Source organism: Emticicia sp. 17c (assembly GCF_037153985.1).
GTDB lineage: Bacteria > Bacteroidota > Bacteroidia > Cytophagales > Spirosomataceae > Emticicia.
In genome coordinates this window covers 288,356-403,698 of sequence record NZ_JBBAYI010000003.1, presented here as the reverse complement: position 1 = coordinate 403,698, position 115,343 = coordinate 288,356, and the positions used below count along the sequence as shown (strand labels likewise).

Below are 115,343 nucleotides of genomic sequence, written 5' to 3'. Positions count from 1 at the left end.
GAGCAATAGAGCCAATTACCTCTTTTAAGGTATGCCCATATTCAGTTAGTTCGTATTCGACAGTAACAGGCTTGGTGTCATAAACGGTGCGTTTCACCAAATCATTATCTTCGAGGTCTTTCAATTCTTTTGAAAGCATTTTGGCTCCTATGCCGTTCACATCCCGAATCAGTTCCATGAAGCGTTTTTTCCCGAAGCTCAACGAACCTATAATCATAATCTTCCATTTACCACTCAGAATATCCATCGCATCTTGTACGGCCACCATGTACTGGCTGCATTGAGCGTGGTTGTGGTCATCTATTGTTTCAGCAATTTTTTTGGTCATAATCATTAAAATAACGCGAATCCAACTGGCAAAACCAGTGCGTCTCAGTATCGTTGTTCGATAGAAACGTTAACAAAGATACTCACAAAGTTCAATCAATGTACATTATGAGATATATATCTGCTTTGTTTACATAACAAATTATTTGTAAATATTAATTAGTTTATATAGTTTCTTAAAGGAAACTACTTTCTAAAAGAAATTTACTTCCAAACATAAACTTATTTTTTCTGATTCGTGTATTAGCATAGACATTCATATCTAAATACTTAAAACTTAAAAAATCATGTCTAGCAAAACACAAAAAATCCTTGCCATTATTTTTATGGCTCTACCTTCATTGATGTTAGTAATGAGTGGTATAATGAAACTTACAGGTGGCGAACAAGTAGTAACAGGGCTTACCAAAGCAGGTTATGGCCCTTACATTAAAATCTTTGGTATTGCTGAACTAGTTTTTGTAGCGCTCTTCTGGATTCCTAAAACTTATAAAATTGGTTTCTACCTGATTTTATCGTATCTGGGAGGAGCCGCTGCTGTTGAAGTAGCCGGAGGAGCCAATCCTGTTGCTTTTGCTTTAATAGCCCTTACTTGGATAGGTTTTTACCTGAAAGATAAAACAAATTTTATTGCAGAATAATATTTTGCCCACACCGCTAAGCTACCGACCTGTGACCCTGAGGTAATGGGCTATAAAAAATAACCCCTCTCGCCAGAATAGCAGAGAGGGGTAGGGTGTGGGTAAACCCACTGTAAAGAATAGGTAAGTAAGTGATTAATATCCTTCGTTTTGTTTTAAATAACCCGGGATATTAGACGCACCATCGATAGCTGTTTGCGGAATCGGGAAGATTCTTTTCTTCACATCGTTGTTGGTTTTTTCTGTCCAGGTTCCTTCATATTTACCAAAACGAATCATATCAGGGCGGCGTACCATCTCCCAATAGAATTCAAAACCACGCTCACGGAAAAGTAAGTCTAAGGTCATGTTTGTTAAAGGCGGCGGAGGTGTAGTGGCAGTTCTGGCTGCTCTTACGGTGTTCACATCAGCCAATGCGCTGGCAGCATCGTTACTTTTACGCAATTTTGCTTCTGCACGCATTAAATAAATATCTGCCAGACGCGTAATAATAATATCTGCATCGCCGAAGTTTCTACCACTTGATGATTTCTTGCTGAATTGGTATTTTTCAACACGGTAACCAGTGTTGTAGTTACTTCCTTCTACTGTAAAGTCAACTTTCTCAGTAAAATCAACATTTAAGGTTGGTTTGTTACGGGTATCGTACACTAGTTTACCAACTTTATAATTACCGTTAGAACATTTCACAAATACACCATTTTTTCTGATTAAGCCATATTGTTGGCCACGTAAAATACCGCGGTCAATATTGAAGTCAGGGCCAGCCACACAAGAGTCGGCAGGATTGGTGTAAATTGATATGTTTTGTTTGTAGAAACGCGGGTCAACCTTAGGGTCTTGAGGCGCATAGGCATTTGCCCATGTACGGTAATAATCAGACGTAATTGCCGGGCCATCAGTACCATTGGCCGCAGGGAAATTGTACAAAGGGAACTGGTCGCCTGAAATAGAGAAATAAGCCATACGGTTATGACCATTTAACTCTGCTCTCTGGTCAACAGCAAAAATCAATTCTTTGTTGTCATGATTATCATCATTAAAGATTGAGAAATAATCTTTAGATAACTGATACTGACCCGAGGTGATGATTTTATCGCAATATTCAATCACTTTGTCCATATCTTCAGGTTTGAAGGTGAACTGGGTCGCGTATCTGTCACGGTATACAGCCGCATTCAGATACAAACGAGCTAGTAAAGACCATACGCCGCCTTTAGTTAAGCGGCCAGGGCCTACGTTTGTTTCAAGGTTTGGTTCAACTGCCAGCAATTCATTTTTAATATAATCGAAGGCTTCTTGGCCTCTGATTATTTTTGAGGTTTCGCCTACATCATTTTTAACGAAAACCAACCCGAACAAATCCAGCGTAAGCATTGAGTAATAAGCTCTCATACCTCTGGCCTCAGCTAAAAAGGTTTTAGCCGATGGGTCGTTCATAGTTGGTAAGGTATTAATAGCCGTGATAGCTCTTGACATACCTTGTAGAATCAGATTCCATGTATTACGGATATTAGGGTCGTTGGCACCATGCGTATGAGCGTGCATGGCAAGGTAAATCCCGTTATCACCCCAGTCGGTACCACCTCTGTATGGTAGGATAGCTTCGTCAGTCGAAATCTCCTGTAAGGCAAAATAGTTTGTATGTAAAAAGATGTCGGGAAGGCGGGCATAAACCGGCGCTATCATTCCCTCTACTGCTTGTTTATCGGTTAGGTTTGAGCCGAACGTCTCATCAAGAATAACTTCGTTCAGGTCTGTACAACTATTCAAAACCATCAAACCAGCAAGTGCAAGTGTTGTATATATTTTCTTTTTCATGAGTTCTAAATTTTTATAATGTAACGTTCAAGCCAAATACTACTGAACGGGCCTTAGGATAACTTAAATAATCGATACCGTAAGAAGTAATACCACCGATAGTTCTGTCGATATTTACTTCAGGGTCATAACCATCATATTTGGTAATTACAAAAAGGTTCTGGCCAGTTACTGACAATCTCAAGCCATTTACCCATTTGCCAAGCCCGATTGCTTTAGTGTTTACATTATAGCCTAACGATAAGTTATTCAATCTGAAAAATGCACCATCTTTCAGGAATCTGGTAGATACTGGCGCCGAGTTATTGATTGATTCTTTAGGGTTAGCAATAGCTTCAGGAGTAGTATTCAAACTTTTTGATAATCTTAATTTGTAGAAGTTAGCATTGGCAGTATTATCATAAATTTTATTACCTGACACTCCGTTAAAGTTAACGGCTAAATCAAAGCCTTTGAACGATACATTTCCGTTAATGTTATATTGTTTGGTAGGTAAGGCACTACCCGCAGCAATACGGTCGTTGTCGCCTACTACGCCATCGCCATTAATGTCTCTGTATGTGCTTATGCCTTTATCGTCAAATCCTGTAAATTCTTTCAGGAAGAATGTACCAATAGGCTGCCCACTTATATAACCATTAATTGTGGCAGAAGTTAAACCTGAACCAGAAGCACTACCCGACGGAATAACCGTATAAGGAGATTTCTTAACAATGTTGCTGATAAAGGTCATGTTTCCACCAATATCGAATCTCAGGCCATTTCCGGCTGTGTAGCGGTAGTTCAATTCAATTTCAAGACCTTTGTTAGTAATGGTCATGTCTTTAACGTTTGTCCAGAAAGTACCTGCTGGTTGCACAGGGTCAGCCGGAATTACCTCTAACAAAATGTTATTTGATACTTTATGGAAATAGTCGATAGCTCCGGTTAAAGCCCCACGGAACAAGCCAAAATCAAGCCCTACGTTTGTTTGTGTTGATACCTCCCACTGAATATTTGGGTTAGCCAAACGTGTGTATGATGTTCCGGCAGGGAATGAACCTGTTGGATATAGCGGATAACTTGTTGATGCTGATACCTGAGAGGTAAACAAGGCTTGAGTAATTTTTGCAGGAATCTCCTGATTACCGGTTTGTCCCCAACCTGCTCTTAGTTTCAGGTCAGTAAAGCCTGCCGATTTCATGAATTCTTCTTCTGAAATTCTCCAGCCTAACGAGAACGACGGGAATACCCCATATTTGTTGTTAGCACCAAATTTAGACGAACCATCAGCACGTACAGTAGCGGTAGCAAGATATTTGTCTTTGTATTGATAGTTTACACGGCCAAAGAACGACTGCAACTCATTTATAAGTGCATAACCGCCTGGTTTATTGTTGGCCAGTGTTAACTCTTGCCCTAAGCCCGGGTTATAGATAGGCTCGATGTCAGTAATCGGGAATTTATTGATACTGGTGTTACGGCCTTGAACAAATATCTTCTGGTATGAGTGGCCAACAAGGGCTGTCATATTATGCGCCCCTGTATTCAGGGTATAAGTAAGGTAGTTTTCTATCAACTTATTTCTGTTGTAAGTATTATAAGTTTCAAGTCTGCCATCTTGTTGTGGTTCCAGATTTGCCAACGACTGAATATCACGTACACCTGCCGAGTTATCGATACCAAAGTTTAGTTTGTATACTAAATTTTTTGTGATTTTGAACGAAGGAGAGATGTTTCCGATTACACGGTTAATGGTTGAAGCATCTTTTTGCAAGCGTAGCGTAATAAGTGGGTTGGTAAAGTTCGGATAATTACGAGGTTTGCCGTTATTATCATACGCCGGATACGTTGGGTTGGCCGAAATAGCCCCACCAATCATGCTTTCGGTCGGAGGTCTTGAGTTTGTTGTATAAGTAGCATTCAGGTTTACATCAACTGTCAGGCGGTCGTCGAGGAATTTTTGTGAAACGTTAATACGGCCTGTGTAACGGTTCAGATTACTGTTTTTCAGGATACCTTCCTGATTCTGAATACCGAAAGAACCATAATAAGTTAGTTTATCAGCACCACCACCAAACGATAAGTTATGGTTTTGAGTAACGGCTGTCTGAGTAATTTCTTTTTGCCAGTCAGTATTACCCCCTAAATCTTCCAGTACACCACCAACAGCTTTAACCTGAGTTCTGAACTCATCGGCTGTAAATACTGGTAATGCTCTGGCGATTTTCGAGATACCTACACTTCCAGAATAAGTAAGGGTCGAGAAACCGGCTTTACCTTTTTTGGTAGTGATTAGAACCACGCCATTGGCCCCACGCGAACCATAGATAGCAGTAGCAGAGGCATCTTTCAATACGTCAATCGATTCAATATCCTGTGGGTTTAGGAAAGTAAGAGGGTTAGTTGCACCACCTGTACTTGAGTTATCAAGTGCCATGCCATCTAGGATAAACAATGGGGTACTACCTGTACGAAGCCCCCCTGGCCCACGAATAGTAATGTTTTGTGAGGCACCCGGCTCACCACTGGCAGATGTAACGTTTACACCAGCTACTTTACCTTGTAATAACTGTTCAGGAGAGTTAATAATACCTTTGTTAAATTCAGAGCTTTTCAAAGATTTTACGGCACCCGTCATATCTTTTTTAGTAGCACTACCATAACCAATTACCACTACTTGTGCTAAATCAGAGGCTTCTGATTTAAGAGATACATCAAGTTTAGCATTATTACCAACGGCTATTTCTTGTTTAGTGTAGCCAATAAAGCCAAACACTAATACAGATTTTTCGTTGGGTACAGTAATTGAATAATTACCGTTTGCATCGGTGCTTGTACCTTTTTGAGTACCCTTCAAAATTACACTACAACCCACCAGAGGCTCGTTCGTGCTGGCATCGGTTACACGGCCTGTTACGGTTATATCAACTATTTTGCCTGCATCATGGCTGACACTCGTTGTGCTTTTCGCACTCGCAAACACTGCTTTTTGTCCATATACTCGAGGCATACACACAGCAGCAAACAAAAATACCCCCAGAATCAATCTTAATGGTGGAGGAGAGGTAGCAAGGTGTTTCATAATTAGATGATTTATTAAACAATTTGATGTTTTAACAAGGTATTTACAAAGGGTGAGTTATTCTATTTAATATAAGTGCATAAAATTAAGGCAATAGAAGTAACCGTCAGATTATCCCTGCTTAGGTATACGAATAATACTTGGCGGGTTGGTCTATGAATCGTCAGACTACTGGTGTTATTTTAAATTTTCTCAAATTTGTTGCATTATAACAATAAAAAATATTATTATTTTTAAGTTTCTTTATGCAAACGTTTTAAATCGTTCTGCAAACGTTTTAAATTTTTTGAAAAATTGAGCCAAAAACCTGAATAGTTGACAATTAGAAGATAAGCACTGTAAGTTGATGAAATACGCTGCACCTGACTTTGTAAGTCCCTGATTTTATTAATTTTCATGCCACAAAAATAGCCTGATAGTATTCTTTTAATGTTAATCAGGTATTAAGCAATTGTTAAGACTCTTGTAATAGGAAGCTCGTTAATAGTGCAGATGAGATAAATACTCCTTTGGTGAAGAATGCTTGTTTCTGGTATGAGGAAATAAATCCACATAGCTTGAAGCCATTTTTATGAAGTTGAAGTGGCATAGATTTTTAGTATTATGACATAAATCCATGAAACTAAAAATACTATGTCACACTTCTTTTTTATACTTGTTCAGGTGCCGTATATCATTCTGAGTTTGCTTTGCGGCATTAGTGTAGTCATTTCAAACTGGAATGAGTTTGTAGCCAGTAAAGTGCCAAAAGAACCAAAAACAGTTTATATGCTGGTGGAATCAACAGAAGATACCACTGAAGAAGAACTGGATTTGGCTCCTATGGCTGCGTAAGGCATCTACAACTGGTCGTCATCGGCAGGTTTTGCAGTTGGAGGAGTATATTTCTGGAGTGAATCAATATGATACCCTTCTCCGGCCGCAAATACACAGTCTCCTGATACAGAAACCGTAGATGGTTTCAGAAAAGACCCTTTCTTATATTCTATTGTTTTATCGCCATAAACTTTCTGGAAGAACAGCCCCCAAGTAGGTAGCGATACCCTTGCTCCTTGCCCTAAGGCAATACTTCGGAAGTGAATGGTGGGGTCGTCGCCACCGGTCCAGCCACCGGCCACCAGCGTAGGGGTAATACCCATAAACCAGCCGTCTGAATAATTTGAAGTTGTACCCGTTTTGGCGGCTATTTCGTTGCCGTCTAAAACGCCATATCTTGATAGGCCACCAAAGGCAGTTCCGCCGGGTAGGGTAGCACCACGCATCAGGTGAATCATCTTATAGGCTGTTTCCTGACTGATTACCTCTTTGCTATCTGAATAATATTCCTTGATTAGCTCTCCGTTTTTATCTTCAATACGTGTTACGAAAATAGGCTCGGTATATTTACCAGAATTGGCAAATACGCAGTACCCTGCCATGAGTTCATACAAAGAAACGTTACTGATACCTAAGCATAGTGCTGGCACTTCGTCGAGCTCACTTCTGATACCCAGTTTGTGTGCATAGTTAATTACATTGCCTGCTTTGAACTGATTAATCAGAAAGGCACTCACGGTGTTAACCGACTGCCCTAAAGCCTGACGCAGCGTCAGAGATTTATATGAATACACTCCGTCTGAGTTTTTAGGAGTCCAGCTTCCACCCGGAACAGAAATAGTAATAGGTTGGTCTACAACGTGTTCGCAAGTCGAGAAACCGTTATCAATGGCTGTCACATACACAAATGGTTTGAACGTAGACCCCGGTTGGCGTTTGCCTTGTTTTACGTGGTCATATTTAAAGTATTTGTAATTAATACCACCTACCCATGCTTTAATTTGCCCGTTGCGGGGGTCCATAGCAAGAAAACTCGAATGCAGAAAACGTTTATAATACCTGATTGAGTCCATTGATGACATCACCGTGTCTCTTTCGCCGCTCCACGTAAATACACGCATTTTACCCGGCTTGTTCATTTCCTTCCAAACCTTGTCAAGGTCTCCGTCATACGCTTCTTTCAATTCTTTGAAACGTGGCGTAGTTTTGGCAATATTTTCAATAAAATTCGGAATTTCTTTATAAACACCTTCACGGTCTTTAGACTCCAGTACCCACGGGTTGCGACCTTTCCAGTGTTCGTTAAATTTCTTTTGCTGGTCTTTCATGTTCTCCTTCAATGCTTCTTCTGCATAGAATTGCATTCGGGAATCGATAGTAGTATATATTTTAAACCCTTTTGTATAAATATCGTCGGGTTCATATCCTTCCTTCACAATTTGTTCTTTCAGCCACCCTTTCAGAAACTCTCTGAAATAGGGGGCCAGACCCGTATTATGGCTTTCAGGCTGATAATTTAGGGTAATCGGAGCTTTTTTTAGTGCTTCTGCACTAGCCGGCGACAGCTTATCATATTTTACCATCTGGTCGAAAACAATGTTACGACGGTTTTTGGCAGCTTCAGGATGAAATTTCGGATTAAAACGTGAGGGATTCTGAATCATGCCTACCAACACGGCGGCTTCTTCCAACGTTACTTCGCTTGGTTCTTTTTTAAAATAGGTTTTCGTTGCAGACCTTATACCGAATGCACCACTACTGAACTCGATGGTATTCAGGTATTTTTCCATGATTTCCTGCTTGGTATACCTGCGTTCCAGTTTAATAGCTGTTATCCATTCTTTGGTTTTTATAATAATCTGCTTGATACCCGGTATATTATATAATGGGCCTTGATAATAGTCAGATTCCCGCATTTTAAATAGATTCTTGGCTAACTGCTGCGAAATGGTACTACCACCTCCTTTTCTCTGACCCGAAAAAAGGCCAGTTATTACACGCAAGGTACTGCGGGCATCAATTCCTGAGTGAACTGTAAAACGGACATCTTCGGTAGCTACAAGCGCGTTAATGATATTCGGAGAAAGTTCGCTGAAATCAATGGGGCTACGGTTTTCGTAAAGAAACTTGCCAATTACTTTTCCGTCGGCAGAGATAATCTCCGAAGCTACATCGCTTTTAGGATTTTCAATTTCTTCGGGGCTTGGCATTTTACCAAACAACCAGAATAGATTAAAACTTACGGCTAACAGATACACTACTACCAGAAGCGTACTGTATGCTGTAAATTTCCAAATGTTTGAAATGATTTTCTTATATCTACCTGCGGCTAATTCTGGAAACGAAAACTTCATTTTGGATGAGAAACGGGTTATATTAAAGCAAACGTAAGCATTTTTACGAACTGATGCAAAAGCTAAACCGATTTTGAGTAGAGATTTTTATACTCACAAACAGGGCTTATTGACACTTATCATACGAAAGTTTACGGCAAATATTGTGTTGGTTTGTCAGATTAAGTATTAAAAAGCCTGTGGGTTAGCACAGGCTTTTATAGCTTATTTTACTGTGCTTTTATCTATCCTTGTAGGTGTATCTGTGCCAGCTACAATGGTGCGCGAACTTAACGCAATAGCCCTGATGGTAGCTACAATGTTCTGCATATCTAATGATTCTACTTCATCGTTTACCGAGTGGTATAGCTTGTCAGAATCAATCTGGTCGGTAGAAATTGTATGTGCCGGTACACCTAGGCGCGCCAGTGTGGCGTTGTCGGAGCGGTAGAAAAGATTCTGTTGCGGATACGGGTCAGGATGAAACGTGAACGCTGTTCCTTGTAGATTTTTTTGCAGTATTTGGCCGAAATCAGAGCGTTCAAAGCCTGTAATGAAAGCTGAATTAATGCCCCATTTTGAGGCTTTGCCAATCATTTCTATGTTAAACATAGCCACTACCTTGTCGGCATCCAGCTGTTGAGAAAAATATCTTGAACCAAAGCCCCCGATTTCTTCGGCAGTAAAGGCCACAAAAATCAAGGTGCGTTCGTTGTTTTTCAGTTTTTTAAAGTAACTAGCCAGTGCAATCATGGCTGTTGTACCTGAAGCGTCGTCGTCAGCACCGTTGGCAATGGAATCTCCTTCAACAGGCTTCTGAAAACCGAGGTGGTCATAATGCCCCGAAAATACGACTATTTCGTCGGCTTTACTTTTACCCGGAATCATACCCGCAACGTTAGCCATCTTGAAAGCCTCTTTTCTTTGTTTAATTTTAATAGCGTAGCTGTCAACTGAATTAATGCCCAATACAAATAAAATATTACCTGCCATCTTGTTCGACGAACTCGTCAGGATTCTTGTTCTATTGAAAAAACGCTGAATACCTGCAAATTTGGAGGCATGGGCCATGTCTACCGCAATAATTTTATTGGTAGAATCTTTCATGTATTGATTAGGCGAGAAATTATCGTCTTTGCCTACTATTACCACAGGAATGTTTGAAGACCAGTTTATTTCTTCGTTATCTGACATCAAAACAAACTTATCTTTCGGAATTACCTGTCCGTTAATAATTATCTCGGCTTTCTCAAAGCCTTCAATTTTTGTAACCGGAAATTCCTGTCTGAAACCATTCAGCCCTTTTAAGGGCTTTAACCCGATTTTGGTAAATTCGTTGGCAATAAAAGCCGTAGCTTTTTCAATTTGTTGTGGCTGTCTTGAATCCCGACCCATCATGTCGTCGGAAGCCAGCGTACTGATAATCCGGTTAACTTCGCTTTCCTTAATAAGTTTATTAATTTTCTGAGCGAAAGTGGCTTGGCTGATAAAAAAAAGTAGGAGGGCGAATCTGGTTAGTTTCATATTGTTTGTTGGTTTGATGATGAGGGCTCTGTGCCTACGATTTGTTCGATAAGGTATTCGTCTTTTTTGAAAGTCTGTTTTACAAATAATTCGCCAATAAAGCCCGCCAGAAATAACTGCGAACCAATAATAATGGCAACTAAAGCCAGAAAGAACAAGGGGTTGTCGGTCACGTTGCGGTAGCGTAAACCCTGACTGATATTATAGAGTTTCTCAAAAATCAGATAGATTGCCATAATGCTACCAATCATAAACGAAAGCACTCCCATTGTGCCAAAGAAATGCATAGGGCGGCGTCCGAATTTATTAACAAAGGCAACGGTCAGTAAATCAAGAAAACCAAATATAAAGCGTTCTATACCAAATTTGGTAGAACCGTATTTTCGGGCCTGATGTTGTACTACTTTCTCACCTATTTTCTTGAAGCCATTCCATTTGGCTATGATAGGAATATTCCGGTGCATTTCGCCATAAATAGTGATGTTCTTTATCACTCTTGATTTATAGGCCTTTAAGCCGCAATTAAAATCATGCAGATAAACCCCCGAAACCCATCTGGAAACAGCGTTGAAAAGTTTTGTAGGAAGCGTTTTGGTAATAGGGTCATAACGTTTTTTCTTCCAGCCCGATACCAAATCGTAATTATCTTCGGTTATCATGCGGTATAATTCCGGTATTTCATCGGGGCTGTCTTGCAAGTCGGCATCCATCGTAATAACCACATTTCCTCGGGCTTGTGTAAAAGCCGTTTGCAAGGCGGCGGTTTTACCATAGTTACGCACAAACTTGAACCCCCTTACATAAGGATTCTGGCTGGCAAGTGTCTGAATAACCTCCCAAGAGGTGTCGGTGCTGCCATCATCAACAAAAAGAATTTCATAACTGAAATGATTCTCTTTCATTACCCTTACAATCCATTCATGCAATTCGGGCAATGACTCGGCTTCGTTAAATAAAGGTATAACGACAGATATTTGAATAGCTTGGTTCATCAGGGCAAAGTTCTAAAAAATAATATAATAATCTCGCAACAGTTTCTGGAATTTATCAGTATACGTCTGATGCGCCGTTTCATGAATCACTAACGTATCTTCCTGATAATCCGATACAGGGTTTTTCTGAAATGTTGAAATAATCCTGAATACCGTTTTTTGAGAATTGTGTTGTATCAGAAGTTTTTTTGACAAATATAAGGCTTTTTTTTGAGCTATGTCTGTTAGTTGTTGGGTCTCGAAAGGTGGAAGCAACACAACAAATTGGCCGTTAGCATTTAAGAGTGTTATTACTGCTGCTGTCAGGTCCTCGAAAGTGAGCGTAGTGGCGTGTAAAGCCTTGTTTGTCTGAACATCGGGCGATTGAAGTGATTGCTGATAGAATGGCGGATTTGATATAATTAAGTCGTATGTAGGCTTGATGCTGGCACTAAACTCCCTGCTGAATGTCTGTACAGATGTGTGATAAACCTCAATTTGTTTACTGAATTTGCTGTTTGTAATATTATTTACAGCCTGACTGTAAGCATCGGTATCAATCTCAACAGCATCAATGTGAGCACTAGTGCGTTGGGCAAGCATTAGCGATAAAAGCCCTGTGCCTGTGCCTATATCTAAAATTTGTTGAGCATTTTCAGCATCGGCATAGGCTCCCAGAATACAGGCATCTGTGCAGACCTTCATGGCACACTTATCCTGATGAATAAGAAATTGTTTAAATTGAAAAAAAGATTTTGACACTTTATCCTCCTTAAAAAAGGCGAAGGTAAAGATTTTCAGGCAATTTATAAATCTATTATTGTGGCAAGTCTTTCTATTTCGTCTAGTAATGCAATTAAATCTTCTTCGGTTGTTAAGGGGTTCATTAACGATACCCTCAAGTATAAATTATCTTTCAGCGTTGTTTGTACAATATAAAATTTGCCCTCTTCCAGTAGTTTTTTTCTGATATGAGCATTCAGGTCGTTTATGGCCATACCCCGATTTACCAGCCTGAAACACACAATGTTACTTTCAGGCTCAATAGCCAGTTCAAAATTAGGCCTGGTTTTGATGAGCGTTGCAAAGGTTTTGCCTAAATCATATAAATACGTTACGTTTTCGCTGAAAATCTGTTCGCCGTGCGCTTTCAGAATAGCATATATTTTAACGCTCATCATTAGTTTGGTGCATTCAAAAGTTCGTTTACCGGAGTTAAACCAGTCTTTTGAATGCTGATTCGCCCATAGATACTGAGCTTTTTGCTGGAAAGTCCTGAAAGCATCGTCGTTACGCCTGAAAATAACCGACGTAGCCAGTGCAGGAGTCATCAGCATTTTATGCCAGTCAACTATCACAGAATCGGCCTGATTAATGCCCTTTACCAAAAAACTGTACTTTTCAGAAAAAACTACGGCCCCCCCATGCGCGCCGTCTACATGAAACCACAGTTTGTGTTTCTGGGCAAATGCGGCAAGGGCTTCAAGGTCGTCATAACTACCCGTAGAGGTCGAGCAGGCACTTCCCACTAGGGCTATTACGTGTAAACCTTCATCGCGGGCTTGCTGGTAGCAGGTTTCCAGTAAATCGGTGCGTATCTGCAATTGTTCATTAACAGGTACTTTTATAATGCCTGCGTTTCCCATGCCCATGATGCGAGCCGCACGGTCGATGCAGTAATGTGCCTCTTCCGATACCATTACGGCTAGTTTTTCTGTGTTTCCTTCGTCCCAGACATCTGTTTTAGCGGCTCTGGCAGCCAGTAGGGCTGTCAGATTAGCGAGCGTTCCGCCAGAGGTAAGAAGGCCACTTGCTTCGTTACTAAATCCTATTTTTCGAGCTAGTAGCTCTGAAATAATTCTTTCTAGTGGGTTCGATACCAGCCCCATTTCATAAACAGCCATGCCGTTATTCAGCATTTCTGTTAGCATTCCGGCCAATGCTGCAATAGGTACAGGCGGATTTACCTGATGCCCCATATAATGGGGATGGTGCAAATGAGTAGAAAGTGCAATGGCCTGTTGAAAAAAATTGCTTACATCACCTTTTGATTCTTCATAATCTTTTTGCCAGAAAGTCAGGCTTTCTTTAGGGTCCTTGTAGGGAATAACCGTTGTTAATTCTTTGGTTTGCGCCTGCACTAAATAATCGGCCAGCATATCAACCAGATTGTGGGCTTGCTGGCGGAAGTTTTCAGGTGAAAAAGCATTTTTCAGTAATGAATCCATAACGAATAACCAGATAATAATTTAGAGCTAGATGAGGGTATTATACAATTAAGCCTGCCAGAAATAATAGTAGTTCTGTTCGCGCACCCAGCCCATGCGTTCGTATAAACTTTGCGCTTTGGTGTTGTCGGGCGTAGTTTCTAGCAGCAAACCCTTATGCCCTTTTGATTGTATAAACTGCTGTGCAGTGCTTAAAAGCGTTTTTCCGATGCCTTTGCTTCTGATGTTTTCTTTCACAAAAAGGTCGTTGAGTGTCCAGGAACGACACATCGAAACCGATGAAAACATAGGATATAGCTGAGTAAATCCCAAAGGTTTGTTGCCTTCTAGAGCCAGAAAAATAACAGATTCCTTATTGAGTAGCCGTTCGGTAAGAAAAGCGCACGCACCTGTAATATCTGATGGTTGCCCATAATACTGACGATAAGCATCAAACACTTCGGCTACTATGCTGGCGTGTTGGGGTTCTGCCTGAATAATCTGAATGCTTTCAGCTAAATGGATACTCGACATAAGCAATGGTAGTTAATACATTTTATAAGATGCAAAGCAAATATTTATTTATGATAACAAAAAATACTTAATTTTGATTAATTGATATGTTTTAGGCATCAAAAGTTAAATTTTATATTGAATGGATTTAAGAACAATTGCCCATTTTCTGAAATTAGCCGAAACCCTGAACTACCGGAAAACTGCTGAAGAAATTTATATTGCTCAACCAGCTTTGAGTAGGCAGATTATGCAATTGGAAGAGACCCTGAAAGTGTCTTTATTTAACAGAACTAAAAGAAGCGTTGAGTTAACAGAGGCCGGTATTTATTTCAGAGACGAAGCGAAACGCATTATTGAAGACTTTGAAAGAGTGTGTCAAAGAACTTTACAAATACATAAGGGTGAAGGCGGAGAAATCCGTATTGCACATTCTAGTTCATCTATGCAGTTTTTATTGCCTAATATTCTGGCTAAAATTCAGCAGGAAATTCCGTCAATGCAGACCGTTCTGATTGAGTCAACTAATGTGTTTGAAATAAACGCACTCATGAACCGTACCATTGATGTAGGTTTTGGCCCGAATATGATTGTGCCTAAAGAAATAAATGCCCGCACCCTTTATGCCGAAAACTTTGTGATATTGTTACCTCAAAGCCATTGGCTGAGTAACGAAAACTTCGATTCGCTGGCTCAGTTAGCCGATGAGAATTTTATTTTACCTTCACGAAGCGAGAGTTCGGGGTATGTAGAGAGCATTGAGGCTTTGTGCCAGAATTATGGTTTTATCCCTAAAGTGGCTTATCAGTCAGGTAATACAAATACAGTATTACGTTTGGTAGAGGCAGGGGTAGGGGTTTCGATTGAACCGAAATCGGCGTTGAGTGGGCAGAACATGAATGTAAAACACATTGAACTCAGCGGAATAGCCGCGAAGTCAGAAATGAGAATGGTATGGCTCAGAGGGCGCGAAAAAGAACTAAACCGCTTTTTTGATATAGTAAATAGCGTTGTAAGCCAGATTACTATCTGATAAAAAATTATGAAAAAAGAATAGCCTTGCGTAAAAATTGCTTTGTATGTACTAAGCGCAGAAGCATATTATAAATAAGATTTGAATGAATTGTGGTATTTTTAGAAAAGCCATAAGAGCTTTTCTGTAAAATTCTTACTTTTGCAAAAAAATTGCTCAACAATAAATTTAGACATAATGTTAAGAACTCATACCTGCGGAGAACTAAGAATCGCAGATATTAATCAGACAGTTACCTTATGCGGGTGGGTACAAGTTGTGCGCGATAAAGGCGGTATTATTTATATCGACCTTCGTGACCGCTACGGCATCACACAGTTAATTTTAAACGAAAATAGCAGCGATACCAACATAATTGCATTGGCCCGTACGCTTAGCCGTGAATTTGTAATTCAGGCTACGGGCGAAGTTATTGAACGGGTGTCAAAAAATGATAAAATTCCTACCGGAGACATAGAAATTAAAGTAACAGGGCTGGAAATTCTGAACCCTGCCAAGTTGCCTCCGTTCTTGATTCAGGATGAAACCGATGGCGGTGATGACATCCGTATGAAATACCGTTATCTGGACTTACGCCGGAATGCCGTTCGCCAGAATTTACAGTTGCGCCACAAAATGGCTCAACAGACACGTATCTATCTGGATGGGCAAGAGTTCATCGAGGTAGAAACGCCTGTTCTTATTAAATCAACACCAGAAGGAGCAAGAGACTTTGTAGTACCTAGCCGCATGAACCCGGGTGAGTTCTATGCTTTGCCGCAGTCGCCACAAACTTTTAAACAATTATTGATGGTGTCTGGCTTTGACCGCTATTATCAGATTGTGAAGTGTTTCCGTGATGAAGATTTACGTGCCGACCGCCAGCCTGAATTTACACAGATTGACTGCGAGATGTCGTTTGTAAAACAGGAAGATATTCTGCAAATGTTTGAAGGGCTGATTCGCCACCTGTTCAAGACAGTAAAAAACATCGATATGCCAGAAGTGCCGCGCATGACCTACGCCGACGCAATGCGCCTGTATGGTTCTGATAAACCTGATACACGTTTTGAGATGCAATTTGTTGAGCTGAACGATGTAACCAAAGGGAAAGACTTCGTGGTGTTTGATTCTGCCGAATTGGTGGTAGGCATTAATGCCTCGGGATGTGCAGAATACACACGTAAGCAGGTTGATGAACTAACCGAATGGGTAAAACGCCCACAAGTAGGTGCGAAAGGGCTGGCTTATATCAGATATAATGCTGACGGTACGCTGAAATCATCGTTCGATAAGTTCTTTGATGAAGCAGCATTAAAACAGATTGCTGATAAATTTGGAGCCAAAGCCGGAGATTTAATGCTCATTCTGGCTGGCGATGCGGGCAAAACACGCAAACAATTAAATGAATTGCGGCTGGAAATGGGAAGTCGTCTGGGGCTTCGTAATCCAGAAGAGTTCAAGGCGTTGTGGGTGCTTGATTTCCCGTTGTTGGAATACGGCGAAGAAGAAAACCGCTGGTTTGCCATGCACCATCCGTTTACAAGTCCGAAACCTGAAGATATTCCGTTATTAGAAACACAGGATTTGGGTAGTGTAAGAGCCAACGCCTACGATATGGTAATTAACGGAACAGAAGTAGGAGGGGGGTCTGTACGGATTTTCCAACGTCCGCTTCAACAAAAAATGTTTGAGATTCTGGGCTTTACAGAAGAAGAAGCTAAAAAACAATTCGGCTTTCTGATGGATGCCTTTGAATACGGCGCACCACCACACGCAGGTATTGCTTTTGGTTTTGACCGCCTTTGCTCAATCTTCGGAGGGGCCGATTCCATCCGTGACTTTATTGCGTTCCCTAAAAATAACTCTGGTCGAGACATGATGATTGACTCACCTTCAACGATTGACCAGAAACAAATGGATGAACTAAAAATAAAAACCGTGCTATAATTCAGCATCGTTTATCAAGTTATACAAAAAAGAGAACCCAACAGGTTCTCTTTTTTGTATAATAAAATTCAGGTAATTATTGTTGAGAAGTTTGTTGTTGTTCTGTTTTTTTCTTCTCTTCCTCTTTTGCCTGTTTTCTGAAATATCTTCTGAACAGGAAGTTATGTTTCAAGGCTTCCAGATTCTGGTCTAGTTTTTCGCTACTACTTTCCAGATTACTAATGGTTTCTCTGATATTATTAGCCGCTTTTTCGTCATGTAGTAATACTCCAACCGGACTTTTAGGGTTATTTACCAGATTACTAGTGGTTTGTTCAAGGTCCGACACCATCTTCTTGGCTGCTACCGATGTTTCTTTCAAGGTTTCGGTTGTGTTTTGTAAAGAGTTAACAGTATTCTTGATAGCCGGATAAATCTCTTTATCGGCTGCAATGCTGTTAATAAAATTTCCTTCCGTATTAAGTTTGTCGGTTAGGTTAGCCAATGTAGTAACGCCTTTCTTTAAATCTCTGGTGGCAGCCTCAACGGTAGCCATGCTTTTAGAAATATTAGCATAAATGGCTTCGTCTTTCATTAATTTACCAACCGAGCCTTCGCCTGCACGTATGCCTGAAATAATGCCTTTCAGGTCGTCGGTTATAGAAAGAATATTCTTGTTATTGGCTTGAAGAGTTTTGAGCATTTCTTGTTGAGATACATCGGCTTCTACCTTAAAATTAAAGCCGTTTTCAATCATTTTTGCATTAGGAGACCCCCCTGAAATCAGAATGATAGGGTTACCAATAAGCCCGTCGGAACTTACACGCACGGTAGCATCCTGTTTAATAAAAGGCTGAGATTTGTCTTCAATACTGAAAATTACTCTTACTTTCGAGTCTGGGGTAAAAGCAATTTCTCTTACGGTTCCTACTTTCACGCCGGCAAACCATACATTATTTCCTTTTGTTAAACCATTAACACTTTCAAAGGTAGCGGTAGCATCAATTCGGGTAATGAACGATTTCCGCATAGTTCCTAGTGTCAGAATACCAGCAGCCAATATAATAATACCTATTAAAATAAATAAACCAACTTTGGCGGCTATTCTTTCAGAAGATTGTGGGGTTGCCATACACTTATTTCTTTTGATTTTCTATAAAATTGTAATCGTAAAAATTTTTTATTCTTGGGTCAGGGTTTCCAAACACATCTTCAAATGTACCCTGAAACTTAAAGTTTCCATCAAATAGCACCGCTATGCGGTCGCCGGTTTCTTTGGCACAGGTGAGGTCATGCGTAATAATAATCGAACTGGTATTATAGTTTTCTTTTACTTCATTGATTAACTGGTTTATTTCAGTGCAGGTAATAGGGTCAAGGCCGGCAGTAGGCTCATCATACAACATAATTTTAGGATTCATGATAAGCGTGCGGGCAATGCCTATCCGTTTTTTTTGCCCTCCTGAAAGTTCTGCGGGCATTTGATGAATCGATTTCAGGAGTCCTACCGAGTCCAGTACTTTATTGACTGCCTTGTTAATTTCGGCGCGGGTCATGTTCCGAACGTTTCTTACAAGCGGGAACTCCAGATTTTCCTGCACCGTCATACTATCATACAAGGCACTATTCTGGAACGAAAAACCAATTTTTAGTCTTAAAGCATTCAGTTCTTTTTTATTCAGTTTTGAAACATCTTCGCCTAGCACTTCAACTTTGCCTTTATCGGCCGTTAATAAACCCGCAATGATTTTAATCAATACTGATTTACCACTACCAGATTTGCCCAGTACTACCAGATTCTCACCTTCATAAACATCCAGATTTGCATCAACCAGAATAGCTCTGTCGCCAAATGCTTTGTAAAGATGTTCTATTTCAATTACTTTATTCATATCAATTTGTTGTGGATAATGACCAGTTATTATCTGAACCAGTTTGTTACCTGAACTATAAACACTTCTTCAATAAATATCAAGAACATCGATAAAACCACCGACGAGTTAGCAGCTTTACCCACGCCTAAGGTTCCGTTGCTGGCATTATAGCCTTTATAGCAACCCACAATACCAATAGTAAAACCATAAGCCACTGCTTTGATGATGGCCGTCCAGAGGTCGAGGAAGATAATACTATTAAATGCCTGCTCAAAAAAAGCTGGAAGGCTAGTGTCTTCGTTGGTTGCTACATTCAGAAAGACCCCTGTCATAGCCATAATAGCGCAATAGAACGACAATATCGGAATAGTTATGGTAGTGGCCAATACGCGGGTTACTACTAAAAACTTGATGGGGTTAACCGCCGATACCTCCATGGCATCAATCTGCTCGGTTACTTTCATAGAGCCTAACTCGGCACCAATACTAGAGCCTACCTTGCCTGCACAAATCAGGGAGGTAACCAGCGGGGCTAATGCTCTGATAATGGCAATGGTTACAAGTGAGGGCAACCATGAACTAGCACCGAATGCCTCAAGCGACGGACGTGACTGTTTGGTGAATACAAAGCCTGTTACAAAGCCTGTAAGTGATATAAGTAATAAGGAGCTGTTGCCAATACGATAGCACTGATTAACAAATTCTTTAAATTCAAAATTTCCACTAAGGGTTTCTTTAAAAAACATAAATAAGAAATCAGCACCTTCTTTGAACCCAATGAGCCAGTTGTCGATTTTTTCGGAGAACAGATTTTTTTTTGAATGTACACTCATACTTAGTTGTAATTAGTGGAGAATTCGGCGCCTCAAATTTATTAAAGTATATTGGTAAATTAATACACCAACAGCGTTTTTAAGGAATTTATATACGTATGTGGAAAAAAATACTCAGTTTGTGGCATATTTCTGCTACCAATAGGAAATTTTTTTTGCATACAATTGTGTATTTAGTATCAAAATTCTTTCCAATGTTATAGTATTTTCATTATTTTTGATTAAATTATTGACTATCAACAAAATAAAGCTATTATGGCTATTTTCAACCTTAAAATAAACGGAAGAGAACATAAAACAGATGTCTCGCCGGATACTCCTTTACTATGGGTACTACGTGACCACCTGGGGCTGTTAGGTACAAAGTATGGCTGTGGTATGGCTATGTGTGGTGCCTGCACTGTACATGTAAACGGCGAAGCCACACGGGCTTGCATAACGCCTGTATCGTCAGTCAGTGAAGCTAAAATCACAACTATTGAAGGGCTTTCTGAAAAAGGAGACCACCCGCTACAAACAGCTTGGCATGAGGTAGATGTACCTCAATGTGGATACTGCCAAGCAGGCCAGATTATGACGGCCGCCGCATTCCTGAAAAGTAATCCTAAGCCTAGCGTAGAAGAAATCGAGAATGCCATGTCGAACAATATATGTCGTTGTGGAACTTATCATCGTATCAGAGAAGCTGTTCAGTTAGCTGCCACTAAAATGAAATAACATGGAAAAGACAATAAAAAACAGCCGAAGAGACTTTTTAAAATCAGCCGCGCTTGCCGGAGGTGGCTTCATGTTAAGTTTTAATTGGTTTGGTAAAGAAGCATTTGCCTCTGAGGCAAGTAACACTATGCTTGCCGCATCTGATTTTGTACCTAATGCCTATCTTTCAATTCATACCGATGGCATAGTAAATATATTTTCACCGAATCCTGAAATCGGACAGGGCATTAAAACAGCCTTCCCGATTATTGTGGCCGAAGAACTGGACGTTGACTGGGCAAATGTAAAAGTGCTTCAGGCTCCTTTAGATACTAAAAAATTTGAACGTCAGGTTGCTGGCGGTAGCGGCTCTATTCCGCATTCATGGGAAAGGCTGCGCAAAGCAGGAGCCACAGCAAGACAAATGTTGATTGAGGCTGCTGCAAAACGCTGGAACGTGTCGACCAATGATTGTATCACAGATAAAGGTTTTGTGATTCATGTAAACACTAACAAAAAATTAAGCTATGGCGAGTTAGCCACCGATGCCGCACAGATTGTTCCGCCTACGAATGTAAAATTAAAAAACCTGAAAGATTTCAAATTAATCGGCTCTACCGTTAAGGGGGTCGATAACAAGGAGATTCTTACAGGTAAACCACTTTTCGGGATTGATTTTTACAGAGAAGGAATGCTTTTCTGCATGATTCAACGCCCACCAGCTTTCGGGCTAAAACTTAAATCGTTCGATGCCTCAGCGGTAAAGGCTATGCCGGGTATAGTTGATGTGGTATCATTTAAAAATAAAGTAGCTGTTGTCGGAAAATCAACATGGGAAGTCAAGAAAGGGAGAGAAGCTTTAAAAATAGAGTGGGAGAAAGATGGAAATCTGGAAAGTACAGAAGACCATAACAGAATTTTCAAGCAATTACTGGACTCTGAAAAAGCAGATGTAAGAAGAAAAGAAGGAAATGTTGAAGAAGCCTTTAAAAATGCAGCGAAAATTGTTGAGTCGGAGTATCAATGCCCATTTCTGCCTCATAACCCAATGGAACCTATGAATTTCTTCGCCCATGTAAAAGATACAGACGTTGAACTGGTAGGCCCTACCCAAACACCACAGGCCGCACAAACACAAACAGCCAAATTGTTAAACATCTCTCCTGACAAAGTAACTGTTGAACTCACCCGTATGGGAGGGGGCTTCGGGCGGCGCTTAGGTACCGACTACGTACTGGAAGCAGTTGAAGTGTCGAACATAATGAAGGCACCTGTAAAAGTAATCTGGACGCGCGAAGATGACATGACTGGTGGAAGCTATCGGCCGGCAGTACGGTACCGTTTTAGAGCGGCTCTCGACAAACAAGGCAATATGATTGGGTACTCGCTTCGGGGTGCGGGTATTAATGCCGGAAATTCTACCCGTGAAAATAACTTTCCGTCAGGTGCTGTTCCTCATTTACTCATAGATTCCGTTGAGCATAAGTCGCCTATTACCACAGGGCCATGGCGTGCGCCAATTACGAATTTTCTGGCTTTTGCCGAACAATCTTTTATTGATGAGGTGGCAACTGCCGCTGGTAAGGATGCCGTTCAGTTCAGGCTTGACTTGCTTGAGAAAGCTAAAACCTCACCAGCAGGGCCTGTTAAATATGATATTGACCGTATGAAAGCGGTCATTGAACTAGCCGCCGAAAAGTCGGGCTGGAACAAAAAACGAAAAGGGATAAACCTCGGTTTTAGTGTTTATTTTTCTCATGCTTCCTATGTAGCACAGGTAGCTGAGGTAGTAATGAAAAAAAATAAGCCTGTATTACAGAAAATCTATGCCGCCGTTGACTGCGGCGTGGTTATTAACCAGAGTGGTGCCCGTAATCAGGTAATTGGGGGTATTGTAGATGGTATGGGCCATGCCATGTATGGCAACCTTACCTTTAAAGAGGGTACTCCAGAGCAGCAAAACTTTAATACCTACCGGCTTATTAAAATGAATGAGATTCCGGCTATTGAAGTGCATTTTGTTGATAACGGAATTGACCCAACAGGGCTTGGTGAGCCGGCCTTACCACCAACTGGTGGCTCTATTGCCAATGCTATCTTTAAAGCAACAGGTAAACGTCTGAAAAGCCAACCGTTTATTGAGCAGGAAGAAAAATTACTTGATAGTATTTCTTAAAGTTTTGTAAGTTACGATTCCCAAAATTAAGTGGGCCATGCTCTCAGGAGGGTGGTTCACTTTTTTATTTGGAAATTAGTGGGTATTACTTATATTTGTTAAAAATAAATTCTTCAACTTGTTTAAAGACCTTAAATATCATCTGGCACGCCTCGCTTATCTTCGTAGCGCTTGCTCATTTGTTCCTGATTTGCAGGGGGCCTAATTAATCTTTTCTTTTATTGACAATACCTTTATTAAATGATTTTCAGGGGTTATAATTTACTGCTACCTAGTAAATTGTATAATCGTTGATGGCGTTTGATACCGTTTTGTTGTATATATATATTTCATCAATCATATAAAACTTATTTCCAAGCCAGATATGAAAAACGTACTTGTTATTGGTATGGGTAAAGTAGGCTCATTAGTAGGCGTGTTGTTATCAAAACGCTTCGCTGTAATGGGCATGGACAAAAACTACCCCAATGTTGAACTACCCTTTGATGTGATACTGGGAGATGTAAATGACATCAGTTTTCTTGAAAAAACCATTCCTGAATTTGAGGCTGTGGTATCGGCTATGCCTTATAACTTGAACTTGCCTATTGCCCAAACGGCACACAAATTCGGCGTACATTACTTTGATTTAACAGAAGATGTACCCACAACCACGGCTATCAGGCAAATGGCCGAAACTGCCAATGCCGTTATGGCTCCGCAATGTGGGCTGGCACCCGGGCTAATAGGCATAATAGGGGCCGACCTTGCCAAACGTTTTACCAAATTACGCGATATTGAACTACGCGTAGGTGCGTTGCCCCGTTTCCCGAATGGCCTTATGGGGTATTCGTTCACGTGGTCACCGGCGGGGGTAATTAATGAATACATAAATGATGCAGAAGTAATTCATAACGGAACTAAAAAGATGGTTCCATCGCTAGATGGCATAGAGCATATTCAGATAGAAGGACAGGAGTTTGAGGCTTTCAGTACATCGGGTGGGTTGGGTACTATGTGTGAAACATACGAAGGGAAGGTGGATACGCTTAATTATAAAACTATCAGATACCCGGGCCATGCCAAACTCATGAAGTTTTTGTTGTATGAACTTATTCTAAAAGATAAACGTGAACTGGTTGAGCAGATTCTGACCGAAGCCAAACCCCCTGTACAGGAAGATGTAGTGTATGTATACGCCGTAGTTGAAGGCTGGAAAGGCACCGAATTGGCACGTGAGGAGTTTTACGAAGCGTATCATCCGATAGAAATCGACGGAAAACATTGGCGTGCTATTTCATGGACAACCGCTGCCTCGGTAGCTGCTGTTGTAGAAATGGTGGCTGATGGCAAACTGGCTCAGAAAGGATTTATAAAGCAGGAAGACATTCCTTTTAACGAATATCTTGAAACAACTAACGGAAACTTTTTTAAAGCAGAAAATGGAAAATAAAACAGCAACCCTAGAATATGTATTAAACGGATTAATGCGCCGATACCGCGAACGTGTGCCTGATGTGCAGAAGGTGTCTGAAGCAATGATAACCGAAGGAATTATTGCTAGTGCCGACGAAATCGAGAACGACCATATCGCTTTTCGTACGATGGGTGTGCCGCAATTGGGGATTCAATCATTCGAGAAAATTTTTCTGCATCTTGGTTATCAAAAACGTGATTACTTCTATTTTGAAGGAAAAAAACTGGATGCCTACTGGTTTTCTCCGCCTAAACCCGAATACCCACGCATATTTGTAAGCGAATTAAGAGTAAATGATTTGCCTGAGCCGATTCAGGAAATTATCAGAAGCTATACCGATGAAGTGAAAACTGACCCTGTTGATGCACTTGATTTAAATGATGGCGTAGCTGTTGATGAATTTTTGCATCAGGCTTTATGGCGTGTTCCAACATGGGAAGATTACTCAACCCTTCTGAAAGAAAGTGAATATGCAGCATGGGTTATTTATAACAGATATTACCTGAATCATTACACCATTAGTGTACATAACCTTAAGGAAGGTTATAATACTATTCAGGAGTTTAATGTTTTTCTGGAAAAAACAGGCATAAAGCTAAACGATTCGGGTGGAAAAATCAAAATAAGCCCTGATAAAGGTTTGTTGCAGAGTTCGACAGTAGCAGAAATTATTGACGCTGCTTTTGCGGGTGGTGAAATACATCCCATTTCGGGCAGTTATGTAGAATTTGCCGAACGCAAAGTATTGCCGCAATTTCAGCATTTGCCATTATCCGAAATAAAAAGAGAACACCGACGCGAAGGTTTTGAAGCAGGCAATGCAGATAAAATCTTTGAGAGTACTTTCACCAGCCAAACGGTGAAACGGCATCAGCATGCTGAATGAAATTAAAAATACTGATAAGAATTAATCCCTCTTAGAAATAAGAGGGATTAATTCGCATGATTAAAACTCTGATTCGGCTTTTAGTAAGGTTACTTTTCCTTTCTCCCACGCCTTTATATCTTTCTTGTAATTCGATTTATTTCTTTTAGTTAAACCCTCGTCGTCCAGCGATTTCAGGTCTGGTTTTCCGGCATTTACCCATGCAGTATACCAGAAATTGGCAGTTGCAGTAATGGCTCCTCTCAACTGATTTTCAATCATGCCATTAAGGGCTTTGTGGTATAGTTCGGAGTATTCTTTTGTATAAACCGATTGGTTAAATTTATTTTTAATGATTTTACCGTTTTCGTCTTTCATAAAGATTTTATCAGCCGGAAACGTCTTTCTCAACTCACGTTCTTTTGCAAGTAAAGTATCGGCTAATTCATGCGATTGTTTAATAATGCGCCATGTTTCTTTCGTTACGTCATCAATATATTGAGCATTGGCTGTATGTACGTTGTATTGCTCGCCAAATTTTTCGGGTAATTGGGCTTCCCAGAAAGCATGAATCCCCGTTTGGTTGGTTAATTGCCCGTTATGGTTGCTCGATGTATGTAAAGGCATGTGTGCGTCAGCCAGATAATGGCCCAAGTCGGCAGCCAGAAACAATATTTCTGTTTTTCGTTTATTTTGCATCGACTTGGTGAGCTTTTCCATTACATCCTGAATATACCAAGGCAAAATTCCACTCGATTGCAACATTTTGCTATCATATTTGGTATAAGCTAACTTACTGGTTTGAGCTAGGCTGTCAATAGGTTTATTGCCAAAGTCTTCAATGTCAATGTAATGTCTTGGGTTTTCTGCTTTATCGTTTAAAGTGTATTTTCTTAAATCAGGAATATTCGATTCTTCCGTAATAAAATCTATATGGTTATAAAAGAAAATCCGTAATTCGTCGGGTAGGGCAAATACTGCGGCTTTGTTAATATGCTGATGCCCCCACATTCCCCATGAGGTAAGCATCATTAAAGCACTGATACTTACAATAACCGACATAATGCTGATATAAATTTTTTTCTTCATAAGTACTTATTATTTAGTCTTCTTCGTTCATTAATGTTTCATAAACCAGTAGTAGAATACCATCTTTCAGGCCGAGGTCTGGCACTACGATTTCGTTCGCACCCGCCCATTTCATCACTGAAATATAGATATCAGAGGCCGGAACAATTACATCGGCACGGTCGGCATTGAGTTGTAGCATATTGATGCGGTCTTCAAGGCTGAACTCATTGATATAATCGCGTTTTTGTTCCAGTTCTGCCAATGTAGCTTTTCCGCCAGCAGCTTTATTTTCAATCATATTGAAAAGTTTCGAGATATTACCACCCGTACCTACGGCTATCACGTTTTCATGGGTTGGCACTGTTTCATCAATCCATGTACGCATTTTCCTCCAGACATCGGGTGCTTCTTTGTGTTCCAATAAACGAACTGACCCGATTTTGAACGACTTGGCAGCTATTTTGGTACGGCCTTTATAAATATTAAGTTCGGTACTACCACCGCCTACATCGATATGCAAATATGTTTTATCGTTTTCAAGGACGGCAATAATAACGTTATTGATTAGCTCGGCTTCTTTTTCTCCATCAATCAAATGAATTTCCATGCCTAATTCATTCTTGATTCGCTCAACAATATTAGTCCCGTTTTCGGCTTCACGCATGGCCGAAGTAGCACAAATCATATAAGCATCAACTTCATGTAATTCCATCAAAAGACGGTACGCCATCAATAGTTTTTTTATACGGGCTTCGCTTTCATAAGAGATTTTACCTGTATTGAATACATCCATGCCCAGCCGTAAAGCAAAGCGAACATATTCAACTTTTTTAAAACTTATTTTCTTTTTATCATGCAAAACCGACGAAATCTGCATTCGGGCAGCATTTGAACCAATATCAATGGCAGCAATTTTCATTGAATTTTCTTTAAGTATTTAGTAGTTTTCTGCAAAAATACCGCTTTTTACGAAAAATACGTCGATTAATTCCCTAAAACCGCCCATACATTCTCTTTATAGTCTCGTCCTATCGGAATCTGGAAGCTGTTTATTTCAATATCTGTTGCCGAAAAAGCATTAATTTTATCTTTTGCTACAATAAACGACCTATGAACCCGCATAAAGTTTTTATCCTGCAATAATAATTCGAGTTGGCTTAACGGTATTCTTGTCATAATTGTTTGAGAAGGCGTATAAATCTTGATATACTCCCGCTGGCTTTCCATATACAAAATTTCGTCGAAAAATACTTTTACCCTTTTCTTGTTTACATTAAAGAACTGATACTTTCTTGCCTCGGGTATAGGCAAAGGAGTATTTATTGTAAAACCTGTTAATTTGTTTACTGCTTTCAGAAAACGGCTAAATTCGATTGGTTTCAGTAAGTAATCCAACACATTGTGTTCATAGCCTTGCAGAGCATATTCATGATAGGCAGTTGTCAGAATAATATGTGGGGGGTGTTGAAGGGTCTGTAAGAAGTCAAGCCCTTTGAGTTTAGGTAAATTAATATCCAGAAATATCAAATCAATGGCATTCGTTCGGAGTATCTCAGTAGCAGCAAGAGCATTGGCACAAGTGGCTTTCAGTTGTAAAAAAGGTACCTGTGCAATGTAATCCTGCAAGATTTCGGCGGCAAGAGGCTCGTCTTCCACAATAATACAATTATATTTTTGCATGGCTACTCAGATTTAAGTTCAGCACAATACTAAAGGTTGTAGGTTTGTTTATAATGCTCAAGTTATGTGCGGGGTACATTAATTCCAGTTGTCGCCTCACATTGCTCAGTCCGATTTTTTCAGTAATCTCCAAAGCGGTTTCATCGGGCTTTGAGTTTTCTACATTAAAATACAGGCTCGAATTTTCTAAACGTACCTCAACTTTTATAAACGATTCATACATACTTTCGCCGGCTCCGTGCTTAAAGGCATTTTCTACAAAGGGTAACAAAATAAGCGGCGCAATAGGGCTTGTAGGATTATCAATGAGGGCTGTATAGTTTATTTTTAGCCGTTCGTTGTATCTTATTTTCTCTAGCTCAATATAGTTTTCTATTACCTTTAGTTCGTCTTCCACAGCAATATAAGGCTTGTTGGTTTCGTAGAGCATAAACCTCAGTAGTTTCGATAGCTTCATTACTACTTCTGCTGTGTCGTCTGATTTCTTACGGGCTAAGCCGTAAATATTATTAAGGGTATTAAATAAAAAATGCGGGTTGGTTTGCGCTTTCAGAAAACGAAGTTCGGTTTCCAGACGTTTTTTTGTCATTTCCTGTTCGGTTTCCCGTGCTTTAATGTGTTGCCGCATAAGTTTGAGGGCCAGCGCAATGCCGCAAGTAAATGCCAGTATGAAAAAAGCATAGAAGAAACTAGGAACCGAAAAGAAATTTTCGTTCTCCATAGGCCGCTTCATAATGTATTGTTGTATGAAACTTGAGAGAAACAGAAAAATGATGATTGATAGCAGAAAGGTCAGGGAAGTCAGAATAATACTTTTAATTATTTTCCATTTTCTTGATAGAAACTGGTCTGTAATATAAAAAACGGTATAAACCAGAGGGATTTTTGCAATCAGGTAAAGCGATTGGATACCAGTTGCGAGAAAGAACAGGTAAAATACATTCTCTTTGGGGCGGCTATAAATTAACGACTCAAAATTAAGGTACGATTTAAATAATACGTAAGCCACCCAGAAAGCAATATGATAAAGAATCCGTTTTTGCATCAATTCAGGTTTAGAAACATAAAATTATAATAAAATATTGGGTTAAACAGTGTTTCGTCTACCAACAGCGTATTCTGTGGCATGAGTAACAGTTAGCAGCCGGAAATAAAGCAAAATACAAGTAAACAGTTTTATGGCAGGCGTTAGCTGTTGTATGTCGGCAGAGGAATTTTATAAAGCGTAAATGTGCCTACTTTTATAACCTATCAATTAAAAGCTATGCACTTGATTAAAAAACTTCTATTAGCATTCTTCTTGATTTTTGGGGTATCTACCTCATGGGCGCAGAGAGCCATTAACTTGAATAATGTGCCGCTGCAACCTGAGATTTTCGAACTCAGTACAGGTTTTAGCGAAAGAGATTTTGCTATCTCACCTGACGGAACCGAGATATTTTATACACTTCAATCACCTCAAGGTATTTTCCAGACAATTCTATATCTTAAAAAAGGAGCAGATGGCATTTGGAGTAAACCTGAAATAGCTCCCTTCGCCGGAAAATACAGTGACCTCGAACCAGCGTTTTCGGCAGATGGCAAAACGCTCTATTTTGCGTCAAACCGGCCCATAACAGGAACAAATACTAAAGATTTTGATATTTGGGTGGTTAAAAAAAACAATAATTATTGGGGCGAGCCACAGAATCTTGGTTCACCTATAAACACCCCACAAGATGAGTTTTATCCTTCGGTTACCCGAAATGGGAATCTGTACTTTACTGCCGCATACAAAACAGGCATTGGGAAGGAGGATATTTTTATGGCTAGGTATGAAGCAGGAAAATACACCCAGCCTGTCCCGCTCGATACTACCATTAACTCAAAAGGGTATGAGTTTAACGCCTTTATTTCTCCTGATGAAGATTACATCTTGTTTACTGCTTATGGCCGCAAAGATGATAAAGGACGTGGTGATTTATATATGAGTATAAAAGATACTGGCGGAAAATGGCTTCCGGCCCGAAACCTGAGTATGCTTAATTCAAACCGGCTCGATTACTGCCCATTTGTAAGCCCTGATAAAAAATTGCTGTTTTTTACTAGTGAAAGAATCAGTATTGCAGACTCGTATCCAGACAAACAAGTTAATGCAGATATACTTTTAAAAACTTTTTCTTCACCACAGAATGGCAATGGAGATATCTACTGGGTGAGCTTCGACAAAGTAATGGAAATTTTCAAAAAGTAATTCATCAAACTATCAATACACTTTTCTTATACAAAAATTATGAGACTATTATCTGTTAAATTAATCTGTGCTTTTATGTTAGTTGTTTGCTTTTCGGTATCAGCACAAGATACTGTGTGGGTCGATGCCTCAAAAGTAAATACACAATTTCTGAAAGAAGGCGTTAATCGATATCTGGTTTATTTTAAAATGAGTAAAGATGCAGCAAGGTCAAGGCCACAGTTCTGGACAAGGACTATCAGCTTTGAAAATTATCAGGGCCGTGATGCCATTGTAGTAAAACAGGAGTGGGAAGACCGCGACAGTGTGGTGCATACGGTGAAATCGGTTTGTGATAAAAAAACCTTTGCACCGCTTTATCAGGAAAGCTGGTGGAAACAAAGAGGCACAGGCGTATTTGATTTTCTGAACAAAACAGCCCGATTAAACGACCAACCCTTAACCGATGCCGATACCGCCCGTAACAGAAAAACAGCTTGGTTGGCATTTCAGAAGGCTTCAACGCAATATGTACTAAACTGGCATCTCGACCTAGAAGTATTTCCTTTGCTACCTTATGCCAAAGGTAAAACATTTATGATTCCTTTTTACGACCCGGGGTTTTCGGCACCTAAACACGAAGCATATACGGTAACAAGTTCAGGACAACTCGAAGGATACGACAATCAGAAAGTAGATTGCTGGTTATTGACACACGAAGCAAAAGGTTATAAAGAGGTTTTCTGGATAAGTAAAAAAACACATGAGGTACTGAAACTGGAAAACGAAATAGGAAAAGACAGGGCACGATACAAAATCAAACTAGGGTTTAGTATATAAGTTACTCAGATACCATTGTTTGCTAAACAATAGCATATTTTAAATTTATATGCCTGCTGAATGCCCATTTAACCCGCGAAACCAAAACCGCTTAATACTCGTTTATATCAATAATAAGTGTGTTTCATATTTAACAGAGATACAAATGAACAGAATTATTGCAATAGTATGGTTGGCAGTTGGTATGCTGGGTTTTTCTGCCTGTGGTTCGTCTAATGCTACTGGTAGTAAAACGCACTACAAAGTTCCTGTGGTTGATAATACCGTTTATGGTAAACTTGATACTGCCTATTTTGCCTCAGGGTGCTTTTGGGCGGTTGAAGGTATTTTCGATAGCCTGAAAGGAGTAAAAGAAGCCGAATCTGGTTATAGTGGCGGGCATACGAAAAACCCTGATTATCGGGATGTAAGCACAGAAAAGACAGGCCATGCCGAAACCGTAGCCGTTTATTATGACCCGAAGATAATTAGTTATTCGACTTTACTCGAAGTTTATTTTGCTTCGCAAGACCCTACTCAGGTAAATGGACAAGGCCCTGACCGTGGTGATTCGTATCGTTCTGTTATTTTTTATACCAACTCCGAAGAGCAACAACTTGCCAATGATTACAAAAACAAGCTAGGGTCATCGGGCAAATATAAAAAGCCGATTGCGGTGCAGATAGTGCCTTTTAAAGCATTTTATAAAGCAGAAGAATACCATCAGAATTATGACCAGCACCATGCCGACGAACCCTATGTGGCTTCGGTATCAATACCACGTATTGAAAGGGCGCAAGCCATGTTTCCGAAATTATTAAAATAATACTAGCAACGCCTAAAAAATTGAGCGGCTTCGGAAATACCCGAAGCCGCTCAATTTTTTTCTTTAATATATGCTCTTTTACCAGAAGTACCAGTACAAGAAAGTAAGAATCACAATAACAGCTACGGCTCCTACTGCAAATGTGCCTTGTACTTTAAACATACTGGCATCTATTTCGAGACCTTTACCTTCATCAGGTAATACATAACCTAAAACAAACATCACGGCTACGCAAATCAGGAATACAAGGCCCATGCGGTCAAGGAACGGAACCTGTGTCCAATCAGTAAACGGAAGCCAGTTATTGTGCATCGAAAGCGCAATAAGAAAACCACCTACGATGGCAAACAAAGCACCTGCCGAGTTAGTGCGTTTCCAGAAAAAGCCCATCGCAAATGAGGCAAAAATACCCGGCGATAACAAGCCTGTCATTTTCTGGATAAACTGAAATCCGCCTTCTTTGTCTATGCCCATATAAGGAGAGATTAAGATTGCCAGAATCATAGCTACCACAATGACAATTCGACCTATTTTAACAAGCTCTTGTTCGGTTTTATTTTTACCAATGTATTGTTTAAATATATCCAGCGTAAAAATTGTTGAAATACTGTTTGCTTTTCCAGCCAGAGAGGCAACTACCGCTGCCGTTAAAGCTGCAAAAGATAAGCCTTTTAAGCCTATTGGTAATAAGTTTAATAAAACAGGATAGGCTTTGTCGGCAACTAAATGCCCATTCACAGACATTTCTTGTTGATACAAACCTTTACTATACAAAGCATAAGCAGCAATACCCGGAAGCGTTACAATAATAGGCATCAATAGTTTCAGGAAGGCCGCAAACAAAAGTCCATTTCTGGCAGTTTTTAAGTCTGCACCTAAGGCTCTTTGAGTAATATACTGATTACATCCCCAATAATTAAGGTTTACAATCCACATACCGCCAAGAAGTACTGTCAGGCCAGGGAGTTCCATAAAAGCATCCTGCAATTCACCTTTTCCATTAGGATACATCATTTGCCCCTTATTTAAAATCATGTGGAAATGGTCATTATGATTTTGGGTCATTGCTTTAAATCCATCTACCAACCCTGACAAGCCATATTGGTCAGAAACTAAATTAATTGCCAGATATGTTGTTGCTAAGCCACCAATTACCAGAAAAAATACCTGAATAACATCAGTATAGCCAATTACTTTCATCCCTCCGATAGTAATAATAATGGCAAAAATAGCTAGCCCCCACATACATACCCAGAAGTCTATTCCAGATATTCCAGACACAGCTAATGCCCCTAAGTATAAGATTGAGGTCAAATTTACCAGAATATATAAGCCTAGCCAGAAAATAGCCATAATCAAACTTACTGTCGGATTATACCTCTGACTTAAAAACTGCGGCATAGTAAAGATTTTATTCTTCAGGTAAATAGGCATAAAAACAACAGCTACTACTATGAGTGTTGCAGCAGCCATCCACTCGTAAGTTGAAATAGCTAAACCCATTGAAAAGCCGTTTCCTGACATCCCAATCATTTGTTCGGCAGAGATGTTAGATGCAATCAATGAAGCTCCGATAGCCCACCAAGTAAGTGAACCTTCCGCAAGGAAAAAATCTTTTGTTGAGGTTTGTTTTGCTTGTTTTTTCTTATAAATCCAATAGCCATAGCCTGACACTATAATGAAATAAAACAGGAATACAACATAATCGAGGGTTTGCAATTTTTCCATAGTGATTAGGGAAATGAGAAATTAATGCTTCGTTTAGAAATAAGATTCTTTGAATAGGGCAAATAAAGGTAGAAAATTTGCTTTTTCAAAGAAGAATAGACCTTTTTAAAAGATTTTTTAGATTTTACATAATTTTTTCAATAACCACTCACTAAACTTCTTGTTAAAATTTTGCCTTTAAAACTACTTTTATATAATTTTACCAAAAAAAGCCTCCCGTTTTGAATAGAAATACTATCCGACTTCTGGTTATACTAGGCACGCTTTCGATTACGGGAATAATTGCAGTGCAAGCCTATTGGGTTAAGCGTGCTTTCGATTTAAAAGAACAACAGTTTCGGCAAACTGTCATGATTTCTTTACGGAATGTCGCCAACAGAATATCTGCACTTTACAAACTTTCCAGTATCGAAAACCCTGTAAGCCAGCTTTCTTCTGATTACTATGTGGCAAATCTGCGTATGCCATTAAATGCTGATGTGCTGGAGCATTATCTGAAAGAAGAATTTAAAAAACAAAATCTGCAAACCGATTTTGAATATGGTATTTATGATTGTAATACCGACAAAATAGTTTACGGAGCTTACATTAACTCTAACTTTGAAGAAAGCTCAACAGCTAAGAAGGCGCTGCCTAAAACAGACAAGTACCTTAACTATTTTGGAGTAAGGTTTCCTAGTAAAACTAGTTATCTGGCAAGCAGGCTCGATATATGGGTCATTTCGTCATTAATAACACTTATCGTAACCGCATTTTTTGGGTATGCCATGTTTATTATTCTGAAACAGAAACGACTAAGTGAGGTTCAGCGTGATTTTATTAATAACATGACGCACGAGTTCCAAACACCTATTTCAACCATACGGGTAGCTACCGATGTGCTGAGCCAACCTAAAATAATGGAGCAGCCCGAGCGTTTAAAAAAATATATTCATATTATCAGGCAAGAGAATAACCGTTTGAAAAATCAGGTCGATTCCGTTCTAAATACAGCCCGTATGGAACGCGGAAAAATGGAACTTAATATTCAATTGCAGGAATTACATAGTATTATCGATGATGTAACCGAAGGCATAAAAGCTGAACTGGAAGATGACCTGACACTTGACCTTAAAGCTACCAAAACTAGTATTTATGCCGACCGTACCCAACTTATCAGCTTAGTAAGAAACCTGCTCGAAAATGCCATAAAATACTCGGGTAAGAAACCTTGTGTGCGCATAAAAACTGAGAATATAGGGGAGAGTATCAGGCTTTCAATCAGCGACAAGGGCATCGGAATTGCCCCCGAACACCTGAATAAAATCTTTAATAAGTTTTATCGGGTACCTACCGGAAACACCCATAACGTAAAGGGTTTCGGGCTAGGTTTGAGTTATGTAAAAGAAATTGTAAAAGCCCATAAATGGGACATGAAGGTAGAAAGCGAACCCGGAAAAGGAAGTACCTTTACTATTATTATAAAACAGGAATAGTTTGAAAAAATAATATTATGCCAAGAATCTTATACGTCGAAGACGACCCAAACCTGAGCTATGTAACAAAAGATAACCTTGAAATGGAAGGATACGAGATTGTTCATTTTCAGGATGGCAAAGAAGCATGGAAAAGTTTTAGTAAAGAAAAATATGACCTTTGCCTGCTCGACGTCATGTTGCCAGAGTTAGACGGGTTTTCGTTGGCTGAGAAAATCAGGAAACAGAATCAGCAAATACCTATTATTTTCCTGACAGCCAAAGGAATGCAGGAAGACCGCATTGCTGGCCTGAAAGTGGGCGGCGATGATTACGTAACAAAACCATTCAGTATTGAAGAATTAAACCTGCGTATAAAAGTATTTCTGAAACGAAAGGAAATCAATAAAGAAGCCACAGAAGGGCAGGGGAAATGGAAAATAGGTAGTTATGATTTTAATTATCATCAATTATCGTTAAAATCGGATAACCATGCAGAACAACTAACTCACCGTGAAGCAGAAGTGTTGAAATATTTATGCGAACGCAAAAATCAGGTAATAAAACGTGACGAGATTCTGACGGCCATCTGGGGCAGAGATGATTATTTTCTCGGCCGGAGCCTCGATGTATTTATTACCCGACTCAGAAAAATGCTCTCGAGTGATCCCCACATTAAAATAGAAAATGTACATGGCATAGGTTTCAGATTTGCTTGTTGAAAATCAGGCATTCGGTCAATAAGAGAATCTCACCAGCCATCTGGTGAGATTTTTTTTGTGGGATATTTTCTGAAATCATTCCATCTCAAGATACCTAAACTTAGCATAAAGTTGGGGTTTATCGGTTGCATTACAATTTAGGAGTACTTATTATAAACAATTAAAATCTGGAAAATTATGGCAAATGTTGAGTTACAAAAATTTGCAGACGAATGGATTGCTGCATGGAATTCCCATGACATTGAGAGAATCCTGAGCCATTATAGTAATGACCTAAGCATTACTACACCTATGATTAAAACAATAATGGGGGTAGAGGATGGAACACTAGACGATATTACGGCTATCAGAAACTACTGGCAAACAGCCCTTAATAAAGTACCCGACCTACATTTTGAATTGATAGAAGCCGTAGAAGGGGTAAATTCAGTAGCACTCTATTATAAGTCTATTATGAACAAACGTGTAATTGAAGTGATGTTTTTTGATGATTATGGAAAAGTAAATAAAATGTTTGCCCATTATACCTGATTTCGGCAGTACATCATTTTACTGAATTGGAGCCTAGTTAATTAATGAAAATCAAGAAATTAATTAAGATACTTTGGATCCGTAGGTAAAAAGATAAAAATGTAAATAAAAAAAGCCTTAAAACGTGCTTGTTATAAGGCTTTTAATCCTGTCGGGGTGGCCAGATTCGAACTGACGACCTTCTGCTCCCAAAGCAGACGCGATACCGGGCTACGCTACACCCCGAGGGCGGTATCTAAAATTTGAGAGTGCAAAGGTAGAAAATTTTATTTTAAAAACAAATATTTAATTTAAAAATTTCTTTTTGTTTCTCGCGGAGAGGGCGGGATTCGAACCCGCGGTACGCTTTAGACGTACGACAGTTTAGCAAACTGCTCCTTTCGGCCACTCAGGCACCTCTCCTTTCCCGTTTGGGACTGCAAATATAAAAGTTGATTTTATTTAAACAAAACCACAAGCAACTTTTTTTTCTTAACGCAATTTTGCTCTGTTATTTTTCCATCGGCTGTTATGGCCTTCACCTTGTGGCGTTCCGTTGCTTAAGGCGGGTTTGTTTTTATTTTTTAAAAGCTCCGCTGCCAAAACGGCGGCTATTTCCAGTTCGGTTTTGTCGGCTTGGTGCTGTAATACCTCAGGCGTAAAATAGAGGCTTACAAAACGTGTATCAAAATGCCCACTCACAAATGCCTCATGTTTCAAGGCAAACTTACAAAACGGTAGAGTAGTGGCTACGCCAGTTATCCTGAATTCATCAATAGCCCGAATCATTTTCTCGATAGCCTCAGTTCGGTCGTTGCCATAAGTAATCAGTTTGGCAATCATTGGGTCGTAGTAAATAGGTATTTCCATACCTTCTTCAATGCCATCGTCAACCCTTACGCCATTTCCTTGCGGGCGTACATACGTTTGGAGTGTACCCACATTAGGCAGAAAATTATTGGTGGGGTCTTCGGCACACACGCGCACTTCAATGGCATGGCCTTTTATTTGTAAATCTTCTTGTTTAATACTCAAAGGTTTACCTTCTGCCACAAGAATCATTTCTTTTACAAGGTCAATTCCTGTAATTAACTCAGTAACAGGGTGCTCAACCTGCAAGCGGGTGTTCATTTCCAGAAAATAGAAGTTCAGGTTTTCATCAACAATAAATTCCACCGTTCCCGCACCATAATAGTTACAGGCTTTAGCTACATTCACGGCACAGATGCCCATGGCCTCTCTGATTTCAGGAGTCAGTACCGCCGACGGGGCCTCTTCTATCACTTTTTGATGCCGACGTTGAATAGAGCACTCGCGTTCAAATAAATAAACCACGTTGCCGTGTTGGTCGCCCATTACCTGAATTTCTATATGCTTTGGTTTTGTAATATATTTTTCAATAAAACACGAACCATTGCCAAAAGCTGAAATAGCCTCCCCAACGGCTCTGTCCATTTGCTCGTCAAATTCTTCCTCACGTTCTACTACGCGCATTCCTTTACCACCGCCACCCGCACTGGCTTTTATCAGAATCGGATACCCTATTTCAGCAGCTTTTGCTTTGGCGGCAATGCGGTCGGTAATGGCATCTGGAGTACCGGGTACCATTGGTATATTATAACTGGCTACTGCGTGCTTCGACGAAAGTTTATCGCCCATTATCTCTATTGATTCGGGCGATGGGCCAATAAATATAAGTCCGGCCTTCTGTACCGCCTGTGCAAAACCAGCATTTTCGGAAAGGAAGCCATACCCCGGATGTATGGCATCAACGCCGAGGCTTTTAGCTACTTCAATAATTTTGTTACCTAATAAATAAGATTCTTTGGAAGGAGCAGGGCCAATACAAACGGCCTCGTTGGCATATTTCACATGTGGTGCGTTTCTGTCGGCTTCAGAAAAAACCGCTACTGTACTGATTCCCATCTCATGAGCCGTACGCATGACACGAAGCGCAATTTCACCTCGATTGGCTACAAGAATTTTTTTAATTGTTGGCATATTGAAACGCTGAGTGTCTTGTTTTAATTAATAGCTTGATTTTAAGCTACGAATTAACATTAAAATCTCATTTATTTTTGAAATTTATCATAAAAATCTTGGATATTTTTCATAAAAACTCTTACCCTTACTGGTAAGCGTTTGGGAAGATTCTTAAAAAATGGTACTTTTGTTAAAAAATGGAGACTTCTTCATCATTTTATTGTTAATTTAATCAGGCAACGAAAAAACACGTTCCTTCATTTATACTTACCATAATGGCAAAAGATATTTTTGATAAAACAATTAGCGATTTAGGGCATATTGGTACACAAGCAAAACTGCTCAACTCTCACCACTATTATTCTTTCCCAAGACTTAAAGGCGAACTAGGGCCTTATATGGAATTTAACGGCAAACGTGTGTTAAACTGGTCGTTGAATAACTATCTGGGTTTGGCTAACCATCCTGAAGTACGCGAAGCCGATACAAAGGCCGTAGCAGAATACGGTTTGGCGTATCCGATGGGTGCCAGAATGATGACAGGAAATACCGAATTGCACGAAGAGTTTGAAAAGCAACTAGCGGCTTATGTAGGTAAAAAAGACGCTTTTTTACTAAACTACGGGTATCAGGGTGTTATGTCGGTAATTGAATGTATCGTTGACCGCCGTGACGTAATTGTATACGATGCCGAAAGCCATGCTTGTTTAATAGATGGTATCCGTTTGCACAAAGCCAAAGGAGGCGAATACTACAAGTATGTGCATAATGATATGGACAGCCTCGAAAAAAACCTTATCAGAGCTACTAAAATGGCTGAAGAAAAAGGTGGTGGCGTATTGGTAATTACAGAAGGCGTGTTCGGGATGTCGGGTAAAGTAGGTAGCCTTGATAAAATCGTAGAATTAAAGAAAAAATATAGTTTCCGCCTGTTGGTTGATGATGCCCACGGTTTCGGAACAATGGGAGCCACTGGAGCAGGTGTACCTGAACATTTTGGGGTACAAGATGAAGTTGACCTCCACTTCTGTACTTTTGCAAAGTCGATGGCGGCTATCGGAGCATTTATTGCCGCCGATCCTGACGTGGTTATGTTCCTGAAATATAATATGCGTTCACAAACCTATGCAAAGGCTTTGCCAATGCCGTATGTGTTAGGGGGGATGAAACGCCTTGAGTTAATCAAAAATCACCCTGAATACAGAGAAAGCCTCTGGACAATCGTTCGTGCCTTGCAGGATGGTTTCCGTAAGCGTGGGTTCGATATTGGCGATACTACCTCGCCTGTTACACCTGTGTTTTTGCATGGTAATTATGACCTCCCGACAGTAACAAATCTTATCCGTGATTTAAGAGAAAACATGGGCATTTTCTGCTCAGTAATCATTTATCCGGTTGTTCCTAAAGGTGTAATTATGCTGCGTATTATTCCGACATCCTCACATACTTTAGAAGATGTTGAGTATACCATGAACTGTTTTGAGAAAGTACAGGCTAAATTACAGGCTGGTGAATATGCACCTTTGGCAGTAGCTTAAAAATTGGCCTGAGCAGGCCAAAAAAACAATATTTATCGTAATAAAACCTTAAAAAGTCGGGTTGAAGCCCGACTTTTTAGTTTTTTTTAATAAAAGTGCCATTTTTGATGGTATTTTTTATAGAAAAATTTGTAATTTTTGTCAATATATATAACTTGCAAGTAGTTTATTTATCAGTTAAGCAAATATTTCATTTATTTATTAACCAAATCCTTTGCAGTTACTATGAATAAGTACAAAGAACTAAGCGACCTTGTTGCATCCTTAGCAGGAGATTTTGACAAATTTTATGAAAAGGGTAATAAAGCTGCAGGCACCAGAGTTAGAGCAGGCATGGCACAGCTAGCTTCTTGGGCTAAAGCGACAAGAGCCGAAGTGCAAGCCATGAAAAATGCCAAATCAGAATAGTAGATTTGAGAGTTTTGACATTGAGTATAAAGAGATAAGCCCAGTATTCGAGCTTATCTCTTTATATTTTTTCGGGGTGCATCAAGGTAGCTAGCCCTCTGATTGTTCTTCGGGAGGTTCCTTTAATAAACACTTCTCCGGTTATTTGAGCTATATGTTTTTCACGGTCAACATTCATAACAGTAAAAATAACTTCGTAGTCGGTATCTACAAACATCGGGAACAAATACTCTGTTTCTTGTTTCATATACACAGAACCCTCACCCGGAAATTCCATGCCAAGTACGCGTGTAAAAATACTACTACTTAAATGGCCATGAATAATCGGACGTTTGTAACGCGTTTTGGCAGCATAGTCAGCATCTAAATGTAGCGGATTTTTATCGCCAGTCACTTCGGCAAATTTCTGTACATCTTCTTGCGAAAATCTGAATTCATAACGGTGGGTATCGCCTATTTCTAAAAGCATGATTGAAAGATTTTTAAAATAATTAAAACGCAAATATATAAATTCCTTAATTTCGCCAAGCAAAATCTATTTAATCTCAAACTTATAAATTATATGACCCGTCCGGACAAATTACTTTGCCTGTTGTTTTCACTTTTTCTCTTTACGGCTAGTGCCCAGGAGAATATCCCTTTACCTGAACATCCACGCCCCGATTTTGAAAGAGCCGACTGGCAGAATCTGAATGGAAACTGGGCCTTTGAATTTGATAAAAATGATGTAGGACTTGCCCAAAAATGGCAAGCATCTGCCAAACCTTTCACCAAAACCATTAATGTGCCTTTTCCGTGGGGTGCGCCCTTATCAGGCGTAAAAGATGAAGCCGATATTGCGTGGTATAAAAAACAGATTGTAATAAAACCTGAATGGAAAGGCAAACGTGTGTTTGTTACCATTGGAGCGTCTGACTGGAAAACAACAGTCTGGCTCGATGGAAAAGAACTAGGTTCTCATCAGGGGGGGTATACGCCTTTCTCGTTCGAACTCACTAATATTAAATATGGAGCTAAGCAAAATCTGGTTATAAGAGTGGACGACAAACGTCGGGATTTCACGCTATACGGAAAACAAGGCTATGGCAATGCCCGCGGATTGTGGCAAACCATCTATCTGGAAGCGCGCGGACAAAACTATATTGAGAACCTCCATTTTACGCCAGATATCGACAAGCAGGAACTAAAAGTAACTACCTATCTGGCAAAACCTGCACCAAAAGATATAGAAATGACTGTAAATGTAGGCGGTGACCGCAATACGGCTGTTAAGCAGACATTCCCTAAGGGTAAGGCCGAATATTCGTTTATTATTCCGATGCCTTCGGCACATTTGTGGGAACTCGAAGACCCATACCTGTATGATGTAACAGCCAAACTGGGCGACGACCTAGTAAAATCGTATTTTGGTATGCGTAAGATTTCAACCGTATACCTACCCGGTACTAATTACAAATACGTAGCTCTTAATAACAAGCCTGTATACCTGCAACTAACCCTCGACCAATCGTATCATCCAGAGGGCTTTTATACGTTTCCGACCGATGAGTTTATGAAAAATGAAATCCTGATTGCCCGTAACCTCGGTTTAAATGGTATACGCACCCATATTAAAGTAGATGTACCCCGAAAATTATATTGGGCCGATAAATTAGGTGTGCTTGTAATGTCAGATTTGCCTAATAGTTGGGGCGAACCCGATAAAAATGCACAGCAGGAGTCTGAGTATACCCTGAAAGAAATGATTAAACGTGATTTTAACCATCCGGCTATTTTCTCTTGGATTACCTTTAATGAAACATGGGGCTTGAAAACCAAGAAAACAGTTAACGGAAAAACAGAATCTGTTTATACACCTGAAACGCAAAAATGGGTAGCTTCGGTTTATCGTTTGGCTAAATCATTAGATAACACCCGTCTGGTAGAAGACAACTCGATTTGCTGCGGAGCAGGTCACACCGAAACTGATATTAACTCTTGGCATGAGTATCTGCCTGGTTGGGCATGGGAAGACCACCTCAAGAGTATCAACGACAATACATTTGTTGGCAGCGATTTCCACTATGAAAAAGGATATAAACAAACCGATGTGCCTAATATTAACTCAGAGTGTGGTAATGTATGGGGCTATGAAGGAAGTACAGGAGATTGTGACTGGAGCTGGGATTACCACCAGATGATGAACACATTCAGGAAATACCCTAAAATTGCCGGATGGTTATACACTGAACACCACGATGTAATTAATGAATGGAATGGGTATGTACGTTTTGACCGTAGCGAAAAAGAAACAGGTGTTGGCGAGATGGTAAAAGGCATGAGTATCCGAGATTTTCATGCACCTTTTTATATTTCAACAGGGAATGAAATTTCAAAAACAGTTCAACCAAATGAACTGATAACGGTGCCTCTTTATGCGTCGTTCATGACCGACAGAACCGATGTAGGTAGTAAGTTAACTTTAAAAATAAATATGTATGGATATGATGCTCTAGGGCAGGAAAAAACTTGGAGTAGCACCGAGCGTACTATTGACTACCAACCGTGGTTACAAAAAGCCTTAGACCCAATAGATGTTAAAATGCCTAACGAAAAGGCAGTAGTAACGATGTCGATGGTTCTGCTTGATAACGCCGGAAATGAGTTACATCATAACATGATGAATTTTATTGTAGATGCACCAACACCTGACGAAATGGTATTGTTATCGGGTAAGAAAGCAAAATTAGTAAGCGTTGAGCCGAAAAACTTTAAAGATGCTAAATGGTCGTTAAAACAATGGAATGTACTTGACGGACTTAAAGTAAACGGAGCAGGAAACGGATACTTTGAGTATGTGTTTAAAGTACCTTCGGGCGTTGACCTTAATCGGGTAGAAAGCATCGCATTTGTGGCTGAGGCAGGTGCAAAAGAACTTTTTGCTAAGGATATGGATAAAAAGTTAAGAGGTAACGAAAACTATATGCTTGGAGAAAAAGCCGACCCTGTGCAAAATCAGAACGCCTATGGCATGACCGACACCAAGAAGTTTCCTAGTGCGGTTGCTGTAAATGTAAATGGCGTATTTGCAGGCCGTTATGATTTACCCGATGATCCATCTGACCACCGTGGTGTTTTGTCGTGGCACAATCAGTTAAGAGACAAAAAACTACGCGAAGCAGGCTCTTATGGCTACCGTTTAAGCGTGAATATTCCACAAAAGGCAATAGAAGAAGCTAAAAAGACAGGTCGGTTGGTTGTAAAACTGGAAGTACCCGAAAGCATGAATGGGGGGCTGGCTATTTATGGTGACAAATTCGGTCGTTATCCGATTAACCCTACCATTGCTTTTGTGTTGAAATAGAATTATAAAGGCATAAAAAAGGCTTGCATTCAGCTGAACGCAAGCCTTTTTTATTTATAGAAAAAATTAATTATTTGTTTTTGGAGTTGATTGTGACGGTAGAATAATTACCGTCGGAGGAGTTGCTGCTTTTCTTGGGCTGGCAACAGGTGCTAAACTTTGGGCGGCATTGGTTTTATTATCCTGCGCACTGTCAGCCGCCAATGCAGGTACCGAAACATCGGTAACACCAGTATCTTTTATCGACGCCTCGCATTGCCTAATTGTTACGGCAATGGCTTCATCCATTAAACCTTCTCTGATTGCCTGATGATAAAACATAATGGCTCTCTTTAACATATCGGCCGTTGCTTGTGGTGTAGGCTGACGCCACGCAAGGCGTTGTAATTCAGCCCCTTGAGCCAATGTGATTTTAGGTAACTCCCCACGATTTGGGTCGTTTGGGTTAAGGCTAATAAGTTCAATCAGGTTATTTTTGGCAGGTTCATATTTTTGCAAAGCTCTGTAGTCTTTAAACTTTTTAGTTAAATACAAAGCCTGCGACGAATTTTTAACCTGTTCAGAAATCTTGTTTTCTGACTGAAATTCTGGTAATTTAGCGCACTCACGGTACAAGAAGAATGCGTCCCAATAACGGCCGGCCTTAAAATAGTCATCGGCTTCTTGCAGCATGTATGAACGATTGGTCTGACCTGAACTTGCCAATGAAACAAATAAAATACTGGTCATCCAAGCAAAAAAACGTATAGTCTTCATAAGAAAACGGATTTACATTTACAGTTTTGCGATTTTATCTGATTTTGACTAATAAACGTATGTTTTAATAAAAAAATTGAGAAAAACTGTTAAAAAATAATTAAAAATTTGAAACAATTTGTCAACGAAATATCAACGTTTATCCGTAACAATAGTAATACAACGTTTCTATACAATTTTGATGCCTTTCCGCCTTCTCCATTTCCTTATATTTATTTAGCAGACAAACAAACCATTATTCATTGTGTAACAATTGGTTCTATTATCGAAGATGGCTCATTCTTTCAGAACCTGACGCTTACCTTTGCCCGTATGAATCTGAAAATTATTCATCTCTGGGAAGACCTTTGGTATACCCGAAGAGCCATTATAGAGTCAAGGTTACTTTCTGTTCTGGGTAAATCGGTTACTATTCCTGCAAGGCTTACACAAAGCAGGCGCATTGATAAACCAACGCTTGATGCTTTCCTGAAAGAAAATCATTTGCAGATTCCGACTACAGCCAAATTCAAATACGGGCTTTTTTTGCCTGAACGCTATTTCAGGGTTCTTCCGGCGGAAGGTAATATTTTTACAGATTCAGTTATACATAATGCTCATAGCACCAGCGAGATACTCATGGCCGTTGCTTCATTCAGTAATGCTAAAACTTTTGTCAGAGAAGGAGTGCAATTCCGTAGTTTTGAACTGATTCGTTTCGCAAATCTTAAAGGCTTTACAGTTGTAGGAGGTTTTCATAAACTCTTGCAGGCATTTATCAGAGAACACAAACCCGACGACATCATGACCTATGCAGACGTAGACTGGTCTGACGGCTCAAGCTATGAAAAGCTAGGCTTTGAGCGTGTGGCCCTTACACAGCCGCAAAGTTTTATGCTTGATGCCACCCATGAAAGAATTTGGAAAGGAACCGAACCGACCGAGCGTAATGAAAAAGTATGGAATGCAGGTAGCTGGAAATATTTGTTAAAACTTAAGCCGGAAACAAATGCAACATAAAAATAAATTACTTGTGATAATAGGCCCGACGGCTTCGGGTAAAACAAAACTGGCCGTTCGGGTAGCTGCCAGTATGGATGGAGAGATAATAAGTGCCGATAGCAGGCAAGTATACAAAGACATGAACATAGGGACCGGAAAAGACTATGAAGAATACACACTTGCTTCGGGGCAAAAAGTTCCGTATCATCTCATTGACATCGTAGAGGCAGGAGACGACTACCACGTAGCAAGATTTCAGCAGGATTTTAAAAATATATATGAAAATATTTGCTCCCGAAAAAAAACTCCTGTTTTATGTGGGGGCTCTGGTATGTACATCGAAGCTGTATTAAAGAACTATCAGCACACGCAAGTGCCAATTAATTTGGCTTTACGAGAAGAATTAGAAGCACAGAGCCTTGATTTTCTGTTGAATATGTTTTCTGGAACCTATGAGCAGTATTATCCTCTGGCCGATACATCTACTAAAAAACGCCTTATCAGGGCTATTGAAATAGGGATGTTTATTAAAAATAATGAATTAGAATTGAGAGAAGAAAAACCACTCGATTATCTGATTTTTGGTATAGACATTCCGGCGGAAGTTCGTCGTGAACGTATTACCAAGCGTTTGCATAAACGTTTGCAGGGGGGTATGATAGAAGAAGTACAACACCTATTAAATAAAGGAGTAAGTGCCGAAAAACTGGTGTTTTATGGATTAGAGTATAAGTTTATTACAGAATATTTATTGAATAAGTTGAGTTACGATGAAATGGCCAGACAACTCGAAGTGGCTATTCATCAGTTTGCTAAACGCCAGATGACCTTTTTCAGAAGTATGGAAAAAAAAGGCTTACCTATACATTGGCTCAATGGCCTTGATACCGTCGAAAACCTGTCTGATGAAATAATAGCCAGATACAGAGCCTGAAAATAACCATTCAAACTAAATATTATTGGTTATTTTTGTATAAAACTTAAGATGAATAGCATGAAAAAACTGAGGTTACTAGCTACTATTTGTTGCCTGCTTCTGGCTGGTATCAATATGGCTTTGGCACAAAACAAGCTATTATTATTTTATGATACAGCCTATGTGTCAGAGGTTAAATTGCTGCTTGCGCAGGCTTCTGCTAAAAAAATGCTACTTGATACCACTTCGCGTACATCTGTTTTTACAGAATCTAATCTGAAAAATTATCAGGTAGTTATTTTCATGAATGTATCGGCTAATCGCCTGAGCTTTAGAGAAGCAGCCGAACTACAACGATTCTTACAGGCAGGGGGTGGGTTTGCAGGCATAGGAAAAGCCGCTGAAGCATCGTACAAATGGCTGTGGTATGCCAATGTGTTGGGCGGACAACTAGCTGCAACTCAACTCGAAAAACCAATTCAGCTGAGTATTATTACAAATGCCTTTCTAGGGAAAACCACTTTGCCACCTCTCTGGAAACTTAACGATAAACCATTGTTATTTAACGACTTACCCACTAAATGTAAGCCAGTCTTGCTCGATGTAACAGGCAAAACTTGGGCATGGTATTATACCACAGAGCAAGGCGGGAAACTTTTTTACACAGCATTAGGGTGCGAGCCGTCGGCGTATCAAAGCCCTGATTTTATCAGCCATGTTTGGGCTGGCATAGAAGAAGTTATGCCTAGAAATTTGCCTGATTATGCCAGTATTGCCAGTACTGCTTTACCGGCTGAAAAGAATTTTTTAAAAACAACGCTAAGCAACGACTTCCAGAATCCGGTAGCTTTAACTACTTTGAGAGATAATAACATAATTGTTGTAGAAGAAAATGGCGAGGTAAAAATCTATGAGCCACAGCTACGAAAAACCAGTACAATAGGTAAAATAGACGTTACTAATTTAAAAAGAATTAAACTTGACCCTGAGTTTTATCAAAATGGGTATATCTATACTTTTTCGGGGGGCAGTTCGGAAGAATATAAAATTGGGCGTATGCAACTAATTGGCGATACCACTGTGGTAATGACCGATTTTGCCAGCCAATCGAATAATCCGCTGCCCAGCAATATTATATATGATTATGAAAAATACGTCAGAAGCCCTTATCGCTTACCCCAGTATTTCGATAAAAAATCGTTCAGATATGATAACGAGCAGGGGCTTATCGTGGAAACGTTCGACGAAGATAACAATGTAAAAAATATTGAACCTTTCCTGACCGACACCCCCTTTAATTATATTACAGACATGAGTTTTGGAGCTGATGGGGGCTTATATATACTGGAAGACAAACAATTGAAAAAGATTGATTATTCAGAAACTAACCGCAAACCATTAGCAATTGTCTCGGCCGCTGTACTGACGGGTAATGCTCCTTTAAAAGTAAAATTCTTTTCTGATAGGTCAGTAGATTATGACAGTTCTGAAAAATTATCTGTTGAATGGATTTTTGGCGGGGCAGGCACATCGGCAGAGGCGAATCCTGAGTTTACATTTACCAAACCAGGAACTTATGATGTCGGACTTAAAGTGACCGATAATGCCGGAGAATCGGCCGAAACAACACTAAAGATTCAGGTAAATAAGCCTGCGGTTAAAAAAAGATAATCACCCCCCATTGCAGGAGGGTGACAGTCCATGGCTATTTAGTTGGAATTTCGATAATGAAAGTTGTATTGGGCATCACGCCTTCGGTTCGGCAGTTTAGTTTTTCGCCAGCATTCTTTATCATTAAATGAACCTTCATATTATTATACTCGCTTTGCTTTTGAATTAACTCTTCAATCTGTTTAAACAAGAAGAGCGGCTTCACCTGAATTTTATCAGTATTAATGTTGCTTTCAATTTCCTGATAAAAATCTAGTCGTTCGCCCAGTCGTTTTTTTTCCAGTTCCAGAAACAGAATAACAGTTTCTATTTCCTGTGCTAACGTAATATTCTTTTGTTTAGAATTAACGGAAATAGATTTTAACAGATTACTGAATTCGGTTAAATACTGAGCTGCTTCCATGGGGCTATGCAACAGTATATACTGCTTTATGGAATTAAGGCTTCCGTATAAAAACTGTTGGTTTCCCATAACTTTTTCTAATTCTTGTATTTTTTCCAGAATATTCGATTCTGTTTTTTTCTTTAAATAGTTGGTCAGGCTTAATAAAAAACTAATTATTAACAGCAATGCCATTGCTACGTATGCAAATACACTTAGTAGCACCAACAAAAGAGTGGGATAGGTGAAAATCATAGTGATTGTTATTATAGCACGTTACAAAACTATTCAAATGCCTGTGTTAAGTAAAGCTATAATTATTATTTGGAGGATTTTGGTGGGTATTTGGTTGGTTTCAGCGTAAATTCGGCAGTGTTGTTTTATGGCTATGGTAAGCTATATGTTTTCATTCCAACCCGTAATTTGCTATATATTATAATAAGCAATAAAACAGCTTGAAGGATAGTAAGGTATTTACCTGAAAAAATCCCCTTTTAAATAAACTCACGCTTTGGAATATAATTTTTTTGCAGAATATTTGTACTTATATCATTTCAACCTCTTTTTCATGAAAATTAAACTTCTACTGGTTGCCTTTGTATTGTTTCTGTGCGGATGGAAAGGTAAAAATACACCACCTGCTAAGCCCAAGAACATTATTTTTATTCTGGCCGATGACCACCGCTATGACTTCATGAGCTTTATGAATAAGGTGCCGGGCCTGCAAACCCCTAACATGGACAGAATAGCCCGCGAAGGCGCACATATTCAGAATGCCTTTGTAAGTACGGCCTTGTGCTCGCCTAGTAGAGCCAGTATCCTTACAGGCCAGTATGCCCATACCCACACTATTGTCGATAATCAGGCTCCTTTGCCAAAAGGCTTAAAGTTTTTTCCACAGTATCTCCAGAAAGCAGGGTATAGCACCGCATTTCTTGGTAAATGGCACATGGGTAATACCGATGATGCCCCACAACCAGGGTTTAACTACTGGTTAAGTTTTAAAGGACAAGGTGTTTACTATAACCCAACTTTTAATATTAATGGCAAGCAGGTAGCCCATAAAGATAGTAGTTACATATCTGACTTGCTTACTGACTATGCCGAGCAATGGCTCAACTCGCTCGATAAAAGTAAGCCTTTCTGTATGTATTTGTCGCATAAAGGTGTGCATGCCGAATTTCAGCCAGCCAAAAGGCATAAAGGTACGTTTAAAGATGCACTGGTATACCCCGAATCTATGTATCTGACTAAAACCGATACTAGTAAGATTTTTGGTCCTATGCCAACGCATAATCCTGCGCAGCCTCCGCTCAATCCAAATATTAAAGATATGCCGCAATGGGTGAAAAATCAGCGATATAGCTGGCATGGCGTAGACTACCTCTATCATGGGCAAATCCAGTTCAATGATTTTTATCGCCAGTACTGTGAAACCCTGAGAGGCGTTGACGACAGTATCGGAAGGGTTTTAAAATGGCTTGATGATAACGGTCTGGCAGATAATACACTGGTGATTTATATGGGTGATAATGGTTTTAGTTTTGGAGAACATGGCCTGATAGATAAACGCCATGCTTACGAAGAATCGATGAGAGTACCGCTTATTATACGTTGTCCGAGTATCATAAAGTCAGAAACAAAAGTGACAGAAGTAATCCAGAATATTGATATTGCCCCGACTATTCTTGCTTATGCAGGTTTACAAACGCCTGCCCAAATGCAGGGGAAATCTTTTTTGCCGATTCTGAAAGGACAAAAAGCAGCATGGAAAGACAAGGCTTTTTATGAATATTACTGGGAGTATGATTTTCCGCAAACACCCACAATGTTTGCCGTACGTACCGACCGCTACAAATATATTTTTAATCATGGGGTATGGGACGCTAACGAATTGTATGACTTGAAAAATGACCCTCTGGAAGTGAATAACCTGATTCGGAGTGCGGAACATCAGGCCATAGCCAAAGAGCTTCGCGACCAGATATGGGACTGGCTGGAAAGTACCAAAGGTATGCAGATTCCGTTAAAACGTATCCCTAACAAAAGAGGCGATAACCGCTATAAAGGTACCTATTAAATAAAAAATGGTGAGTTGCCAGCTCACCATTTTTTGTATATAATTATTGAATAATTACCAGATATAGGTAGCTACTGACCCGCCTGCCAAAGACTGGCTGAAGGCTTTCCCTTTTGATGAAATAACAAAATTTTGAGGCTTGTCAGACTCGTTCAGGACAACCAATACTGTCTTCCCCGTAGGAGTTTTAAAAGCTACATTGGCAAGCCCCATTGTAACATTAGAAGCAATACGTACCGAACCCGGCCGAGCAAACTTGGAAGCATGAGCTATAATATAATAGGCAGGGTTTCTGACAATCGAATTGCCGATTGTAATGGCTCCAAGGCATTCTGTACACCCGCCATCGGTATGAGGATTTTGTTTAGGGTCTGCGGCCAGATTCCACTCCAGAACATTTTTGCTCCAGTTACGAGGTGCGCCAATAATAAGGTTTTTGATGTGCCACTTTAAATCACCGGCAAAATTACCCGGCGAGCCAATCCATTGTTCTGTAAAATATAGGTTTTTATCAGGATGTGCCTCATGCACATCTTTCAACGCTTCTATTGTGCCGCCGTATAAATGAAAAGCCGAGCCATCAATGTATTTTCTCGCTTCGGGGTCATTCAAAACACCAATTGGGTAATCAGGGCGGTCGGCATTATGGTCGTAAAGAATAATTTTGGTTTTAATAAGAGCCGCTTTGAAAGCAGGGCCGAGGTGTTTCTTAATAAATGTGGCTTGCTCGCTGGGCAACATTAAAAGGCTCGGATTATTGCCCGGATGCAACGGCTCATTCTGAATCGTAATGGCATCAATCGTAATGCCTTCTTTCTTCATGGCCTGAATATATTTTACCAGATATTTGGCATAAGCTCCATAGTATTCGGGTTTTAGGCTTCCTCCTTTAGAGTTGCTGTTGGTTTTCATCCATGTTGGTGGTGACCACGGCGAGCCTAAAATCTTGATAGCAGGGTTAATTTTTATTATCTGTTTTAATATCGGAATGAGGTCTTTTTGCTCCTCAGCAAGACTGAATTTTTTTATATCAGGGTCTAGCTGGCCATCGGGCAAATCGTTATAAGTAAAAACATGGTCGCTCAAATCCGAGGCACCAATACTTATTCTTAAATAGCTTACCCCAATGTTATTTTGGTCAGTAGCAAAAAGTTCTTGCAGAATAGCGGCTTTTTCGGCGGTTTGTAATTGATTAATGAGCATAGCACTGCCACCTGTCAGGGTAAAACCGAAACCGTCCATAGTCTGGAAATGCTTGGTGTCATCAACAAAAATAGTCGGGCCGTCTGTCTTTTCATACCCGAAAGCTAAACTCCCTGATTGTTTCTGAAATAACGATGATTTATCGGCATTTGTAAGCCATACATCCACGTGCTGCGCTTGTGCTGCCCAAGTAAAAAGGCAGAACAGAAAGATTAATTTTTTTTTCATAGAATAGGTTTAATGTATTTGGTCGCCAAGATAGAGAGAAATACAAAACGAATCCATTTTTTCTTTGAATACTAATGGTTTAGCCCCAATAATGGGTAAGGAATCGTTTCTGTTTCTGATATTTATTTGTTATTTTTGAAAGAATTAATTCAGCCTATAACCTTACAATTGAAATGTCAAAGTTTTTGATAAGCATACTTTGCCTGATAAGTTTTTGCGTATATGCACAGAAACCTCAGAAGCCAGTTTCCATTATTTTTGATACCGACATTGCCGGAGATTATGACGACGTTGGTGCAATGGCGTTGCTCCATGCCTTTGCCGATGCCGGCGAAGCAAAAATTCTGGCAACAATCTCATGCAATGCCTTCGAAACCACAGTTCCTACTATTAGCGTCTTAAATACTTATTTTGGCCGCCCCAACATACCTATTGGTATTACAAAAAGAGAAAAACCAAACATGAGTTGTTCTCAGAAATGGGCCGAAGCCATCGTGGAGAAGTATCCACACGCCGTAAAATCAAATGCAGAGGCCGAAGAAGCCGTAAAACTCTATCGTAAAATACTGGCAAAACAACCCGATAAATCTGTAACAATTATTACTGTTGGTTTTTTTACAAATCTGGCCGATTTGCTCGACTCACAACCCGACGAGTTTTCAAAGCTGTCGGGTAAAGATTTAATCAGGAAAAAAGTCAAAGTATTGGTTTCAATGGCTGCCGGCTTCAATGAAAAACAACGCGGGCATGAGTACAACGTACATATTGATACAAAAGCCTCACAGAAAGTTTTTTCAGCTTGGAACACCCCCATGATTTTAAGCGGATTCGAGATAGGTGAGAAGATAAGAACCGGAATTCGTCTCATAAACAATGAAAATATTCGGCAAAGCCCCGTAAAAGATGCCTATCAGGTGGCTCTTACAAAAGACAACAACACTATTGGGCGTAATAGCTGGGACCAAACAGCAGTTTTAGTGGCTGTAAGAGGAATAGAACCTTATTTTTCATCGAAAAAGCTGAACTTTGACATTACAGATGACGGCAGTAATGTACTGATTCCGGGCGAACGCCTGACTTATTTAACAGAAAAAATGCCAACGGCTGAAGTAACAACCCTGATAGAAGATTTAATGATGCACCAGCCTCAAAAAAAGTAATAGTACAACAACTATCAATATATTACCTGTACCTATAACCTTCTGCGAAAATGTTTATCATAGAAACCTATCCGCTTGCAGTTATATGCTGCATCATTACGATGCTATGCTGGGGGTCTTGGGCTAATACTCAAAAATTGGCGGCTTCATCGTGGCGTTTTGAACTATTTTACTGGGACTACGTCATAGGTATTGTATTACTGGCAACCCTTTTTGCTTTTACTTTAGGTAGCACCGGAACAGGTGGTCGCAGTTTTTTAGCAGATTTAAAACAGGCCAACGAGTCGAATATCGGTTCGGCTATTCTGGGCGGGGTCGTATTTAATGCTGCCAATATTCTGTTAGGAGCAGCCATTTCTATTGCTGGCATGGCAGTGGCATTTCCTGTGGGTATAGGTCTGGCATTGGTTATAGGAGTAATTGTAAATTATCTGGCCAATCCGGTGGGCAACTCTCTGATGATTTTCTCGGGTGTAGCACTGGTTTCGGTAGCTATTCTGTTAAATGCTTACGCGTATCGGGGCACGGCTGCTCAGGCACAGGGCGTTTCGTCTAAGGGGCTTATCTTATCAGTAGTAGCTGGCGTACTCATGGGGTATTTTTACAAGTATGTCGCACAAGCCATGTTTCCGAACTTTCAGGTGCCTGAAACAGGTAAGCTAAGCCCCTATACGGCTGTATTCTGTTTTTCAATTGGCATCTTTTTAAGCAATATTTTGTTTAATACATTCCTGATGTTTCGGCCATTTGAAGGAACACCAGTTACATACAACGATTATCTTGGTGGAAGCATAAAAAACCACCTGACAGGAATACTAGGTGGTGCTATCTGGTGTGTGGGTATGTCGTTCAGCATTATTGCTTCTGATAAAGCAGGTACAGCCATCTCGTATGGTTTGGGGCAGGGGGCCACAGTAGTAGCGGCAATATGGGGCATTTTTATCTGGAAAGAATTTCGTAATGCGCCTAAAGGTACATCGGCTATACTAAATGCCATGCTTTTACTTTATATAGTAGGGCTTGGCTTAATTATAGCGGCAAGGTAATAAATCCACAAATTTTATAAAGATATGTCAAAAATAATTGTTATTGGTAGTTCAAACACCGATATGGTGGTTAAAACTACACGTTTCCCTAACCCCGGAGAAACCATTCTGGGCGGAACCTTCTTTATGTTTGCTGGTGGTAAGGGAGCCAATCAGGCAGTAGCAGCAGCACGAATGGGCGGCGACATAACCTTTATTACCAAAACAGGCAATGATATTTTCGGCAAACAAGCCATTGAGGGTTTTAAAAAAGAAAATATCAACACCGATTTTATCAGCACCGACGCAGAAAAAGCCTCAGGTACAGCCCTGATTATTGTGAATGAAGCCGGAGAAAATAAAATTGTTGTAGCAGCAGGTTCTAACGATACCCTTGCAGAACAAGATATTTTAAAAGCTGAAAAACAGATAAAAGAAGCTGAGGTAATTCTACTCCAACTTGAAATTCCTGTTAGCAGCGTAATGTTTGCCGCCCAACTAGGCATTCAGTCAGAAAGTAAAGTAATTCTTAATCCTGCTCCAGCACAGAAGCTGCCCGACGAGCTTTTCGCTAATTTGTATTTAATTACTCCGAACGAAACCGAAGCAGAGTTATTAACAGGTGTTAGCATCAAAGAAGATGCCTCCATTAAAGAGGCCGCTCAACTTCTGCTCGACAAAGGTGTCAGAAATGTAATAATTACCCTCGGTTCAAGAGGGGCGTATTTCCAGAACGAATATCAGTCATTTTTTATTGAAGCACCCACCGTTGAAGCCGTTGACACTACGGCCGCGGGCGATATTTTCAACGGAACGCTGGCGGTAGCACTAGGTAATAAAAAAGATTGGAAATCGGCCATTGAATTGGCTTGTAAAGCCGCTTCTCTGTCGGTTACACGTATGGGCGCGCAAGCGTCGGCCCCTTATCTGGACGAAATTTTAACCTCATCTAATTTTTACTTCTGATTTTGGTTATATTTTTGTTGCTTTAACAATAAAAATCTCATAATGAAAAAATATCTGTTTATCCTACTTTTGCCACTCACTACATTTGTTAAGGCTCAAACGATTCTAGAAAACCAATTTCAGTTCAATTTTTTAGCATTGAACCCCGCTTTTGCAGGTTCCCGCGAAACTTTTAGCCTGAATGGTATGCTCGGGAATCAGTTTAATGGTACTATTCGCCCGCAACAAATGTATCAACTTTTCTCGATGGATGGCCCTGTTCAGCAGGGGCAGGGTGGCTTAGCTTTGCAGGCACACAACGACAACAGCAATACCGTCGGTTTTAATAATTCTGGTGTGAAAATTTCGTATGCCTACCGAAAGAAATTCGGCGATATTTTTACACTAGGCTTAGGGGCTAATGCAGGCTTTATTTACCAACCTATTATTACCACTACACTCGGCGCTAAACAACTGTTTCCTTATGTTGGCTTAGGTGGTTTGTTCTCTTCTGAAAGGTTTTTTGTGAGTGTATCAAAACCGGTACTTTTCATTAACGAGGCAGTTATATTAAATAATAAAAAACCTTTTTATAGTATGTTGGGTTTTTCATTAGGAGAGATTGAAAACCTCATGATGAACGTAAGCGGTTTGTTGGAAACCAACAAAGATAAAAAAGCTAATATTTTTATAACAGCTAAAGTATGGGTCAAAAAGAGTGTAGGAGTAGGGGTCATGTACCGCTCTGAAACCAACCCCTTAGGCGATAAAAAAAATAAAATAATTCCTATGGCTGAGTTTCAAATTACTGATAGCTTCCGTTTAGGGGCATCTTATGACGCTAATCCTTTTTCGTTCCCTGATGCTTCGGGGTCTACACCCACTACCAAAAGAGGTGGAGTGCTGCAACTGTTTTTGCGATACGATTTTATACGTGACGATAGTAACGATAGCCGCCTGAAATATTATTGATGCCGTAAATCCCTCCTGAAAGAGGGATTTTTCTTTTTGTTTTCAGCCAATAATCAGGTTCTGACAGGCTTCTGAACGATATGAATTTAATTTTAATCTGATAATTATGTTTTCTTACCTGATTGTATAATGATTTTAGTGAAAAAATTGTTACTTTATTGGATACCTTACTGTAACTTTGCAACGTTTTGGCAAGGAACGATTTTATTAAGAGGGGGGCATGAAAAAAACACGTTATACCCTACATAAATGAGCCAAAGTAAGTAAGTTATTTACGGTTAAATATTATCGTTTTCCGAAACGAACATTCAACAATTTTCTAATTCTCAATGGACCAATTTTCGTACATCGCCAATGCTGACGTAGCCGCATTGGATGTTATTTACCAACAATACAAGCAAAATCCAGCTTCGGTCGATGAAAGCTGGCAAAATTTCTTTAAAGGTTTTGAGTTTAACCAAGCTTATAATGGCAATGGCCATGCAAACGGCACTAACGGTGCAAGCCCAGTAACGAAGGCAAGCATTGGTGCGGCAGCAAGTGCCGAACACACACGCAAAGAAATGGAAGTAGTGCATTTAATCAGAGGATACCGTTCACGCGGGCACTTACTTTCAAAAATAAATCCGATTGGCCCCAGAAAAGACCGTAAACCAATGCTTGACCTGGCAGACTTTAATTTGTCAGAAGCTGACCTAGATACTGTTTTTGAGGCGGGAGTTGAACTTTTTGGAGAAGCAGCTACCTTACGCAAAATTGTTGAAGCACTTACAAAAGTGTATTTGGGTAAAATAGGGTTTGAGTATTTGTTTATCAGAGACCGTCAGGCAAAAAACTGGTTGCGTAAAAAAATAGAACAGGAATACCTCAACTTTGAACCAACTCGTGAGCAAAAGCTAAGAATTTTCGAGAAATTAAATGAGGCTGTAAACTTCGAGAACTTTCTTCATACTAAGTTTTTAGGAAAGAAACGTTTCTCGCTTGAAGGTGGTGAATCAACTATTCCGGCACTGGATGTAGCTATTAATCGTGGTGCTGAGCTAGGTGTGGAAGAAGTAGTTATCGGAATGGCTCACCGTGGTCGTCTGAATATCCTTACCAATATCCTGCAAAAACCTTATGAGCAGGTTTTCAATGAGTTTGAAGAAAACGTTCAACTGGATGCCTATACCGATGGCGACGTAAAATATCACATGGGGTATTCGAGCCAAGTTGAAACACCAGAAGGCAAAAGAGTAAGTTTGAAACTAATGGCTAACCCGTCGCATCTGGAAGCGGTTAATCCGGTTGTAACCGGATACGCACGTGCCAGAGCAGACGCTCATTACGAGAAAGCCGCTGTTAAGCCTAATGACCGTGACGATATTTATGACAAAATTCTGCCAATTATTATTCATGGCGATGCAGCCATAGCAGGGCAGGGAATTGTGTATGAAGTAACACAGATGTCGAACCTTCCGGCTTATTATACAGGCGGAACTTTACATTTTGTAATTAATAATCAGGTAGGTTTTACAACCGATTTTGAAGATGCCCGCTCTTCGATTTATTGTACCGACATAGCCAAAATTATTGATGCACCTATCTTCCACGTTAATGGCGACGACCCAGAGGCAGTAGTGTATTCAATGAAACTGGCTACTGAGTTCCGTCAGGAATTTAACCGTGATGTATTTGTGAATATGATTTGTTACCGTAAATATGGGCACAATGAGTCGGACGAACCACGTATGACCCAGCCAACCATGTATAAGGTAATTGATAATCACCCGAACACACGCGAAATCTACTTGCAGGAGTTAATGGAACGCGGAGAAGCCGATGCAAAGTTTTCAGAAGAACTAAAGAAAGAATTTGAAGGCGAACTTCAGGATTTACTGGCTAAGGTAAAACAAAAACAATTACCTTATCAGAAACCAAAACTGGAAGAAGACTGGGAGAAACTACGCCGTTCGGTACCTGAGGATTTCGAGCTGTCGCCGGCAACAGGTATACCTGCCAATGAAATAGAAAAAATAGGAAAAACTTTATATTCAGTTCCTGAAGGTTTTAAACCTCTAAAACAGATTGAAAAGGTATTGGAAGAAAGACGCGCTATTTTCTCACAAGAAAAACCTTTTAACTGGTCGGCCGGAGAATTACTGGCTTATGGAGCTATTCTGAGCGAAGGTAAAATAGTTCGTATTACAGGGCAAGACGTGCAACGAGGTACATTTACACACCGCCATGCAGTATTGCACGATGCCGACACCAACCATCTGTATACCAATCTGGCTCATATCGATGAAAAACAAGGCCACTTCGAAATCTATAACTCTTTGCTTGCCGAGTACGGCGTAATGGGTTTTGAGTATGGATATTCAATGGCTAACCCAAATGCACTTGTAATCTGGGAAGCACAATTCGGTGATTTCTCGAATGGTGCGCAAATCATGATTGACCAGTTTATTGCGGCATCAGAGTCAAAATGGAACACCATGAACGGCTTAGTATTATTACTACCTCACGGATACGAAGGGCAAGGCCCAGAGCACTCAAATGCACGCCCTGAGCGTTATCTGCAACTAGCAGCCGAGTACAATATGTACGTTTGTGCTTGTACAACCCCTGCCAATATTTTCCACATGTTGCGCCGCCAGTTGGCATTGCCTTTCCGCAAGCCATGTATTCACATGTCGCCTAAATCAATGTTGCGTCATCCGTTGGCTATTTCCCCACTAAGCGACTTCACAGAAGGTACTCGTTTTCAGGAAACTATTGGCGACGATTACGCCGACCCTAAAAAGGTAAAAAGAGTATTGCTTTGCAGTGGAAAAGTATATTACGATTTATTAGACAAACAACGTAAAGATAACCGCACCGATGTAGCCATTATTCGTGTAGAGCAGCTACATCCGTTCCCGAAAAAACAGATACAGTCACATCTGGCCAATTACAAAAAGCCTGAGGTAATCTGGGTACAGGAAGAGCCAGAAAACATGGGTTACTGGTCGTTTGTGCTAAGAGAATTTCCTGAAATTGGAATAGGTAACGTAATTGCCAGAAAATCGAGTGCATCGCCAGCAACAGGTTATACTAAAATACACGCAAAAGAGCAGGCCGAAATCGTAGAAAAGGCATTTGAGAAAAAATAAAAGACTTAACTAATTATAAATCGATATCAATAACTTAGCAACAAACAAGTTATGGCAATAGAAATGAAAGTCCCTTCGGTGGGCGAATCAGTGAGCGAAGTAACTATCGCTTCCTGGGTTAAAAAAGATGGTGATACCGTAAAAATGGACGAAGTAATTTGCGAATTAGAGTCCGATAAAGCCACTTTCGAACTTCCAGCAGAGGCCGATGGTATTCTGAGAATAGTAGCAGCCGAAGGCACAACTTTACCTATCGGAGCTTTGATTTGTAGAATTGAATCTGATAATAAACAACAGCCAGTAGCCGATAAACCCGCTTCTGAGCCTGCTAAAGAAACAACTCCTGCACCAAAAGAAGAAGCTAAAGCACCACAAGCTGCACCAGTAGCCTCAAAAACTATTGACGTAGTTGTGCCAGCAGTAGGGGAGTCAATTTCAGAAGTAACCATTGCTTCATGGAGCAAAAAAGATGGCGATTCTGTTAAAATGGATGAGGTAATCTGTGAACTGGAGTCTGATAAAGCTACTTTTGAATTACCATCACCCGAAAACGGTGTAATTACTATTGTAGCACAGGCAGGGCAGGTAGTACCTATTGGTGGAGTCGTTGCCAGAATTGCAGTAGGAGCAGCCGCCGCTGCGCCTGCGCCAGCAACAGAAAAACCTACCGCAACGCAAGAGAAATCAGATACCACAGGTAGTAGCTATGCCGCAGGGCATCCATCACCAGTTGCTGCAAAAGTATTGGCCGAAAAAGGTATCGACCCATCAACTGTGCAAGGAACAGGTATCGGGGGGCGTATCATGAAAGAAGATGCCTTGAAAGCTGCTGCACCGGCACCTCAGCCATCAACTCCAAGCACACCAGCACCAGAAACCAAAGCACCGGCTAGCACGCCAGTAGCTTCAGGTGTAGAGGGCAGAATTTCTCGCAGAGAAAAAATGACAACTCTTCGTAAAACCATTGCGAAGCGTTTGGTAGCAGTAAAACAAGAAACTGCAATGCTTACAACATTCAATGAGGTGGATATGAAACCTATCATGGATTTGAGAGCAAAATATAAAGATAAATTCAAAGAAATACATGGCGTTGGTTTAGGTTTTATGTCGTTCTTTACTAAAGCCTGTGCTATTGCACTGAAAGAGTTTCCGGTGGTAAATGCTTATATCGATGGGGATGAAATCGTGTATAACGATTACGCCGATATTGCTATTGCGGTATCTGCACCACGTGGATTAGTTGTGCCGGTTATCAGAAATGCCGAAAAACTAGGCTTTGCAGAAATAGAGTCAGAAGTAGTGCGTTTAGCTGGTAAAGCCAGAGAAAATAAATTGACAATTGACGAAATGACTGGTGGAACCTTTACTATTACCAATGGCGGTATTTTCGGTTCAATGCTTTCTACACCAATCATTAATGCACCTCAGTCGGCTATTTTGGGTATGCACAATATTGTAGAAAGAGCAGTAGTTATAAACGGTGAAATTGTGGTTCGCCCGATTATGTACGTAGCTTTAAGCTACGACCACCGTACTATTGACGGTAAAGATTCGGTTAGTTTCTTGGTAAGAGTAAAACAATTGCTTGAAGACCCAACCAGAATTCTACTAGGTGTATAATCTGTTACTTATATACGAAAACAGCCATCTTACCCGATGGCTGTTTTTTTGTGGATATGACCTTGTTCATCCCCCAAAACATTGCACTTATCTATTAAATTATTGTTAAATACTTGAATTTTGTACTATAATTGACGTACTTCGCAAGATAACATTATGTTATCGAGCGATGGAAGAAAAACATAAAAATACCTCTGATGGAAAAGGCTCGAGAAGTAGCCTTTTTTCATTTTTAAACGGATTGGTTAGTCCCACAGCAAATGAAGAGAAGACTGTCCCGATACCTGAATCGAAAATCAGCCGCTATGCCGATAGCATCGAGCAATCAAATTATATCAGCCGCGACCTGAGCTGGCTTAAATTTAATGAGCGTGTATTAGACCAAACCCGCGAAAAAAACCTGAACCTGTTTGAGCGTTTAAAGTTTCTGGCTATTACCTCATCAAACCTTGATGAATTTTTTACTATCAGGCTAGGAAGTCTCTATAATTATCTGGACTATAACAAAGAGCGGGTCGATTACTCTGGTTTGCGCGAAATACCTTTTCGTAAAGCATTATTATCGGCCGTAAGGCAGTTCTGTCAGGAGCAAGACCGGATTTTTAACGAAGAATTAACTCCTTTGTTCAAAAATTATAAGTTTCAGATAGTAAAAATAAATGACCTGAAACCAGAAGAACTGGCGCAAGCGATAGATTATTTTGATTATACCGTCTATCCGATGCTTACGCCGATGCTCTTCGATCATACCCATGCTTTTCCGGTACTGATTGCAAAAACGCTTATTTTTGGTGTTATAACCGATTCAAGCCGCTCGACGCTCTTTTCGGAAGACAGCGAAACCAAGAAAATTTCGTTCGTACAAATTCCGGGTAATCTCCCCAGATTTTTCACAATTGAAAGAGGCGACGAGTTGTTGTTTCTGCCAATTGAAGAAATTGTAAGGCATGAAATAAAAAAACTCTACCGTAATGTTGAGATTCAGGCAGTGAACCTTTTCAGAGTGGTGCGTAATGGCGATTTCACACTGGAGGAGTCAGACGATATTGAGTCAGATTTTGTGGATGAAATCAAGCAGAAAATCAAGAGCCGCCGCTTGGGTAGAGTAGTATACATGGAAGTTGAGCCTAATGCCAATGAGTGGATGATGACAATCCTTCAAAAGCGTTGGGAAATTGATAAATATAATATTTTTGTTGATGAGTGCCTGATTGACTACACGTGTTTATGGCAGATTATCCGCCACCCTGACTTTCAGGAAGAACTTGAGCCAATTCATCCGCCTGTTACTCCGGCAAGGCTTAAAGAGAAAAACACAGATATTTTTGAGGTTATCCGTGAGAAAGACATTCTCTTGCATCATCCATATAATAACTTTGAACCTGTATTACAATTGCTTGAAAAAGCTGCCGAAGACCCCGACGTACTGGCTATTAAACTGACTATTTATCGCCTGGCCAAAAAGTCTAGAGTAACGCAGGCTTTGTTAAAGGCAGCCGAAAATGGCAAGCACGTATCTGTATTGTTCGAGATAAAGGCTCGTTTCGACGAAGAAAACAATATCCGAGAAGCTGACCGCCTCCAACGTGCAGGTTGTTTTGTAATTTATGGAATAGGCTGGTATAAAACCCATACCAAGCTGATGCTTATTGTTCGTAAAGAAGGAAACAGAGTAGTACAATATGCCCATCTGGCCAGTGGAAACTATAATGAAGATACCGCCCGTTTGTATACTGACATTGGTTTACTGACTACAAACCCATCTTATACCAAAGATATTTCAGAGTTTTTTAATGTAATAACGGGGCATTCTCAGCCGGCTAATTATCAGTACCTGATTACCTCACCGAGAGATATGCGTAAGCGTCTGATAGAATTAATCAGAAATGAAGCCGAAAATGCCAAACAAGGCTTGCCTAGTGGTATTTGTATCAAACTGAATTCACTAGAAGACCAGCACATTATTAACGAGCTATACAAAGCTTCACAGGCTGGTGTTAAAATTAAACTGATAATCAGAGGAATTTGCTGTTTGCGGCCGGGTAGAAAAAACCTGAGCGAAAACATTACTGTACGCTCAATTGTGGGGGTATTTCTCGAACACGCCCGTATTTTCTATTTCCATAATAACAACAGCCCCAAACTTTATGGCGGTAGTGCCGATATTATGGTTCGGAGTTTTGACAAACGAATTGAATCATTGTTTGAACTTGTTGATGAAGAAGTAAAAAAACACGCCATTCATATACTGGCCTATAACCTGCTCGACAACGTTAATGCGTATGAATTACAAGAAGATGGCTCGTATGCTAAAGTAATTTGCTCTTTAAGCCCTGACGACCAACCGATTGATATTCATAAAATGTTCTTTGAAATAGAGGAAAATGAAATGGAAGATATAAATTTGTTTCCGCAAGAAGAAAACGCAGTTGTTGCCCCTTCTTCTGAAACAGAATAAGTCAGCCATTTTTCCAGATAGAACCATGTACGCCGAAAGTATCAAGCAAAAGTTTTCAGAAATATTCAACCATACACCTGATTTAATCGTACGTGCGCCAGGCCGCATTAACCTCATTGGCGAGCATACTGACTATAACGATGGCTTCGTATTACCCGCAGCTATTGATAAAGCCATTTATTTTGCCATTTCAAAAAGAGATGATGAACGTTGCCAGTTGGTTTCTTATGATTTAAACGATAGCTATGAGGTTTCGCTGGATACCCTAGTTAAGTCAGAAAAAGGCTGGGCTAATTTCCTTATAGGTGTAGTGGCCGAACTTAAAGCAGCCAATTATATAATTCCGAATGGCTTTAATGTTGTGTTTGGTGGTGATGTACCACTTGGAGCTGGATTGTCGTCTTCTGCGGCTGTTGAAAGCGGAATAGGTTTTGCTTTGAAACAACTTTATAATTTGCCATTATCAAGTATAGATTTGGCGCTTGTTGCCCAAAAAGCCGAACATAATTTTGCTGGAGTTAAATGTGGTATCATGGATATGTTTGCTTCTATTCATGGCAAAGAAAAATCAGTAATCAAACTCGACTGCCGTGACCTGACCTTCCAATATTTTCCTTTTAACACAACTCAATACACACTTGTATTGTGCAATTCAGGCGTTAAACATAACTTAGGAGATACCGAATATAACAAGCGTAGAGCAGAGTGTGAAGAGGGGGTAGCTATCTTACAAAATGCTTATCCACAGGTAAACAGCCTGCGCGATGTAAGTATATCAATGCTTCGGAGCCAGAGTGATAAACTATCGCCAACTGTATATATTCGTTGCCGATACGTGGTCGAGGAAATCAGTAGGGTAGAAGAAGCCTGCCAAGCCCTGTTAAAAGATAATTTCGTAACATTCGGAGAGAAAATGTACCAAACTCATAACGGTTTAAGCCAGTTTTATGAAGTAAGCTGCCCTGAACTTGATTTTCTGGTAGAACAAACCTTTGACGATAAAAATGTACTGGGAGCCAGAATGATGGGTGGCGGTTTTGGTGGTTGTACAATTAATCTGGTAAAAACCAAAGCCGTAGATAGCTTTTTGTCCAGAATGGCTGAAGGCTATGAGGCCAAATTCGGCAAAGAACTGGTATCATACAAAGTAGCTATTACAAACGGAGTAGAAACTATATAATAAGTAATACAAACAGAGCAGGATTTTGTCCTGCTCTGTTTGTTAAGCAACAAATGCTTAAATATCAATTTTTGCATATTTGGCGTTTCTTTCGATAAAATCGCGGCGTGGGCCTACTTCATCTCCCATAAGCATCGCAAACAAATGGTCGGCCTCGGCAGCAGAATCAATCGAAACCTGTTTTAAGGTACGCTTATCAGGGCGCATGGTTGTTTCCCAAAGCTGGTCAGGATTCATCTCTCCAAGACCCTTATAACGCTGAATATTCACACTTTCTTCACGTCCGCCGGCAGCTAAACGCTTTACTTCGCGTTCGCGTTGTTCTTCTGTCCAACAATATACTTCTTCTTTTCCTTTCTTTACCTGATATAACGGAGGTTGCGCAATATACACGTAACCATTCTCGATTAATTCACGCATATATCGGTAGAAGAATGTCAGAATCAGGGTACGAATATGGCTACCGTCAATATCGGCATCGGTCATGATAATGATTTTATGGTAACGTAGCTTGTCAGTATTCAAAGCTCTTTCGTCACCATCTTTTCCAATCTGTACACCTAAAGCCGTAAAAATATTCTTGATTTCCTCATTTTCATATATTCTGTATTCCTGAGCTTTTTCTACGTTCAGAATTTTACCTCTCAATGGCAGAATCGCCTGAAACGCACGGTTGCGGCCTTGTTTGGCACTACCGCCGGCACTATCACCCTCAACCAGATATACCTCACAAAGTGTCGGGTCTGACTCAGAACAGTCGGCCAGTTTACCCGGCAAGCCCGTACCTATCAGTACATTTTTGCGTTGTACCATTTCGCGTGCTTTGCGGGCAGCAATACGAGCTTTAGCGGCCAATACCACTTTATCAATGATGATACGCGCTTCTTTGGGGTGTTCTTCCAGATAGTTTTCAAGCATTTCTGACACGCACGAACTTACTGCCGAAGTTACCTCGCTGTTTCCTAGTTTGGTTTTGGTTTGTCCTTCAAACTGAGGTTCTGCTACTTTTACTGAAATAACGGCTGTAAGCCCTTCACGGAAATCGTCTCCACTGATTTCGACTTTTTCTTTGGCAAGAATACCCGTTTTTTCAGCATAGTTTTTTAGTGTACGAGTAAGTGCCATCCGAAAACCAGATACGTGCGTTCCACCTTCATGCGTATTAATGTTATTAACAAAAGATGATACGTTTTCGCTGTAACTGGTGTTGTAAAGCATGGCTACGTCAACAGGAATTCCGTCTTTTATTCCTTCCATGTACATAGGCTCAGGAATAAGCCTTTCACGACCCGAATCAATATAGGAAACAAATTCTGTAAGGCCGCCTTCCGAGTGGAAGGTATCGCTTACAGGGTTGCCATTTTCATCTTTTTCTCTTAAATCTGTCAGAATAATAGTAATTCCTTTGTTCAGGAACGATAACTCACGGAGCCTGTTTGCTACCGTATCATATTTATATTCGGTAACGGTGAAGATACTGCCGTCAGGTTTAAAAGTAACAGTTGTGCCGGTATCGCTAGCCTTGCCTATGGCGCGCACATCGTACAAGGGTTTACCGATACTATATTCCTGCTCAAAAATCTGGTCTTCGCGGTGTACTTCTACTCTCAAGTGAGTTGAAAGGGCATTCACGCAGGAAACCCCCACACCATGCAAACCTCCTGAAACCTTATAAGTGTCTTTATCAAATTTACCTCCGGCGTGTAATACTGTCATTACAATTTCCAGAGCAGATTTTTGTTCTTTTGAATTGATTCCTGTCGGAATCCCACGGCCATTATCTTTTACTGTTACTGAATTATCTTCGTTGATAGTTACCTCTATTGTATCGCAATATCCGGCAAGTGCTTCATCTATCGAGTTATCTACTACTTCCCAAATTAAGTGGTGTAAGCCTTTTACCCCAATATCGCCAATATACATGGCTGGGCGTTTACGTACTGCCTCTAATCCTTCTAACACCTGAATGTTATCTGCACCGTAATTTGCTTTTGAGTTTTGTGGCTCTTTAATTTCTTGATTTTCTGTCATAATTCGTTTTTTATAAAAACCTGATTATCAATAAAATAGATGTATCCGGTCAGGATATTTGATATTCATCAATAATTAACATAATTTAGTTGTAAAGTTACGATTTTTTATCTACAAATAGAAATTTCTCAGCCAATCAATATTAGGTAGTATAAATACAGAATAATTTATATTTTTATCTCAGAATTACTTTTAAAATCACCAGTTGAATCATTAAATATTTTATGAAAAACTATTGCTATATTTTAGTACTGATGCTTGTTTTTAGTGCTTGTAGCCGTTCGGTTCAGTCTACTTATTATATCGTACGCCATGGCGAAAAGGTCGATGGGTCGGCCGACCCCGCTTTAAGTATCGAAGGGCAGCAAAGAGCCGAAACACTAAAGAAACTGCTGGCAGACAAGAAAATTACACAAGTTTACAGTACCAATTACCAGCGAACCACAAACACAGCCAAGCCTCTGGCTGATGCCCTGAACGTTACCATTCAGAAATATGACCCTCGCAATCAGAAACCTTTTATTGAAGACCTCAAAAAAATTGAAGGAAAAAACATCCTGATTGTCGGGCATAGCAATACTATAAGGCATATTGCCAATGGCTTGTATGAAAAAGATACACTCACCAAAGACCTAGAGGAGACCGACTTCGATAACCTGTATATCGTAAAAAGACAGACCTCCCCTAAAAAGAAACTTAGTTTTACAGCAAAAACCTATGGTAAGCCAACACCCTGATTGAAGCTTTTTATCAGGGATTAATACCTTTTGGTGAAGTTTTTGCGTTAGTTTTGTAAGGCACTTTACCTGAGTGCCAAATGTGATAACAATTTTATAAAAGCAATGAAACGTATTCGTAAGTTTTCTATTATCATTCTCATATTGATGGCTGTTCCGTTTATAGCCTTTAAATACGATGACCGCTATTTCGAAATAGCTAAAAATCTGGATATTTTCGCTACCATGTTCAAGGAACTGAACGCATATTATGTAGACGAAATTAACCCCAATAAGGCTATGCGGTTAAGTATTGAAGCCATGTTGAAACAACTTGACCCTTATACTAATTTTTACCCCGAAGATGACATCGAAGATTACATGACCATGACAACCGGAAAATATAACGGTATTGGGGCTACTGTTTCGCATCAGGGAGATAAACACCTCGTGGTGATGATTTATGAAGGGTCACCTGCCGATAAAGCCGGTATGAAAATCGGTGATGAAATACTGAAGGTCGATGGCGTAGATGTGGTGTCACGCAAAGGTGTCGACATGGGCCGTTTACTCAAAGGGCAAACAGGAACAACCGTTAAAATTTCGGTAAAACGTTACGGGCAAAATTCACCTCTTGACTTAACCGTAGGGCGTGACATCGTAAAAACCCTTAACGTACCACATTCAGGTATGGTTAATGAAGAAGTAGGCTATATTCAACTGAATGACTTTACAGCTACTGCTGCAAAAGAAGTAAAGTCGGCTTTTAGCGACCTGAAATCACAAGGGATGAAAAAACTGATTTTTGACCTGAGAGGAAACCCCGGTGGCTTGTTAAATATGGCTGTTGAAATATGTAATGTTTTTCTGCCTAAAGACCAGCTTATTGTAGAAACAAGAGGCAAAGTTGCCGACTGGAATAAGAAGTTTACGTCGATGGAGAATCCGATGGATACCGAAATTCCTATTATTGTTTTAATTAATAGCCAAAGTGCCTCGGCTTCTGAAATTGTGAGCGGTACCCTGCAAGACTATGACCGCGCCGTAATTTTAGGGCAACGTTCGTTCGGAAAAGGACTGGTGCAAACTACCAGAGATTTGACTTACAACACCAAAATGAAAATTACTACGGCTAAATATTATATTCCGAGTGGCAGATGTATACAAGCACTTGATTATAGCCATAGAAACTCCGACGGTAGCGTAGGAAGGGTGCCAGATTCTTTAAAAACTGCTTTTAAAACAAAAAACGGACGCACCGTTTATGATGGAGGTGGCGTTGACCCCGATGTGAAAACAGAAATGGTTGCAATGGCTTCTGTAACATCGAATCTATTAGCAAAGAATGCTATTTTCGACTACGCAACTAAATATTATTTTGAGCATACAAACGATAAGCCACAAGAGAAGTTTTCATTGAAAGATACTGACTATCAGGATTTTATGAATTGGTTGAAAGCCAGAAACTTTACTTATACTACTGCTATGGAAAAGAATCTGGATAACCTTGAGGCATCGGCTAAAAAAGAAAATAATCTGGATGCTGTACAGGAAGGGCTTAAATCGCTTCGTGAAAAGATTAATCAGAGCAAACAACAGGATTTAATCAAGCACAAAGCAGAAATTAAAGAACAACTGGAGGCCGAAATTCTGAGCCGTTATTATTACCAGAAGGCTATGAAGTTTGTCTCGTTCGAGCGTGACAAAGAAGTGCAAGAGGCTTTGAAATTGTTTAAAGATATACCGAGGTATCAGGCCATACTGAAAGGAGGAAAATAAAATACCAGCTATTAAAAAAGACCGAAGATTAATCTTCGGTCTTTTTTAATAGCTGCATTGTTATAATTTACAAGCGTGTTTGTTTAGGTGTAGTTGTCATGAACTCTTTCAGATAGTAAGGTTCAAATTCAGCTACGTTTTCAAAGTTTTCTGCCTGTAAAGAGCCATAAGCCAATGCGCCAATGGCTTTTGCTGACGGGTAAACGGGTTCTTTCAGAAAAAAAGCATTGGGCTGATTCCCCAGTACCGTACGGCATTTATCGGCACCATCGCCAAAGAATATAATTTTTTGCTCTTTCAGTTCATTGGCAAAAGCAGCTTCATCAATAATTTTCGCTTGTGTAGGCACTACCTGTTGCAAAACGCCCGTCTGATACATGGCGCAATATACTTCCATGCGTCGGGCATCAAGCATGGGGCATAAAAGTGAAGCCTCCGAAATAACTGATTGATAACTATTTACTTGCCATGCCAGAGCCTCAAGTGTATTAATCGCGATGAGGGGTTTTTCGAGTGTAAAACAAAGCCCTTTTGCTGTTGAAACCCCAATACGTAAACCTGTATAAGACCCTGGCCCTTTTGCCACAGCAATGGCATCAATATCGTTAAATGCCAGCCCGGCAGCTTTTATAACCTGTTGCACAAGGGTAGTTAGCATACCAGAGGAAGATTTCTCATGAAATAATTCGTTCAGAGCCACTAATTTATCATCCTGATGGATAGCCGTCGAGCAACCTTTAGTTGAGGTTTCAATACTTAAAATAAAAGCCATTGTACAATTTTAGTAATTTTCGAGCAACAAAATTACTAATTGTACAATGGCTGATTCAAACAAAACTATATTTATTTACTTCTGATAGCAATTACGGGGTCCAGACGGGCTGCCTGCCATGCCGGAATAATACCCGAAATAATACCAATGCTACTAGCAATTGCCAGCCCTGAAATAATGTTTCCTGTACTTAACACAATATCAAGCGAACCTATTGGCAAGAAACTGAGCAGATAAACTAACAGGATACCAAATAAGCCACCAATAATACATAAGAAAACCGACTCAAATAAAAACTGGAACAATATAAAGAAATTTTTAGCACCTAAAGATTTCTGGATACCTATGACATTGATACGCTCTTTTACCGACACAAACATGATATTAGCTATACCAAACCCCCCAATTAACAAAGAGAAAAGACCTATAAATACCCCACTTTTACGAAGCGTACCAAATAATTGTCCAAGAGCGGCAGCGGCAGCTTCGGGCCGGTTTATGGCAAAGTTATCTTCCTGCGAAGGCTTCAATCCTCGTTTAGTACGCATTAGCCCCGTTATTTCTCCTTCAAGTTCAAAAAGACCTTCATCTTGTTCATAGCCTTTGAAGACAATATCACCGGTTAATTCTCCTGACGAGAAAATTCTCTTATGTGCCATAAAAGGAATAATTACTTTCTCGTCGGGTGCACCTCCAAAATCGGCTATTGGCTTGCCTTTCTTTTCCTGAACACCAATTACAGTAATATTATGGCCTTTCATTTTAAAAGTTTGTCCTATTGGGTCCGAGTCAGGAAATAAGGCTTCGGCAATATCAGCTCCCAATACTGCAATATTTTTGCCTGATTCAATTTCCTGTGGTGCAAAGTAACGCCCGTTTACAATCGGAACCTCAGTTATTTCGTTAAATTCGTAGGTAATACCTTGGCACAAGGCATTAATGCTGTTATTGTTTTTGCGGCAGGTTACGTCACCTGCAAAGTCCATCATGGCACCTGCCTGCGCATTTTCAAGATTATCTTTCAAGTACTTGAACTCATCATATTTGGGTTCAGGGCGCATAAAATATTTCCACCACGGGTAATCTCCGTTAGTGAAAAGCCAGGGCCATTTTTGCACGTAAATAACGTTTGTACCAATAGTATTGAGGCTGTTTTTGATGTTAGACTCAAGAGAATCAACAAGCGTAAAAACACCAATAATTGAAAAAATACCCACTGTTACTCCAAGTAACGATAACACCGTACGAAGTAAGTTTGCCCGCAAAGCCTGCATAGCAAAGCGAAAACTCTCAAATATTAAAAGAATAAGTTTCATTATGAATCTGTGATTGAATGGTTGAGCAAACTGGTGGATTTAGTATTTCACGAAGATAAATACCTTTCAAACATCAGAAAAGCAAATTAGGCTAATGCGTATTTTTTATTAAACTAGCGGTAAAAATTGAGGATGTATGGAAGCTATTTTTTTATGAATGAATTAAAATAGAAATATGAGAGCACTTTACTTCCAAGATTCAGCAAAGTACGCTCCTTAGGAAACGTAAATAATCTTTTTTCACGGGGGTTAGGATACGACAAATACCTGATATAATTTATACAGTAATAAAATGATTCTGAAATGCTTTCATGATATTTGAAAATAAGCCTCACGAAGCTAATACGGGCAGGTACGTTAAACTCGTAGTAACTGGCTTTTTCCCAAAATTTAATATTCAGTTCGGGTGGTGCTTCAAGCGGGGTAGAGAAATGAATGGTATCCTTGACAGGCAGAAAAATATTAACCAACGACAAGCCCATTAACAGGCACTTCTTAAGATTATATTTTTCTGTTTTGGCAATGAAAGCATCCCAGTCAATTTCTTGGCCATACAAGTGTACAAAAAGCAGCAGGTCACAAATATACTTAAGTTTTGTCCATGCTTCCCGTTTGCCATTATGAATAATAATAATGAGCAGGAGTTTCTCATATTTGTTCAAATGGTTGGCAAATAATTCGTCTACACTAAAATGGTAATTCTGAGCCTGAATAAGTAAATCCCAATGAAAATCTAAAGCAATTGTGGCATTATAAATATTTTTCTTGGAGAGCGTTACTTCAATCTGACCAAATTCATACAATGCTTTTATTAGTTCTGGGGGCTGATACTCGTGTGCATCATCTGTTTTTACTAAATACCCGTCTTCAATAAGCAAATGAAAAGCGCGGAAGACATCTTTCTTTTCAATCAGAAAGTCAATATCAGCTCCTTCCCTGAACGACCTCTTGTAAAACAGGTTATTCCATGTTACGCCTTTAAAAGCTATTGCGTTAATGTTGTTTTTACTGAATAGGTCTTCTATACGCCTGAGTTCCTGCGATAAAAATATAGTATGTACCGACCTGATTTTGACAAAATTACTTAATTGAGCCAAAGAATCAGCATCTATTATGGAAGAGTCAAGCGTTTTTAAAGCATCATAAACCACAGGTCTGATAGTGTGAAATGCTGCCATTTGCTGAAGCCTGACCCAGTTTATCTGGTTATTGCTAAGTAACTGGATAAGTTTTTTTTCGGGGGCTTGTAGTAATCTTATCTTACAGCACTCTATCAATATCTGAAATTCAGTTGAAAACATATTAAAACAATGAATGTGTTTTTATAGTGGATCTTCTAATACAAAAACTGCTATTTATCTAATTTCGGTCTAAAATTAGATAAATAGCAGCTTAAATAGTGTTAAGTTTAAAATTTTTATCTCAAGTTCCAAGAAACTCCAGATAACGAACGTCTTTTGTCGTATTACTTACAGTTCTAGATTTTATTTCAATTATCTCGAAAGAAGGTGTCCGCCATAATTTTTTTGTATTTTTTTCTGAGGAGTGACGAGTCTTGTCCATAATCTTAAATAATAAATTAAGTTAGTACAAAATTATGATTATCATTAAAGGACAGAACCCTATGAAGCTAAATTCAAGGCTAAGCCAATAGCTGATTTTGATTCAATTTTAATAATCTCGATTTTAGGCGTTTGCCATGCTTTCTTGATTTTTGTCGGAGAAGAAACAGAATTTTTCAAATGAGATGGTGTTTATAGGTTAATAAAAGATTTCTAAGACATGATGTTACAGGTTATTATTTAAATAAACAATAGTAGATTTAAAATTTAATCTGTAAGCATATACGTTGGCATTGCTAATGCCATATTAGTGCCAAAGTTATTACGAAAGAAAGGCTTTATTGAAAATATTTTTTATTTCGACACAGGCAGGGCATCCATATACGTTTCTATTAACTGAACCAGCTCATGAATGGTATTCTGATTGGCGGGCCTGCTAATATGAATAATAGGAACATGGTGTAAAATAGCATTAAGCATTTCAAAATAAGCTACCTTAACATCCATAGCGTCGATATAGCTCAAACGATAAGCATAGTTCTGTAAATGCTTAAAAGCCTCAATTCCTTTCAGAGTTTTTATCTGGAGCGGGTTATCTGATAAACTTTTTTCAAGAATAAAAATCTTATTTACACGCCGAGGGGCAGTGCTGAAAGACTCATTAAAAAATTTACTGTATTTCTCAATATCGGGTCTTATTCTAGCGTCGTCATGGTAATTGCCGATGTCAATTTTATGAAAGGTGTCTTTCCATAGTTTCATCATCGGATAAGCCGCATGAATTTCGATGTGGTTACCCTTTACGAATGGCACACAGACATCATCCGAGAAAATACGATAACCTTTGGTTTCGAGGGTGGCAACAGTGGTCGATTTGCCGGCTCCTGAGTCGCCCAGAAATAATACTACGCCATTATGATTATATATTGCCGAGCCATGTAAAGGAATCTGCTTCCGCTGATACAGTATGGCCGCCATGGCATTAGATAAAAAAAATAGCCTGATACTCTTCTCGCAGGCGTTTGCATAAGGCTCAATTATTACTTCGTTGCCTTCTTTGGCATAATAAGAGGCTGTGCCATTAACTTGCAGCAGATATTCAGTAGGGCTCAGGTAAAGGTTTAATGGCTCATTATCAGTGTTTTCATAAAGGTTATCAGGAACTCTCCCAATTGTTACTTTTACGTCAGGGGTATCAGCCAAAGTAATCGGAACTAATTCAGGAAAATCTATTTCAGAAGCAATAGTAAGGCCGTAAGCAAAATAATAATTCATCTTTTCAAATTTGTGAAGATATTCCGTTTTATACGGCATCCTGATAAAGTTTTATTTACTTATAATACCCTTGGCAATAAGATAAGGTATAATAAGCCATAGTAACCCTTTAATCAGGAAGAACAAAAAGCCCGCCCATCCGAGTCTTTTAAACCACATTATAAATTTATTTTCCTTCTCCATTTTGCTTTATCTCAAAGTCAGTCGATTGTTTGTCCAGATAGTTTCTAAACAAGAATAACAGACCAATGGTTGCTATTAATGAAAAAAAGATAATAGAAGTAGGGAGGCTATCCATGTTTTCGAGGTCGGTCTTAATTACATGAATATTGTGCAAATACATGAGCGTAATTATCATCCCATTATTAAAAATATGCGCTACAATAGGCACCCATAAGTTGCCCGACCAATAATAAAAATACCCGAATAAAACACCCAGCATCATACGTGGTAATATGCCATAGAACTGGAAATGAATAATTGCGAAAATGAATCCTGTGAGCCATATAGCCACATGAATATTTTTAGTGCCCAAGTATATTTTACGCATCAGTAAGCCTCTGAAAACCAGTTCTTCGCCAATGCCCGCAATAACAGCAATAACCAGAAATGCCAGCAGAAATTTCCAGAAAGAAGTAAAAGTGGCAAAAAACTGAGTAGCTTTTTCGAAAGTTGATTCCATTTCTTTCAGCGTTTTTTCAAGCCCTTTAAGTGCCTCCGGAAAAACTATGTTCTGGTTCAGTTCCTGAAGCCAACCATTAAAGCCCATAAAAGTAAGCTCAATAAGAATAGCCATCAAAAATACCCTGATGCTTGGTATTGATTTAAAATTAAGGTCGCTCCATGGTTTTTTCTCAATAACTCTCCAAAATAACCAAGCCGTACCCACAAAGCCTACTAACGAGCCAAGCCCTTGCCCTAAAATTGTGCTAACCCAAGCATTAGGTATCTGGCTGAAATCACCGCCAGTAGTTAGTATTTTTTGCAGAGAAGCCCCGCCCAATAGCATGGTGCCTATCTGAATAAGGCCACCAAGAAAGATAAAATTAATACAAAACAAGCCTAAAAGAATCAGAAGTGAAGGGGCAGCCGCGTTTTCGTTGCTTTTAAAGAACATCGGGGAATTATTTTCCATAATTACTGTTAATTTTATTATAGCATATTTTGCTTAATTTTGCAGTAAAAATATTCACTAATTTGTGAATTCACTAATTCAATTTCGATTTTGGTTAAAATAGGTAACATATCGCTCGGAGAATTTCCGCTTTTACTGGCACCTATGGAAGATGTCAGCGACCCTCCGTTCAGGCTAGTTTGTAAAGAAAACGGAGCCGATTTAATGTACACCGAATTTATTTCGTCGGAAGGATTAATTCGGCATGCCGCCAAAAGTGTTCAGAAACTTGATATATTTGAGTATGAACGCCCCATAGGTATACAATTATTTGGTAGCGACGTAGAAACTATGGGCGAATGTGCCAAAATAGCTACCAATGCACAGCCCGACCTGATTGATATTAATTACGGTTGCCCTGTAAAAAACGTAGCTTGCCGCGGGGCAGGTGCCGCACTTTTGCAGGATATTCCTAAGATGACTGAGATGACGGCCGCTGTTGTTAAGGCAACGCATTTGCCTGTAACGGTAAAAACGCGTCTCGGCTGGAACGATGAAACAAAAAATGTAGAGGAGGTAGCAGAACGCTTGCAAGATGTTGGCATTCAGGCTTTAACTGTGCACGGACGCACCAGAGCTCAGATGTATAAAGGTGAAGCTGACTGGACGCTCATTGCCAAAATTAAAGAAAACCCGCGTATAAAAATACCAATTTTTGGAAATGGTGACATCGATTCTCCAGAAAAAGCCCTTGAGTATAGAAACCGCTTTGGCGTTGATGGCATCATGATTGGTCGCGCGGCTATTGGATACCCATGGATTTTTAATGAAATCAAACATTATTTTAAAACCGGCGAAAAACTGGCTGCACCAAGCATTGAGCAAAGAGTAGAAGCTGCCCGAAAACACCTGACTTTCTCGATGAAATGGAAAGGCGAGCGGCTGGGTATTCTCGAAATGCGCCGCCATTACAGTAATTATTTCAAGGGATTGCCTAATTTCAAGGAACATCGAATGAGGCTGGTTCAATCGCTCGACCAACAGGAAATTATGGATATTCTCAACGAAATTCCGGTTATCTTTGAGGGGTATGTGCTCGAAAAACAAATAATAAAGGTTGAATACGCAGGCGTAGACTAACACCAATCACGTGAATACAGCAAACACCACTAGCACCACCAATAAAGCCATTGTAGCTTGGCTGTTACTTTGCCTGTTAGCTACTATGTGGGGGTCGTCATTTCTGATTGTAAAAAAGAGTTTGGCAGCTTTTACCCCCGTTCAGATAGGAGCCTTAAGAATAATGTCGGCAGGCTTAGTATTTTTGCCTTGGCTTATTAAATATCGCAGCGAATTCCCTAAAGAAAAAACCAAATACTTTGCTTTGGCAGGTTTACTGGGGTATTTTCTGCCTGCTTTTTTGTTTGCTTTGGCAGGTACAAGAGTTAACAGTTCGTTGGTAGGTACGCTTAATTCTACCACTCCACTTTTTGTATTAATTGTCGGAACCATCTTTTTTCAGCAAATAATAAAACGCTGGCAGGCAATTGGGCTAGTGTTAGGTTTTGTGGGTAGCCTTACGTTAATTCTGTCGGCTAGTAAAGATGGGTTATCGTTCAATAACCCGTATGCCTTACTGGTAATTATTGCCACATTAATGTATGGCTTCAACGTAAATATTACAGGTAAGTACCTGAGTTCTATAAATCCCGTACTTTTAAGTGCCTGGACACTCGGCGGAGTAGGTGTGCTGGCTGGCATAATTCTTTTTTCGACCGATTTTGTAGCAAGAATTAACCATGAAACCCTACCTGCCTTGGGGCTGATAATTCTGTTAGGAGTAGTTAATTCGGGTATTGCTACCATTATTTTCAATTATATTTTGCAAATTGCCTCTCCGGTTTTTGCTTCTTCGGTTACATATCTGATTCCTGTGGTTTCAACAATGATGGGTTTTCTGGACGGAGAACCAATTTCTTTGTTACATTATTTCGGTATGAGTATTATCTTAGTAGGTGTATATTTGATTAATAAAAAATAAACCCTGATTATATGCTAAAAGCCATCATAAACGATACCGAAACAGTTGAAGTTTCAGAAGAAAAAGGTCAGATTCTTCTGAACAATGAACCTTTTGACTGGGACCTGCAAAAAATTTCAGAAAAAGACTACCATGTTCTGAAAAACAGTAAGTCGTACAATGTAGAACTGGTAGAAGCCAACTATAACGAAAAGGTTTTCAGGCTCAAAATTAATGGAAATATTCATACTGTTAATCTGAAAGACCGAACTGACCTCTTACTCGAAAAAATGGGTATCAGTGCAGGTAATACGGCTAAGTTAAACGATTTAAAAGCACCTATGCCGGGGCTTATTTATGAACTGAAGGTAAATGTAGGCGATGAAGTGAAAAAAGGCGATATTTTATTAATATTGGTAGCCATGAAAATGGAAAACGCAATAAAGGCAACCGGCGACGGCAAAGTAAAAAATATTAAGGTAAAGGCTGGCGAAACCGTTGAAAAGAACCATATAATTATGGAGTTTGAATAATATTTATTGAATACCCTCTTTCAACAAAGAGGGTATTTTTTTGATTCATACCGACAAATATTTAATTTTACAGCCAAATCATAAACTATGAGCCAACTGAAATACAAAAGAATTCTCTTAAAACTTAGCGGCGAAGCCTTGAATGGTGGAGATAAAAGCCAAATTATTAATTCAGATATCCTCTCTCAATATGCACTGGAAATAAAATCTGTGGTTGATGCAGGTTGTCAGGTAGCTATCGTGATTGGAGGCGGTAATATTTTTCGTGGAGCCAGCAGTAACTCTGGCATTGACCGTGAGCAAGGCGACTACATGGGCATGATTGCCACCGTTATTAACGGTATGGCTATTCAGAGTGCCTTAGAAAAACTAGGTATGTTTACACGCCTGATGTCGGCCATAAAAATGGAACAGGTAGCCGAACCATTTATCCGCCGTAGAGCTATCCGCCATCTCGAAAAAGGTAGAGTGGTTATACTCGGAGCAGGTACCGGAAACCCGTATTTTTCGACAGATTCGGGCGGTGCATTAAGAGCCAACGAGCTAGGGGTAGATGTATTACTGAAAGGAACAAGCGTTGATGGTGTTTATACCTCAGACCCACGCAAAGACCCTTCCGCTACACGCTATAAACAAATTAGCTACGATGAAGCCATTAACAAAAACCTCAAAGTAATGGACCTCACAGCTTTTGCTCTTTGTAAAGAAAACAAAATGCCAATTGTTGTGTTCGACATGAATCAGGAAGGTAACCTCATGAAAGTAGTAACAGGGCAGGATATTGGTACTTTAGTGGGTGACTTATAATTTGTTTTTAATAGTTGCGTTTATACAAATAAATAATTTCTGACTTTAAAACTTATAAGGAGTAAATATTGAAAATATATTAAACAATGGAAGAGATAGATCTTGTAATTGATATGGCGAAAGACACGATGGAGCGTGCTCTGAAACATACACAAATTGAACTTTCAAAAATAAGAGCAGGCCGTGCCAGTGCAACAATGCTTGATGGAATAATGGTTGAATACTACGGAGTGCCAACGCCTCTGAATCAGGTGTCGTCGGTTAGTACACCTGATGCCCGTACCATAGCCATCAAACCTTTCGAGCGTAAATTAATCAACGATGTTGAACGCGCCATTATTAATTCAAACATAGGGCTTTCTCCGGCTAATGACGGTGAGGTAATTCGCCTGAATATTCCGCCTCTGACGGAAGAACGCCGCCGTGATTTGGTAAAACGAGTAAAAACCGAAATCGAAGTAGCTCGTGTCAATATCCGTAAAGTACGTCAGGAAGGAAACGAAGAGCTAAAGAAACTCCAGAAAGATGGAGCTTCGGAAGACGAAGTTAAAAAAGCAGAAGAAAGAGTACAAAAACTCACCGATAGCTACATCCAGAAAGCCGAACAACTCTTGGTCGAGAAAGAAAAAGATATTATGAGTGTATAAAAAACAAGATTTTTGATATGAATAAGCCTCTCTTCAAACAATAAAAGAAGGGGGGCTTATTTCGTTTCTACTCCGTTACGTCAAAGTAAAAAACTTTCATTATTACCACATATTTGCTGATATTTATCCTAAATTTGAACTTATTATCTAAGTAAGAAAAATACCATATAACTACCTGACGAATGAACCCGGCCGACAGAATTGTTGAATTAACAGAAAAACTTAATTATTATAATGAACGCTATTATATCGATAGTGTTTCGGAAATATCAGATCAGGAATTTGATATGCTGCTCAAAGAACTTGAAGCACTAGAAGCTGAATATCCTGATTTAAAACTACCCGATTCACCTACGCATAGAGTAGGAGGGGGTATCACCAAAAATTTTGCTAGTGTACAACATCGCTACCCGATGCTCTCGTTGGCAAATACATATAACGAGCAAGAACTCATCGATTTTGATGAACGTGTAAGAAAGGGCCTCAATGGTGAAAGTTATGAGTATGTTTGCGAACAAAAGTTTGATGGTATCTCGCTTTCAATGACTTATGAAAACGGGATTTTCGTGAGGGGAGTAACCAGAGGGGACGGCGTGCGTGGCGACGACATTACTACCAATGTAAAAACACTCAGAAGTTTACCTTTAAAAGTAACTCCCAAAGATGGTATTTCATTACCAGCTTTATTCGAGGTGCGAGGCGAAGGTTTCTTGCCTTATACGTCTTTCGAAAAGATGAATAAAGAAGCCGAAGAAGCAGGCGAAGAAAGTTATGCAAACCCCAGAAATGCAGCTTCTGGCACTTTTAAACTTCAGGATTCAAAAGAAGTAGCAAGAAGAGGCCTCGACGCATATATTTATCAGTTTCTGGCCGATGAAGAAATTTTTACCACACACGAAGAAAGCCTCATTGCTTTAAAAAAGCTGGGTTTCAAGGTGTCGGAAACTTGGCGCAAATGCAGTAATATAAGCGAAGTAATGGCTTATATTAAAGAATGGGAAGAAGAACGTTATTCGCTCCCCTTGGCTACTGACGGTATCGTGATTAAACTTAACTCTTTTGCACAGCGGGAAGAACTGGGCTATACGGCTAAAAGTCCGCGCTGGGCAATTGCATATAAATACAAGGCAGAGTCGAAACCGGCTATTCTGCGCGGTGTTACCTATCAGGTAGGCCGAACAGGGGCCATTACGCCTGTGGCTGAGCTTGATAACGAAAAGCTAAATAATAAAGGTATTCATCTTTCAGGAACAACAGTTAAACGTGCCTCTTTGCACAATGCTAATGAAATAGAAAGACTGGATTTAAGAATTGGCGATACTGTTTTTGTGGAAAAAGGAGGCGAAATTATTCCGAAAATTACGGGTGTCGACCTCTCAAGAAGGAATCTTTTCAATACGCAGAAAATAGAATATCCAACTACTTGCCCTGAATGTGGTGCCGAATTGTACAGAAAAGAAGGTGAAGCAAACCACTATTGCCCTAATGAGAAAGGGTGTCCACCACAAATAAGAGGTAAGATTGAGCATTTTATCCATCGGAAGGCTATGAATATTGATAGTCTGGGTGAGGGGAAAGTTGAACTTCTTTACGAAAAAGGACTGGTAAACGATGCCGCCGACTTATATGATTTAACCTACGAAAAGCTATTTGGATTGGAAAAGGTAATTGAAGAGGGCGGAAAGGTTAAGAAAATAGGTTTTAAAGAAAAAACCGTGCAGAATATTTTAGATGGTATCGAAAAATCAAAACAGATGCCATTTAAGCAGGTTCTTTTTGCCATAGGTATACGTTATGTGGGGGCAACAGTAGCCGAAAAACTGGCTAGTTTCTTCAAAAATATTGATGCTATTAAAAATGCAACGTATGAAGAACTACGAAGTGCGCCGGAAATCGGCGATAAAATAGCATTAAGCGTATTAGAATATTTCCAGAATGAAGATAACCAACAGTTTATTGAGCGACTACGCGCGGCCGGCCTGCAAATGGCTGCACTAAACGAAGTAAAAGAAATAGAAGGAGATAAACTTACTGGTAAGACTTTTCTTTATACTGGTACTTTTGAAAACTTTGAACGCGAAGCATTAGAACAAAAAATAGAGGCAAACGGCGGAAAAGTAGTAAGTGGTGTTTCAGGTAAATTAGATTTTCTGATTGTAGGAGATAAACCAGGGTCTTCAAAAATTGAAAAGGCCAAAAAACTCAACGTAAAAATGATTTCAGAAACTGAGTTTCTGGCCCTTTTAGAAGCATAAGCTCCCATAAATAGCAACTATTATATTTTTATAATAAACAGGTTGAATGTATAATGGTTTGGTTATCAATTCAACCTGTCGAAGTTGCAAAAAAAATTCTTTAATTAGATTTATTTAACCATACCACCTTTTGTTCGGGTGTATGTTCTTGCCCGATTATATTGCGGTATAGGTCGGGTCGTCTGGCTTTTTTATATCTGTACCCGCCTGCTTGGGTAAGTTTTTCAGGTGTAAGCGTAGCCATTACAAAGTCGTCACCCAGTGTGCGGCATTCTGCAATTACATCGCCGAAAGGGTCTATAATCATCGAACAACCATTTTTCAGTTGGTCGTCGTCCATGCCAATAGGATTTGAAAAAACTGCATATATGGCATTGTCATAAGCACGTGCAGGGAGCCATTTCATTAGCCAGTCGCGTCCCTTCATGCCATCAAATTCCAAGCGGAGCGATGTTGGGTCTGCTTCACGATTTACCCATAACTGCGAATCAACAAAGCCTGCCCCCGGTCTGGTAGATGGCGTACACATGGTTACATGAGGCATAAAAATAATATCGGCCCCTAACAAGGTGGTTGCTCTTACGTTTTCAATTATATTATTATCATAACAAATCAGAATGCCGCATTTCCAGCCATGTATTTCAAAAATGCAATATTGGTCACCCGGAGTAAGATAAGGATTAATAAAAGGATGTAATTTACGATATTTAGCAACTAATCCGTTTTTATCAACACATATATAGGCTTTAAATAGATTGTTGGCTTTATCTTTTTCAAAAAGACCTGCCAGAACTACTATGTCATGTTTTTGCGCAATAGAGGTTAATTGCCGGACGCTTTCCCCATCAGGAATTTCTTCTGCCAATGCAAGCATTTGTTCTTTTGAAAGATGGCGGGCAAAAGTATAACCTGTAATAGAACACTCATGAAATGCAATTACGTGCGAACCCGCCTTTGCAGCCTTTTCGGCCAGATTATCGATAACTGAAAGATTATAGCTTTTGTCACCGCTTTTATTTTCAAACTGTGCCGTTGAAACTTTTAGATTTTTCATTTAAAATTAACTAGGTAATGGTACAAATGTTGTCTCTCCGTCAATTTTCGGAAACGTCTGAGCTTTCCAGTTTTCTTTTGCCTGTTCAATAGTATCTTTATTGCTGGCCACAAAATTCCAGTAGATAAATCGCTCTTCAGGAAAAGGCTCACCGCCAAATATGTAAATAGTAGTATTTTGGTTCAGGATAAACTCGCACAGTTCGTTTTCTTTGGCTACTAATATACGTTTCGGTTCATAGATGATACCCTCATTTTCAAGGCTTCCTTCCAGAATATAAATACCAACTTCGCCGAAAAGCTCATGGCCTATTTTAATTTTTTGTTGAGCCGTAGTTTTGAGTTCTAATAGAAACAGAGGGCTATAAACGGGTACTGGCGATTGCCTCCCGAAGGCAGTTCCGGCAATGAGTTTATACGATACCCCTTCGTTTTCCCATTCAGGTATTTCTGTTTCGTTGGCATGGTAAAAACTAGGCTCCATGTTTTCGAGGGCTTTGGGTAGAGCTACCCATATTTGTAAACCATGCAGCATTTTGTCAGAACTACGTAAGTATTCTGGCGTTCGTTCAGAATGCACAATGCCTTTACCGGCGGTCATCCAGTTTACTTGCCCTGGTTTTATTTCCATTGCAATGCCTAGGCTGTCGCGGTGCATAATACTGCCTTCAAAAAGGTAAGTCAAGGTCGACAAGCCAATATGTGGGTGTGGTGGAATATCAATATTTTCGTATTCGCTCATGCAAGCTGGCCCCATGTGATCAATAAAAATAAAAGGGCCTACCATTCTTTTACCCCTGAAAGGCAGCAGCCTGCCTACCATAAAATTGCCAATATCGTGTGGTCTTTCCTCAATAATAAGGCTTATATTCGACATACTTTTGAAATTAATAATTACTCTTGGTATCAGGCAATCGAAGCCACCCACTGCATAAAATTCTGGAGTAGAAACATGATTTTGAGGGCATATTTCTTGAATACCAATGTAGAAGGGTCAACAGATTTACTGTTATTATTAAAATTCAGGTCTAACTGAATTTTGTTCTGAGGGTCAATCTTGGCCGATGCCACAGCTTTATCGAAGGTATAAACTTTCGACTTCGTTTGCCCGTCCCATGCAATTAATTCAGATGAGCCATCACTAAAATTTATCAGAATTTCAGTCGGTAATTTCATGTCTCCCAGTTGCTCAACCGTCAGTTCTGCCTTAACTATGCCATTCTTTTCGGTATTTACTATGTTTTTCAGTGCGTAGTCGCATACTGGAGCTTTATATAGTACCTGTTCAAAATACCAGTTCATGTTACTGCCCAGATTCTCACCCAAGCGTTTGGGTACTATCTCATTAACGATATTGATGAAGTCACGAACAGAAGGGTGCTTAAACCGCCATCTGATAAAATAAGTTTGTAAAATTTCATCCATCGTATTTCTGCCAATGATATTATCGAGCGTTCGGAGCCACGTAGCAGTTTTGGTGTAAGTCATTATGCTATATGTGCCAACCGGATACTGCCACGCATTTCTGAAAACCTGCGTAATACCCGGTTGTTTCATTCTTACATAACTCAGGCGCGAGGTTTCAGAGTCATTAATGGTAAATCCTAAGAAATTAACCGATGACCCCGGCGCATATTTTTCGTCCATGATGCGGCCTTCATAGTATTGATTAAAGCCTTCATCTAAAAATGATTCTTCAAACTCATTACTGGCCAGCATCCCCTGAAAATACTGATGCCCGAATTCATGTACAGTTACAATTTCTGGAAGTCTTAATCCATCAGGTAGTCCCCATTTGGTTCCACAGGTAATAAAGGTTGGGTACTCCATCCCTCCAGAGCCTGAGCCATTCTGAGGTGGGTCAACTAGGGTTAAAACCTTATGCGGATACTTACCCAGATGTTTATCAAAATATTCTAAAGCATTGATAGCCGCCTGAAAATACCTGTCTGTTGAGCCAGTATGTTCGGGCTGCATTACGGCTTTTATCTTGACGTGTTTCCATTGCCGTTCCTGAATTATGAATCTGGGCGAGGTTGTCCAAGCAAAATCATGTACATCTTCGGCCAAATACGTAATTGTTTTTGTATTATTCTGATTGGCTCGTTCGTTCTGAAAAACGCCCGTGGCAGCTAACTGATAATCCTTTGGTATGGTCATGCGCACTTTGTAAGTGCCGAAATCGGCATAAAACTCGGTATTTGCATGAAACTGATGGCAATTCCATTGCCCTCTGGTAGCGTAGCGCATTCCGGCAGGTTCATACACACCGATTTTAGGGAACCATTGGCCTATCAGAAAATAATTATCTGCAAAGCCTGTGCGAGCAAAAATCTGAGGAAGTTTGGCTTTAAAACGAATATCTAGCGTAATAGTCTGGTCGGGTAATAAAGGTGTTTGTAAAGGAACTGTAATAACTGTTTTATCTTTATCGTTCAGGTCATCGGGTTGAATAAACCTAATTTTTTGTGTGAGGTTTTCCCCATTCCGCACTTGCATAGACAGCACGTCGATGCCGCCAAAATTGGTTGTTTTTGAAGTATCTATGACATCGCTGCGCAGCTTCCCGCCCGATTCCTTCATAAAAGTTGAGTTTTTGTCACGAAAAGCGTTCAGGTATAAATGAAATTGCAGTTCTGTGATTTTATCGGTTGAGGTATTCTTCCAGACCAATGTTTCCTGACCTAGTAAAGTCTTTTTATCGGTATCTAAAGAAACATCAATTACATAATTGGCAATACGATTACTGAGCGTTTGGTTTTGTGCATGAGCCATCGAAAAGATAACTGACAAAAGGAATATGTGTAGAATTTTATTCATAATTGAAAGCGACAACGAAATACGAATAATAAATAAGCAGAAGTAACATGGTTATTTATGCTATTGCTTGCAATTTAGATAAATTCATTAAGTAATTAGAATAAAATTTAAGACTTTTGTAGAAAAAATAATTCATGATACTGCATAAGACAAATTTTCTGATGCGGGCTTTATACCCTGATTTTGTCTGGCGAAAACCCGACACTGATAAGCACATTTATCTTACTTTTGACGATGGCCCTATTCCTGAAATTACAGAATTTGTTTTAGACACCCTCGGGCAATTCAAGGCTAAAGCTACCTTTTTTTGTATTGGCGATAATATCGGCAAACACCCTGATATTTTTGCGAAAGTCGTGCAGGAAGGTCATGCAATTGGCAACCATACTTTTAACCATTTAAGAGGGTGGAACACCGAAGATGCTACGTATTTGCAAAACGTAAAACAATGCGAAATGGCCATCAGTAAAGTCATTAAAACAACCCCTCAAAAAAAGAAATTATTCAGGCCCCCTCATGGACGCATTAAACGCAGTCAGGCAAGAAGTTTATTGCCTGAATATGACATTGTAATGTGGGATGTACTAACTGCCGACTATGATGCCAGCCTAACCCCCGAAACCGTGTTAAGTAAAACTATAAAGTATACCGAAGGTGGTTCAATAGTACTCTTTCATGATAGCATCAAGGCCAACAAAAATATGAGTTATGCACTACCCAGATTTCTGGAACACTTTTCCGAAAAAGGATTTGATTTTCAGACATTTTAAATACTTTTGAGCAAACATTGTTATCTATTTTATTATTAAAAACAACTTATTATGAAAAAAACAAAAGGATTACTGGTATTAATAGCGTTTATATCGGTTATACAAGTTAGTTTGGGTCAAACTAGTTTTACTGAACAAAAAGCAGGGCATATCTACACGCTTTCTGTGCCTAATTACATGGCAAAAACTTTTACCTTAAACGATGTTGCTAGTATGCAGTATCATAATGCTGCCAAAAACGCCTATCTGGTGGTGATTGACGATACCAAAGAAGAACTGGAAATGAAAGGAATAAAGTTTGGCTCGTTAAAAGAATTTCATGATGAAAACATCAAGCAATTATCTGCTGAAGAAAATATGCCGACGGAGTCGGGTCAGACGGAGTTTACTATAAATGGCAACAAGTTTTATCAAAGCCAGTTAAGCGTTACACTTAAAGAAGAAGGTAGTGCAGATGTAAAAATTACGTATCTGGTTACTTACGTTGAAACCAAAGACTATTATTATCAGGTATTATGTTGGTCGCTCACTTCAGATTTTAAGAGTTTGTTAGGCGATTTCAAGAAAATAGCGGCTAGTCTTAAAGATTAAGTCTATGGAATTACCGATAGTTAGCATTCTTATTGCTGCCCGCAATGAAGAAAATAATTTGCCTGACCTGCTGAAGTCGTTAGCTCGATTGTCTTATCCGAAAGAACGTACGCAGGTTCTTTTCGGCAATGATGCTTCAACAGACCAAACACCAGACATTATCAGGCATTTTATTGCTACGCAAGGCAAGCACGAGAGCGCATCTTATCGGTTATTAAATATTGATGGTAATATTGGTAACCTGCGGGGCAAGGCCAATGTGTTGGCTCAATTGGCACACCATGCCATAGGAGAATACCTGCTTTTTACTGACGCAGATGTGGAAGTACCCACAAATTGGGTTGAACAAATGATAGCATTGGCCGACTCAACAGGAAATGCCCAAAAAACAGGGGTTGTTACGGGTATTACACTTGTAAAAAGTGCTAACTGGTTTGAGGCTTGTCAGGCGTTGGAATGGCTGTTTGCGCTCAAATTGATGAAAATCATGGCCGATTACCGTATGCCCTCAACAGGTATGGGGAATAATATGCTGGTATTAGCAGAGGCGTATCAGGCCGTTGGCGGATACGAGCAAATCGGATTCTCGATAGTTGAAGATTATGCCCTGTATAAGGCTATTATTGACAAAGGCTACAATTTTAAACAAGGTTTTGAGCCGTCGGTCATGACTGTTACCAAGCCCCCTCCCAATTACTTTGAGCAACGGAAAAGGTGGGTAGCCGGAGGGCTTTCAACAGGGTCAGGGCTTATTATTCCGGCTTTAATTCAGGGCTTTGCTCTACCTTTACTCATCATAACAGGTTTTTTTGTATGGCAGGTACCTGTATTGCTAATGGGTTTAATTATGTTGGTAAACCTCATAGCAGGCTATAAGATTCTGAAAAAACTACATCTGTTAAGGCTTTTTAAATATATTCCTGTATATACCCTATACATGTATGTATTCTGGTTTTTGCAATTGGTAAGTTATTTTTTACCTACCAAACTGGTTTGGAAAGGGAGAAGTTATTAACTGCTTGTATTGCCCTGCATTAAACATACTTTTTCCATTTGAAATATATCCAGAGTACAAATGTTACGGCTATCATGGCACCAAGTGTATAAAAATACCCGTAATGGTGATGCAATTCGGGCATATTGTCGAAATTCATGCCATAAATACCTGCAATAAAAGATAAAGGCATAAAAATAGCCGTGAATACGGTAAGCGTTTTCATGACCGAGTTCATCTTGTTACTCAGGCTGGTAAGGTAAATGTTCTGAATATTTTCAATCATTTCACGGTAGGTCTCAATTGTGTCGAGTATCTGAATAATATGGTCGTAAACATCTCTCAGATAAATGTTGGTATTGGGCTGGATAAGCGGCGATTCTTCTCTGACAAGCGTGCCAAACATATCTCGCAGGGGCAATGTAGCTTTTCTGACAGTCATTAGTTCCCGTTTGAAACGATACAGCAGATTCTGGTCACTCGAGTTAGGTTCTTCAATAATTTTTATTTCTAAGTCTTCCAGTTTTTCGCCTAGTTTTTCAAGCACAATAAAATAATTATCGACTATCAGGTCGCAGAAAGAGTAATAAAGGTAGTCGGCTCTGCCTTTACGTGTTTTGCCTATCGATGCCTTAAGACGAGCAAAAATAGGCGCAAACACATCCGATTTATGTATTTCCTGAAAAGTTATTACATAGTTTTGCCCCAGTACCAACGATACATGTTCTGCTTCAATCTGGTTAAGTTCTGGGTTAAACTGTAACATCTTTAATACTGTAAAAAGATGATTTTCGCCAAAATGTTCGAGCTTGGGTTTTTGCCCTGTATTGAGCACATCTTCCATTAAAAGTGGATGCAGGTTATATTGCTTGCCGATAGCCGCCACCACAGATACATCATGAATACCATCAACGTCGAGCCAAGTAACGTGCTTGTCGGTAAATGCTGGTCTGCATTCATTCAAATGCTTAATTGGCCGCTCCTGATAGGTCTCTTCGTTAAATTCAACAAGGGTAATTTTGGTGCTTTCCACCACTTCTTTTCCAACGTACACCAAAGTGCCCGGCGACGTAAAGGCTTTCTTGGTGATATAGTTATTTAGTTTTTTATGGCTTTTCGACATATTACAAAAATCTATCAGGCAAAAAAATCTTTATTAAAATTAACCAGAAACACTTCTTTCACGCCACGAGTAATAGCTGTGTAAAGCCATCGGATAAAATCTTTGTCTATCTGTTCGTCAGGCAAGTAGCCTTGGTCAACAAAAACGGCATCCCATTGCCCCCCCTGCGATTTATGGCAAGTAAGTGCATAAGCAAATTTTACTTGTAAAGCGTTCAGATAGGGGTCTGCTTTCAGCATCTCCTGCCGTTCTTTTTTTGATTTAACCCAAAAATAATCCTTCAAAACGCTGTCATACAAGGCTTTATTTTCTTCGGGCGTTAGCGTGGGTGCATTTGAATAAAGCGTGTTTAATATTAGTTTTGAGTCAAATTCGGGTTCATCGGGATAATCAACCAGTTTTAGGGTAGCATTAACAAACCTGAAACCGTGCATTTCTTCTTCTTTGCGTAGTTTAATTACCTCTACAAAATCGCCGTTAGCAATAAAACCCGCTTTGGAGTCGTCCTGCAATACGGTATAGTTATTTCGTACAACCATAAGCATATCACCATTTTCGATTTCACTTTCTGAATAATTAATGGTGTTTCTGATATAACGGTTATACTGAACTGCTGTTTTATTTGAGCGTGTAATAATGGTTGTATTCTCACGCCCATACTTATCATACGCGTAGCGAAGGCCATCTTCCAGACGCTCACCACCCATTTTGTAAAAATCCTTGAATTTGCTTGTAACTAGCTGAATTACAGGGTTCTCGGCTTCAAGCAGGTTGCGTAAAGAGGTGGCATTACTCAAAATTCCTGACTGTTCTTCTTGCCTCATTACTTCTGTCAGGCAATGTTCTGTTAAATCAGTATGATATCGGTTTTTAAGGTGTTCGGCGTTAAGGGCAGGGCTAACAGTCATTTTTACGGGTGGTAACTGGGCTTCGTCTCCAATTAGGAGCAATTTGTTGGTATCCTGTTCAAAAACATAATCAAGCAAATCGTGTAAAAGGCTGTTAGTTCCGAAATCTCTTTCGTCCGAAATCATCGAGGCTTCATCTACAATATATACAGTTCCTTCACTGTTGTTTTTCATGCGTTCAAATACCAGTGCACCCGTATAACTGTTTTCAACCTGCCGATAAATCTTTTTATGAATCGTAAAAGCGTTCTTTTTAGCATAGCCCGACATCACCTTTGCAGCCCTACCGGTAGGAGCCATTAATACCGATTTATAGCCAAACTCTCTCAAAACCTTAATTAAAGTGTTTATAAAAGTAGTTTTACCTGTACCCGCATAACCTTTTAGAAGAAATACATCTCTGAATTTTTCTTCATTGAGAATAAACTCATCCATCAATTCAAATAGTCTGGCTTGTCCGGGGGTTGGAGTAAAAGGAAACTTCTTGAATAATCGTTCAGATGGTTTTATATCTGGGTCAAGATTCATAGATAAAGACACGTTATTTTTATGCAAAGTAAGTATTTATATCAGAGCTTAAAAAGTTCTATATAAATCTGTTATGAAATCAGATAAAAAACATTCTGATTTTCTTGGAATCTCTTGGGTGGCAATCAGTATCTTTGCAAAATTTTTCTTGATTTTCGATGATAGACGATTCGCAGGAAATAGCTAAAAAACTTTATGGTAATCGGCTTCGGGTGCGTATTTGTGGCATTTGTATAGAAGACGGGAAAATTCTGTTAGTCAATCATAGAGGCGTTATAAGCAGTCAGGATGTATGGCTCCCTCCGGGCGGAGGGCTTGAAGCCGGCGAAACCATAACTGCCTGCCTAGAACGTGAATTTCTGGAAGAAACAGGTTTAGTTATTGAGGTGGAGAAATTTCTCTTTAAAAGAGAATTTATACATTTACCTTTACATGCCATCGAGCTTTTCTTTCAGGTTAAGGTGCAGTCTGGCGAGTTGAGAAAAGGTACTGACCCCGAACTAGACGAAGCCAACCAATTGATTAAAGACCTAAGATGGATACCCATTGAAAATAAAACTTTTTTAGCTGAAGACTTATATTTAGCGATAAATGCTTAGATAATCGTTTAAATTTTATTAAAATTGTCAAGAAAACGACAATATTTGTTTAGGAGTATTAAAATCCAGCAATAACTTGGAAGCTACAATTAATAATATTTTACCGAGCTTTGAGATTAAAGATGACCGCTTCGATGTAAGTCAGATAGCCGACAGCCATCTGATGATAGAGGTTGGTCATGACCGTTTTCGTTTTGCTGTTTATAATTCAATTCATAATGTAGTGATGTGGCTCGAAGACTACCACGTGTTTTCGTTGCTGAATCATAATCAGTTGCTCACTACAATGAAGCGTATTTACCAAAGCCATTTGTTTCTGGCAGCTAACTACTGGAAAACCATACGCCTGACTGTAAACACCAATAATTTTACACTGATTCCTGAAGAATACTACCAGAACGACGAAGCTGCTAAATACCTCAATTTTGCCGCTGGTAAAAACCTTACCGAATACGAACAGGTATTCGACTACAAACATAGCCACTTTGGTGTTGTAAATGTATTCAGTATTGAAAAAGACCTCATAGCCTGGATAAAAGAAATGTATCCGGCTAAGAAAATTACCCCTGTGCCTGTTATCAGTACTTTAATTGAAGGTATTGTAAAAGACAAAACTAACAAGGGGCTTCACCTGTATTTTGAAGAAAACTATGTTTCCTTGATTTATTTTCAGGATGACAAACTAAGTTTTTGTAACAGGTTTCAATACAGAACTGCCTCTGACATGGTTTATCATGTGCTTTTTATCATGAACGAATTAGGCTTGGAAACAGAAATGCCTGTAATATTTTATGGAGAAATTACGATTTTTTCGGAAGGTTATATACTTCTGAACAAAACACTCAAAAATATACAGTTTGCTCAGAACCCAACCAAAATAAAGTTCAGCCAATATTTTGAGCAAATGCCCGAGCACCGTTATTACACCCTGTTTTGTTCTTATTACTTGTACTGAAATAACCCGACTTGTATAACCCTAACTTCTGACACATGAAAAAAATTGCTCTTTTCCCAGGTTCTTTTGATCCCTTCACAAAGGGCCATGCCGATATTGTTACACGTGGGCTACGCCTTTTCGATGAAGTTATTATTGGAATAGGGACAAACAGCCAGAAGAAACGTTATTTCTCGTTGGAGTTAATGACACAGAAAATAAAAGAGGCTTTTAATGAAACAGATAATATCAGAATTATTTCTTATGATGACCTGACAGCTAATGTAGCACAAGCCTATGGTGCCAATTTTCTGCTAAGAGGGCTAAGAAACACCACCGATTTTGAGTATGAAAATACTATTTCGCAAGTAAACCGACATCTGAAACAGGAATTGGAAACGGTTTTCCTGATTACCTCACCTGAGTTAGCCCCAATTAGCTCTACTATTGTTCGGGAATTGCATAAGTTTGGGGCTAAAATAAACGATTATTTGCCTTACGATTTGGAATAAAATGCAACCATAAAGCGTTTACATCTAAGCTGAAAATGCTAATTTTGTGTTTTGTTATCAAAATCTGGTGTATGCCTACACCTTACTCTCATGAAAAAAATACTCTTTGCCTTTGTTATTGTATCATTTGTTTTTGCCTGTAAAAGCAATGACAAAGACCCCGTAAATGCGTCTGCCAAGATTCTTACAGCTAATTTCTGGAAACTTGACCGCTTTACTGACCCTCAGGGGAAAGCCGTTTCGACCAGCGAACTTAACTCGCAGGCAAAAGCAATTTTTACTTTTGAATTTGAATTTAGAGAAGATAATGTTACACGTGGCCGAGACCAAGCATCGAAACAAATAGTAAATGCCGGTACTTGGTACCTGAAGCAAAATAACACCATACTTGATATTCAGATTATCGGGTTTGGGGGAGAGTTCAAGATACTAACCTTATCGAACAACAAAATGATTCTACAAGCCGAAAACAACAAATTCATTTCGGCTTCGAGTACAATTAATTTAGAGTTGGTTCCTTCTTTATAAGAGAAGGGCTTTTCTCTGGTGTCAGCTATTTTCTACAACATACAAAGTGAATTTCTTTTCTGAACCTATTTCGACAGAGGCTTCGGTTTTACTGACCGACAGCCGCTTTGTTTCTCAACCTAAGCAAAGCATTTTTTTTGCTATTAAAGGAGAACGCCACAACGGACACAATTTTATAGAAGAACTTTATAATAAGGGTGTTCGGGAGTTTGTTGTTGAAAAAAAAGCTGCAAAGCCCGATTTGCTTACGCAATTTCCTGAGGCAAAATTCTGGCTGGTCGAAAATGGCATAAAAGCCTTACAGAATCTGGCTGCCGAGCATCGTAAAAAATTCAATATACCCGTAATAGGTATTACTGGTAGCAATGGCAAAACTATTGTAAAGGAATGGTTGAGTGCTTTGCTTGCAAAAGACTATACCATTATTAAAAGCCCAAGAAGCTATAATTCACAAATAGGGGTAGGGTTATCGGTATGGCAAATGAACGAAAGCCACACTTTAGGAATATTTGAAGCTGGTATTTCAAAATCAGGCGAGATGGAAAATCTAGAGCCTATTGTAAGCCCTACTATCGGCATTTTTACTAATATCGGTTCAGCACACGACGAAGGCTTCAGAAGTAGGAAACAGAAAGTTACTGAAAAACTCCGGTTGTTTCGTCGGAGTAAAACCCTGATTTATTGCAAAGATTACGAAGAAATAGATGAGGAAATCAGGTTACTTTTAAAAGCAGTTAATCCTGATATTGAACTTATCGGGTGGTCGAAAAGTCAGGAAAGTCCCATTAATGTAAATTTCGTTAAAGCAGCTACTTATACAACAGTTGCCATTAACTGGCAGGCAGAAGAGTATGAATTCAGAATTCCTTTTACCGACGATGCCTCAATCGAAAATGCTACTCATTGTATTTTTGCCAAGTTATTATTAACCCCTAAAGAACAAGATTTAAGCCTGACCGCAGAAGCCCTGATGGCTCTAAAGCCTGTTGCCATGCGTCTGGAACTAAAGCAGGGTATTAACGATTGCTACCTCATTGACGATACCTACAATAACGATTACGCAGGGCTTACTATGGCGTTGAACTTTATGAGCCAACACCATACAAAAAGCCGTAAAGTTTTAATTATCAGTGATTTGCTGCAATCTGGGCTTAGAGAAGTAGAACTATATAAAAGTATTGCCGATTTAATTAAAGGCAGAGAAATAAATGAAGTAATAGGCATTGGAGAAGATATTTCAAGAAATAGCAGATTCTTTGATAATGCTGTTTTCTTTCAATCGACCGAGGCTTTTCTGGAAGAATATCCTGTTAACCAGTTTCACGATAGCCTGATTTTGGTGAAGGGAGCAAGAAAGTTTGCTTTTGAAAAAATTGTCGATAAACTTATTCAGAAAGTACACGGAACTATTTTTGAGATAAACCTTGACGCCCTCACGCATAACCTCAATTTTTACCGTGGTAAAGCAGGAAGCAATACCAAAATTATGGTAATGGTTAAGGCTTATGCCTACGGTAGCGGTAGTGCTGAAGTAGCTAGCTTGCTTGAATACCATCGGGTAAATTATCTGGGTGTGGCTTATACCGACGAGGGTGTAGCGCTTCGTCAGAATGGCATTAAACTCCCTGTAATGGTTTTAAATCCTCAGCCAGAAACCTTTGGTAAACTCATAGAGTATGACCTAGAACCCGAAATTTATAGTTTTAATATTTTTCGTCAGTTCCTTGAGTTTATTAAGTCATTCAGCGAATCGTCGTTTAAAATACATATCAAACTTGATACAGGTATGCACCGTTTAGGGTTTGAAGAACAAGACATCGAAAAACTGATTGAGATATTAAAAGAGCACCCGAATATTGGTGTAGCTTCAATATTTAGCCATCTGGTAGGGGCTGACGAAAGCGAGCATAACGATTTTTCAAGGTCTCAGATTGAACGTTTTAAACGGATGTCTGACAAAATTATTCAGTCGCTTGATTACAGCAATGACAAAACACCGCCATTGCGGCATATTTGTAATTCTGCCGGAATTATTCGTTTCCCCGAAGCCAAGTTTGATATGGTAAGGCTAGGAATTGGCCTTTATGGAGTAGAAGCCACAGGTACAGAACAAAATGCGCTTCAAACCGTGGGTACACTTAAAACCGTTATTTCGCAAATAAAACATTTAAAGAAAGGCGAAACCATCGGATACAGCCGCAAGGGTATACTAGAAAAAGATTCGCAGATTGCCACCATTGCTATCGGCTACGCCGACGGCTTCGACAGAGGCTTTAGCAAAGGTGTAGGCCATGTATTAATTAATGGCGTAAGATGCCCCGTAATTGGCAATGTTTGTATGGACATGACAATGGTTGATGTAACCGAAGTAAATTGCAAAGAGGGTGACGAGGTAATCATATTTGGTAAAGATTTGCCTATTCATGAACTGGCCGCTTCTATCGGTACTATTCCTTACGAAATTCTGACAGGGGTTAGCGAACGGGTAAAACGAGTATTTTATAAGGAATAATCCCTTTTTTATAAAAGAATAAAAGTCGGTAGTATATTTGTGCAACCAAACATTCAACCTCAGTGAAAAAAGTATATTTAGTTTTAACCGCAACTCTTTTGTTTTTTACGGGCTTCCGCGCCGACGATTTCAAACCTTATACCGAACATATTCCGGGCCTACAACATGGTATTGATATGGTGCCTATTCCGGCAGGCGAGTTTGTAATGGGTAGCCCCGAAACGGAAAAAGACCGTAAAGCTGACGAAGGCCCACAGCATAAAGTGAAAATTGATGCCTTCTGGATGGCGAAATACGAAATTTCATGGGAGTTATACGAAACCTATTTCAATAAAGAACTCGAAGTAGCAGACGAAAAAAATACAGCAGAGGTAAAAAGCCGTGTTGATGCCGTAGTGCGCCCAACACAACCTTACGTAGAGATGTCGTTCGGACAAGGAAAAGAAAGTGGTTTTCCGGTTTGTAATGTTACTCAGTTTGCTGCCCGCTCTTTTTGTAAATGGTTATATGCCAAAACAGGACATTTTTATCGTTTACCTACCGAAGCTGAATGGGAATACGCCGCTCGTGCCGGAAGTAAAACTACTTTTTATTTCGGCGATGATGCTTCTCAGTTAAAAGACTATGCTTGGTTCTATGATAATTCAGACGGAGCATATAAAAAATCAGGACAGAAAAAGCCTAATGCGTGGGGTCTTTACGATATGTATGGAAATGTGGCCGAATGGACCTCTGATTTATACGTTGAAGATTTCTATGGTAAACCCGAAGCCACAGACAACCCTTATGTGAAACCAAGTAAGCATTATCCTCATGTGATTCGTGGAGGACATTGGGATGATGACGCCGATAAACTGCGTAGTGCTTCGCGCCGTACTTCAACGCCTGATTTGAAACAGCGTGACCCTCAGATTCCAAAGTCTGACTGGTGGCTGACAGATGCGCCTTTTCTGGGTTTTAGAGTTATAAGACCCGTAAAACAACCATCAAAAGAAGAAATTGATGCTTATTTTGCCCGTCCACCCAAAGATATTCCTTGATGGATTAAACACTAGGCTTGCTGAAAGTTTTCCAGCAAGCCTAGTGTAGTAATGGAATAGGCATCTTTGGGCTATTCTATTCCCTATCTACAACATAATTCAGTTCAACAACCCCAGAAGCAAATTGTTGGGTGTTTAAGAGTTTCAATCTTGTTTTATCTTTGATTTCAGTAAATAAAGGAATACCCTGCCCAAGAATAACAGGATTAACAAACAACCAGTAGCCATCAATTAAGTTCTGTTCTATAAGTGAATGCGTGGCAGTAGGGCTACCAAAAAGCAGAATATCTTCCCCGTCTTGTTGTTTTATTGCATTAATACTATCTGAGAGGTTCTCATTAATAACTGTTGTATTGGTTAAGTCTGCTTCGTTTATGGTTTTTGATAGAACAACTTTATGAATTTTGTTATACCATGCCGAATGCTCAATATCGTGTTGCGACGCCTCAGGCTGGTCTCCGGCAGTAGGCCAGTAATCCTCCATCATTTCATAAGTAGCCCTGCCATACAATGCAGTATCACCTTCACTTATGCGCTTACCAACGTGCGCAAAAAGTTCCTCATCAACTTTGACCCAGTTGAGTTCTCCGTTAGGGCCTGCTACAAAACCATCAAGCGAAATGTGCATAAAAGAAATTATTTTTCTCATGTAATTTTATTTGTTTTGTTGTTTAGCTTTTAAAACTGTCGTTATTACGTTCTTTTTTATATAAAATGCACATTTCTATAAATACTTAGTAATTAGCTCATTAGTGTTACTTTATTCTTCTTTTTTAATATCAAAGCACTTATCAGCGACACAATTAAGCCTATTGGTAAAATTTCCAGATAAGTCAATAACATTACACCGAAAGGTGTCTGATAATACTTGGCATAGCCTTCAACTTCCTTTAATTTATCTTTAATTTCAGCTGCACTAGCACCATTTTCTTTGGCTTGCTGTAAAATATGCTCATTGTATTTTTCCATGAAATCAGGTACAAAAACATAATAATCGACCATCCAGACCAATACATATATCGTGGATGCAATCAGGCTTATATAAATACCTATCTGAAGCGCTTTGCCAAAGGTTATGTGCCCCTCATGATACTTGTCGCGGTAATTTTTAATACCTACAAATACGAGCGAAAATGCCAGCAACATAGAGGCATAGCCTATCAGGATGTTGCCATCAAAATTTCCTGATGCGTAGCAAAAACCTATCGAGGAAACCATAAATGTAGATACAATCAGGCCGGCTATTAAGCCACAAACAATAATGATTTTTTTCATGTGATTTGATTTGGTTTAGGCCACAAAACTGTAAGCTAAAATCATATTTTTAGTCATACTTTTGGGTGATTTTACCAAAGAATCTGTTTTTTCATACGAAAGTATGAGTCATATCAGGGAATAATATTGAGCCTTTTAGCTTTTTCAATGGCTTGTGTTCTACGTTTAACATCCAGTTTCTCAAATACTTTCGAGGTATGTGTTTTAATGGTATTAAGCGACACAAAAAGTTTGAGGGCAATTTCCTGATTGCTTAAACCTGTTGCCATTAATTGCAGCACTTCCAGTTCACGTTTGCTTATGCCTAATTCGGTTAAGATGCTTTCATTAGCCTTGAATATTTCGGGTGCTTCTGCTGCATTTGTTTTCTCAATAATTTGCTCTATTATCTGAACCTGTACTTTAGGCTTGGTAAGTTTAAGTGCCAGCCATATACCTAAAGCGGTAAAAATAAGCGCAATGGCACCAATATATATTTCTAAAGCATGATTAAAAACTATCAGCCGTAACTGAAGCCAATGCATCAGAAACAAAAGTATAGCTAATGAAAAGCCATAAATAATAACATGTTTATACTTGGTTAGCAAACCGGAAATCATCAGGTAATGAGTTAAAAGTATCTTCCTAGTTTTGGATGTTCAACAATCAGTTTTTTCAGTTTCAGATTTTCGATACTTCCCTGTAACGAATATACTACTTTGCCTCCTGGCTCAACCAGAATCGTATAAGGCAAAGCACCATTCCACTTAGGGTCTACGGCTTCAATTAGTTTATAGATATCTGCTTCTTTAAAAATATAGTTCTGAACCCCCGAGTGTTTACTTTGCAAAAATTTCAGTGCTTTATCTTTTTTATCAAGTTTATCGGCCGATAACGATACAAATTCAAAATCACGTGCGCCGTACATCCGTTGTAATTCCAGAAAGTCAGGATACTCCAGAATACAAGGGCCACACCATGTTGCCCATATATTAATCAAACGTAATTTATCCGAATCGTTGCTTACTAATTTCTTTATACCCTCAGTGTCTATTTCTTCTAACGTAACTGGCCTTGACTCCCAGTTTTTTTCATTTTTAGCTTTATATTCTGTATTCCATGCCCATTTTACCGAACACCCAAAAGTCTTTGTTACAGGCATAGTAATTTCTTTGTCAGCCAGCGTAGCATCAATGGCTGCTCTCAGGTCTTCGGCATTGGCCTGCCCGGGTTTTTCAACGGCATCAAGTCGGCCATTATATTTTAAGATTCGTTGAGCGTCAAACACAAACGCATGAGGGGTAGCCACAGGGCCGTATTTGATAGAGACGCTTTCGGTGTCACCATCATACAGATAGGGGAAGTTAAATCCTTTATCCTTGGCGCGGATTGCCATATTTTCGTAATCATCGTTCAGGTCGGTATAGCCTAGCTCTTCCAGAAGTAGAGAGATAGGGCTATTAGGTGAAATAGCCACTACGGCAACACCTTTGTTTTTATAATCGGTAACAATGTTTTTAATACGGTCTTCGTAAGCCTGTGCAGTAGGGCAATGCGTACACGTAAATACCACAACAAGTACTTTAGCTGACGCAAAATCTTTAAGCGAATAGTATTTACCGTCAGCAGCAGGAAGCCTGAAATCAGGTGCTTTTGAACCTATGGCTAGGGTAGGGGTGGGTTGTTTCGGTACTGCTTGTGGATTAGCCTTGAATTTGCCTTGTGAAAAACACAAAATGACAACTAATGTAAAAAAAACAGTAGCAAATGTTTTCATAGATGTAATAGTAGATAGGTAGAATGATAACCAAAGTTAACCCCAAATAATAGTGAATCCAAAATAATTAGCAGGGTTTATCATACATTTTCTTAGGAAACGCTTATAAATTTGAAGAAATAGAATAAATTTGTTTCCTGAAATATTTCAACTCTATAACCTCACAAATAAATGAACTCGAATTTTTCTCGCCGGGATTTTGTAAAGGCTTCTGCGGTAGTTGCAGGGGGCTTATCGGTAACAAGTTTACCTTTTGAATCGGCCGCTAACTCGTCGGTTGATGATACAATTAAAGTAGCCCTTATTGGTTGCGGTGGTCGCGGTACTGGTGCTGCCATGCAGGCCCTTTCTGTGAAACAAAATGTAAAATTAGTTGCGATGGCCGATGCTTTTCGTGACAGAATAGACTCTTGTTACAAAAATCTTACGACTGAGAAAGAGCAAGGTAAGGGAGTGAAAAGCCGTGTAGATGTACCAGAAGACCGCAAATTTGTTGGTTTTGATGGTTACAAACAAGCCATTGCTCTGGCCGATGTGGTTATTCTTACGACACCTCCGGGTTTCCGTCCGATTCACTTTGAAGAAGCCGTTCGTCAGGGTAAACACGTATTCATGGAAAAACCTGTGGCTACTGATGCGCCCGGAATCCGTCGTGTATTGGCGGCTGCCGAAGAATCGAAAAAGAAAAACCTGAAAGTCGTAGTTGGCTTACAACGCCACTATCAGAAATCGTACCTTGAAACTTACAATAAAATTATTAATGAAGGCTTAATAGGTGATATTGTTGCAGCACGCTGCTATTGGAATAACGATGGCGTTTGGGTAAATGAGCGTCAGGCTGGCCAAACCGAAATGGAGTATCAGATGCGTAACTGGTATTATTTTGTATGGCTTTGTGGAGACCACATTAACGAGCAACACATTCATAATATTGACGTTATCAACTGGTTTAAAGGTGGATACCCCGTTGAAGCAGTAGCAATGGGTGGGCGTCAGGTAAGAACCGATAAAAAATTTGGTGAAATATATGACCACCATGCCGTAGAATATAAATATGCCGATGGCATGGTGTTGTCAAGCTATTGCCGCCATCAACCCGGAACAGTTTCAGATGTATCAGAGCATCTGATAGGTACTAAAGGCCGTGCCACAGAAGGTAAAATATTTGACCATAAAGGAAACACTATCTGGCGACACAAAGGTGAAGGCGATAAAAACCCGTATCAGGTAGAACATGATGTATTGTTTGACTGCATTGCTAATAACAAGCCAGTTAACGATGCTGAAAATGGAGCTAAAAGTACGCTGACAGCCATTATGGGTCGTATGGCAAGTTATTCAGGCAAACGTGTAAAATGGGAAGAAGCTCTTAATTCAGAAATTAACCTGATGCCAGATGCCTATACTTGGAATACGCTGCCGAAAACTTTACCGGATAAAGACGGTTGGTATCAGATTCCGATGCCGGGTAAAACCAAAGCTGTTTAATAACCACCGGAGGTAAAAAATAAAACCTGCTATCGACCGATAGCAGGTTTTATTTTACAGCATCACTAACAGAACCACTACTTACTTAACTAGTTCACCGCTTAGGCGGAGTAGCTGTAATTCTGAAATTTTAATATTATATCGGGCATTTGTCAGGCGGTTCAATGATGTATTTAAACTACGTTGTGCCTCATTGATTTCCAGAATGGTTGAGCCTCCAAGTCTGAATTTCTCTAACGAAATTTTCATGTTTTCTTCAGCCACCTGATTATACTCTTCTTCTAGTTTAAGAATTTCTTTATCTGTCTGGTACTGGTTGTAAGCTCTAACTAAATCGTTTTCTAACTGAACAGACCAGTCTTCTTCTTGCTTTTTAGCAATTTCGGTATTGATTTTAGTAGTCTGAATCTGACGGCGGGTAATTTGTCCGTTAAAAATATTCCATGTTAAGCCTACACCCGTATTTAAACCGTAGTTCTGGTTATACAAGAATAAACCAGCGTTGGTTTTACTCAAAGAATACCCTAACGATGAGTTTAGTGTTACTCTTGGCAATTGTAGCGATGCTGCTTCTCTTTGCTGAATAACCGTAATATCTGTTGCTTTTCTGAAAGCCTGAAGAGTCTTATTGGCCGTACGCGCTCTGTTTCTGAGGTCTTCCTGCGAGGGGTCAAAGGTAAGGGCTACTACTTCCTGCACATCAAAGTCCATGTTAGGTTCTCGTGCTAGCAGGTTATTTAACGTAACTTTAGCATTTCTAAGGTCTGTTTTGGCTTGTACCAACAAACTGGTTTGGGTACCTAAATCTGTTTTAGATTGAAGGAAATCCAGTTTTGAGCCTTTACCAAACTGCCAGCGTTGGTCAGTAATATTGAGCCTTTCTTCATAATATTTAATAATAGTTTCCAAAAACCTTACTGTCTGTTTTTGTCTCATTATTTCGTAATAGGCAGCCATTACATTAGCCATTGTGTTTTCCATGGCTATTCTGGTCTGAATCTGGCTTAACTGACTTTGATTTTTAAGGCGGTCATATACCGCATACATACGTTTGCCATCATACAATGTCCATGCAAAAGCTAAGTTTGCCGAAGGTGTCAGGTTCGTACCAAAACGGTTAGTTTCGCTTCCATTGGCTAATACCTGTTTCACTTCGTTAAAGGCAGTTCCGGCATTGCTGTTAAAATCAAGGCGTGGTAACATACCTGCATTACCTTTAAAAACCTGAGTTTCAGCTACCTTTTGTTGAAGCTCTGCAATTTTTACATCATAGTTTTTTTCAAGTGCAATACTGACAGCGTTCTCGAGGGTTAGTGTCTCTTGTGCGAATGAGGTTTGGGCAATGAGTAATAGAAGAATAAAATAATTTTTCACGTTGTTATATTTTTTCTTAGTTTCATTGATTTAGGTTAAACATTTGTTAATGAAACTATTTGAATAATGCATCAGTTCTTTTGTGCTTGTGCTTTACTTTTAGTAGGCACATAGGTCATTCAAATACTTTAAAACAGTATAATAAGGGGGATACCTTTGGTATATCCCCCTTATTATTTTATGCCATTTCATGCTCTGCTTCGTGGGCAATTCTTTCGATTTGTTTCATTCTTTCAAAATCTTTTTTACGAGACAAGAAAGTATAAATAGCCGGAATTACGTATAAAGTCAGAACAAGGGAGAATAATAAACCACCCATGATTACAATACCCATAGACATACGGCTTTTTCCGGCCGAGCCTAAAGCGAAGGCAATCGGAGCGGCACCTAATACGGTAGCTAAGCTGGTCATCAGGATAGGACGGAAACGCATGGCCGCAGCTTCAATGGCAGCTTCTTTGATTTCCATTCCTTTTTCTCTTAACTGGTTGGCAAATTCTACAATAAGGATACCATTTTTGGTTACCAGACCAATCAACATAATCATACCAATCTGGCTGAAAATATTCAGAGTCTGGTTAAAATACCATAGCGAGAACATCGCACCTGCTACTGCTAAAGGCACAGTAAGCATAATAATGAATGGGTCTACAAAACTTTCAAACTGAGCCGCAAGAATCAGGTATACCAATACAAGTGCCAGCAAGAAAGTGTACAAGGTATTAGATGAGCTTTCGGCAAAGTCACGAGAAGAACCTGATAAAGCTGTTCTGATAGACTCATCGTGCAGTTTATCTCTGATGGCATCCATTGCTTTAATACCATCTCCGATAGTTTTGCCCGGGGCTAATCCGGCTGATACCGTTGCACTCATATAACGATTGAAGTGGTATAATTGTGGTGGGCTGCTTTGCTCTTCAGTTTTTACAATATTGTCTAGCTGCACTAATTCACCCTGATTATTTTTTACGAACGTACTTTTCAAATCGAGAGGCTCGTCGCGGTTGGCACGGTCAAACTGCCCAATAACCTGATACTGGCGGCCATTCATGGTAAAATAACCAAAACGTTGTCCGGCAAATGCCAATTGCATATTTTGTGCTATATCGGCTACCGAAATACCCATACTTTTGGCTTTCTCACGGTCGATAGATACCTCTAATTCAGGTTTATTGAATTTCAGGTTCATATCAGATACCACAAAGGTGGGGTCTTTTGAAACCTCTTCCATGAATTTCGGCATGTAGTCGCGTAGTTTTTCAAAGTCAGGTGCCTGAATTACATATTGAACGGGTAGTCCGCCACGTGCATCTACCGAGATAGTCTGTTGCTGAATAGCAAAAGAACGAGCGTCGGGCATACCTCTTAACTTTTTAGTAACAAAGTCAACTATTTCCTGCTGTGAACGTTTGCGTTCTTTTTTATCTTTCAGGGCAACACGAACCATCCCTGTATTGGGCGACCCCGAACCAGAAAAACCAGGGGCTGTGATAGTCATAATACCTTTTGCTTCAGGTATAGAGTCTTGCAACATTTTACCCATTTTTAGCATGTAGTTGTCCATATATTCAAACGACGAACCCTCAGGAGCAGTAGCTGAAATACGGAACCAGTTACGGTCATCTAACGGGGCAAGTTCTTGTTGAATATCTTTTCCGAAAAACCAAGTAATGCCAAGCGTAACGAACAGAATCGGAATAGCCAACCAACGTAGTTTCATGAAACTTGTCAGACGTGTACGATAGCCGTTGATAATGCGCTCGAAGAAAGGCTCTGTTTTTTCATAGAACCACGAACGTTTGTGGTTTTTTCTAACCAGATACGCGTTCAGCATTGGCGTAAGGGTCAGGGATACGAAAGCTGAAATCAATACGGCGGAAGCCAGTACGATACCAAACTCACGGAATAGCTTACCCACAAACCCTTGCATGAAAATTACAGGTAAAAATACCGAAGCAAGCGTGATAGAGGTTGAAATTACTGCAAAGATAATTTCGTTTGACCCTTTAATGGCTGCTTCAATGGGCTTCATTCCTTCTTCAATCTTCTTGTAAATGTTCTCCGTCACAACAATACCGTCGTCAACTACCAGACCCGTTGCCAGTACGATAGCCAGAAGCGTCAGTACGTTAATAGAGTAACCCAGCATATACATAACGAAGAATGTACCAATTAACGAAACCGGAATATCAATCAATGGTCGAACGGCAATAATCCAGTCACGGAAGAACAAGAAAATAATAATTACAACCAGACCAATAGCAATCAATAGAGTTTCGCCAACCTCTTCAACTGAATTTTCAATGAAAACGGTATTGTCGAGCAATACGTCCATTTTATAGTCTTTAGGCAAATCTTTTTTGATTTCAGCAACTCTTTTTCTGATTTCTTTTGAAATTTCAAGATAATTAGAGCCGGGTTGAGGCACAATGGCCAAGCCAATCATCGGAATACCGTTCAGACGTAGAATGGTTTCTTCGTTTTCAGGGCCTAACTGAATTGTACCAATATCTTTAAAACGGATAATTTTATCACCAATAGTTTTCACTATCAGGTTTTCAAAATCTGCTTCATTTTTAAATCTACCTACTGTTTTTACAGTTAATTCGGTGTTGTCGCCTGCTAGTTTACCACTAGGTAGCTCTACGTTTTCACGGTCAAGGGCTTGTTTTACATCTTGTGTAGTTACACCTTGAGCCGCCATCCGGTTAGGGTCCATCCACAAGCGCATGGCATATTTCTTTTGTCCCCAAATCATTACCGAGCTTACGCCCTGAATAGTCTGTAAGCGTTGTGCTACAACGTTTTCGGCCATATCACTTACTTCAAGGTGGGTTCGTGCCTCACTTTGCAGGAGCATACTCATGATAGGGTCTGAGTTCGCATCCGCTTTTGACACAGTCGGAGGGGCATCAATATCTTGTGGTAACTGGCGCACAGCACCAGATACTTTGTCGCGCACGTCGTTAGCTGCACGTTCCATGTCGACTCCTAGCTCAAATTCAACTGTAATCTGGCTTGAGCCTACGTTAGAAGACGAACTGATAGACTTAATTCCTTCAACACTATTAAGTGCTTTTTCGAGTGGTTCAGTAATTTGCGATTCGATAATATCGGCATTGGCACCAGCATAGGCGGTACGCACCGACACCACAGGCGGGTCGATAGACGGATACTCCCGTACGCCCAGATATGTATAACCAATAACACCAAATAAGATGATGATTAAGTTCATCACAATGGCTAATACCGGGCGTTTGATGGAAATGGTTGATATAGACATAGTTTTTTCTTAAGTTTCAATTCAACAACGCTGATACCTTATTTTACAACCTGTTTAACTTTAACAGGAGCATCTTTTTTCAATGCCATAATACCGCTTATAACCAGAGAGTCGCCGGGTACAAGCCCACTAGTAACCTGAATACTTTTATCGGTACGTAAGCCTGTTTCTACCATTTTTTCGGCTACTTTACCGTTCTGCATCACATATACTTTTTTACCTTTCAGTACAGGAATAATGGCTTCGGTAGGTATCATGATTGCCTGCGAAATATCTAAATCGGCAGTTACTTTTACAAACATACCCGGAATAAGCCTGTCGTTAGGGTTCTGAGCAATTGCTCTTACTTTCAAAGTACGCAAGTTCGGGTCAATTTTAGGGTCAATGGCTGCAATATTGGCTGTATAAACATTGTTCTGGCCCTCCACTTCAAATTTTACAGGTGTTCCTAACTTAATCTGTGTTGAATATTTTTCAGGAATTGTAAAGTCTATTTTAACCGGATTAGTTTGCACAAGTGTAGCCAAACTTGTAGAAGTGGTTACGTAAGCACCCATACTTACGTTTTTCAAGCCTATTTTGCCTGAGAAAGGTGCTTTGAGTATGGTTTTTTCGATGCTGGTCTCGATAAATTCTTTATCGGCCGCAAGTGTATTCAAACTGTTAGAGGTAATTTCATATTCCTCACGGCTAATGGCATTAATTTCTAACAATTTCTTCTGGCGAGCATCGGTTTGCTTGGCAAGCTCAATCTGATAATTCAGTTTTTTCAATTGGGCTTGTAAATCAGTATCTTTAATTTTGGCAATTACCTGCCCCGCTGCAACACGGCTTCCTTCTTTAATGTTCAGGGCGGTAATTCTGCCGGCAGCCTCTGGCATTAATTGTACTTCTTCGTTAGGGAAAACAGTACCCGGTGAAGTAACCGAATTATCAAGTTTCTGAAAACTGGTAACAAATATATTCACTGCCGTAGGTTGGCCGCCACCAGCTCCTGGACCTCCGGCTTTACCTTTATCTGAACCTTTGCCTGCTGCTGCTCCGCCACCGCCTGGGCCACCACCCATTTTATCCTCCGGTTTTTTGAAAAATAATATTTTGCCTAGCACTAAAACAACAACAACTGCAACAATAGTAAGTATGGTACGCATGTTAAAATTTTGAGATGAGTAATTTAGGATTAAATGTTAATTGAATATATATAGCTTATATAAAACAACCCAATAATGATACAAACGAAAAAGTATCACTTTTTTTTACGAAAGTAAGTGATTTAACTGATTGTCAGTATAAATAAACGACAAATTAGTCGTTTTTGACGACTATTCAACAAAAAATGTATTATGAGCCGAAACCGCCGGATTTTAAGCCAAAATATACCCCTAAAAGCTAATTAGAGCGAATATTTTAGTAAAAGGTACGCACTAATTATGGCAGTCAAGTATAAACCAAACTTGGCTTTAAGCCTGCTAAGCAACTAATAAACCACCAACAAGCACTATTGTTTACGTAAAGCTATATTTCAGCTTGCATAAATGCCTCAATAGGTAATAATTACAGCCTATTGGTAGGTGCCAGCGTGGGAGTATGCAGGTATTTTAAAGAAAATACCTGACAGCCATTTCATAGCCTTTAACTCCAAGCCCGCACACCATGCCTTTGCAACGGCTGGTAAGGTATGAGTGATGCCTGAAACTTTCGCGTGCGTGAATGTTTGAAATATGTACTTCTACGGCAGGGGTTTGAATAGCCGAAAGAGCATCGGCAATAGCAATTGAAGTATGTGTGTAGGCTCCAGCATTGATAATAAGCCCATCAAAAGTGATAAGCCCATAACCAATTTCATGAATTTTATCTATGATACTTCCTTCATGGTTCGACTGGTAGTAGTGTAGTTCTACGGTAGGAAAAAGTTGTTTAAGTTCCTCCAGATATGCCTCGAAAGTCTGGCTTCCATAAATATGTGGTTCTCTTTTGCCAAGTAAGTTAAGGTTAGGGCCGTTAATAATAATAATTTTTTTCATCGGAAAGGCGATTGATAGAATGATTCAGTATTTTTACGGCAAGTTACAAAAAACGATTCACTGTTTATCGATTACTGTTTTGAATTGGCCAATTTATATTCAACACTTTAAAAACTATCTCAGACTTGAGCGGTCGATGTCAGAAAACTCGATTGAGGCTTATCTGAGAGATGTTGAAAAACTGAGCCAGTTTGCCCAGATGCTTAATCATCAACCCGGGCCTGAGGGCATCAATGAAAAAGATATTTCTGATTTTCTGGCCTACATTAATCAGTTTGGCTTAACACCTACTTCTCAAGCCCGTATTTTGTCAGGTATTAAGTCGTTCTACAAATATCTGGCACTCGAAAACCTCATTCACATTGACCCCACACAATTAACCGAAGCCCCTAAAATAGGGCGTAAATTACCCGATACGTTATCGTTCCCCGAAATAGAATCAATGCTGGACATGATTGATGTATCAACCAACGAAGGCGTGCGAAATAGAGCTATTCTGGAGGTTCTGTATAGCTGCGGCTTGCGGGTTTCAGAACTCACAGAACTAAAGCTAACCAATTGCTATTTTGATATTGGTTTTGTACGGGTAATTGGTAAGGGTAATAAAACACGTCTGGTGCCTATTGGCCGTGATGCCATAAAATATACCAGAATTTATCTTGAAAACATCAGGAATCATCTCGATATTCATCCTGAGGCCGAAGACATCGTTTTTTTGAATCGTCGGGGAAAACAACTGACACGCGTCATGATTTTCCTGATTATTAAAGAATTAGCCGAACGTGCGGGTATTCACAAAAACATATCGCCCCATACTTTCAGACATTCATTTGCTACACATTTAATTGAAGGTGGCGCCGACTTACGCGCTGTACAAGAAATGCTTGGGCATGAGTCGATTACCACTACCGAAATATATACACACCTTGATAGAACCTTTTTGCAGGAAACCCTCAGAAGTTATCACCCACGAGAAGGGCTTCCTGATAAGAGAACTAGAAAATGATTAAATCCAGAATGCTATGAAAAGAAATAAAATTGTTACGCTAACCGTAAGCCCGGCTATTGATAAAAGTACACATTTTGCCGGATTAGTGGCAGAACAGAAAATAAGGTGTGAAACCCCGCATTTCGATGCAGGTGGTGGGGGCATTAACGTTTCAAAAGCCATTGCACGCCTCGGCGGAAACTCACTGGCAGTTTTTACAGTAGGAGGGGCTTCTGGTGAATTACTGGAAGAACTCGTAAAAAAAGAAGGAATTGATTATAAAACTATCAAGACTAAAAGCTGGACGCGTGAAAACTTTATTGCCGTTGATACGCTTACAAATGCGCAATACAGGTTTGGAATGCCCGGCCCTGAAATAACAGACGATGAAGCCCAAGCTATACTAACTGCCCTTGAAGAAACAAAACCTGATTTTCTGGTGGCAAGTGGGAGCCTTTCGCCAGGATTGGAAGATGATTTTTATGAAAAAGTAGCAACTATTGCCACTAATATAGGTGCAAAATTAATTGTGGATACTTCGGGTACACCACTCGAAAGAGCCATTGATAAAGGTGTATTTTTACTGAAACCAAATGTAGGAGAATTAGCCAGACTTGTAAAAGCCGAATCGCTCGAAATAAATGAAGTGGACGATGCCGCCCGTGAGATAATAAACAAAGGTAAATGCGAAATAATGGTTGTTTCGCTAGGGGCGCAGGGTGCTGTATTGGTAACAAAAGATATTTGTGAACATATTCCGGCCCCACCTGTGCAGAAAAAAAGTACAGTTGGGGCTGGCGATAGTATGGTTGGCGGAATGGTATGGGCACTTTCGGCAGGTAAAAGTGTATCAAAAATGTTGCATTGGGGTGTAGCGTGTGGGTCGGCAGCAACCATGAACGAAGGAACGCAATTATTTAAACAGGATGACGTACATAAACTCTTAAATTGGATTAACACTTATGGAGAAAAATATCAGATTCGTAATCTTTAGTTGTTTGCTTTTGAGCAATCAGGTTTTTGGGCAGCTTATACATTCGCATAATGACTATGAGCAGAAAGAGCCTTTTTTTGCTGCGTATAATCTGGGCTTTGATTCAATTGAGGCCGACCTTTATATCAAAAACGGTAAAATATATGTAGCCCATAATTGGAAAGATATTAACAGAAAACGAACATTTAAAACCCTATACTGGAAACCCCTTTTGGCTAAAATAAAAGAAAACAAGGGGTATCCATACCCTAACCAGAAAGACTTATATCTGTTGCTCGACCTCAAAAAAGACGGCAAGCAAATACTAACCGTATTACAGAAGTTGTTTAAGCACCATAAAAAACAACTCAGACACGTACATATTACCATAAGTGGAGATATGCCTAAGCCCGAAGAATTTGAACAATATGACAACGTTTTTTTCTTTGATGGCCGCCGCAACACCGAATACCCGGGCAAATCGTTCGACCGTGTTGACCTCGTAAGTGCCAGCTTTATGGATTTTGGTAAATACTGGAACGGCAAGGAAGAGTTGCCAGAAGAAACCTACCAGAACATAAGAGCTTTTGTCATGAGTAACCATGCTAAAGGCAAGCGTGTAAGGCTATGGGGAACTCCGAATACTACCCTTGCTTTTGCTACGCTGAAAAAATTAGATGTTGATTTTATAGGTACCGACGAGTTAGAGTTATTGAAGAAATTTATTGAGAAATAAATATTGTTTACTAACTTGTATTCAATAAAATATCGGTTGCTTACATATAGATGCTAGCGTTACTTTTGCTGATTACGCTAAGTATCTTTGCTAAGTAGCAGGTCTGAAACAAAGGTTGAAATTTCTATTGATTATGATAATCAGGGTTTTATCTGTGGGTATGGTTTCTGGTAAAATTCTGTAAAAAATTTGAGTGAACTTGGTAAAGAATAAAAGCGCAGAGTATTAAATATAATTTCTGCGCTTTTATGCTATATCTAGTATGGTTTTTGTTTACGGTAATTAAACTTTTGCTATTGTACAATGAAACAGGAAACTATTAAGAGCCATTCCTTAGCTCAACATAAGATGAGAAAATCTGATAGCCTTGCTAAAAAGCCGCTTTCTGATTCTTTAACTAAGCAAAAACACTTGGAAGAATTAGAAGAACGGCTCGAATTATTGATGGTAAATACCGAAGAATGCTTACTGGTAGTTGATACTAGCTTGGATGTAGTTACCTACAACAATAAATTTAAGGAGTTATATGATTACTATTTTGGTATAAATATTAAAAAAGGTCAGAGTATCCTCGAGTATGTACAGCCAGTAAGAATCGAAATAGTAAGAAAACTATATCAGGATGTTTTGCAGGGTGAAATTTGCGAAACCGAAATACAAACAAAAACTCCCGATGGCAGTATCAGGTTCTTCATTAATAAATTTAAGCCCATTTATGATAATTCCAGAAAAATAATTGGTGTTTTTGTTTCTTCTTTCGATATAACAGATTCTAAAAATACGCTTATAGCCCTCCGTAAAAGCGAAGAAAAATATCATTCTATCATAGAAAATGCTTTGCATGGTTTTTTCTTTAGCCGACTAGACGGCTCCATACTGGATGTTAATAAAACATCTACCGAAATGTTCGGCTATACCCACGAAGAGTTTAAGCAACTAAAATGGCAAGATATAGTAGTAGATGATAAAGAAACCTTTGCCAGATATGAACGTGAAAGAGAAGAAACCGGACAAATAAAAGGCGAACTGATAGGTGTTCATAAGAACGGAAAGCGTTTCCTGTGTGAGTTTTCATCAATCATCTATGGCGACAGCGAGAAACAAAAAATCAGTACTTTTATTATTGATATTTCGGCCAGAAAAAAGGCAGAAGAAGAACTGAAATTAAGAGAAAAACGCTTTGCAAGTCTTGTTGAACACGGAGCCGACGGTATTGCTGTTTTGTCATTGGAAGGCAAACCCATTTACATTTCGCCGTCTATCGAAAAAGTGTTGGGTTTCACGGTGGAAGAAGCCATGAATCTGAGTTTGTTTGCCTCTGCCCACCCCGACGATAAGGCTGAAATGCAAAAAGACTGGGAAACCATGATGAGCCAGCCGGGTGTGCCCATAGTTGGGCGTTTGGCCAGAATTTTACACAAAGATGGTACTTGGCGATGGCTCGAAGGTATCATTATTAATATGTTGCACGAACCGGCCATAGGGGGTATCGTTAATAATTTCAGAGATGTTACTACAAAAGTACTGGCAGAGCAGGAAAAAGAATTTGAACGCCGCGATAAAGAAGCCCTCATTAATAATACAGAAGATTTAATCTGGAGTGTAAGCAAAGATTTCAGGTTAATAGCCGGTAATAAAGCCTTTATTGAGTCAATGCGGAATACAACCGGCGTTATGATTGTTCCGGGTGATAATCTGTTAATGGATAATTTCTTCGATAAACGGTATCTGGATTTCTGGCGAACAATTTATGAGAAAGGAATGGAGGGAAAGCATTTCAAAGAAGAAATTTATATTACCGAACTACTGGGTGCTACAAACTCTTGGATAGAAATACGGGTAAATCCTATTATTATTAACAACGAAACCACAGGGCTGGCTTGTTATGTGCGAGACATCACCCAGCAGAAAATCTTGCAGGATAGCCTCATTGAAAGTGAAGAAAAATTCAGGGCCTCGTTCCAGTTTTCAGCCATAGGAATGTCTATTGTAGATTTAGAGGGGAAAATTACCGCAGTTAATGAGAGTTTATGCCAAATAACAGGATATACCTCAGCCGAACTAATTGGCCAGACTTTTTATTCAATTACCTACCCCGATGATTACGAGATAGATGCCTATTATCTGGCCGAACTCATGAGTGGCCAACGTGATACCTATCAGGTAGAAAAACGATATTTTCATAAAGATAAATACCTTATCTGGGTACATATTGCGGTGTCTTTAGTAAAGCATAAATACGGCGAGCCACTCCATTTAATTATTCAGATAAACGACATTACTCAACGCAAAAGGAGCGAGCATCATCTCATAGGCTTGAATGCAAGTCTGAATCAACGGGCCGAGCAACTAGCTTCCACAAATGCAGAGTTAGAGCAGTTTGCTTACATTGCCTCGCACGATTTGCAGGAACCTCTGCGAATGGTTACAAGTTTTCTGACTCAACTCGAAAAAAAATATAAACAACAACTCGATGAAAAAGCCCAACAGTATATTTATTATGCCGTAGACGGGGCCAGCCGGATGCGAACCATCATTCTGGATTTGCTCAGGTATTCAAAAGTAAGCCGTAAAGAATATGAATACGAGTGGGTAGATATGAATGAAGTTGTAACCGAGGTAGTACAGAACTATCTGCTAAAAGATGAAAGTGTAGTCATTGAATGGGAAGACCTGCCTACTGTTTATGGTGCCAGATTACCCCTGCATCAGGTAATGCAGAATTTAATATCCAATGCCATTAAATACAGAAAAAAAGACCTTGCCCCATATATTAAAATTCAGTCGTCAGATAGCCCAGAAAATTGGTATTTTTCTATTTCAGACAATGGAATAGGTATTGAAGATAAGTTTTTTGAGAAAATATTTGTACTTTTCCAACGATTGCACCATCGGGAAGAATACGCTGGTACAGGCATAGGTTTAGCCATTTGTAAGAAAATCATAGAGAACCACAATGGTAAAATATGGGTCGAGTCTGAATACGGAGAAGGTAGTACATTTCATTTTATAATTAAAAAATAATTTTTAAAATTGAAATTGGATTAAACAATTGAGTATAAATATTGGTATCTAAATAAATAATTGATAATCAATGGTATAATACTTATTTAACTGATTCATTTATACCTCCTAACTCTTATGAAATCTATTCATATTTTACTTGTAGAAGACAACGAAGGCGATGTCTTTCTCACAACCGAAGCTTTCAATGAAAGCAAAATTTCTAATAAATTAAGTATTGTCAGAGACGGTTGGGAAGCTATTCAGTTTCTGGAAAAAAAAGGTAAATATACTACCGCAGAAAGCCCAGATTTAATTTTGCTTGACGTGAATTTACCCAAAATGAATGGGCATGAAGTACTAATTAATATTAAAGCAAATGATAAAATCAAGCATATTCCGGTTATCATGCTTACTACTTCCTCTTCTGAGCAAGATATTTACCAGTCATATAAAAACTATGTGAACTGCTATATAACCAAACCGATAGAGGCCAACGATTTCCTGAAAGTAGTGTCATCTATTGAAAATTTTTGGATATCAATTGTTGAATTACCCAAAGTAAAGCCTATTTAGATGTCTTTTTTTACAAAACAGTTAAATATTCTGATAGTTGAAGATAACATCGGTGATTATATCCTGATAGAAGAATATCTCGCAGATGATTCATTTCAACATAATATCTCCCATGCAAGAACATTGGCTGAGTTTAAAGATACTCTCTTAGCCAATGCTCGTTTTGATACTATTTTGTTAGACCTCAGTTTACCTGACGGAAGTGGCGAAAGCCTTGTCAGCGAAGTTTTAAAGGTAGCAGGCGACATACCCGTAATTGTATTAACTGGGTATTCTGACAAAGACTTTGGTATCAGAAGTTTATCACTCGGGGTAGCAGATTACTTACTGAAAGACGAACTCAACTCATCGTTACTCACAAAAAGTACACTTTATAGCATTGAACGTAAAAAAATCAATACTTCATTAATAGAATCTGAAAAAAAATACAAGGAACTGTTTCATCTGAACCCCGTTCCTATGTGGGTATATGATTTAGAAACTTTGCAGTTTCTTGATGTAAATGAGGCTACTCTTAAGCACTACGGCTATTTAAGGGAAGAATTACTGAGCATGAATATCATGGATATTCGTCCGAAAGAAAACTTGCCGGAAGTGATGGATACCATTAATCAAATAAAAGATACCGGAAAAAGCATAAAGAAGGTATGGACGCATCTGAAAAAGAATGGTGAGGCTATTTACGTAGAAATTGAAGGAAACATAATTGATTTTGCCGGTAGGCGTGCCAGATTAGTATTAGCAACCGATATAACAGAAAAACTGAAAGTTGAAACTGCATTAAAGCTGAGCGAACAACGTTTTAAGGCCCTCGTGCAAGAAGGTGGCGACCTGATAACGATTATCGACAAAGAAAAGATTTTTCGTTATATCAGCCCCAACCATGCTACTATTCTGGGGTATCAGCCTAACGACTTACTCAATAAAAAAGTACTCAGCTTTATTTGTAGAGACGATTTGAGCCGTATTGCCAAAGTAATAAAAACGGTTGGCTTGCATAAAAGTGTTGAAATTATGCCGTATCGTTTCAGACACGCCGACGGGCATTGGGTATGGCTTGAAACTACCATTACCAATCTGCTGGAAGACCCCGCTGTGGGGGGTATCGTTTCAAACTCAAGAGACATCGGTAAACGTATCGAATACGAAACACAACTACAACATACCAACGAACGTTACGAAGCCGTAGCACAGGCTACCAGCGATGCCATCTGGGACTATGATTTAGAAACAGGCAAAACATTTATTGCAGGCAATGGGTACCATAAACTCTTTGGGTATCAGGTAGTGAACGAATACCTGACAACAGATTTCTGGGAAGACCGCCTCCATGAAGATGATAAAGAAAGGGTATTGAAAGAACTTGAAGACGCAATGGCACAGGCAAACAGCCAGTGGTTGTCTGAATACCGCTTTTTAAAAGATGATGGTAACTATGCCTATATTTATGACAGAGCCTCTATTATTTATGAAAACCATAAGCCTGTCAGGATTCTTGGGGCTATGCAGGATATTACTACCCGAAAATATCAGGAGACAATTCTGGCTATCGAAAAAGAAATATATGCTCTTAATGCTACCGAAGGCATTACCCTCATAGCCATTCTGGAAACACTGGTAAACGCCACAGAACAACTGATTCCGAATTCTTTTTGTTCAATTTTGCAGTTAAAAGATAATAAAACTGCCATACACCTGGCGGGTTATTCTCTGCCAGCTAAATATATTGCCGCTATCGAAGGGCTTGAAATCGGGCCTAAAGCAGGGTCATGCGGTACTGCTATGTACACAGGTAAAACAGTTATTGTAAGCGATATTGAAACAGACCCTCTCTGGGAAGACTATCAGCATATAGTGCAAGAGTATCCGCTGAAAGCCTGTTGGTCTGTTCCTATTAAAAAAAGCGATGGTGAAATAATCGGGAGCTTTGCTACTTATTATAGCAATAAAAAAACGCCCAAGCAATACGAGGTCAACTTTATTGAAAGAGCAGCTAATTTGTTAGGAGTTTTGTTTGAAAACCGGCAAGCTAGCGAGAAAGTCAAAGTTTCTAAAGAACGATACG

General features: G+C 39.6%; 95 protein-coding genes and 2 tRNA genes (3 of these 97 only partly in view). 54 read left to right on the top strand and 43 right to left on the bottom strand.

The window, feature by feature from the left end; translation table 11 throughout:
* Window positions 1-9: the end of an adenylate kinase gene (locus WAA15_RS09475; protein ID WP_337042491.1), read on the top strand. 561 nt of this gene lie to the left of the window's left edge; only the last 9 of its 570 coding nucleotides appear in the window; its start codon lies beyond the left edge, outside the window; the stop codon is at window positions 7-9.
* Here the strand turns inward: WAA15_RS09475 and WAA15_RS09470 are convergent.
* A protein-coding gene (locus WAA15_RS09470; RefSeq protein WP_337042490.1) for a winged helix-turn-helix transcriptional regulator crosses the window boundary here: on the bottom strand, window positions 1-328 show its 5' portion. The gene continues 41 nt to the left of window position 1, outside the view; 328 of the gene's 369 nt are visible here — the first part of the coding sequence; the start codon lies at window positions 326-328; its stop codon lies off the left edge, out of view. The genes WAA15_RS09475 and WAA15_RS09470 overlap by 50 nt on opposite strands.
* A gap of 286 nt (window positions 329-614) precedes the next feature.
* Between WAA15_RS09470 and WAA15_RS09465 the strand changes: the two genes are divergently transcribed.
* On the top strand, window positions 615-968 hold the full coding sequence (locus tag WAA15_RS09465; RefSeq protein ID WP_337042489.1) for a DoxX family protein: 354 nt from the start codon (window positions 615-617) through the stop codon (window positions 966-968).
* Window positions 969-1,103: 135 nt separating this feature from the next.
* On the opposite strand, the gene WAA15_RS09460 is transcribed toward WAA15_RS09465, so the two are convergent.
* Window positions 1,104-2,789 (bottom strand): RagB/SusD family nutrient uptake outer membrane protein, encoded by a 1,686-nt coding sequence (locus WAA15_RS09460; RefSeq protein ID WP_337042488.1) that lies wholly within the window; start codon window positions 2,787-2,789, stop codon window positions 1,104-1,106.
* A 13-nt stretch (window positions 2,790-2,802) separates the two neighbouring features.
* Window positions 2,803-5,853 carry a SusC/RagA family TonB-linked outer membrane protein gene (locus WAA15_RS09455; protein ID WP_337042487.1) on the bottom strand — a complete coding sequence of 1,017 codons (3,051 nt, stop codon included), beginning with the start codon at window positions 5,851-5,853 and terminating at the stop codon, window positions 2,803-2,805.
* 633 nt (window positions 5,854-6,486) lie between these two features.
* Here WAA15_RS09455 and WAA15_RS09450 point away from each other — a divergent pair.
* Window positions 6,487-6,687, top strand: a complete 201-nt coding sequence (locus WAA15_RS09450) for a hypothetical protein (protein WP_337042486.1) — start codon at window positions 6,487-6,489, stop codon at window positions 6,685-6,687.
* Window positions 6,688-6,692: 5 nt separating this feature from the next.
* Here WAA15_RS09450 and WAA15_RS09445 read toward each other — a convergent pair whose 3' ends face one another.
* From WAA15_RS09445 to WAA15_RS09420, 6 genes are all read right to left on the bottom strand, one after another.
* Window positions 6,693-9,023, bottom strand: coding sequence for a penicillin-binding protein 1A (locus WAA15_RS09445; RefSeq protein ID WP_337042485.1), 2,331 nt, complete (start codon window positions 9,021-9,023; stop codon window positions 6,693-6,695).
* Between the two features lie 204 nt (window positions 9,024-9,227).
* Window positions 9,228-10,526, bottom strand: a complete 1,299-nt coding sequence (locus tag WAA15_RS09440) for a M20/M25/M40 family metallo-hydrolase (protein ID WP_337042484.1) — start codon at window positions 10,524-10,526, stop codon at window positions 9,228-9,230.
* The gene (locus WAA15_RS09435) at window positions 10,523-11,518 is read right to left on the bottom strand and encodes a glycosyltransferase family 2 protein (RefSeq protein WP_337042483.1); all 996 of its coding nucleotides are present in this window, start codon (window positions 11,516-11,518) and stop codon (window positions 10,523-10,525) included. The genes WAA15_RS09440 and WAA15_RS09435 overlap by 4 nt, the downstream gene beginning before the upstream one ends.
* A 12-nt stretch (window positions 11,519-11,530) precedes the next feature.
* The gene (locus tag WAA15_RS09430; RefSeq protein WP_337042482.1) at window positions 11,531-12,259 is read right to left on the bottom strand and encodes a tRNA1(Val) (adenine(37)-N6)-methyltransferase; all 729 of its coding nucleotides are present in this window, start codon (window positions 12,257-12,259) and stop codon (window positions 11,531-11,533) included.
* 44 nt (window positions 12,260-12,303) lie between these two features.
* Entirely contained in the window at window positions 12,304-13,725 is a 1,422-nt protein-coding gene (locus tag WAA15_RS09425) for a pyridoxal phosphate-dependent decarboxylase family protein (protein WP_337042481.1), read from the bottom strand.
* Between the two features lie 48 nt (window positions 13,726-13,773).
* The gene (locus tag WAA15_RS09420) at window positions 13,774-14,238 is read right to left on the bottom strand and encodes a GNAT family N-acetyltransferase (RefSeq protein WP_337042480.1); all 465 of its coding nucleotides are present in this window, start codon (window positions 14,236-14,238) and stop codon (window positions 13,774-13,776) included.
* Between the two features lie 121 nt (window positions 14,239-14,359).
* Between WAA15_RS09420 and WAA15_RS09415 the strand changes: the two genes are divergently transcribed.
* Both WAA15_RS09415 and aspS read left to right on the top strand, forming a co-directional pair.
* Window positions 14,360-15,250: a LysR family transcriptional regulator gene (locus tag WAA15_RS09415; protein ID WP_337042479.1), complete on the top strand. Its 891-nt coding sequence runs from the start codon at window positions 14,360-14,362 to the stop codon at window positions 15,248-15,250.
* A 177-nt stretch (window positions 15,251-15,427) separates the two neighbouring features.
* Entirely contained in the window at window positions 15,428-17,179 is a 1,752-nt protein-coding gene (gene aspS, locus WAA15_RS09410; protein ID WP_337042478.1) for an aspartate--tRNA ligase, read from the top strand.
* Between the two features lie 76 nt (window positions 17,180-17,255).
* On the opposite strand, the gene WAA15_RS09405 is transcribed toward aspS, so the two are convergent.
* From WAA15_RS09405 to WAA15_RS09395, 3 genes are read right to left on the bottom strand one after another with little or no spacing between them, the layout of a single operon-like run.
* Window positions 17,256-18,290, bottom strand: a complete 1,035-nt coding sequence (locus tag WAA15_RS09405; RefSeq protein ID WP_337042477.1) for an MlaD family protein — start codon at window positions 18,288-18,290, stop codon at window positions 17,256-17,258.
* Window positions 18,291-18,294: 4 nt separating this feature from the next.
* On the bottom strand, window positions 18,295-19,050 hold the full coding sequence (locus WAA15_RS09400; RefSeq protein ID WP_337042476.1) for an ABC transporter ATP-binding protein: 756 nt from the start codon (window positions 19,048-19,050) through the stop codon (window positions 18,295-18,297).
* Window positions 19,051-19,079: 29 nt separating this feature from the next.
* Window positions 19,080-19,865 carry an MlaE family ABC transporter permease gene (locus WAA15_RS09395; protein ID WP_337042475.1) on the bottom strand — a complete coding sequence of 262 codons (786 nt, stop codon included), beginning with the start codon at window positions 19,863-19,865 and terminating at the stop codon, window positions 19,080-19,082.
* A 255-nt stretch (window positions 19,866-20,120) separates the two neighbouring features.
* Between WAA15_RS09395 and WAA15_RS09390 the strand changes: the two genes are divergently transcribed.
* The 4 genes from WAA15_RS09390 to WAA15_RS09375 all read left to right on the top strand — a co-directional run bounded on the left by WAA15_RS09390 (window position 20,121) and on the right by WAA15_RS09375 (window position 25,079).
* Window positions 20,121-20,582: a (2Fe-2S)-binding protein gene (locus WAA15_RS09390; protein ID WP_337042474.1), complete on the top strand. Its 462-nt coding sequence runs from the start codon at window positions 20,121-20,123 to the stop codon at window positions 20,580-20,582.
* 1 nt (window position 20,583) lies between these two features.
* Window positions 20,584-22,737, top strand: coding sequence for a xanthine dehydrogenase family protein molybdopterin-binding subunit (locus WAA15_RS09385; protein WP_337042473.1), 2,154 nt, complete (start codon window positions 20,584-20,586; stop codon window positions 22,735-22,737).
* A 364-nt stretch (window positions 22,738-23,101) separates the two neighbouring features.
* On the top strand, window positions 23,102-24,169 hold the full coding sequence (locus WAA15_RS09380) for a saccharopine dehydrogenase family protein (RefSeq protein WP_337042472.1): 1,068 nt from the start codon (window positions 23,102-23,104) through the stop codon (window positions 24,167-24,169).
* Complete coding sequence (locus tag WAA15_RS09375) at window positions 24,159-25,079, top strand: DUF1338 domain-containing protein (protein ID WP_337042471.1); 921 nt, start codon at window positions 24,159-24,161, stop codon at window positions 25,077-25,079. The genes WAA15_RS09380 and WAA15_RS09375 overlap by 11 nt, the downstream gene beginning before the upstream one ends.
* 60 nt (window positions 25,080-25,139) lie before the next feature.
* Here WAA15_RS09375 and WAA15_RS09370 read toward each other — a convergent pair whose 3' ends face one another.
* The 4 genes from WAA15_RS09370 to WAA15_RS09355 form a co-directional block, all read right to left on the bottom strand.
* Entirely contained in the window at window positions 25,140-26,147 is a 1,008-nt protein-coding gene (locus WAA15_RS09370; protein ID WP_337042470.1) for a zinc dependent phospholipase C family protein, read from the bottom strand.
* A 13-nt stretch (window positions 26,148-26,160) separates the two neighbouring features.
* Complete coding sequence (locus WAA15_RS09365) at window positions 26,161-27,048, bottom strand: Ppx/GppA phosphatase family protein (RefSeq protein WP_337042469.1); 888 nt, start codon at window positions 27,046-27,048, stop codon at window positions 26,161-26,163.
* A gap of 65 nt (window positions 27,049-27,113) precedes the next feature.
* A complete protein-coding gene (locus WAA15_RS09360; RefSeq protein WP_337042468.1) occupies window positions 27,114-27,809 on the bottom strand; it encodes a LytR/AlgR family response regulator transcription factor in 696 nt (231 codons plus the stop codon).
* Window positions 27,796-28,854 (bottom strand): sensor histidine kinase, encoded by a 1,059-nt coding sequence (locus WAA15_RS09355; protein ID WP_337042467.1) that lies wholly within the window; start codon window positions 28,852-28,854, stop codon window positions 27,796-27,798. The genes WAA15_RS09360 and WAA15_RS09355 overlap by 14 nt, the downstream gene beginning before the upstream one ends.
* Window positions 28,855-29,073: 219 nt before the next feature.
* Here WAA15_RS09355 and WAA15_RS09350 point away from each other — a divergent pair, with 219 nt between their 5' ends.
* From WAA15_RS09350 to msrA, 3 genes are all read left to right on the top strand, one after another.
* A complete protein-coding gene (locus WAA15_RS09350) occupies window positions 29,074-30,042 on the top strand; it encodes a TolB family protein (RefSeq protein WP_337042466.1) in 969 nt (322 codons plus the stop codon).
* Between the two features lie 39 nt (window positions 30,043-30,081).
* Window positions 30,082-30,861 carry a DUF3108 domain-containing protein gene (locus WAA15_RS09345; protein ID WP_337042465.1) on the top strand — a complete coding sequence of 260 codons (780 nt, stop codon included), beginning with the start codon at window positions 30,082-30,084 and terminating at the stop codon, window positions 30,859-30,861.
* Between the two features lie 145 nt (window positions 30,862-31,006).
* Window positions 31,007-31,666: a peptide-methionine (S)-S-oxide reductase MsrA gene (msrA, locus tag WAA15_RS09340; protein WP_337042464.1), complete on the top strand. Its 660-nt coding sequence runs from the start codon at window positions 31,007-31,009 to the stop codon at window positions 31,664-31,666.
* A 78-nt stretch (window positions 31,667-31,744) separates the two neighbouring features.
* Here msrA and WAA15_RS09335 read toward each other — a convergent pair whose 3' ends face one another.
* Window positions 31,745-33,394 (bottom strand): sodium:solute symporter family transporter, encoded by a 1,650-nt coding sequence (locus tag WAA15_RS09335; protein WP_337042463.1) that lies wholly within the window; start codon window positions 33,392-33,394, stop codon window positions 31,745-31,747.
* A gap of 221 nt (window positions 33,395-33,615) precedes the next feature.
* Here WAA15_RS09335 and WAA15_RS09330 point away from each other — a divergent pair, with 221 nt between their 5' ends.
* From WAA15_RS09330 to WAA15_RS09320, 3 genes are all read left to right on the top strand, one after another.
* Complete coding sequence (locus WAA15_RS09330) at window positions 33,616-34,869, top strand: sensor histidine kinase (protein WP_337042462.1); 1,254 nt, start codon at window positions 33,616-33,618, stop codon at window positions 34,867-34,869.
* A gap of 17 nt (window positions 34,870-34,886) precedes the next feature.
* Window positions 34,887-35,570, top strand: a complete 684-nt coding sequence (locus tag WAA15_RS09325) for a response regulator transcription factor (RefSeq protein WP_337042461.1) — start codon at window positions 34,887-34,889, stop codon at window positions 35,568-35,570.
* Window positions 35,571-35,747: 177 nt separating this feature from the next.
* Window positions 35,748-36,101, top strand: a complete 354-nt coding sequence (locus WAA15_RS09320; RefSeq protein WP_337042460.1) for a nuclear transport factor 2 family protein — start codon at window positions 35,748-35,750, stop codon at window positions 36,099-36,101.
* A 151-nt stretch (window positions 36,102-36,252) separates the two neighbouring features.
* Here the strand turns inward: WAA15_RS09320 and WAA15_RS09315 are convergent.
* From WAA15_RS09315 to WAA15_RS09305, 3 genes are all read right to left on the bottom strand, one after another.
* Window positions 36,253-36,326: transfer RNA gene (locus WAA15_RS09315), tRNA-Pro, on the bottom strand.
* Window positions 36,327-36,415: 89 nt separating this feature from the next.
* Window positions 36,416-36,503: transfer RNA gene (locus tag WAA15_RS09310), tRNA-Ser, on the bottom strand.
* A gap of 69 nt (window positions 36,504-36,572) precedes the next feature.
* The gene (locus WAA15_RS09305; RefSeq protein ID WP_337042459.1) at window positions 36,573-38,081 is read right to left on the bottom strand and encodes an acetyl-CoA carboxylase biotin carboxylase subunit; all 1,509 of its coding nucleotides are present in this window, start codon (window positions 38,079-38,081) and stop codon (window positions 36,573-36,575) included.
* 257 nt (window positions 38,082-38,338) lie between these two features.
* Between WAA15_RS09305 and WAA15_RS09300 the strand changes: the two genes are divergently transcribed.
* Window positions 38,339-39,601: an aminotransferase class I/II-fold pyridoxal phosphate-dependent enzyme gene (locus tag WAA15_RS09300; protein ID WP_337042458.1), complete on the top strand. Its 1,263-nt coding sequence runs from the start codon at window positions 38,339-38,341 to the stop codon at window positions 39,599-39,601.
* Window positions 39,602-39,826: 225 nt separating this feature from the next.
* Complete coding sequence (locus tag WAA15_RS09295) at window positions 39,827-40,009, top strand: histone H1 (RefSeq protein WP_337042457.1); 183 nt, start codon at window positions 39,827-39,829, stop codon at window positions 40,007-40,009.
* Between the two features lie 61 nt (window positions 40,010-40,070).
* Here WAA15_RS09295 and WAA15_RS09290 read toward each other — a convergent pair whose 3' ends face one another.
* Window positions 40,071-40,478: a MaoC family dehydratase gene (locus tag WAA15_RS09290; RefSeq protein WP_337042456.1), complete on the bottom strand. Its 408-nt coding sequence runs from the start codon at window positions 40,476-40,478 to the stop codon at window positions 40,071-40,073.
* Between the two features lie 93 nt (window positions 40,479-40,571).
* Here WAA15_RS09290 and WAA15_RS09285 point away from each other — a divergent pair, with 93 nt between their 5' ends.
* Window positions 40,572-43,352: a glycoside hydrolase family 2 protein gene (locus WAA15_RS09285; RefSeq protein WP_337042455.1), complete on the top strand. Its 2,781-nt coding sequence runs from the start codon at window positions 40,572-40,574 to the stop codon at window positions 43,350-43,352.
* A gap of 66 nt (window positions 43,353-43,418) precedes the next feature.
* Here the strand turns inward: WAA15_RS09285 and WAA15_RS09280 are convergent, their stop codons facing one another.
* Entirely contained in the window at window positions 43,419-44,108 is a 690-nt protein-coding gene (locus tag WAA15_RS09280; protein ID WP_337042454.1) for a hypothetical protein, read from the bottom strand.
* Window positions 44,109-44,216: 108 nt separating this feature from the next.
* Between WAA15_RS09280 and WAA15_RS09275 the strand changes: the two genes are divergently transcribed.
* Genes WAA15_RS09275 through WAA15_RS09265 form a run of 3 tightly spaced genes read left to right on the top strand, consistent with a single transcriptional unit; the run spans window position 44,217 to window position 47,676 of the window.
* Window positions 44,217-45,107, top strand: coding sequence for a hypothetical protein (locus tag WAA15_RS09275; protein ID WP_337042453.1), 891 nt, complete (start codon window positions 44,217-44,219; stop codon window positions 45,105-45,107).
* On the top strand, window positions 45,097-46,023 hold the full coding sequence (gene miaA, locus WAA15_RS09270; RefSeq protein WP_337042452.1) for a tRNA (adenosine(37)-N6)-dimethylallyltransferase MiaA: 927 nt from the start codon (window positions 45,097-45,099) through the stop codon (window positions 46,021-46,023). Before WAA15_RS09275 ends, miaA begins: the two co-directional genes overlap by 11 nt.
* A 60-nt stretch (window positions 46,024-46,083) precedes the next feature.
* The gene (locus tag WAA15_RS09265; RefSeq protein WP_337042451.1) at window positions 46,084-47,676 is read left to right on the top strand and encodes a ThuA domain-containing protein; all 1,593 of its coding nucleotides are present in this window, start codon (window positions 46,084-46,086) and stop codon (window positions 47,674-47,676) included.
* A gap of 34 nt (window positions 47,677-47,710) precedes the next feature.
* Here WAA15_RS09265 and WAA15_RS09260 read toward each other — a convergent pair whose 3' ends face one another.
* Window positions 47,711-48,313 (bottom strand): histidine kinase, encoded by a 603-nt coding sequence (locus WAA15_RS09260; protein ID WP_337042450.1) that lies wholly within the window; start codon window positions 48,311-48,313, stop codon window positions 47,711-47,713.
* Between the two features lie 313 nt (window positions 48,314-48,626).
* Between WAA15_RS09260 and WAA15_RS09255 the strand changes: the two genes are divergently transcribed.
* Entirely contained in the window at window positions 48,627-50,138 is a 1,512-nt protein-coding gene (locus tag WAA15_RS09255; RefSeq protein WP_337042449.1) for a sulfatase family protein, read from the top strand.
* A gap of 54 nt (window positions 50,139-50,192) precedes the next feature.
* Here the strand turns inward: WAA15_RS09255 and WAA15_RS09250 are convergent, their stop codons facing one another.
* Complete coding sequence (locus tag WAA15_RS09250; protein ID WP_337042448.1) at window positions 50,193-51,569, bottom strand: glycoside hydrolase family 30 protein; 1,377 nt, start codon at window positions 51,567-51,569, stop codon at window positions 50,193-50,195.
* A 173-nt stretch (window positions 51,570-51,742) separates the two neighbouring features.
* Here WAA15_RS09250 and WAA15_RS09245 point away from each other — a divergent pair, with 173 nt between their 5' ends.
* The 8 genes from WAA15_RS09245 to galK all read left to right on the top strand — a co-directional run bounded on the left by WAA15_RS09245 (window position 51,743) and on the right by galK (window position 64,063).
* Entirely contained in the window at window positions 51,743-52,729 is a 987-nt protein-coding gene (locus tag WAA15_RS09245; RefSeq protein ID WP_337042447.1) for a nucleoside hydrolase, read from the top strand.
* A 50-nt stretch (window positions 52,730-52,779) separates the two neighbouring features.
* Entirely contained in the window at window positions 52,780-53,775 is a 996-nt protein-coding gene (locus tag WAA15_RS09240) for a GRP family sugar transporter (RefSeq protein ID WP_337042446.1), read from the top strand.
* A 24-nt stretch (window positions 53,776-53,799) separates the two neighbouring features.
* Entirely contained in the window at window positions 53,800-54,720 is a 921-nt protein-coding gene (gene rbsK / locus WAA15_RS09235) for a ribokinase (protein ID WP_337042445.1), read from the top strand.
* A gap of 42 nt (window positions 54,721-54,762) precedes the next feature.
* Window positions 54,763-55,671, top strand: coding sequence for a PorP/SprF family type IX secretion system membrane protein (locus WAA15_RS09230; protein ID WP_337042444.1), 909 nt, complete (start codon window positions 54,763-54,765; stop codon window positions 55,669-55,671).
* Between the two features lie 329 nt (window positions 55,672-56,000).
* Entirely contained in the window at window positions 56,001-58,805 is a 2,805-nt protein-coding gene (locus WAA15_RS09225) for a 2-oxoglutarate dehydrogenase E1 component (RefSeq protein ID WP_337042443.1), read from the top strand.
* 51 nt (window positions 58,806-58,856) lie between these two features.
* Window positions 58,857-60,425 carry a 2-oxoglutarate dehydrogenase complex dihydrolipoyllysine-residue succinyltransferase gene (gene odhB, locus WAA15_RS09220; RefSeq protein WP_337042442.1) on the top strand — a complete coding sequence of 523 codons (1,569 nt, stop codon included), beginning with the start codon at window positions 58,857-58,859 and terminating at the stop codon, window positions 60,423-60,425.
* Window positions 60,426-60,594: 169 nt separating this feature from the next.
* Window positions 60,595-62,883 (top strand): polyphosphate kinase 1, encoded by a 2,289-nt coding sequence (ppk1, locus tag WAA15_RS09215; RefSeq protein WP_337042441.1) that lies wholly within the window; start codon window positions 60,595-60,597, stop codon window positions 62,881-62,883.
* A gap of 25 nt (window positions 62,884-62,908) precedes the next feature.
* Window positions 62,909-64,063, top strand: a complete 1,155-nt coding sequence (gene galK, locus WAA15_RS09210; protein WP_337042440.1) for a galactokinase — start codon at window positions 62,909-62,911, stop codon at window positions 64,061-64,063.
* A 57-nt stretch (window positions 64,064-64,120) separates the two neighbouring features.
* Here galK and gyrB read toward each other — a convergent pair whose 3' ends face one another.
* On the bottom strand, window positions 64,121-66,094 hold the full coding sequence (gene gyrB / locus WAA15_RS09205) for a DNA topoisomerase (ATP-hydrolyzing) subunit B (RefSeq protein ID WP_337042439.1): 1,974 nt from the start codon (window positions 66,092-66,094) through the stop codon (window positions 64,121-64,123).
* A gap of 224 nt (window positions 66,095-66,318) precedes the next feature.
* Between gyrB and WAA15_RS09200 the strand changes: the two genes are divergently transcribed.
* Together WAA15_RS09200 and WAA15_RS09195 are read left to right on the top strand one after the other, a co-directional pair.
* On the top strand, window positions 66,319-66,831 hold the full coding sequence (locus tag WAA15_RS09200; RefSeq protein ID WP_337042438.1) for a phosphoglycerate mutase family protein: 513 nt from the start codon (window positions 66,319-66,321) through the stop codon (window positions 66,829-66,831).
* A 105-nt stretch (window positions 66,832-66,936) separates the two neighbouring features.
* Complete coding sequence (locus WAA15_RS09195; RefSeq protein ID WP_337042437.1) at window positions 66,937-68,589, top strand: S41 family peptidase; 1,653 nt, start codon at window positions 66,937-66,939, stop codon at window positions 68,587-68,589.
* Window positions 68,590-68,656: 67 nt separating this feature from the next.
* On the opposite strand, the gene tsaB is transcribed toward WAA15_RS09195, so the two are convergent.
* The 5 genes from tsaB to WAA15_RS09170 form a co-directional block, all read right to left on the bottom strand.
* A complete protein-coding gene (gene tsaB / locus WAA15_RS09190) occupies window positions 68,657-69,361 on the bottom strand; it encodes a tRNA (adenosine(37)-N6)-threonylcarbamoyltransferase complex dimerization subunit type 1 TsaB (RefSeq protein ID WP_337042436.1) in 705 nt (234 codons plus the stop codon).
* A gap of 71 nt (window positions 69,362-69,432) precedes the next feature.
* Window positions 69,433-70,677, bottom strand: coding sequence for an ABC transporter permease (locus WAA15_RS09185; protein WP_337042435.1), 1,245 nt, complete (start codon window positions 70,675-70,677; stop codon window positions 69,433-69,435).
* Window positions 70,678-70,820: 143 nt separating this feature from the next.
* Window positions 70,821-71,978: a nucleotidyltransferase family protein gene (locus WAA15_RS09180; protein WP_337042434.1), complete on the bottom strand. Its 1,158-nt coding sequence runs from the start codon at window positions 71,976-71,978 to the stop codon at window positions 70,821-70,823.
* Between the two features lie 615 nt (window positions 71,979-72,593).
* Window positions 72,594-73,514, bottom strand: a complete 921-nt coding sequence (locus WAA15_RS09175; protein ID WP_337042433.1) for a hypothetical protein — start codon at window positions 73,512-73,514, stop codon at window positions 72,594-72,596.
* A 166-nt stretch (window positions 73,515-73,680) separates the two neighbouring features.
* A complete protein-coding gene (locus WAA15_RS09170; protein ID WP_337042432.1) occupies window positions 73,681-74,649 on the bottom strand; it encodes a CPBP family intramembrane glutamic endopeptidase in 969 nt (322 codons plus the stop codon).
* A gap of 90 nt (window positions 74,650-74,739) precedes the next feature.
* On the opposite strand from WAA15_RS09170, the gene dusB reads away from it, so the two are divergent.
* The 6 genes from dusB to ligA all read left to right on the top strand — a co-directional run bounded on the left by dusB (window position 74,740) and on the right by ligA (window position 80,890).
* Window positions 74,740-75,768, top strand: coding sequence for a tRNA dihydrouridine synthase DusB (gene dusB / locus WAA15_RS09165; RefSeq protein ID WP_337042431.1), 1,029 nt, complete (start codon window positions 74,740-74,742; stop codon window positions 75,766-75,768).
* A 10-nt stretch (window positions 75,769-75,778) separates the two neighbouring features.
* Entirely contained in the window at window positions 75,779-76,669 is an 891-nt protein-coding gene (locus WAA15_RS09160) for a DMT family transporter (protein ID WP_337042430.1), read from the top strand.
* Window positions 76,670-76,680: 11 nt separating this feature from the next.
* Window positions 76,681-77,181, top strand: coding sequence for an acetyl-CoA carboxylase biotin carboxyl carrier protein subunit (locus WAA15_RS09155; RefSeq protein WP_337042429.1), 501 nt, complete (start codon window positions 76,681-76,683; stop codon window positions 77,179-77,181).
* A gap of 87 nt (window positions 77,182-77,268) precedes the next feature.
* A complete protein-coding gene (gene pyrH, locus WAA15_RS09150; RefSeq protein ID WP_337042428.1) occupies window positions 77,269-77,988 on the top strand; it encodes a UMP kinase in 720 nt (239 codons plus the stop codon).
* A gap of 86 nt (window positions 77,989-78,074) precedes the next feature.
* Complete coding sequence (frr, locus tag WAA15_RS09145; protein WP_337042427.1) at window positions 78,075-78,635, top strand: ribosome recycling factor; 561 nt, start codon at window positions 78,075-78,077, stop codon at window positions 78,633-78,635.
* A gap of 182 nt (window positions 78,636-78,817) precedes the next feature.
* Complete coding sequence (gene ligA / locus WAA15_RS09140) at window positions 78,818-80,890, top strand: NAD-dependent DNA ligase LigA (RefSeq protein WP_337042426.1); 2,073 nt, start codon at window positions 78,818-78,820, stop codon at window positions 80,888-80,890.
* Between the two features lie 100 nt (window positions 80,891-80,990).
* Here ligA and WAA15_RS09135 read toward each other — a convergent pair whose 3' ends face one another.
* The 3 genes from WAA15_RS09135 to WAA15_RS09125 are packed head-to-tail and all read right to left on the bottom strand — an operon-like array spanning window position 80,991 to window position 84,763.
* A complete protein-coding gene (locus WAA15_RS09135; protein WP_337042425.1) occupies window positions 80,991-81,944 on the bottom strand; it encodes a nitrilase family protein in 954 nt (317 codons plus the stop codon).
* 6 nt (window positions 81,945-81,950) lie between these two features.
* Window positions 81,951-82,820, bottom strand: coding sequence for a pirin family protein (locus WAA15_RS09130; protein ID WP_337042424.1), 870 nt, complete (start codon window positions 82,818-82,820; stop codon window positions 81,951-81,953).
* 29 nt (window positions 82,821-82,849) lie between these two features.
* Window positions 82,850-84,763: a M1 family metallopeptidase gene (locus WAA15_RS09125; RefSeq protein WP_337042423.1), complete on the bottom strand. Its 1,914-nt coding sequence runs from the start codon at window positions 84,761-84,763 to the stop codon at window positions 82,850-82,852.
* 134 nt (window positions 84,764-84,897) lie between these two features.
* On the opposite strand from WAA15_RS09125, the gene WAA15_RS09120 reads away from it, so the two are divergent.
* Genes WAA15_RS09120 through WAA15_RS09110 form a run of 3 tightly spaced genes read left to right on the top strand, consistent with a single transcriptional unit; the run spans window position 84,898 to window position 87,139 of the window.
* The gene (locus tag WAA15_RS09120) at window positions 84,898-85,533 is read left to right on the top strand and encodes a polysaccharide deacetylase family protein (RefSeq protein WP_337042422.1); all 636 of its coding nucleotides are present in this window, start codon (window positions 84,898-84,900) and stop codon (window positions 85,531-85,533) included.
* 51 nt (window positions 85,534-85,584) lie between these two features.
* Entirely contained in the window at window positions 85,585-86,124 is a 540-nt protein-coding gene (locus WAA15_RS09115; RefSeq protein WP_337042421.1) for a hypothetical protein, read from the top strand.
* Window positions 86,125-86,128: 4 nt separating this feature from the next.
* The gene (locus WAA15_RS09110) at window positions 86,129-87,139 is read left to right on the top strand and encodes a glycosyltransferase (protein ID WP_337042420.1); all 1,011 of its coding nucleotides are present in this window, start codon (window positions 86,129-86,131) and stop codon (window positions 87,137-87,139) included.
* 19 nt (window positions 87,140-87,158) lie between these two features.
* Here WAA15_RS09110 and corA read toward each other — a convergent pair whose 3' ends face one another.
* Both corA and WAA15_RS09100 read right to left on the bottom strand, forming a co-directional pair.
* On the bottom strand, window positions 87,159-88,241 hold the full coding sequence (gene corA, locus WAA15_RS09105) for a magnesium/cobalt transporter CorA (RefSeq protein WP_337042419.1): 1,083 nt from the start codon (window positions 88,239-88,241) through the stop codon (window positions 87,159-87,161).
* Window positions 88,242-88,255: 14 nt separating this feature from the next.
* Window positions 88,256-89,677 carry an ATP-dependent DNA helicase gene (locus tag WAA15_RS09100; RefSeq protein WP_337042418.1) on the bottom strand — a complete coding sequence of 474 codons (1,422 nt, stop codon included), beginning with the start codon at window positions 89,675-89,677 and terminating at the stop codon, window positions 88,256-88,258.
* A 158-nt stretch (window positions 89,678-89,835) separates the two neighbouring features.
* On the opposite strand from WAA15_RS09100, the gene WAA15_RS09095 reads away from it, so the two are divergent.
* From WAA15_RS09095 to WAA15_RS09070, 6 genes are all read left to right on the top strand, one after another.
* Window positions 89,836-90,276 carry an NUDIX hydrolase gene (locus WAA15_RS09095; RefSeq protein WP_337042417.1) on the top strand — a complete coding sequence of 147 codons (441 nt, stop codon included), beginning with the start codon at window positions 89,836-89,838 and terminating at the stop codon, window positions 90,274-90,276.
* Between the two features lie 76 nt (window positions 90,277-90,352).
* The gene (locus WAA15_RS09090) at window positions 90,353-91,231 is read left to right on the top strand and encodes a DUF3822 family protein (protein WP_337042416.1); all 879 of its coding nucleotides are present in this window, start codon (window positions 90,353-90,355) and stop codon (window positions 91,229-91,231) included.
* A 35-nt stretch (window positions 91,232-91,266) separates the two neighbouring features.
* Window positions 91,267-91,722, top strand: coding sequence for a pantetheine-phosphate adenylyltransferase (gene coaD / locus WAA15_RS09085; RefSeq protein ID WP_337042415.1), 456 nt, complete (start codon window positions 91,267-91,269; stop codon window positions 91,720-91,722).
* A gap of 90 nt (window positions 91,723-91,812) precedes the next feature.
* Window positions 91,813-92,250, top strand: a complete 438-nt coding sequence (locus WAA15_RS09080; protein WP_337042414.1) for a hypothetical protein — start codon at window positions 91,813-91,815, stop codon at window positions 92,248-92,250.
* A 46-nt stretch (window positions 92,251-92,296) separates the two neighbouring features.
* Window positions 92,297-94,762 carry a bifunctional UDP-N-acetylmuramoyl-tripeptide:D-alanyl-D-alanine ligase/alanine racemase gene (locus WAA15_RS09075; protein ID WP_337042413.1) on the top strand — a complete coding sequence of 822 codons (2,466 nt, stop codon included), beginning with the start codon at window positions 92,297-92,299 and terminating at the stop codon, window positions 94,760-94,762.
* A gap of 62 nt (window positions 94,763-94,824) precedes the next feature.
* On the top strand, window positions 94,825-95,802 hold the full coding sequence (locus WAA15_RS09070; protein WP_337042412.1) for a formylglycine-generating enzyme family protein: 978 nt from the start codon (window positions 94,825-94,827) through the stop codon (window positions 95,800-95,802).
* A 76-nt stretch (window positions 95,803-95,878) separates the two neighbouring features.
* Here the strand turns inward: WAA15_RS09070 and WAA15_RS09065 are convergent, their stop codons facing one another.
* The 4 genes from WAA15_RS09065 to WAA15_RS09050 all read right to left on the bottom strand — a co-directional run bounded on the left by WAA15_RS09065 (window position 95,879) and on the right by WAA15_RS09050 (window position 98,833).
* On the bottom strand, window positions 95,879-96,451 hold the full coding sequence (locus tag WAA15_RS09065) for a dihydrofolate reductase family protein (protein WP_337042411.1): 573 nt from the start codon (window positions 96,449-96,451) through the stop codon (window positions 95,879-95,881).
* Window positions 96,452-96,543: 92 nt separating this feature from the next.
* Entirely contained in the window at window positions 96,544-97,077 is a 534-nt protein-coding gene (locus WAA15_RS09060; RefSeq protein ID WP_337042410.1) for a DUF4199 domain-containing protein, read from the bottom strand.
* Between the two features lie 113 nt (window positions 97,078-97,190).
* Window positions 97,191-97,676, bottom strand: a complete 486-nt coding sequence (locus WAA15_RS09055; RefSeq protein ID WP_337042409.1) for a helix-turn-helix transcriptional regulator — start codon at window positions 97,674-97,676, stop codon at window positions 97,191-97,193.
* A gap of 11 nt (window positions 97,677-97,687) precedes the next feature.
* Window positions 97,688-98,833, bottom strand: a complete 1,146-nt coding sequence (locus WAA15_RS09050) for a redoxin domain-containing protein (protein ID WP_337042408.1) — start codon at window positions 98,831-98,833, stop codon at window positions 97,688-97,690.
* 171 nt (window positions 98,834-99,004) lie between these two features.
* On the opposite strand from WAA15_RS09050, the gene WAA15_RS09045 reads away from it, so the two are divergent.
* On the top strand, window positions 99,005-100,321 hold the full coding sequence (locus WAA15_RS09045; RefSeq protein ID WP_337042407.1) for a Gfo/Idh/MocA family oxidoreductase: 1,317 nt from the start codon (window positions 99,005-99,007) through the stop codon (window positions 100,319-100,321).
* 81 nt (window positions 100,322-100,402) lie between these two features.
* Here WAA15_RS09045 and WAA15_RS09040 read toward each other — a convergent pair whose 3' ends face one another.
* The 4 genes from WAA15_RS09040 to aroQ all read right to left on the bottom strand — a co-directional run bounded on the left by WAA15_RS09040 (window position 100,403) and on the right by aroQ (window position 107,002).
* The gene (locus WAA15_RS09040) at window positions 100,403-101,695 is read right to left on the bottom strand and encodes a TolC family protein (RefSeq protein WP_337042406.1); all 1,293 of its coding nucleotides are present in this window, start codon (window positions 101,693-101,695) and stop codon (window positions 100,403-100,405) included.
* Between the two features lie 178 nt (window positions 101,696-101,873).
* Complete coding sequence (locus tag WAA15_RS09035) at window positions 101,874-104,978, bottom strand: efflux RND transporter permease subunit (RefSeq protein WP_337042405.1); 3,105 nt, start codon at window positions 104,976-104,978, stop codon at window positions 101,874-101,876.
* A 38-nt stretch (window positions 104,979-105,016) separates the two neighbouring features.
* Window positions 105,017-106,129 (bottom strand): efflux RND transporter periplasmic adaptor subunit, encoded by a 1,113-nt coding sequence (locus WAA15_RS09030; RefSeq protein WP_337042404.1) that lies wholly within the window; start codon window positions 106,127-106,129, stop codon window positions 105,017-105,019.
* Window positions 106,130-106,576: 447 nt separating this feature from the next.
* Entirely contained in the window at window positions 106,577-107,002 is a 426-nt protein-coding gene (aroQ, locus tag WAA15_RS09025) for a type II 3-dehydroquinate dehydratase (protein WP_337042403.1), read from the bottom strand.
* A 79-nt stretch (window positions 107,003-107,081) separates the two neighbouring features.
* Here aroQ and xerD point away from each other — a divergent pair, with 79 nt between their 5' ends.
* The 6 genes from xerD to WAA15_RS08995 form a co-directional block, all read left to right on the top strand.
* Window positions 107,082-108,008: a site-specific tyrosine recombinase XerD gene (xerD, locus tag WAA15_RS09020; protein ID WP_337042402.1), complete on the top strand. Its 927-nt coding sequence runs from the start codon at window positions 107,082-107,084 to the stop codon at window positions 108,006-108,008.
* 16 nt (window positions 108,009-108,024) lie between these two features.
* Window positions 108,025-108,984: a 1-phosphofructokinase family hexose kinase gene (locus WAA15_RS09015; protein WP_337042401.1), complete on the top strand. Its 960-nt coding sequence runs from the start codon at window positions 108,025-108,027 to the stop codon at window positions 108,982-108,984.
* Window positions 108,953-109,699 (top strand): hypothetical protein, encoded by a 747-nt coding sequence (locus WAA15_RS09010; protein ID WP_337042400.1) that lies wholly within the window; start codon window positions 108,953-108,955, stop codon window positions 109,697-109,699. The genes WAA15_RS09015 and WAA15_RS09010 overlap by 32 nt, the downstream gene beginning before the upstream one ends.
* A gap of 348 nt (window positions 109,700-110,047) precedes the next feature.
* Window positions 110,048-112,723 carry a PAS domain S-box protein gene (locus tag WAA15_RS09005; protein WP_337042399.1) on the top strand — a complete coding sequence of 892 codons (2,676 nt, stop codon included), beginning with the start codon at window positions 110,048-110,050 and terminating at the stop codon, window positions 112,721-112,723.
* Between the two features lie 117 nt (window positions 112,724-112,840).
* Window positions 112,841-113,278, top strand: coding sequence for a response regulator (locus tag WAA15_RS09000; RefSeq protein WP_337042398.1), 438 nt, complete (start codon window positions 112,841-112,843; stop codon window positions 113,276-113,278).
* Window positions 113,279-115,343, top strand: the 5' portion of a protein-coding gene (locus tag WAA15_RS08995) for a PAS domain S-box protein (RefSeq protein WP_337042397.1). It continues 1,454 nt past the right edge of the window; 2,065 of the gene's 3,519 nt are visible here — the first part of the coding sequence; it begins with the start codon at window positions 113,279-113,281; its stop codon lies beyond the right edge, outside the window.

What these genes read in the sequence shown, in the direction of transcription:
- WAA15_RS09440 (WP_337042484.1), bottom strand. Translation starts at nt 10,526, where the DNA reads ATGAAACTAACCAGATTCGCCCTCCTACTTTTTTTTATCAGCCAAGCC.
- WAA15_RS09400 (WP_337042476.1), bottom strand. Translation starts at nt 19,050, where the DNA reads ATGAATAAAGTAATTGAAATAGAACATCTTTACAAAGCATTTGGCGAC.
- WAA15_RS09175 (WP_337042433.1), bottom strand. Translation starts at nt 73,514, where the DNA reads ATGAATTATTATTTTGCTTACGGCCTTACTATTGCTTCTGAAATAGAT.
- WAA15_RS09050 (WP_337042408.1), bottom strand. Translation starts at nt 98,833, where the DNA reads ATGAAAACATTTGCTACTGTTTTTTTTACATTAGTTGTCATTTTGTGT.
- WAA15_RS09095 (WP_337042417.1), top strand. Translation starts at nt 89,836, where the DNA reads ATGATAGACGATTCGCAGGAAATAGCTAAAAAACTTTATGGTAATCGG.
- WAA15_RS09030 (WP_337042404.1), bottom strand. Translation starts at nt 106,129, where the DNA reads ATGCGTACCATACTTACTATTGTTGCAGTTGTTGTTGTTTTAGTGCTA.
- WAA15_RS09285 (WP_337042455.1), top strand. Translation starts at nt 40,572, where the DNA reads ATGACCCGTCCGGACAAATTACTTTGCCTGTTGTTTTCACTTTTTCTC.
- WAA15_RS09325 (WP_337042461.1), top strand. Translation starts at nt 34,887, where the DNA reads ATGCCAAGAATCTTATACGTCGAAGACGACCCAAACCTGAGCTATGTA.
- WAA15_RS09045 (WP_337042407.1), top strand. Translation starts at nt 99,005, where the DNA reads ATGAACTCGAATTTTTCTCGCCGGGATTTTGTAAAGGCTTCTGCGGTA.
- WAA15_RS09335 (WP_337042463.1), bottom strand. Translation starts at nt 33,394, where the DNA reads ATGGAAAAATTGCAAACCCTCGATTATGTTGTATTCCTGTTTTATTTC.
- WAA15_RS09255 (WP_337042449.1), top strand. Translation starts at nt 48,627, where the DNA reads ATGAAAATTAAACTTCTACTGGTTGCCTTTGTATTGTTTCTGTGCGGA.
- aroQ (WP_337042403.1), bottom strand. Translation starts at nt 107,002, where the DNA reads ATGAAAAAAATTATTATTATTAACGGCCCTAACCTTAACTTACTTGGC.
- WAA15_RS09435 (WP_337042483.1), bottom strand. Translation starts at nt 11,518, where the DNA reads ATGAACCAAGCTATTCAAATATCTGTCGTTATACCTTTATTTAACGAA.
- WAA15_RS09000 (WP_337042398.1), top strand. Translation starts at nt 112,841, where the DNA reads ATGAAATCTATTCATATTTTACTTGTAGAAGACAACGAAGGCGATGTC.
- WAA15_RS09195 (WP_337042437.1), top strand. Translation starts at nt 66,937, where the DNA reads ATGAAACGTATTCGTAAGTTTTCTATTATCATTCTCATATTGATGGCT.
- WAA15_RS09110 (WP_337042420.1), top strand. Translation starts at nt 86,129, where the DNA reads ATGGAATTACCGATAGTTAGCATTCTTATTGCTGCCCGCAATGAAGAA.
- ppk1 (WP_337042441.1), top strand. Translation starts at nt 60,595, where the DNA reads ATGGAAGAAAAACATAAAAATACCTCTGATGGAAAAGGCTCGAGAAGT.
- WAA15_RS09365 (WP_337042469.1), bottom strand. Translation starts at nt 27,048, where the DNA reads ATGAAAATTGCTGCCATTGATATTGGTTCAAATGCTGCCCGAATGCAG.
- WAA15_RS09180 (WP_337042434.1), bottom strand. Translation starts at nt 71,978, where the DNA reads ATGTTTTCAACTGAATTTCAGATATTGATAGAGTGCTGTAAGATAAGA.
- WAA15_RS09260 (WP_337042450.1), bottom strand. Translation starts at nt 48,313, where the DNA reads ATGATTTTCACCTATCCCACTCTTTTGTTGGTGCTACTAAGTGTATTT.
- WAA15_RS09060 (WP_337042410.1), bottom strand. Translation starts at nt 97,077, where the DNA reads ATGAAAAAAATCATTATTGTTTGTGGCTTAATAGCCGGCCTGATTGTA.
- WAA15_RS09130 (WP_337042424.1), bottom strand. Translation starts at nt 82,820, where the DNA reads ATGTCGAATATAAGCCTTATTATTGAGGAAAGACCACACGATATTGGC.
- WAA15_RS09065 (WP_337042411.1), bottom strand. Translation starts at nt 96,451, where the DNA reads ATGAGAAAAATAATTTCTTTTATGCACATTTCGCTTGATGGTTTTGTA.
- WAA15_RS09465 (WP_337042489.1), top strand. Translation starts at nt 615, where the DNA reads ATGTCTAGCAAAACACAAAAAATCCTTGCCATTATTTTTATGGCTCTA.
- WAA15_RS09345 (WP_337042465.1), top strand. Translation starts at nt 30,082, where the DNA reads ATGAGACTATTATCTGTTAAATTAATCTGTGCTTTTATGTTAGTTGTT.
- WAA15_RS09390 (WP_337042474.1), top strand. Translation starts at nt 20,121, where the DNA reads ATGGCTATTTTCAACCTTAAAATAAACGGAAGAGAACATAAAACAGAT.
- WAA15_RS09455 (WP_337042487.1), bottom strand. Translation starts at nt 5,853, where the DNA reads ATGAAACACCTTGCTACCTCTCCTCCACCATTAAGATTGATTCTGGGG.
- WAA15_RS09295 (WP_337042457.1), top strand. Translation starts at nt 39,827, where the DNA reads ATGAATAAGTACAAAGAACTAAGCGACCTTGTTGCATCCTTAGCAGGA.
- ligA (WP_337042426.1), top strand. Translation starts at nt 78,818, where the DNA reads ATGAACCCGGCCGACAGAATTGTTGAATTAACAGAAAAACTTAATTAT.
- WAA15_RS09225 (WP_337042443.1), top strand. Translation starts at nt 56,001, where the DNA reads ATGGACCAATTTTCGTACATCGCCAATGCTGACGTAGCCGCATTGGAT.
- WAA15_RS09240 (WP_337042446.1), top strand. Translation starts at nt 52,780, where the DNA reads ATGTTTATCATAGAAACCTATCCGCTTGCAGTTATATGCTGCATCATT.
- WAA15_RS09405 (WP_337042477.1), bottom strand. Translation starts at nt 18,290, where the DNA reads ATGGCAACCCCACAATCTTCTGAAAGAATAGCCGCCAAAGTTGGTTTA.
- WAA15_RS09320 (WP_337042460.1), top strand. Translation starts at nt 35,748, where the DNA reads ATGGCAAATGTTGAGTTACAAAAATTTGCAGACGAATGGATTGCTGCA.
- WAA15_RS09155 (WP_337042429.1), top strand. Translation starts at nt 76,681, where the DNA reads ATGCTAAAAGCCATCATAAACGATACCGAAACAGTTGAAGTTTCAGAA.
- WAA15_RS09015 (WP_337042401.1), top strand. Translation starts at nt 108,025, where the DNA reads ATGAAAAGAAATAAAATTGTTACGCTAACCGTAAGCCCGGCTATTGAT.
- WAA15_RS09120 (WP_337042422.1), top strand. Translation starts at nt 84,898, where the DNA reads ATGATACTGCATAAGACAAATTTTCTGATGCGGGCTTTATACCCTGAT.
- WAA15_RS09230 (WP_337042444.1), top strand. Translation starts at nt 54,763, where the DNA reads ATGAAAAAATATCTGTTTATCCTACTTTTGCCACTCACTACATTTGTT.
- WAA15_RS09080 (WP_337042414.1), top strand. Translation starts at nt 91,813, where the DNA reads ATGAAAAAAATACTCTTTGCCTTTGTTATTGTATCATTTGTTTTTGCC.
- gyrB (WP_337042439.1), bottom strand. Translation starts at nt 66,094, where the DNA reads ATGACAGAAAATCAAGAAATTAAAGAGCCACAAAACTCAAAAGCAAAT.
- odhB (WP_337042442.1), top strand. Translation starts at nt 58,857, where the DNA reads ATGGCAATAGAAATGAAAGTCCCTTCGGTGGGCGAATCAGTGAGCGAA.
- msrA (WP_337042464.1), top strand. Translation starts at nt 31,007, where the DNA reads ATGAACAGAATTATTGCAATAGTATGGTTGGCAGTTGGTATGCTGGGT.
- WAA15_RS09100 (WP_337042418.1), bottom strand. Translation starts at nt 89,677, where the DNA reads ATGAATCTTGACCCAGATATAAAACCATCTGAACGATTATTCAAGAAG.
- WAA15_RS09185 (WP_337042435.1), bottom strand. Translation starts at nt 70,677, where the DNA reads ATGAAACTTATTCTTTTAATATTTGAGAGTTTTCGCTTTGCTATGCAG.
- WAA15_RS09370 (WP_337042470.1), bottom strand. Translation starts at nt 26,147, where the DNA reads ATGAAGAAAAAAATTTATATCAGCATTATGTCGGTTATTGTAAGTATC.
- WAA15_RS09385 (WP_337042473.1), top strand. Translation starts at nt 20,584, where the DNA reads ATGGAAAAGACAATAAAAAACAGCCGAAGAGACTTTTTAAAATCAGCC.
- WAA15_RS09395 (WP_337042475.1), bottom strand. Translation starts at nt 19,865, where the DNA reads ATGAGTGTACATTCAAAAAAAAATCTGTTCTCCGAAAAAATCGACAAC.
- rbsK (WP_337042445.1), top strand. Translation starts at nt 53,800, where the DNA reads ATGTCAAAAATAATTGTTATTGGTAGTTCAAACACCGATATGGTGGTT.
- WAA15_RS09380 (WP_337042472.1), top strand. Translation starts at nt 23,102, where the DNA reads ATGAAAAACGTACTTGTTATTGGTATGGGTAAAGTAGGCTCATTAGTA.
- WAA15_RS09420 (WP_337042480.1), bottom strand. Translation starts at nt 14,238, where the DNA reads ATGTCGAGTATCCATTTAGCTGAAAGCATTCAGATTATTCAGGCAGAA.
- pyrH (WP_337042428.1), top strand. Translation starts at nt 77,269, where the DNA reads ATGAGCCAACTGAAATACAAAAGAATTCTCTTAAAACTTAGCGGCGAA.
- WAA15_RS09115 (WP_337042421.1), top strand. Translation starts at nt 85,585, where the DNA reads ATGAAAAAAACAAAAGGATTACTGGTATTAATAGCGTTTATATCGGTT.
- WAA15_RS09300 (WP_337042458.1), top strand. Translation starts at nt 38,339, where the DNA reads ATGGCAAAAGATATTTTTGATAAAACAATTAGCGATTTAGGGCATATT.
- frr (WP_337042427.1), top strand. Translation starts at nt 78,075, where the DNA reads ATGGAAGAGATAGATCTTGTAATTGATATGGCGAAAGACACGATGGAG.
- WAA15_RS09005 (WP_337042399.1), top strand. Translation starts at nt 110,048, where the DNA reads ATGAGAAAATCTGATAGCCTTGCTAAAAAGCCGCTTTCTGATTCTTTA.
- WAA15_RS09415 (WP_337042479.1), top strand. Translation starts at nt 14,360, where the DNA reads ATGGATTTAAGAACAATTGCCCATTTTCTGAAATTAGCCGAAACCCTG.
- WAA15_RS09280 (WP_337042454.1), bottom strand. Translation starts at nt 44,108, where the DNA reads ATGAAGACTATACGTTTTTTTGCTTGGATGACCAGTATTTTATTTGTT.
- WAA15_RS09460 (WP_337042488.1), bottom strand. Translation starts at nt 2,789, where the DNA reads ATGAAAAAGAAAATATATACAACACTTGCACTTGCTGGTTTGATGGTT.
- WAA15_RS09245 (WP_337042447.1), top strand. Translation starts at nt 51,743, where the DNA reads ATGTCAAAGTTTTTGATAAGCATACTTTGCCTGATAAGTTTTTGCGTA.
- WAA15_RS09010 (WP_337042400.1), top strand. Translation starts at nt 108,953, where the DNA reads ATGGAGAAAAATATCAGATTCGTAATCTTTAGTTGTTTGCTTTTGAGC.
- miaA (WP_337042452.1), top strand. Translation starts at nt 45,097, where the DNA reads ATGCAACATAAAAATAAATTACTTGTGATAATAGGCCCGACGGCTTCG.
- WAA15_RS09445 (WP_337042485.1), bottom strand. Translation starts at nt 9,023, where the DNA reads ATGAAGTTTTCGTTTCCAGAATTAGCCGCAGGTAGATATAAGAAAATC.
- aspS (WP_337042478.1), top strand. Translation starts at nt 15,428, where the DNA reads ATGTTAAGAACTCATACCTGCGGAGAACTAAGAATCGCAGATATTAAT.
- WAA15_RS09250 (WP_337042448.1), bottom strand. Translation starts at nt 51,569, where the DNA reads ATGAAAAAAAAATTAATCTTTCTGTTCTGCCTTTTTACTTGGGCAGCA.
- WAA15_RS09425 (WP_337042481.1), bottom strand. Translation starts at nt 13,725, where the DNA reads ATGGATTCATTACTGAAAAATGCTTTTTCACCTGAAAACTTCCGCCAG.
- galK (WP_337042440.1), top strand. Translation starts at nt 62,909, where the DNA reads ATGTACGCCGAAAGTATCAAGCAAAAGTTTTCAGAAATATTCAACCAT.
- WAA15_RS09360 (WP_337042468.1), bottom strand. Translation starts at nt 27,809, where the DNA reads ATGCAAAAATATAATTGTATTATTGTGGAAGACGAGCCTCTTGCCGCC.
- WAA15_RS09350 (WP_337042466.1), top strand. Translation starts at nt 29,074, where the DNA reads ATGCACTTGATTAAAAAACTTCTATTAGCATTCTTCTTGATTTTTGGG.
- tsaB (WP_337042436.1), bottom strand. Translation starts at nt 69,361, where the DNA reads ATGGCTTTTATTTTAAGTATTGAAACCTCAACTAAAGGTTGCTCGACG.
- WAA15_RS09200 (WP_337042438.1), top strand. Translation starts at nt 66,319, where the DNA reads ATGAAAAACTATTGCTATATTTTAGTACTGATGCTTGTTTTTAGTGCT.
- coaD (WP_337042415.1), top strand. Translation starts at nt 91,267, where the DNA reads ATGAAAAAAATTGCTCTTTTCCCAGGTTCTTTTGATCCCTTCACAAAG.
- WAA15_RS09265 (WP_337042451.1), top strand. Translation starts at nt 46,084, where the DNA reads ATGAAAAAACTGAGGTTACTAGCTACTATTTGTTGCCTGCTTCTGGCT.
- WAA15_RS09375 (WP_337042471.1), top strand. Translation starts at nt 24,159, where the DNA reads ATGGAAAATAAAACAGCAACCCTAGAATATGTATTAAACGGATTAATG.
- WAA15_RS09035 (WP_337042405.1), bottom strand. Translation starts at nt 104,978, where the DNA reads ATGTCTATATCAACCATTTCCATCAAACGCCCGGTATTAGCCATTGTG.
- WAA15_RS09125 (WP_337042423.1), bottom strand. Translation starts at nt 84,763, where the DNA reads ATGAATAAAATTCTACACATATTCCTTTTGTCAGTTATCTTTTCGATG.
- WAA15_RS09450 (WP_337042486.1), top strand. Translation starts at nt 6,487, where the DNA reads ATGTCACACTTCTTTTTTATACTTGTTCAGGTGCCGTATATCATTCTG.
- WAA15_RS09135 (WP_337042425.1), bottom strand. Translation starts at nt 81,944, where the DNA reads ATGAAAAATCTAAAAGTTTCAACGGCACAGTTTGAAAATAAAAGCGGT.
- WAA15_RS09055 (WP_337042409.1), bottom strand. Translation starts at nt 97,676, where the DNA reads ATGATTTCCGGTTTGCTAACCAAGTATAAACATGTTATTATTTATGGC.
- WAA15_RS09355 (WP_337042467.1), bottom strand. Translation starts at nt 28,854, where the DNA reads ATGCAAAAACGGATTCTTTATCATATTGCTTTCTGGGTGGCTTACGTA.
- corA (WP_337042419.1), bottom strand. Translation starts at nt 88,241, where the DNA reads ATGTCGAAAAGCCATAAAAAACTAAATAACTATATCACCAAGAAAGCC.
- WAA15_RS09290 (WP_337042456.1), bottom strand. Translation starts at nt 40,478, where the DNA reads ATGCTTTTAGAAATAGGCGATACCCACCGTTATGAATTCAGATTTTCG.
- WAA15_RS09170 (WP_337042432.1), bottom strand. Translation starts at nt 74,649, where the DNA reads ATGGAAAATAATTCCCCGATGTTCTTTAAAAGCAACGAAAACGCGGCT.
- WAA15_RS09305 (WP_337042459.1), bottom strand. Translation starts at nt 38,081, where the DNA reads ATGCCAACAATTAAAAAAATTCTTGTAGCCAATCGAGGTGAAATTGCG.